At 72.3% G+C, this 101,720-nt stretch carries 89 protein-coding genes (1 of these 89 only partly in view); 39 read left to right on the plus strand and 50 right to left on the minus strand.

The features are described 5' to 3' along the window. On the plus strand, positions 1-647 hold the 3' portion of the coding sequence (locus ACE3UN_RS12285; protein WP_374675242.1) for a Crp/Fnr family transcriptional regulator. It extends 31 nt beyond the left edge of the window; only the last 647 of its 678 coding nucleotides appear in the window; its start codon lies beyond the left edge, outside the window; it ends in the stop codon at positions 645-647. Positions 648-774: 127 nt separating this feature from the next. Then, on the plus strand, positions 775-975 hold the full coding sequence (locus ACE3UN_RS12290; protein WP_374675243.1) for a DUF2892 domain-containing protein: 201 nt from the start codon (positions 775-777) through the stop codon (positions 973-975). A 48-nt stretch (positions 976-1,023) separates the two neighbouring features. Here the strand turns inward: ACE3UN_RS12290 and ACE3UN_RS12295 are convergent, their stop codons facing one another. The 3 genes from ACE3UN_RS12295 to ACE3UN_RS12305 are packed head-to-tail and all read right to left on the minus strand — an operon-like array spanning position 1,024 to position 4,625. Next, entirely contained in the window at positions 1,024-2,220 is a 1,197-nt protein-coding gene (locus tag ACE3UN_RS12295; protein WP_374675244.1) for an ABC transporter permease, read from the minus strand. Continuing rightward, entirely contained in the window at positions 2,217-3,008 is a 792-nt protein-coding gene (locus ACE3UN_RS12300; protein WP_374675245.1) for an ATP-binding cassette domain-containing protein, read from the minus strand. Before ACE3UN_RS12300 ends, ACE3UN_RS12295 begins: the two co-directional genes overlap by 4 nt. A 21-nt stretch (positions 3,009-3,029) precedes the next feature. Further along, positions 3,030-4,625 carry an alpha/beta hydrolase gene (locus ACE3UN_RS12305; protein ID WP_374675246.1) on the minus strand — a complete coding sequence of 532 codons (1,596 nt, stop codon included), beginning with the start codon at positions 4,623-4,625 and terminating at the stop codon, positions 3,030-3,032. A gap of 204 nt (positions 4,626-4,829) precedes the next feature. Between ACE3UN_RS12305 and gstA the strand changes: the two genes are divergently transcribed. Then, a complete protein-coding gene (gene gstA / locus ACE3UN_RS12310; protein WP_374675247.1) occupies positions 4,830-5,438 on the plus strand; it encodes a glutathione transferase GstA in 609 nt (202 codons plus the stop codon). Positions 5,439-5,558: 120 nt separating this feature from the next. On the opposite strand, the gene ACE3UN_RS12315 is transcribed toward gstA, so the two are convergent. Together ACE3UN_RS12315 and ACE3UN_RS12320 are read right to left on the minus strand one after the other, a co-directional pair. Beyond that, positions 5,559-7,481, minus strand: coding sequence for a prolyl oligopeptidase family serine peptidase (locus ACE3UN_RS12315; protein WP_374675248.1), 1,923 nt, complete (start codon positions 7,479-7,481; stop codon positions 5,559-5,561). A 155-nt stretch (positions 7,482-7,636) separates the two neighbouring features. Then, entirely contained in the window at positions 7,637-9,217 is a 1,581-nt protein-coding gene (locus ACE3UN_RS12320) for a thioredoxin family protein (protein ID WP_374675249.1), read from the minus strand. A 173-nt stretch (positions 9,218-9,390) separates the two neighbouring features. On the opposite strand from ACE3UN_RS12320, the gene ACE3UN_RS12325 reads away from it, so the two are divergent. After that, positions 9,391-10,290, plus strand: coding sequence for a hypothetical protein (locus tag ACE3UN_RS12325; protein WP_374675250.1), 900 nt, complete (start codon positions 9,391-9,393; stop codon positions 10,288-10,290). Positions 10,291-10,303: 13 nt separating this feature from the next. Here ACE3UN_RS12325 and ACE3UN_RS12330 read toward each other — a convergent pair whose 3' ends face one another. Continuing rightward, positions 10,304-11,056, minus strand: a complete 753-nt coding sequence (locus tag ACE3UN_RS12330; RefSeq protein ID WP_374675251.1) for a hypothetical protein — start codon at positions 11,054-11,056, stop codon at positions 10,304-10,306. Between the two features lie 3 nt (positions 11,057-11,059). Next, a complete protein-coding gene (locus ACE3UN_RS12335; protein WP_374675252.1) occupies positions 11,060-11,341 on the minus strand; it encodes a DUF427 domain-containing protein in 282 nt (93 codons plus the stop codon). 141 nt (positions 11,342-11,482) lie between these two features. On the opposite strand from ACE3UN_RS12335, the gene ACE3UN_RS12340 reads away from it, so the two are divergent. After that, a complete protein-coding gene (locus ACE3UN_RS12340; protein WP_374675253.1) occupies positions 11,483-13,357 on the plus strand; it encodes an alpha/beta fold hydrolase in 1,875 nt (624 codons plus the stop codon). On the opposite strand, the gene ACE3UN_RS12345 is transcribed toward ACE3UN_RS12340, so the two are convergent. After that, positions 13,330-14,364, minus strand: a complete 1,035-nt coding sequence (locus ACE3UN_RS12345; protein WP_374675254.1) for a LysR family transcriptional regulator — start codon at positions 14,362-14,364, stop codon at positions 13,330-13,332. The genes ACE3UN_RS12340 and ACE3UN_RS12345 overlap by 28 nt on opposite strands. A gap of 113 nt (positions 14,365-14,477) precedes the next feature. Here ACE3UN_RS12345 and ACE3UN_RS12350 point away from each other — a divergent pair, with 113 nt between their 5' ends. The 3 genes from ACE3UN_RS12350 to ACE3UN_RS12360 all read left to right on the plus strand — a co-directional run bounded on the left by ACE3UN_RS12350 (position 14,478) and on the right by ACE3UN_RS12360 (position 17,089). Further along, on the plus strand, positions 14,478-15,113 hold the full coding sequence (locus ACE3UN_RS12350) for an FMN-dependent NADH-azoreductase (protein WP_374675255.1): 636 nt from the start codon (positions 14,478-14,480) through the stop codon (positions 15,111-15,113). Between the two features lie 97 nt (positions 15,114-15,210). Next, a complete protein-coding gene (locus ACE3UN_RS12355; RefSeq protein WP_374675256.1) occupies positions 15,211-16,107 on the plus strand; it encodes a pirin family protein in 897 nt (298 codons plus the stop codon). Between the two features lie 31 nt (positions 16,108-16,138). Next, positions 16,139-17,089: a beta/gamma crystallin-related protein gene (locus ACE3UN_RS12360; protein WP_374675257.1), complete on the plus strand. Its 951-nt coding sequence runs from the start codon at positions 16,139-16,141 to the stop codon at positions 17,087-17,089. Between the two features lie 96 nt (positions 17,090-17,185). Here the strand turns inward: ACE3UN_RS12360 and ACE3UN_RS12365 are convergent, their stop codons facing one another. After that, on the minus strand, positions 17,186-18,478 hold the full coding sequence (locus ACE3UN_RS12365; RefSeq protein ID WP_374675258.1) for a DUF4397 domain-containing protein: 1,293 nt from the start codon (positions 18,476-18,478) through the stop codon (positions 17,186-17,188). Between the two features lie 253 nt (positions 18,479-18,731). Between ACE3UN_RS12365 and ACE3UN_RS12370 the strand changes: the two genes are divergently transcribed. Then, on the plus strand, positions 18,732-19,550 hold the full coding sequence (locus ACE3UN_RS12370) for a flagellin (protein ID WP_374675259.1): 819 nt from the start codon (positions 18,732-18,734) through the stop codon (positions 19,548-19,550). Positions 19,551-19,585: 35 nt separating this feature from the next. Here ACE3UN_RS12370 and ACE3UN_RS12375 read toward each other — a convergent pair whose 3' ends face one another. After that, positions 19,586-20,797: a glycerophosphodiester phosphodiesterase gene (locus tag ACE3UN_RS12375; RefSeq protein ID WP_374675260.1), complete on the minus strand. Its 1,212-nt coding sequence runs from the start codon at positions 20,795-20,797 to the stop codon at positions 19,586-19,588. Positions 20,798-20,975: 178 nt separating this feature from the next. Between ACE3UN_RS12375 and ACE3UN_RS12380 the strand changes: the two genes are divergently transcribed. Continuing rightward, positions 20,976-21,269, plus strand: a complete 294-nt coding sequence (locus ACE3UN_RS12380) for a hypothetical protein (protein ID WP_374675261.1) — start codon at positions 20,976-20,978, stop codon at positions 21,267-21,269. A gap of 4 nt (positions 21,270-21,273) precedes the next feature. Here the strand turns inward: ACE3UN_RS12380 and ACE3UN_RS12385 are convergent, their stop codons facing one another. Further along, positions 21,274-21,840 (minus strand): NnrU family protein, encoded by a 567-nt coding sequence (locus ACE3UN_RS12385; protein WP_374675262.1) that lies wholly within the window; start codon positions 21,838-21,840, stop codon positions 21,274-21,276. 179 nt (positions 21,841-22,019) lie between these two features. On the opposite strand from ACE3UN_RS12385, the gene ACE3UN_RS12390 reads away from it, so the two are divergent. Both ACE3UN_RS12390 and ACE3UN_RS12395 read left to right on the plus strand, forming a co-directional pair. Next, on the plus strand, positions 22,020-23,171 hold the full coding sequence (locus tag ACE3UN_RS12390) for a TRAP transporter substrate-binding protein (RefSeq protein WP_374675263.1): 1,152 nt from the start codon (positions 22,020-22,022) through the stop codon (positions 23,169-23,171). Beyond that, a complete protein-coding gene (locus ACE3UN_RS12395; protein WP_374675264.1) occupies positions 23,168-25,663 on the plus strand; it encodes an ATP-binding protein in 2,496 nt (831 codons plus the stop codon). The genes ACE3UN_RS12390 and ACE3UN_RS12395 overlap by 4 nt, the downstream gene beginning before the upstream one ends. 7 nt (positions 25,664-25,670) lie before the next feature. On the opposite strand, the gene ACE3UN_RS12400 is transcribed toward ACE3UN_RS12395, so the two are convergent. The 4 genes from ACE3UN_RS12400 to ACE3UN_RS12415 are packed head-to-tail and all read right to left on the minus strand — an operon-like array spanning position 25,671 to position 31,216. Then, complete coding sequence (locus tag ACE3UN_RS12400) at positions 25,671-26,975, minus strand: SAM-dependent methyltransferase (protein ID WP_374675265.1); 1,305 nt, start codon at positions 26,973-26,975, stop codon at positions 25,671-25,673. A 31-nt stretch (positions 26,976-27,006) separates the two neighbouring features. Continuing rightward, on the minus strand, positions 27,007-28,752 hold the full coding sequence (locus ACE3UN_RS12405; RefSeq protein ID WP_374675266.1) for a hypothetical protein: 1,746 nt from the start codon (positions 28,750-28,752) through the stop codon (positions 27,007-27,009). Next, positions 28,742-30,505, minus strand: coding sequence for an ATP-binding protein (locus tag ACE3UN_RS12410; RefSeq protein WP_374675267.1), 1,764 nt, complete (start codon positions 30,503-30,505; stop codon positions 28,742-28,744). The genes ACE3UN_RS12405 and ACE3UN_RS12410 overlap by 11 nt, the downstream gene beginning before the upstream one ends. A gap of 12 nt (positions 30,506-30,517) precedes the next feature. Then, a complete protein-coding gene (locus ACE3UN_RS12415; RefSeq protein ID WP_374675268.1) occupies positions 30,518-31,216 on the minus strand; it encodes a response regulator transcription factor in 699 nt (232 codons plus the stop codon). Between the two features lie 293 nt (positions 31,217-31,509). Here ACE3UN_RS12415 and ACE3UN_RS12420 point away from each other — a divergent pair, with 293 nt between their 5' ends. Both ACE3UN_RS12420 and ACE3UN_RS12425 read left to right on the plus strand, forming a co-directional pair. Continuing rightward, positions 31,510-32,916, plus strand: a complete 1,407-nt coding sequence (locus ACE3UN_RS12420) for a S8 family peptidase (protein ID WP_374675269.1) — start codon at positions 31,510-31,512, stop codon at positions 32,914-32,916. Positions 32,917-32,928: 12 nt separating this feature from the next. Then, positions 32,929-33,648 (plus strand): 2OG-Fe(II) oxygenase, encoded by a 720-nt coding sequence (locus tag ACE3UN_RS12425; RefSeq protein WP_374675270.1) that lies wholly within the window; start codon positions 32,929-32,931, stop codon positions 33,646-33,648. Positions 33,649-33,666: 18 nt separating this feature from the next. Here ACE3UN_RS12425 and ACE3UN_RS12430 read toward each other — a convergent pair whose 3' ends face one another. The 5 genes from ACE3UN_RS12430 to ACE3UN_RS12450 are packed head-to-tail and all read right to left on the minus strand — an operon-like array spanning position 33,667 to position 37,314. Further along, on the minus strand, positions 33,667-34,821 hold the full coding sequence (locus ACE3UN_RS12430) for a hypothetical protein (protein ID WP_374675271.1): 1,155 nt from the start codon (positions 34,819-34,821) through the stop codon (positions 33,667-33,669). A gap of 30 nt (positions 34,822-34,851) precedes the next feature. Beyond that, positions 34,852-35,439: a hypothetical protein gene (locus ACE3UN_RS12435; protein ID WP_374675272.1), complete on the minus strand. Its 588-nt coding sequence runs from the start codon at positions 35,437-35,439 to the stop codon at positions 34,852-34,854. Further along, the gene (locus ACE3UN_RS12440) at positions 35,436-36,068 is read right to left on the minus strand and encodes an RNA polymerase sigma factor (protein ID WP_374675273.1); all 633 of its coding nucleotides are present in this window, start codon (positions 36,066-36,068) and stop codon (positions 35,436-35,438) included. The genes ACE3UN_RS12435 and ACE3UN_RS12440 overlap by 4 nt, the downstream gene beginning before the upstream one ends. Positions 36,069-36,122: 54 nt before the next feature. After that, positions 36,123-36,665: a hypothetical protein gene (locus ACE3UN_RS12445; RefSeq protein WP_374675274.1), complete on the minus strand. Its 543-nt coding sequence runs from the start codon at positions 36,663-36,665 to the stop codon at positions 36,123-36,125. A 16-nt stretch (positions 36,666-36,681) separates the two neighbouring features. Beyond that, entirely contained in the window at positions 36,682-37,314 is a 633-nt protein-coding gene (locus tag ACE3UN_RS12450; RefSeq protein ID WP_374675275.1) for an RNA polymerase sigma factor, read from the minus strand. A 110-nt stretch (positions 37,315-37,424) separates the two neighbouring features. Between ACE3UN_RS12450 and ACE3UN_RS12455 the strand changes: the two genes are divergently transcribed. Together ACE3UN_RS12455 and ACE3UN_RS12460 are read left to right on the plus strand one after the other, a co-directional pair. Beyond that, entirely contained in the window at positions 37,425-37,841 is a 417-nt protein-coding gene (locus tag ACE3UN_RS12455; RefSeq protein ID WP_374675276.1) for a DUF6249 domain-containing protein, read from the plus strand. A gap of 139 nt (positions 37,842-37,980) precedes the next feature. Next, positions 37,981-41,544, plus strand: coding sequence for an alpha-1,6-glucosidase domain-containing protein (locus tag ACE3UN_RS12460; protein ID WP_374675277.1), 3,564 nt, complete (start codon positions 37,981-37,983; stop codon positions 41,542-41,544). Between the two features lie 43 nt (positions 41,545-41,587). Here the strand turns inward: ACE3UN_RS12460 and ACE3UN_RS12465 are convergent, their stop codons facing one another. Continuing rightward, positions 41,588-42,115, minus strand: a complete 528-nt coding sequence (locus ACE3UN_RS12465) for a hypothetical protein (RefSeq protein WP_374675278.1) — start codon at positions 42,113-42,115, stop codon at positions 41,588-41,590. Between the two features lie 165 nt (positions 42,116-42,280). Here ACE3UN_RS12465 and amrB point away from each other — a divergent pair, with 165 nt between their 5' ends. The 3 genes from amrB (at position 42,281) to ACE3UN_RS12480 (ending at position 47,099) form a co-directional block, all read left to right on the plus strand. Then, a complete protein-coding gene (amrB, locus tag ACE3UN_RS12470; protein ID WP_374675279.1) occupies positions 42,281-43,747 on the plus strand; it encodes an AmmeMemoRadiSam system protein B in 1,467 nt (488 codons plus the stop codon). A gap of 16 nt (positions 43,748-43,763) precedes the next feature. Further along, positions 43,764-44,900, plus strand: a complete 1,137-nt coding sequence (amrS, locus tag ACE3UN_RS12475) for an AmmeMemoRadiSam system radical SAM enzyme (protein WP_374675280.1) — start codon at positions 43,764-43,766, stop codon at positions 44,898-44,900. A 210-nt stretch (positions 44,901-45,110) separates the two neighbouring features. Then, positions 45,111-47,099, plus strand: coding sequence for a U32 family peptidase (locus ACE3UN_RS12480; RefSeq protein ID WP_374675281.1), 1,989 nt, complete (start codon positions 45,111-45,113; stop codon positions 47,097-47,099). On the opposite strand, the gene ACE3UN_RS12485 is transcribed toward ACE3UN_RS12480, so the two are convergent. Genes ACE3UN_RS12485 through ACE3UN_RS12495 form a run of 3 tightly spaced genes read right to left on the minus strand, consistent with a single transcriptional unit; the run spans position 47,075 to position 50,275 of the window. Then, positions 47,075-47,857 (minus strand): ABC transporter ATP-binding protein, encoded by a 783-nt coding sequence (locus tag ACE3UN_RS12485; RefSeq protein WP_374675282.1) that lies wholly within the window; start codon positions 47,855-47,857, stop codon positions 47,075-47,077. The two genes, ACE3UN_RS12480 and ACE3UN_RS12485, sit on opposite strands and share 25 nt — an antisense overlap. Continuing rightward, positions 47,854-49,146, minus strand: coding sequence for an ABC transporter permease (locus ACE3UN_RS12490; protein WP_374675283.1), 1,293 nt, complete (start codon positions 49,144-49,146; stop codon positions 47,854-47,856). Before ACE3UN_RS12490 ends, ACE3UN_RS12485 begins: the two co-directional genes overlap by 4 nt. Continuing rightward, on the minus strand, positions 49,130-50,275 hold the full coding sequence (locus ACE3UN_RS12495) for an efflux RND transporter periplasmic adaptor subunit (RefSeq protein ID WP_374675284.1): 1,146 nt from the start codon (positions 50,273-50,275) through the stop codon (positions 49,130-49,132). The genes ACE3UN_RS12490 and ACE3UN_RS12495 overlap by 17 nt, the downstream gene beginning before the upstream one ends. Positions 50,276-50,397: 122 nt before the next feature. Between ACE3UN_RS12495 and ACE3UN_RS12500 the strand changes: the two genes are divergently transcribed. Next, entirely contained in the window at positions 50,398-50,799 is a 402-nt protein-coding gene (locus tag ACE3UN_RS12500; RefSeq protein WP_374675285.1) for a GFA family protein, read from the plus strand. Positions 50,800-50,847: 48 nt separating this feature from the next. Here ACE3UN_RS12500 and ACE3UN_RS12505 read toward each other — a convergent pair whose 3' ends face one another. The 6 genes from ACE3UN_RS12505 to dnaA all read right to left on the minus strand — a co-directional run bounded on the left by ACE3UN_RS12505 (position 50,848) and on the right by dnaA (position 59,195). Then, the gene (locus ACE3UN_RS12505; RefSeq protein WP_374675286.1) at positions 50,848-52,008 is read right to left on the minus strand and encodes a DUF3883 domain-containing protein; all 1,161 of its coding nucleotides are present in this window, start codon (positions 52,006-52,008) and stop codon (positions 50,848-50,850) included. 112 nt (positions 52,009-52,120) lie between these two features. Further along, positions 52,121-53,089, minus strand: a complete 969-nt coding sequence (locus ACE3UN_RS12510; protein ID WP_374675287.1) for a phosphorothioated DNA-binding restriction endonuclease — start codon at positions 53,087-53,089, stop codon at positions 52,121-52,123. Position 53,090: 1 nt separating this feature from the next. After that, positions 53,091-53,483: an HIT family protein gene (locus tag ACE3UN_RS12515; protein WP_374675288.1), complete on the minus strand. Its 393-nt coding sequence runs from the start codon at positions 53,481-53,483 to the stop codon at positions 53,091-53,093. Between the two features lie 37 nt (positions 53,484-53,520). Then, a complete protein-coding gene (gene gyrB / locus ACE3UN_RS12520; RefSeq protein ID WP_374675289.1) occupies positions 53,521-56,094 on the minus strand; it encodes a DNA topoisomerase (ATP-hydrolyzing) subunit B in 2,574 nt (857 codons plus the stop codon). A gap of 154 nt (positions 56,095-56,248) precedes the next feature. Beyond that, positions 56,249-57,397 carry a DNA polymerase III subunit beta gene (gene dnaN, locus ACE3UN_RS12525; RefSeq protein WP_374675290.1) on the minus strand — a complete coding sequence of 383 codons (1,149 nt, stop codon included), beginning with the start codon at positions 57,395-57,397 and terminating at the stop codon, positions 56,249-56,251. A gap of 262 nt (positions 57,398-57,659) precedes the next feature. After that, a complete protein-coding gene (gene dnaA / locus ACE3UN_RS12530; RefSeq protein ID WP_374675291.1) occupies positions 57,660-59,195 on the minus strand; it encodes a chromosomal replication initiator protein DnaA in 1,536 nt (511 codons plus the stop codon). 434 nt (positions 59,196-59,629) lie between these two features. Here dnaA and rpmH point away from each other — a divergent pair, with 434 nt between their 5' ends. The 6 genes from rpmH (at position 59,630) to ACE3UN_RS12560 (ending at position 64,517) form a co-directional block, all read left to right on the plus strand. Then, complete coding sequence (gene rpmH, locus ACE3UN_RS12535; protein WP_324158085.1) at positions 59,630-59,767, plus strand: 50S ribosomal protein L34; 138 nt, start codon at positions 59,630-59,632, stop codon at positions 59,765-59,767. A 217-nt stretch (positions 59,768-59,984) separates the two neighbouring features. Then, on the plus strand, positions 59,985-60,302 hold the full coding sequence (locus ACE3UN_RS12540) for a ribonuclease P protein component (RefSeq protein ID WP_374675292.1): 318 nt from the start codon (positions 59,985-59,987) through the stop codon (positions 60,300-60,302). Continuing rightward, positions 60,299-60,664 carry a membrane protein insertion efficiency factor YidD gene (gene yidD, locus ACE3UN_RS12545; protein ID WP_374675293.1) on the plus strand — a complete coding sequence of 122 codons (366 nt, stop codon included), beginning with the start codon at positions 60,299-60,301 and terminating at the stop codon, positions 60,662-60,664. Before ACE3UN_RS12540 ends, yidD begins: the two co-directional genes overlap by 4 nt. Next, a complete protein-coding gene (gene yidC, locus ACE3UN_RS12550; RefSeq protein ID WP_374675294.1) occupies positions 60,661-62,352 on the plus strand; it encodes a membrane protein insertase YidC in 1,692 nt (563 codons plus the stop codon). The genes yidD and yidC overlap by 4 nt, the downstream gene beginning before the upstream one ends. 104 nt (positions 62,353-62,456) lie before the next feature. Next, positions 62,457-63,875 (plus strand): tRNA uridine-5-carboxymethylaminomethyl(34) synthesis GTPase MnmE, encoded by a 1,419-nt coding sequence (mnmE, locus tag ACE3UN_RS12555; RefSeq protein ID WP_374675328.1) that lies wholly within the window; start codon positions 62,457-62,459, stop codon positions 63,873-63,875. A gap of 174 nt (positions 63,876-64,049) precedes the next feature. Next, entirely contained in the window at positions 64,050-64,517 is a 468-nt protein-coding gene (locus ACE3UN_RS12560) for a cyclic nucleotide-binding domain-containing protein (RefSeq protein ID WP_374675295.1), read from the plus strand. Between the two features lie 12 nt (positions 64,518-64,529). Here ACE3UN_RS12560 and ACE3UN_RS12565 read toward each other — a convergent pair whose 3' ends face one another. After that, the gene (locus ACE3UN_RS12565) at positions 64,530-66,527 is read right to left on the minus strand and encodes a cation:proton antiporter (protein WP_374675296.1); all 1,998 of its coding nucleotides are present in this window, start codon (positions 66,525-66,527) and stop codon (positions 64,530-64,532) included. Positions 66,528-66,667: 140 nt separating this feature from the next. Between ACE3UN_RS12565 and ACE3UN_RS12570 the strand changes: the two genes are divergently transcribed. From ACE3UN_RS12570 to ACE3UN_RS12585, 4 genes are read left to right on the plus strand one after another with little or no spacing between them, the layout of a single operon-like run. Further along, positions 66,668-67,657: an SIS domain-containing protein gene (locus ACE3UN_RS12570; RefSeq protein WP_374675297.1), complete on the plus strand. Its 990-nt coding sequence runs from the start codon at positions 66,668-66,670 to the stop codon at positions 67,655-67,657. Continuing rightward, positions 67,657-68,232 (plus strand): KdsC family phosphatase, encoded by a 576-nt coding sequence (locus ACE3UN_RS12575; RefSeq protein WP_374675298.1) that lies wholly within the window; start codon positions 67,657-67,659, stop codon positions 68,230-68,232. Before ACE3UN_RS12570 ends, ACE3UN_RS12575 begins: the two co-directional genes overlap by 1 nt. A gap of 22 nt (positions 68,233-68,254) precedes the next feature. Then, positions 68,255-68,968, plus strand: coding sequence for an LPS export ABC transporter periplasmic protein LptC (gene lptC / locus ACE3UN_RS12580; protein WP_374675299.1), 714 nt, complete (start codon positions 68,255-68,257; stop codon positions 68,966-68,968). Next, positions 68,965-69,774 carry an SDR family oxidoreductase gene (locus tag ACE3UN_RS12585; RefSeq protein ID WP_374675300.1) on the plus strand — a complete coding sequence of 270 codons (810 nt, stop codon included), beginning with the start codon at positions 68,965-68,967 and terminating at the stop codon, positions 69,772-69,774. The genes lptC and ACE3UN_RS12585 overlap by 4 nt, the downstream gene beginning before the upstream one ends. A 119-nt stretch (positions 69,775-69,893) precedes the next feature. Here ACE3UN_RS12585 and ACE3UN_RS12590 read toward each other — a convergent pair whose 3' ends face one another. Continuing rightward, positions 69,894-70,373 (minus strand): RNA recognition motif domain-containing protein, encoded by a 480-nt coding sequence (locus tag ACE3UN_RS12590; protein WP_374675301.1) that lies wholly within the window; start codon positions 70,371-70,373, stop codon positions 69,894-69,896. 278 nt (positions 70,374-70,651) lie between these two features. On the opposite strand from ACE3UN_RS12590, the gene ACE3UN_RS12595 reads away from it, so the two are divergent. The 4 genes from ACE3UN_RS12595 (at position 70,652) to ACE3UN_RS12610 (ending at position 75,913) form a co-directional block, all read left to right on the plus strand. Continuing rightward, positions 70,652-71,293: a MarC family protein gene (locus ACE3UN_RS12595; RefSeq protein WP_374675302.1), complete on the plus strand. Its 642-nt coding sequence runs from the start codon at positions 70,652-70,654 to the stop codon at positions 71,291-71,293. A 1-nt stretch (position 71,294) separates the two neighbouring features. Then, positions 71,295-73,004, plus strand: coding sequence for a GMC family oxidoreductase (locus ACE3UN_RS12600; protein ID WP_374675303.1), 1,710 nt, complete (start codon positions 71,295-71,297; stop codon positions 73,002-73,004). A 334-nt stretch (positions 73,005-73,338) separates the two neighbouring features. After that, the gene (locus ACE3UN_RS12605) at positions 73,339-74,097 is read left to right on the plus strand and encodes a sulfite exporter TauE/SafE family protein (RefSeq protein ID WP_374675304.1); all 759 of its coding nucleotides are present in this window, start codon (positions 73,339-73,341) and stop codon (positions 74,095-74,097) included. A 115-nt stretch (positions 74,098-74,212) separates the two neighbouring features. Continuing rightward, positions 74,213-75,913, plus strand: coding sequence for an AMP-binding protein (locus ACE3UN_RS12610; protein WP_374675305.1), 1,701 nt, complete (start codon positions 74,213-74,215; stop codon positions 75,911-75,913). 35 nt (positions 75,914-75,948) lie between these two features. Here ACE3UN_RS12610 and ACE3UN_RS12615 read toward each other — a convergent pair whose 3' ends face one another. Together ACE3UN_RS12615 and ACE3UN_RS12620 are read right to left on the minus strand one after the other, a co-directional pair. After that, positions 75,949-78,201, minus strand: a complete 2,253-nt coding sequence (locus ACE3UN_RS12615) for a malate synthase G (protein WP_374675306.1) — start codon at positions 78,199-78,201, stop codon at positions 75,949-75,951. A gap of 45 nt (positions 78,202-78,246) precedes the next feature. Further along, on the minus strand, positions 78,247-78,960 hold the full coding sequence (locus ACE3UN_RS12620; protein ID WP_374675307.1) for a haloacid dehalogenase type II: 714 nt from the start codon (positions 78,958-78,960) through the stop codon (positions 78,247-78,249). A gap of 109 nt (positions 78,961-79,069) precedes the next feature. Here ACE3UN_RS12620 and ACE3UN_RS12625 point away from each other — a divergent pair, with 109 nt between their 5' ends. The 3 genes from ACE3UN_RS12625 to ACE3UN_RS12635 all read left to right on the plus strand — a co-directional run bounded on the left by ACE3UN_RS12625 (position 79,070) and on the right by ACE3UN_RS12635 (position 81,067). Next, on the plus strand, positions 79,070-79,981 hold the full coding sequence (locus ACE3UN_RS12625; protein WP_374675308.1) for a LysR family transcriptional regulator: 912 nt from the start codon (positions 79,070-79,072) through the stop codon (positions 79,979-79,981). A 247-nt stretch (positions 79,982-80,228) separates the two neighbouring features. Continuing rightward, positions 80,229-80,525, plus strand: a complete 297-nt coding sequence (locus ACE3UN_RS12630) for a DUF4148 domain-containing protein (protein WP_374675309.1) — start codon at positions 80,229-80,231, stop codon at positions 80,523-80,525. A 113-nt stretch (positions 80,526-80,638) separates the two neighbouring features. After that, positions 80,639-81,067: a hypothetical protein gene (locus ACE3UN_RS12635; RefSeq protein ID WP_374675310.1), complete on the plus strand. Its 429-nt coding sequence runs from the start codon at positions 80,639-80,641 to the stop codon at positions 81,065-81,067. Between the two features lie 171 nt (positions 81,068-81,238). On the opposite strand, the gene ACE3UN_RS12640 is transcribed toward ACE3UN_RS12635, so the two are convergent. The 14 genes from ACE3UN_RS12640 to recA form a co-directional block, all read right to left on the minus strand. Further along, entirely contained in the window at positions 81,239-82,705 is a 1,467-nt protein-coding gene (locus ACE3UN_RS12640; protein WP_374675311.1) for a M20 family metallopeptidase, read from the minus strand. Between the two features lie 76 nt (positions 82,706-82,781). Beyond that, a complete protein-coding gene (locus tag ACE3UN_RS12645) occupies positions 82,782-84,503 on the minus strand; it encodes a Wzy polymerase domain-containing protein (protein ID WP_374675312.1) in 1,722 nt (573 codons plus the stop codon). Between the two features lie 59 nt (positions 84,504-84,562). Continuing rightward, entirely contained in the window at positions 84,563-85,951 is a 1,389-nt protein-coding gene (locus ACE3UN_RS12650) for an O-antigen ligase family protein (protein WP_374675313.1), read from the minus strand. Between the two features lie 114 nt (positions 85,952-86,065). Beyond that, positions 86,066-86,488, minus strand: a complete 423-nt coding sequence (locus ACE3UN_RS12655) for a pilin (protein WP_374675314.1) — start codon at positions 86,486-86,488, stop codon at positions 86,066-86,068. A 195-nt stretch (positions 86,489-86,683) separates the two neighbouring features. After that, a complete protein-coding gene (locus tag ACE3UN_RS12660) occupies positions 86,684-87,463 on the minus strand; it encodes an MBL fold metallo-hydrolase (protein ID WP_374675315.1) in 780 nt (259 codons plus the stop codon). Between the two features lie 237 nt (positions 87,464-87,700). Further along, complete coding sequence (locus ACE3UN_RS12665) at positions 87,701-88,336, minus strand: FHA domain-containing protein (protein WP_374675316.1); 636 nt, start codon at positions 88,334-88,336, stop codon at positions 87,701-87,703. A gap of 84 nt (positions 88,337-88,420) precedes the next feature. Then, positions 88,421-89,209: a Stp1/IreP family PP2C-type Ser/Thr phosphatase gene (locus ACE3UN_RS12670; protein WP_374675317.1), complete on the minus strand. Its 789-nt coding sequence runs from the start codon at positions 89,207-89,209 to the stop codon at positions 88,421-88,423. Positions 89,210-89,211: 2 nt separating this feature from the next. After that, the gene (locus ACE3UN_RS12675; RefSeq protein ID WP_374675318.1) at positions 89,212-90,126 is read right to left on the minus strand and encodes a serine/threonine-protein kinase; all 915 of its coding nucleotides are present in this window, start codon (positions 90,124-90,126) and stop codon (positions 89,212-89,214) included. Between the two features lie 219 nt (positions 90,127-90,345). Next, positions 90,346-91,089, minus strand: a complete 744-nt coding sequence (locus ACE3UN_RS12680) for a TerC family protein (protein ID WP_374675319.1) — start codon at positions 91,087-91,089, stop codon at positions 90,346-90,348. A gap of 146 nt (positions 91,090-91,235) precedes the next feature. Next, the gene (gene sucD / locus ACE3UN_RS12685) at positions 91,236-92,129 is read right to left on the minus strand and encodes a succinate--CoA ligase subunit alpha (protein WP_374675320.1); all 894 of its coding nucleotides are present in this window, start codon (positions 92,127-92,129) and stop codon (positions 91,236-91,238) included. A gap of 17 nt (positions 92,130-92,146) precedes the next feature. Then, positions 92,147-93,307, minus strand: coding sequence for an ADP-forming succinate--CoA ligase subunit beta (gene sucC, locus ACE3UN_RS12690; protein ID WP_374675321.1), 1,161 nt, complete (start codon positions 93,305-93,307; stop codon positions 92,147-92,149). 17 nt (positions 93,308-93,324) lie between these two features. Continuing rightward, positions 93,325-93,933: a DUF2889 domain-containing protein gene (locus ACE3UN_RS12695; RefSeq protein WP_374675329.1), complete on the minus strand. Its 609-nt coding sequence runs from the start codon at positions 93,931-93,933 to the stop codon at positions 93,325-93,327. A 112-nt stretch (positions 93,934-94,045) separates the two neighbouring features. Next, positions 94,046-94,606 carry a regulatory protein RecX gene (locus tag ACE3UN_RS12700; RefSeq protein WP_374675322.1) on the minus strand — a complete coding sequence of 187 codons (561 nt, stop codon included), beginning with the start codon at positions 94,604-94,606 and terminating at the stop codon, positions 94,046-94,048. Positions 94,607-94,609: 3 nt separating this feature from the next. Further along, positions 94,610-95,647, minus strand: a complete 1,038-nt coding sequence (gene recA, locus ACE3UN_RS12705) for a recombinase RecA (protein WP_374675323.1) — start codon at positions 95,645-95,647, stop codon at positions 94,610-94,612. 180 nt (positions 95,648-95,827) lie between these two features. On the opposite strand from recA, the gene ACE3UN_RS12710 reads away from it, so the two are divergent. Together ACE3UN_RS12710 and ACE3UN_RS12715 are read left to right on the plus strand one after the other, a co-directional pair. Continuing rightward, positions 95,828-96,499, plus strand: coding sequence for a response regulator (locus tag ACE3UN_RS12710; RefSeq protein ID WP_374675324.1), 672 nt, complete (start codon positions 95,828-95,830; stop codon positions 96,497-96,499). Positions 96,500-96,695: 196 nt separating this feature from the next. Then, on the plus strand, positions 96,696-98,228 hold the full coding sequence (locus ACE3UN_RS12715) for a sensor histidine kinase N-terminal domain-containing protein (protein WP_374675330.1): 1,533 nt from the start codon (positions 96,696-96,698) through the stop codon (positions 98,226-98,228). Positions 98,229-98,240: 12 nt separating this feature from the next. Here the strand turns inward: ACE3UN_RS12715 and rodA are convergent, their stop codons facing one another. Further along, positions 98,241-99,395 (minus strand): rod shape-determining protein RodA, encoded by a 1,155-nt coding sequence (rodA, locus tag ACE3UN_RS12720; protein ID WP_374675325.1) that lies wholly within the window; start codon positions 99,393-99,395, stop codon positions 98,241-98,243. Then, entirely contained in the window at positions 99,392-101,449 is a 2,058-nt protein-coding gene (gene mrdA / locus ACE3UN_RS12725) for a penicillin-binding protein 2 (RefSeq protein ID WP_374675326.1), read from the minus strand. Before mrdA ends, rodA begins: the two co-directional genes overlap by 4 nt. Between the last annotated feature and the right edge of the window lie 271 nt (positions 101,450-101,720).

A 101,720-nucleotide genomic window follows, 5' to 3' on the forward strand; every position in this document is an offset into this window, starting at 1 on the left:
CACGCCTGGCCACGCTCTACCCCGCCATCGGGGCCCTGCCTGAGGGCCTGCGCGACGACGTGCTCGCCACGCAGGCGCAGGCCGTCAGCGTCCCGGCCGGCACCCCGCTGTTCGACGAAGGAGCGCCCTGCCAGGGCTTCCCGCTCATCCTGGACGGCGAGGTGCGGGTCGCACGCGGCTCGCCCGGCGGCCGTTCCATCGAGCTGTACCGGGTGGCGCCGGGCGAGGTCTGCGTGGCCTCCGCCTCCTGCCTGTTCGGCCAGCGCAGCATGGTGGCGCACGGCGTGGCGTCGCAGCCGACCGCCCTGGTCCTGCTCTCCCCCACCGGCTTCGACCGCTGGGCCGCCGAGCCGGGCTTTCGCCACTACGTCTTCGGCGTGTTCGCCGACCGGCTGGCCGACCTGATGGCGCTGACGGAGGCCGTCGCCTTCCAGCGCCTCGACCAGCGCCTGGCCGCGGCGCTGCTCGGCCAGGGGCCGGTGCGCCAGACCACCCACCAGCAGTTGGCCGACGAGCTGGGCACCGTGCGGGAGATCGTCACCCGCCTGCTCAAGCGCTTCGAGCGGGCCGGCTGGATCACGCTGGGACGCGAGCGCATCGCGCTGCGCGACGCCGCGGCCCTCCGGCAACTGGCCGAGGGCCGCTGACGCGCCTCGCGCCGTGCGCCGTGCGCCCGGTGACTGCGGTCACAGACGGGCCGCCCCCCACCGCCGGATGATGCGACCACGCGGTGGGGGCCGTCCGGCCACCCGGCGAACGAGCAAGGAATCGACCATGAAGAGCAACGTCGGCGGCGTCGACCGCATCGCCCGCATCCTCGTCGGCCTGGTCCTGGTGGCCCTGGCCGCCACCGGCACCCTGGGCCTGTGGGCCTGGGTCGGCATCGTGCCGCTGGCCACCGGCCTGCTGGGCTTCTGCCCGGCCTACACGCTGCTGGGCCTGAACACCTGCCCGATGAAGTCCAGCGGCGGCTGAGGCGGCCCCGCCCGCCGCGGCGACCGCGGCGGGCACCCCCGTTCGCGATCAGCGCACGGCCGCGCGGTTGAACTGCCGCGCCAGCCACGCCAGGCACACGGCCGCCAGCACGAGGCTGGCCACCGCCGGCAGCAGCAGGTCCGCGGCGCCGATCGGCTCGCCGCGCAGCACGCGGTTCATCAGCGTGGACTGCGCCAGCGCCGGCACCCAGAGGTGCCAGGGCTTCTCGCCGTCCTGGGCGAACAGGCTCATCATCGGCAGCATGGACACCACCAGCAGCACCACGGTGGCATTGGCCTGCGCCTCCTTGAAGGTCTTGCTGCGGATGGCGATGACCATCAGCAGCGCCGACAGCGCGCCCGCCAGCGGCAGCAGCAGCGCCAGGAAGGCGAAGGCCTCGTAGGGCCCGTACTGGAACATTGCCGCCAGCGTCTCGCTGCGCAGCAGCCACTGCCCCGGCAGGAAGCTGAAGCTGGACAGCACCGCGATGAGCATGGCCACCGCCGCCACCGCGCCCCACTTGCCCACCACCAGCGCCAGGCGCGAGGCCGGGTTCATCAGCAGCGGCTCGAGCGAGCCGCGCTCGCGCTCGCCCGCCGTCGTGTCCAGCGCGGCGCTGAGTGCGCCGTAGAGCACCGCCATCAGCACGAAGAAGGGCAGCATCGCGGTGAACTGCGCAGCCCGCGAGGCCGGGCTGGCCAGGTCGCGCTCCTGCACCTCGATGGCTTGCAGCGCCTGCGGCGACACACCCCGCACGGCCAGGCGCAGGGTGCCCACTTCCATGTTGAAGCCGTTGAGCAGCCGCGACAGCCGCGCCTCACCGGAGCGGGCCCGCTGGTTGGAGCTGGCCGAGACCACCTCCACCACCGGCGCCTCGCCGCGCGCCAGATCCGCCTCGAAGCCGGCAGGCACCACCAGCACCGGGTCGCCGAGCTTGCTGTCGCGCAGCCGCTGCTCGTAGTCGGGCGGGGCCTCGGCCAGCGTGTAGGTCTGGCGCAGCAGGTAGTTGCGCAGCGTGGGCGCCTGGTCCAGGCCCACGGTGAGGATCTCCCGCGCCTCGGCGCGCTGCTCGATGCTGGACACCAGCGTGGAGATCAGCACCAGCACCAGCGGCCCCATGGCCACGGAGCTGAGGAACACCGTCAGCAGCGTGCGCCGGTCGCGCAGCGCGTCGGTGAGCTCCTTGCGGAACACGGCCCAGGCGGTGCGCGCCGTCGACGCGCTGTATCGAGGGGGGCGGCTCATGCGGGGCTCCCGGTGTGGATCTCGCCGGCTTCGACACGCTCGGCGGTGGTGAAGGCCAGCGACACGAAGGCCTCCTCGAAATCGGACTGCCCGGTGCGTGCGGACAGCTCGGCCACCGTGCCGTCGGCCACCGTGCGGCCGTGGGCGATCACCACCACGCGGTCACACAGCCGCTGCACCTCCTGCATGATGTGGGTGGAGAAGACGATGCACTTGCCCTCGTCGTCGCGCAGGCGGCGCAGCGCGTCGCGCAGCGCCCGGGTGGCCAGCACATCCAGGCCGTTGGTGGGCTCGTCCAGCACGATGTTGGCCGGGTCGTGCACCAGGGCGCGCGCCAAGGCGGTCTTCATCTTCTCGCCCTGGCTGAAGCCGTCGGTGCGCCGGTCCAGCAGCGGCGCCATGTCCAGCATGTGCGCCAGCACATCGGCGCGTTCGCTGGCCGCCGCATCGTCCATGCCGTGCAGGCGCCCGTAGTAGACGATGTTCTCGCGCGCCGTCAGGCGCGGGTAGAGCCCGCGCGCATCCGACAGCACCCCCAGCCGCGCCAGCGCGGCCATGGGCTGCTCGGCCACGTCGATGCCGTCCACTCGCACGCGTCCGGCATCGGCCGGGATCAGCCCGGCGACCACACGCAAGGTGGTCGTCTTGCCCGCGCCGTTGGGCCCGAGCAGCCCGGTGATGCGGCCGTCCTCGGCGCGCCAGCTGACGCCGTCCACGGCGCGCACCTCGCGTGCCGACTTGCCGCGCCCCTGCACGAAGCGCTTGGCCAGTTGTTCCACTTCAATCATGTGTGCGGTGTCGTCGAGAGGTCAGCGGTCCGCCTTGGAATAGCGGGACGGATCCGGCAGGGGCACCGGCTTGGGCACGGCTGGCGGCTCGGGCGGCCACACCGGGTCGGGCGTGCCCGGCGCGACGGGCGGGCTGAAGGCCGAGGGGCGCGGCAGCCGGCCGACGCACTGCGCATCGGTGGACACGCCGTCCAGCGCGCCCTGCGGCTCCTCCGCGTCCACGAAGCGGAACACCACGTCGCGCATGCAGCCCAGCGCCAGTGTGCCGTGGCCCGCACTCGGCACCACCACATGGCGGGCGTTGGCGCCCAGCGCCTTGGCCACGCGTTCGCCATGGCGCGGCGGGGTCACCGGGTCGGCGTCGCCCGAGAGCACCAGCACCGGCGACCGCGCCGGCGGCACGGTGTAGAACGCCGGCGGCACCTGGCCACGCGGCCAGCCTTCGCAGGTCTCGCGGTACTGGTTCAGCGCCACCTCGCCGAAATCGGCACCGGGCTTGTCGCCGCTGGCGGCCAGGCGCGGCATGTCCTCGGCACACACCACCGAGAAGTGCATGCCCATGGCCAGGTCCAGCGCGCGGCTGCCGCTGCCCATGGCGGTGGCCAGGCCGAGGATGGCCCCGTAGCGCCCGGCCGCCGCCTCGCTGATGGCGTACGGCAGCGCGGAGGACAGCGTGGGCGCATACAGCGGCAGCCGCACCAGCGCCACCAGCATGTCCCGGCTCAGCGTGAGGCGCTCCTCCCGGCCCGTCACCGGGTGGGCGACGCTCACCTCGCGCGGCAGCGCCGCCAGCACGGCCTTCCATTGCAGGCGCAGGCTGGGGAAGCGCCGGCGGCAGGCCGCGTCCTCCTCGCAGGCGGTGAGCAGGGCGTCGAAGGCGCGCTGCGCGTCCGGGGAGAACGAGCCCGGCAGCGCCATGTCGGGTGGCGCCACGCCATCGATGACCGCCCGCCGCACGCTGCCCGGGAACTGCCGCATGTACTCCAGCGCGGCCCGCGTGCCGTAGGAGCCTCCGACCACGTTGACGGGGCCCACGCCCAGCGCCCGGCGCACGGCTTCGGCGTCGGCCATGGCGATGGAGGTGGTGAACTGGCGCAGGTCGCCGTAGGGCAGCTTCTTCAGCGCCTCGCGGCACGCCACCAGGCGCTTGGCCTGGCGCTCGTTGTCCACCTGGTCGGCCAGCGGGCGGGTGGGCGACTCGCCCTCGCAGGCCAGCGGCGCGCTGCGCCCCGTGCCCCGCTGGTCGATCAGGATGATGTCGCGCCGGTTGAGGAAGCGCTGGAACATGCGCGAGACCGGCCCGGCCAGCTCGATGGCGCTCTGCCCGGGCCCGCCGGCAAAGAACAGCACCGGGTCGGGCTTCTTGTGGCGAGCGACGGCCGGCAGCACGGCCACGTGCAGTTCGATCTGCGGGCCGTCGGTGCGCGTCGGGTCGAGCGGGCGGCGCAGCACGCCGCACTGCGCGTCGTGCTCCACGCCGCGCAGGCGGCAGGGCTTCATCTGCAAGGGCGCGGCCGGCTCCTGCGCCGCCACCGGGCCGCCCAGCGCGGCGGCCGCCGTGGCCAGCAGCACCCAGGCGGCGCGCCGGCCCCGGGATACGGGTCGTGGTGATGTCATGGCCGCCGATTGTGGCGGCCGTAGCCGCCGTTCACAGCGGGGATTGGCCGAATGGCCCACGGATACGCCTCAACGGGGCGAGCGGCGACATGGGTGGCGTTCAGCCGCTTCGCATGCGCGGTTCGAAAGCCTTGGGCACCCGCAGGTCTTGGCGGTGCCAGCATGATGCCCCGCGTTCCCGAACCCCTGACCCAAGGAGACCCCATGAAGCTCTACTACAGCCCCGGCGCCTGCTCGCTGTCGCCCCACATCGCGCTGCGCGAGGCGGGCCTGCCCTTCGAGCTGACGCTGGCCTCGACCAAGACCAAGAAGCTCGCCGACGGCACGGACTTCAATACCATCAACCCGAAGAGCCAGGTGCCGGTGCTCGAGCTCGACAACGGCGAGCGCCTGACCGAAGGCCCGGCCATCGTGCAGTACATCGCCGACCAGGCGCCGCAATCAGGCCTGGCGCCCGCCTACGGCAGCCTGGGCCGCTACCGCCTGATGGAGTGGCTGAACTTCATCACCAGCGAGCTGCACAAGAGCTTCTCGCCGCTGTTCAACCCCGCCTTCCCGGAGGACGGCAAGGCGGTCTACCGCCAGCGTGTCATGGACCGCCTGGCCTGGGTGGACAGCCAGCTGGAGGGCAAGTCGTACCTGATGGGCGAGCAGTTCACGGTGGCCGACGGCTACCTCTTCACCGTGCTGAACTGGCCCGGCTTCATCGGCATGGACATCTCCGGCTTCAAGCACATCGCGGCCTTCCGCGAGCGCGTAGCCGCGCGGCCCGCCGTGCAGGCCGCGCTGGAAGCCGAAGGACTGAAACGTTGACCCCCACGCCCCCTTGCCAGGGGGCTGCCCCCCGAGGGGGCTCGCGCAGCGGACCGGCGAAGCCGGATCCGCGCACGCCGCTTGGAGGGCGGCGGCTCCTGCGGAGCGCCGCGGGTGGGTTTACGGCTTCAGGTGCTGCCCCAGGAACTTCTCCATGGCGGTGTAGAACTCGAAGCGGTTCTCCTCGTTGCGGAAGCCGTGGCCCTCGTTCTCCTTGACGAGGTACTGCACCTGCACGCCGCGCTTCTTCAGCGCCTCGACCACCTGGTCGCTCTCGGCCTGGTTCACGCGCGGGTCCTTGGCGCCCTGGGCGATGAGCAGCGGCGTCTTGATCCTGTCGGCATGCAGCGCCGGTGAGGTGGCGGCCAGGCGGGCATGGTCCTTCGGGTCGTCCGGGTTGCCCACCATGGCGTACATCTGCTGGCGCATCGGCTCCCAGTACGGCGGGATGGTCTTCATGAAGGTGAAGAGGTTGGACACGCCCACGTAGTCCACCGCCGCCGCGTACAGGTCGGGCGTGAAGGTGATGCCGGCCAGGGTGGCGTAGCCGCCGTAGCTGCCGCCGTAGATGCCCAGGCGCTTCGGGTCGGCGATGCCCTGCTGGACCAGCCACTGTGCCCCATCGGTCACGTCGTCCTGCATCTTCAGGCCCCACTGACCGAACGACGCCTCCCAGAACTGCCGCCCGTAGCCGGTGGAGCCGCGGAAGTTCATCTGCAGCACGCAGTAGCCCCGGTTGGCCAGGAACTGCACCTCGGGGTTGAAGCCCCAGCCGTCACGCGCCCAGGGGCCGCCGTGCGGGTTCACGATGCAGGCCAGGTTCTTCGGCGCGCGGCCGGCCGGCAGGGTGAGGTAACCGGGGATCTCCAGCCCGTCGCGCGCCGTGTAGCGCACCGGGGTCATGCGCGCCATCTGCGCGGCCGGCAGCGTGGGGTTGATGTCGCCCAGCTTGCTCAGGGTGTCGGTGCGCGCGTCGTAGAGGTAGCGCGTGCCCGGTGTCTGGTCGCTCAACGCGGCCACCACGAAGCGGTTCTCCGCCCGGTCGCTGCTCTGCAGCATCACCTGCATGCCCGGCAGCTGGCGCTGCAGGCGCTCGAATACGCGGGCCATCACCGGGTCGAAGACGTGCCGCTCGGGCTTCTCCACCTGGAAGTCGATGTGCGTGAGCACCTTGCGCTCGCGCGAGTAGGCCACCGGCCCGAGGTCCACCTTCGGGTGCTGGTAGACCACCTCCTCCGCATCCGGGCGCTCGGGGTCGATGCGCACCAGCGCCACCTTGTCGCGGCCGCGGTTGCTCAGCGCATAGAAGCGCCGGTTGTCGAAATCGAACAGCCCCGGCGCCACCTGCGTGCGGAAGTCGGTGCTCAGCAGCGGCTTGAACGGATCCGCCTCCGTGGCGCGGTACAGCAGCGTGTTGTTCACGCCATCGCTGGCCACGGCCAGGCGCACCCGGCCGGCATGGTCGCTGGTCCAGTCGAGGATGTTGCCGGGGTTCTCGGCCACCTTCGTGGCGGCCGCGCTGCGCACGTTCACCCGGTAGACGTCGAAGGCGCGCTTGTCGCGCTGGTTGTGCTGCACCAGGATGTGCTCGGGGTCGTCGCGCAGCTCGTCCACGATGCCGGCACGCACGCCGCCCTCGGGCGTCAGCGGCGTGAGCTTGCCACTGGCCACGTCCACCGCCACCACGCGCACGTTCTCGTCGCCGCCGAAGTCCTTCTCGTACAGCACCGTGCCGTTGCCCTTGAAGCGGAAGATCGCCACGTCGCGTGCGCTCTCGAAGCTCAGCTGCTTCGCCTCGCCCACGGGCTTGCCCCCATCGAGCGCCTGCACGAACACGTTCATGCGCTTCGTGCCACCGCCCTCGCCCGCGGCGGGCTGCATGAAGCCCAGCCAGCGGCCGTCGTCGCTGAGCCGGAAGTACGCCCGGTCGGGGTTGCGGAAGAAGTCGCGCAGCGGGAATTGCGGCGGCACGCTCTCGGCCAGGACGGGGCCGGCAGCAGCCAGCGCGACGAGAGTGAGCGCCAGGGACAGGCGGGAACGCATGGCAGGTCTCCTTCGGGGGGTGTTGTCGAAGCAGCCGATTGTTCGCAGCCGCCCCGGCCGGGGCCCCCACCATGCGACGAAGCGCCGGGTGCGCCGGACGGAACGCCGGCCGACCGGCATGGACGGTGAAGCCCGCCCACCGGGCAGGGCACCGCTCAGGCCGTCTTCTTCAGCACCGCGTCGCAGCTCGCGCGCTGGCTGTCGTCCGCCGGCAGCTTCTCGCACACCGGCGCGAGCTGGCCGCGCAGCCGCGCCACCACCGCCTGGTGGGCCCCCTGCCCGTTCCACTTGGCCAGCTGGTCGCCCACGCGCTGCATGGCGCGCGCGCTGCGCTCGTAGAACGCGCCCGGCTGGGCGGCCGCCTCGCGGATCAGCGCGGCCACGGCACGCTCGATGCGCGCCTCGTCCTGCGGCGCCAGCTCCACCAGGGCGGCCACGTAGGACGCGCCCCACTGCAGGCGGGTGGCGGGGCCCTTGCTCGCGTCGAAGGCCTGCTCGTGCCAGCGCAGGGCCTCCTCCGGGCGCCCCTGCCGCTTGGCGTTGCCGCCCAGCTGGCTCATCAGGTAGTAGGGCGAGTGGCTCCTGGCCAGGCTGGCCTTCAGCAGCGCGTCGCTGTCCTCCCACAGGCCGGCCTGGGCCAGGGCATGGGCGGCCGCGGTGATCACCGCCTGGCGCTCGAAGCCGTCGGTCACCTCACGGTCGGCGCGTGCCGCCGCCGCCTGGACGTCCTTCGCGAGCGACGCGGGCAGGCGCGGGCGCACCGTGTCCTCCGGCTGGCCCAGCCGCGCCAGCTCCACCCGGCCGATGAGCGCGGACATGCGGTCGGCGCGGGACAGCGTGGCATCGGCCGCCAGGCGCACCAGTGCACCGTCCAGCGCGCGCACCATGACATCGCGCTGCGCCCCGGCCGCCGGCGCCAGCGCCTTGGCGAGGTCGGGGGCGAAGTTGACGAGGACGTCCATGTGCGCGCGGCTGGCCACCGGGTCGGCCAGCAGGCGGCTGACACGCTGGCGCGCGGCCGCGTCCGCCGGCGCGCCGCCGCCGGGCGCGTCGCCCGCGCTGGCCAGGGCCTTCATCATCAGCCGCGTCTGCGCCTGCGGCTGGCTGGCCGGGCACGCGCCGGCCAGGCGCGCCAGCAGGGCCGGCCGCTGGGCCGCCGGCACCAGCTGGGCCTCGTCGGTGTCCCACGAGTACCAGGCGAGCAGCTGCCAGTCGTTGCCCGACAGGGGGCGGCCGGCCTGTGCGTCGGCGAGCACCGCCTTCACCGGCCGGCCGCCGGCCAGGCCCATCTGCAGCACGGCCATCACGGCCGGCGCATCGGCCTCGCCGGGCAGGCGGGTGATCTCGCTGCCCTGCGGGCTGAACAGGATCATCGTGGGGTAGCCGCGCACCTTGAAGCGCTGGCCCAGCTTCTGCGCACCGGGCAGGTCGCCGTCGATCTGCACCGGCACGAAGCTCTTCGAGCGCTCGATGAAATCCTGCCGGTTGAACAGGGTGGCCTTGAGCTGGTTGCACGGCGGGCACCACTGGGCACCCCAGTACACCAGCACCGGCTTGCCCTCGGCCCTGCCCTGGGCGAAGGCGCGCTCCACGTCGGCGTCCGCGGCCGCCGGGATCCACGCCACCTGCGCCGCGGCGCCCGGGGCGGGCCCGCCCTGCACGGCCGGCGCGAGGGCGACGAGGGCGCAGGCCAGGGCGACAGGCGCCAGGGGGCGCAGCGGGTGGGGACGGCTCATGGGCGTTCCTTTCGTCGGGCAGGCTGCTCGTGGCGGGCCCGGCGCCTTGGGGATGGGGGGCGCCGCGCGATTGTGGAACAGTTCGCGCCCCCCCGGCACCGCCGGGGCCGCGTCGCCCCCGCGGCCTGCCCGGCCCGGGCGCTCCCGCTCCACATCACCGCAGGAGGACACGCATGAGCCCCCCCCCTTCCCCTTTCGCCGTCCACCGGCCCCGCCGCGCCGGGCCGAGCCGGCGCCAGCTGGTGCTGGCCACGGCCGCCCTGCTCGCCGCGGCGGCACCGGCGGCCGTGCGGGCCGCCGGCCCCCTGTCGCGCGCCCGCTTCCGGCTGGCGCGCGACTTCGCCGTGCCGGCCGACACCTTCGGCCTGGTGCCCTGGACGGACACCGTGTTCCAGGAGGGCGACGGCGTGGTGCTGCAGCCCGACGGCAAGGTGCTCGTGCAGAAGTCGGGCGTGTACGAGCTGGTCTTCTCCTGCGACTGGGACGCCAAGTCCGAGCGCGACATCGACCTGCGCAAGATCGGCATCCGGTGCCAGGCCGCCGGCCAGCCGGACACGCCGATCGATGCCCACGAGCGGCTGGGATTCGCCAACCTGCCCGGTTCCGACCCTCCGGCCACGGCGCGCTACCAGGGCACGTGGGCACCGCCGCCGCTGCCGCCCGGCGCGGTGGTCTCCACCGACGTGACGGTGGCGGATCTGGGCGGCACCGTGCGCCCCGGCGACACCGCCACCGCCTCGCACACGGGGCTGAGCGCGGCCCAGATGCCCGACGACGCGCTGACCCGGCTGATCGTGCAGGCGCGGGTGATCGCCGACAACCGGGTGCGCGTGTCGCTGTTCAACCCCGGCGGGGCGGGCGTCATCCAGGTGCCCACCGGCACGCTGCGGGTGGTGGCCATGAGCAGCACCCGCACGCGCGGCTCCAACGGGGATGCCTGGATGGTGCTGCACACCGCCTCCACCCGCCTGGAGGCCGGCGACCGCGTCTATGGCCTCGTCGAGCACAAGGTGGCCGGCAGCCTGCTGCAGGCCACCAAGAGCAGCTACCTGCAGATCGACCGCCTGGGCTGACGCGGCGCGCGGCTCACTCGCCGGCCGCCTGGCCTTCGCCGAGCGCCGCCTGCGCGTCGTCGTCGGCGGGGTCGGCCGGGGCGCGGGCCAGCGCCATCCACACCGCGAAGGGCACGAGGTAGGGCCGGCGCGGGGCGGGACGCAGCACCTCCAGCGCGCCGAAGCCGCCGTCGGGCGACGGGTGGGCCTGCATCACGCCGAAGGCGGGCGGGATCTCGTCCGCCGAGGCGATGCCGGCCTTCAGGACGTACCAGCACTCGCTGGCCAGTGCGCGGTAGGCCTCGGCCTTGTCGGGCCGGCGCAGCTCGCCCAGCAGGTCGGCCCGGCGCACCTTCACCTCGTGCACCACCGGCAGCGCCTGGTCCTCGCGCGTGGTGTGGCGGATGGAATAGACGTCCGGCATGGCCACCACCCAGCGGGTGGCGGGCGCGGCCCCCTCGTCGGCCGCCGGCGCGGGCAAGGGCGCACGCAGGGCCAGGCCACGCCAGACGATGCGGCCGGCGCGCTGCATCTCGCGCGCCACGCGCGCCACCAGGGCCTCGTGCGGCTCGCGCACGTCCCGGTTGGCCTGCAGGGTGTCGGCCAGGGCCTGCACGCCGGCGTCGGTCACGCGCAGGGTGTCCCGCCCGGCCGCGTCGCGCACGCGCTCCAGCCAGCCCGCGGCCAGCAGCTCCACCTCGACCAGGTCCTGGCAGGGCCAGCCGGCCGAGCGCCAGACCGCCCGCAGCCGCCGCCGGTGCACGACGGTGAGCCGGGCCAAGTCCACGCGCTACTCGACGACCTGCACGCCGCGGCCGAACGCGACCCGCCCGCGGATCTCGGCCGCCGCCTCGCTGGGCTCGGGGTAGTACCAGACGGCGTCCGGCAGCATCTCGCCGTTGACCAGCAGGCTGAGGTAGTGCGCCTGGCCCTTCCAGGCGCAGCTGGTGCGGTGGTTGGAGAAGGTGGTGTATTCGCGCTTCAGCGCGGAGTCGGGGAAGTAGTGGTTGCCTTCGACGACCACCGTGTCGTCGCTCTCGGCGACCACCACGTCCTTGAAGATGGCTTTCATCGCTGTGTTGTCCCGTGTGGAAGGAATGCGGCGCACCACGCCGGCCCCCATGCCCTGGGGCGGGCGCGCCAGCGGGTGCAACCCTATACTGAAATGCTTGCGCCCGCGATGCGCGCCGCCCGATCCCCGCCTCCCGCCTGTATGAGCGCCCTGCCCACTGCCGCCCTGCGACAGCCGCCCCGCGAAGGACCGCCGGACGCGGCCACCCGCGGCCGCCCGGCCGAGCAGGCGCCAGCCGCCACGGCCCCCGGCGCGCTGCCCATCGCCTTCGGCGAGGAGGCCACACGCTGCTTCGGCTGGTACCACGCCCCGGCCGGCCAGCGCCGCGCCACCGGGGTGGTGCTGTGCCGCCCCGTGGGCTACGAGGGCACCTGCGCCTACGAAACCTACACCCAGCTGGCCGAGCGCCTGGCGCGTGCGGGCTTTCCGGTGATCCGGTTCGACTACCACGGCACGGGCGACTCCATCGGCACCGACGCCGACCCGGACCGCGTGGCCGCCTGGCAGGCCTGCATCGACGCCGCCTTGCAGGAGGTGGGCCGCCTGGGCGGCACGCCACGGCTGGCGCTGTTCGGCGTGCGCATCGGGGCCACGCTGGCAGCCCAGGTCGCCAGCCAGCGCGGCGGCGTGGCGTCCATGGTGCTGTGGGCACCTTTCGCCGCCGGCCGCGGCTTCGTGCGCGAGCTGCGTGCGGCGGGCACCCTGCGGCACCACGCGCCCCGGCCCGGCGCCAGCGACGCGGACGACCTTGAGACCCTGGGCACGCTCTACACCGCGCAGACGCTCGCCGACCTGCAGGCGCTGGACGCCAGGCTGGCACCCGGCCAGGCGCTGCCGGCCCGCCGTGCGCTGTTCATCGGCCGCGACGACCTGCCGGGCGCGGGCCCGCTGCCGGCGGCCTGGTCGGCGGCCGGGGTGGAGACGACGGTGGTCGAGTGGCCCGGCTACACCGCCATGATGGCCGAGCCGCACGAGGTGGACGTGCCACGCGAGACGCTGGACGGCATCGTCGACTGGCTGGTGGCCGGGGAGCCGGCGCTCGACGACGCCGCGCCGCTGCCCGAGCCCGAGGCGCCGCTGCAGCGCCCGGCCGTGTTCGGCGGCGTGCGCGAGATCCCGCTGCTGTTCGGCCATGACCAGGGCGACCGCCACGGACTGTTCGGCGTCCTGGCCGAGCCCGAGGACCTGGCCGGCGCAGAGGGCCGCGCCGACACCGCCATCCTCATGATCAACGTGGGCACCAACCACCGGGTGGGGCCCAACCGGCTGTACGTGAAGATGGCCCGCGCCTGGGCGGCGCGCGGCTACCGCTCGCTGCGATTCGACCTGGCCGGCATCGGCGACAGCCGCACCGCCGCCGGCTACGCCAGCACGCGCCTGTACTCCAAGGCGTCCACGGTGGATGTGGGCGCGGCCATTGCGCGGCTGAGCGAGCTGGGCGTGCGGCGCTTCATCCTGGTGGGCCTGTGCTCCGGCGCGTACGTGGCCTTCCAGACGGCCCTGGCGGACCCGCGCGTCACCGGCCTGGTGCTGATCAACCCCCGCCGCCTCGACTGGCAGGAGGGCGAGACGCTGCAGAGCGCCATGCAGCGCAGCTACAAGTCCAGCCACTACTACCGCCGGGCCATGCTGCAGCCGGCCACCTACCGCCGGCTGCTCAAGGGCGAGATCGACGTGCGGGGCATCGCCGGCCGGCTGGCCGCGCTCACGCGCGTGCGGGCCCAGCGCGCCACGCGGCGGCTGCTCGGCCGCGCGCCGGACGAGGAGAACGTCCTGGCCAACATGCGCCTGCTGAGCCAGCGCGGCACCGACATCCTGCTCATCGTGGCCGAATCCGACGACGGCCTGGACTACCTCGAGTACCACATCGGGCCGCGCGGCAAGCTCATGGCCAGCCAGCCCAACTTCCGCATGCTCATGGTGGCCGGCGCCGACCACACGCTGTCGCAGACCGAGAGCCAGAAGACGGTGATCGAGGCCGTGCGGGCTCACCTCGACGACCGCTCGGCCGGCTGACCCGCCGGCGCCTCGGGCGGCCGCGGCGCCACGCCCCCGGCCGCTGCGGCACACACGTCCACCCCCGGCTCCCGGCAGGGGGCCAGCGCCGCGATCAGCGCATCGATGAAGGCGCGGGTCTTGGCGGGCATCAGGCGCCGCTCGGGGAACACCGCCCAGGCAGCGGACGGTGCCGGGCGCCAGTCCGGCAGCACGCGCACCAGCTCGCCGCTGCGCACCGACGGCGCGGCGAAGAAATCCGGCACCAGCGCCACCCCCAGGCCGGCGCGCGCCAGCTGCAGCAGCAGCGCGGGCGCGTTCGCCAGCATGCGCGCCGGCGGCAGGCCCTGCCACGCCTCCAGGGGCGGCGCCTCCTCGTGCTGCGCGTCCAGGCGCACCAGGCGCCAGGGCATCGCCTCACCCCCCTGGCCCGCCACCAGCAGCGCCTGCGGCGCGCCCGACATCAGCGCATCCGGGTGGGCCGGCTGGCCATGCGCGGCCACCCAGGCGGGCGAGGCGAACAGCCCGGCCGCGAACCAGGCCAGGCGCCGGGCGCCCAGCAGCGAATCGGACGGCAGCTCGCCCATGCGCAGCGCCAGGTCGTAGCCCTCGGCGAGCAGGTCCACCCGGCGCGGCGACAGGTCCAGTGTCAGGGTGACGGCGGGATGGTCCTGCACGAAGCGCTCGATGGCCCCGCCCAGGGCCAGCATGGCCAGGTCGCCCGGCATGGACACGCGCAGGTGGCCGCTGGGGCGCACCTGCCGGTGGGCCGCCAGGGCCAGCGCCCCGTCCACCTCCGCCACCACCTGGCGCGCATGGGCCAGCACCGCGGTGCCGAATTCGGTGACGGCCAGGCGCCGGGTGGTGCGCCGGATCAGCCGCTCACCCAGCCGCGCCTCCAGCGCGGACAGCCGGCGCGAGACGGTGGACTTGGGCAGCGACAGGCGCTCGGCCGCGCGGGTGAAGCTGCCGGCGTCGACGACGTGGGCGAAGAGGGCGAGGTCACCGGGGTCGATGGGGCAATCCATGCGGCGGATTGTTCCACCGATGGAACAGAGATGTGCACATGGACAGGTTTATCCGGACACAGCCCATCAATACAGTGGCCCCATCCCCACTGCACCCCCACCCGGAGCCCGCCATGCACATCCTCCAAGTGAATTCCAGCGCCCGCGTGTTCGAGAACGGCCAGGGCTCGCATTCCAGCCGGCTCGCCAGCGAGCTGGTGGCCGGCCTGCGCACCGCGCACCCCGAGGCCACGCTCACCGTGCGCGACCTCGCGCGCCAGCCGCATCCGGTGCTGGACGAAGCCGCGCTGGGCGCCCTGTTCACCCCGCCGGAGGCGCGCAGCGCCGAGCAGGCCGCCCGCGTCGCCCTGGACGACGCCCTGATCGCCGAGATCCAGGCAGCCGACGTCGTGGTGCTGGGCGTGCCCATGTACAACTTCGGTGTGTCCGCCCAGCTCAAGAACTGGATCGACGCCATCGCCCGGTCCCGCGTGACCTTCCAGTACACCGACAAGGGCCCGGTGGGCCTGCTGACCGGCAAGACCGTGTACGCGGTGCTCGCCCGCGGCGGCATCTACCGCGACACGCCGGCGGACAGCCAGGTGCCCTACCTCACCTCGGTGCTGGGCTTCCTCGGCATGACGGACGTGCGCTTCATCTACGCCGAGGGCGTGGCCATGGGGCCCGAGGCGGAAGCCCGGGCACTGGCCGCCGCCCGCGCGGAGATCGCGCAGCAGCTCGCCGCGGCCGTCGAGGCCACGCCCGCCTGAGGGCCCTGCCCGCCGCCCCCGTGCACCCGCCGCGATCGCGGCACACTGGCCCCCTGATGGCGGCTGACTCGCCGCCGACCCCCACGAAAGGCTTCCCATGCACGCGCCCGACACCCCCGCCCCCTCCGCAGCCGGCTCGCTGCAGCACGCGCGGCGGGTGGAGCGCCTGGTCACCGGCCGTGCCACGCAGGACGGCGCCGGCGTGAAGCTGACCCGCGTGCTGACGCAGGACCTGCAGCACCGCCTGGACCCCTTCCTGATGCTGGATGCCTTCGGTTCGGACGAGGCGGCCGACTACATCGCCGGCTTCCCCGACCATCCGCACCGCGGCTTCGAGACGGTGACCTACATGATCGCCGGGCGCATGCGCCACCGCGATTCGGCCGGCCACGAAGGCCTGCTGCAGAACGGCGGCGTGCAGTGGATGACCGCCGGCCGCGGGCTGATCCACAGCGAGCTGCCCGAGCAGGAGGAAGGCCGCATGGAGGGCTTCCAGCTCTGGCTGAACCTGCCGGCGCGCGACAAGATGGTCGACCCCGCGTACCGCGACATCCCGGCCGAGGCGCTGCCGCACTGGCAGGCGGCGGGCGTGGACGTGACCGTGATCGCCGGCCAGGCGGGCCAGGGCGACACCGCCGTGGCCGGGGCGGTGCAGCGCCCGCACACCGAGCCGGTCTACCTGGATGTCCACCTGTCCCCCGGGGCGGTCTTCGAGCAGCCGCTGCCCGCCGGCCACCACGCCTTCGTCTACGTGTACCGCGGCGAGGTGGACGTGGGCGGCACCCCGGTGGCCCGCCAGCGCATGGCCATCCTGGCCCAGGACCCGGGCGCGGACGGCGTGCGGCTGCAGGCGGGCGGCGCCCCCGCCCGGGCGCTGCTCGTCGCGGGCCGGCCGCTGCGCGAACCGATTGCGCAGTACGGGCCCTTCGTGATGAACTCGCACGACCAGATCTTCCAGGCCGTCGAGGACTTCCGGGCCGGCCGCTTCGGCTGACCGCCCCGGGGCGCCGCGAGGGCGCCCCGCCATGCCGCCACCCCTTCGCCGCGCGCGCCTGCGCCTCGCCGCCCCCCGTCCCGCCCGCCTGGGCCCGCTGCTGGCGCTGTGCGCCGCCAGCGCGGCCGCCGGGGCCGCGCCGCTGGAGCTGTACGAGCAGCCCGGCTTCCAGGGCATGGCCCTGGGGCTCGACCGCCCGCTGTCGCAGCTGGCGGACTACGGCTTCGACAACCGCACCCGCTCCGTGGTGGTGCGCAGCGGCCAGTGGGAGCTGTGCACCGAGCCGGGCTGGCGTGGCCAGTGCCTGGTGCTCGGCCCGGGCCCGCATGCGGATCTGCCGCCTGCGCTGCAGCGGCACATCAGCTCGGCCCGGCCCCACGCCGGCCCACCGGGCACGCCCGGCTCCCCGGCCGACGACACGCTGGCCCGGGCGGCCGTGGTGCTCTACAACGACGGCGGCTTCCGCGGGCCCGGCCTGCCCGTGGACGGGCCGGTCCCGTCGCTCGGCAAGCTGGGCATGGGTGACCGCGTCTCGTCCCTGGAGGTGCGGCGCGGCCAATGGCAGATCTGCCGGGACTCCCACTACGAGGGCACCTGCGTGGTGCTGGGCCCGGGCCGGCACCACCTGTCCGGCGGCCTGCACGACGAGGCCTCCTCCCTGCGCCCCGTGTTCGGCCCGGGACATCAGCCGCTGCCGGCGCACGGCGGGCTGACGCTGTACGAGCACGGCGACTTTTCCGGCCGGGAACTCATGGTCACCGCCCCGGTGGAGTACCTGGGGCGGTCGGGCTTCGGCGACCTGGCCTCGTCGGTGGAGGTGCATGCCGGGCTGTGGCAGGTGTGCACCGACTCGGTGTTCCACGGCCGCTGCATCACCCTGGGCCCCGGCCGGCACGCCCTTTCGGGCGGCATGCACGACCGCATCTCGTCGGTGCGCCCGGCGCTGCCCGACCGCAGCCCCGCCTGGCGACCGCGGGACTGAGCCCCTCCCTCCCAGCCCGCGGGCCGCGCCGCGCCATGAAAAAAGCCGCCCCGGAGGGCGGCTTTTTCGTGGGGGCTGGCCGGGAGCCAGCGGGCCTCAGCGGCCGGTGGTCAGCACCACGCTCGGGCCGTCGGCGTAGTCGAACACGAAGACGGTGTAGACCGAGCCCGTGATGAAGTCGACTTCGGCGTCGGAGTAGAAGATGCCTTCGTTCGGCTCCGACAGCTCGAGACGCGCGTCGTTGACCGCCACTTCCGTCTCGAAATCGCTCGCCGCACCGAACTCCAGGTTGGACACGACCTGGCTGGAGTTGATGGCCATCGTCACCGGCCGCTCGGCCAGGCTCGGGGCGGCGTGCACCAGGCGCACCTTGAAGCGCGAGGTGGTGGTGGGCAGGCGGTTGTCGTCGGTGATCGCGTTGACGGTGGCCTCGGCGACGCTGGTGCCAGTGACCAGCACCGTCATGTCGGCACCGGCCGCCAGGGTGATGGCCTGGTCGGGCAGGTCGGTACCGGCCACGTTGGTGGCGAGCGTCATGGTGCCGGCGGTGACCAGCTGGTACTGGCCGATGCTGGGCGACACGGCGTTCGAGGCCACGGTGGTGGGACCCGCGGTCACGGTGACGCGCGCGCCACCCGCCACGGCCGGCACCACGCGGATGCGCGCCTTGGTGTTGAGGTAGGGGGTGACGTCGCCGCCCTGGACCACGCCGATGGCATTGACCAGCACGCCGCCGGCGCCCGGGCTCAGCACCAGGTTGACCACGTCGGTGCTCTCGACCACCACGCCGGACACGTCCAGGCGCAGGTCGTCGGTGTCACCGGCCGCGGTGACGCGCAGGCGGTACGTGCCCGAGGTGACCGTGGCGTAGCCGTTGCCGCTCGCGCCTTCGGCCACGCCCGACTGGATGGGCTCCACCGACTCCAGCGACTCGTCCTCGCCGGTCAGGTACACGTCGACCGAACCGGCACCGACGGCGCCGTTGAACACGCTCACCTTGGTCTTGTTGCTGTCGGCCTTGTCCTCGTCGTCGGTGAAGATCACCGACTTCAGGGCGCCTTCCCAGCCGTAGGCGATGATCGTGTACTTCTTGCCCGAGCTCAGCGTGCGCGACTGGTTCAGCAGCTCGGTGGTCGAGCCCGCCGAGGTGAGCACGTTCTCGACGCTGTCGCCGGAGGACACGCCGGTGTAGTCGCTGCCCGTGCCGAAATCGACGGCCGAGATCTCCAGGTCGTCCTTGACGTAAAGGTCGAGCGACGCATAGCCGGCGCTGGCGTTCACCAGACGCACGTTGGCGTCATTGCTGTCGTCGCCGCCGCCGCAGCCGGCCAGCCACGCCAAGGGCAGGGCGGCCATCAGGCCGATCAGGTGGCGTTTGTTCATACGCATGGGAGTTCCATATCCTTGGTCAGCAGGCCCGCGATGCTCACGGGGCCCTGTTGCTTGAGTGTTTCGGCCTGTGCCGGCGCCGAACCGCCGACGGGCGCGCGCGGCGCCCGAAGGTGCAAAGGATAACCGCTGGCGGGCGGTGGCCGTTGACAGGCGAACTTGAGGAAGTGTGTGGTGACGTATTTCACGCGCGCCGCCGCCTTGTCGCGCGCCACGCTCACCGAGGGGCCGGCAACGGACGATCCTGCCCGCCATGAGCCTGTCCACGCCCCCCGCTCCCGTCGCCGCCCGGTCGCTCGACCTGGCCCGCACCCGCTGGGAGCTGGCCACGCGCCGGCTGTCCACGCTCAGCCGCATCCACGGCGCGGCCGACGACGCGGCCGGGGTGGCCATCGCCGCCCGCCTGGCCAGCCGCATCGGCGGCGAGCGCATCGTGCGGCAGAGCGCCATGGACGGCCTGTCGCTCGCGGAGACCGCCGACGGCGCCCTGGGGCAGGTGCAGGCCAGCCTGCAGCGCATGCGCGAGCTGGCGCTGCAGGCGCGCAACGGCACCCTGTCCGACGCCGACCGCGGCAGCCTGGACGCGCAATACCAGGCGCTGGGCGAGGAAGTGGGCCGGGTGGTCGGCGCCACCCGCTTCAACGGCCAGCGCATCCTGGCCGAGGAGGCCGGCGACCGGCCCATCAACACCGGCACCGGCCCGTGGGACACGATGACGCTGACCACGCCGGACCTGCGCCAGCAGCCCGATCTGGTGGCGGCCGCCGGCGCCCGCCTGGCCACGGCCGCCGGCAGCGCCAGCGTGGTGGACAGCCTGGACGGCGCGCTGGAGGCGGTGGGCACGCACCGCGCCCGGGTGGGCGCCGGCATGCGCCGGCTCGAGAACGTGGTGGACAGCGCGGAACTGCGCTACGAGGCGGCCGCCCGTTCCTACGACCGGCTCACGCGGGCCAATCCCTTCAGCAGCGCCAGCGCGCAGGCCGAGGCGCGGCTGCAGCAGTACGCCGCGGTGGCGATGCTGCGGGAGGACGCCACCGGCTGGCGGCGCCAGCTGCTGTCGCTGCTGGGCTGAGGCGCGCCGCCTCGACGCTGCCGGGGTCGGCCGGCTCAGCGCCCGCAGCCGGTCGCCTTGAGCAGGCACTGGCGGAAGCCGGGCGAGCGCTCCAGCAGGAACTTGCCCTTGGCCGCCACGGCGCTGTCCGGGAAGTCGGCGAACACACCGTCCACCCCCAGCGCGAAGAAGCGCTCGAACTCGTGCGTCGGCATGCCCGCGTCCTCCAGCGGCAGCCGCGACGGCTCGCTGCGGAAGGTGTACGCGTGCACCAGCAGCCCGCGGGCGTGGGCGTCGGCCACCACGCGGGTCGGCGGCAGCACGCGGCGGTCCGCCTCGTTGACCAGCCCGTCGCCGTTGGCGTCCTGGCACACGCCCTGGCTCACCACCCGGCAGGCGGTGGACTGCAGGTAGTACTTCCACGGGCCGATGCCATCCGCGTACGTGGCCACCTCCGACAGCCCGGTGGGCGTCACCAGGTCGGCGAAGGTGCCGGCGCGGCCGGACACCACCCAGTCATAGGGCTTGTCATAGGGCGGCGCGTAACTCAGCGTGCCGTCCGGGTTCAGCCCGTCCGCATCCACCAGCTGCACCAGGCGCACGGCGGTCTTGGCGCGCAGCTCGCGCAGGTTGGCCGTCTCGAAGCTCTGGATGAACACCGGCGCCTGGCGGTCGTTCCATCCGGCGAAGGTGAGCTCGGCCAGCAGCTTGTCTTCCAGCGGCAGCCCCAGCGCCTTGTGGAAGGTGGGGTGCTTGGTCTCCGGGTACAGGCCGATGGTGCGGCCCTTCTCCAGCGTCTTGCGCTTGACCAGCGCGATCACCTCGCGCAGGGTCGGGATGCGGTACTGGCCGTCGTAGGCGGTGTCACGCCCGGCCATGGGCTGCACGGCGCGCAGCTCCTTGATCTCGGCGAGCGTGAAGTCGCTGGCGAAGAAGCCCTCCTCCGCCACGCCGTCCACCAGCGCCACGCGCTTGCGCGAGGCGAACTTGGGCATGTCCTTCACGTTCGTGGTGGCGATGAGGTTGGGCTCGTGCCGGGCGATCAGCACGCCGTCCCGGGTGGACACCAGGTCCGGCTCGACGAAATCGGCACCCAGCTCGATGGCCAGCGCATACCCCTCGAGCGTGTGGTCGGGCAGGTGGCCGGGGGCGCCGCGGTGGCCGATCACCAGCGGCGCGCCGTCCAGCTGGGGCAGCCTGGCCTGCGCCCCTCCGGTGGCCGCCAGGCAGGCAACGAGCAGGGGCAAGGCATGAATGACGCGTCGCATGGGCTGTCTCCTTCCAGGGGGAAAGGCCCGCACGCTAGGCGCGTCGGATGACCCGGCCGTGACGCTTCGTAACGAATTGCGCCCGACTGCGCCGCTTGTTTCGGCGCTTGTCCCGCCGCGCTCGGCCCTAACGTTCGTGTCCTGCAGTGCCGGATCTGTGACCGGCCGGAGGGACACCATGAAACCCTATCACGCCCCACGCCCGCATCGCCCGCCCCCGCGCGACCTGCCGCCGCTGACCTGGCCCGCGCCGCTGGACGCGCTGCCGCCCCTGGCCATCACCAAGGCACCGGAAAGCCCGGGCTGGGCCGACACGCTGCCGGTGGACCTGGCGCTGCCGCTGGAAGCCGAGCTGGCGCAGCCGGGGCCCTTCGACGAATCGCTGACGGGCCTGCAGGTGCGCGAGATCATGGGCAGCCAGCTCTTCGACCGCCTGTTCGGCGCCGCGGCCACCCCGCCGCGCCGCGGCTGAGGGCTCAGCCGAACGGCCGCACGCCGATCCACGCGGCGTGGGCCCAGAAGGCGAACGCCGCCCAGGCGAGCACGCCCGCCACCACGGCCACCGCCGTGCGGCCCGGCCGCACGTCCACCTCCACCGGGCCACGCCGGCGCGAGGCCCGGTAGGTGACCACCGCCCACGCCAGGAAGCCGCCGAACAGCAGCACATCGGCCAGCGTGCCGTTGGCCAGCAGGTGGGCGAACGCCCACAGCTTGGTGCCCAGCAGCATCGGATGCTGCAGCCGCGCCTGGATGGCATTGCCGCGCACCTGGGACGCGGCCACCAGCACGAAGGCCGCCAGCGTCAGCAGGCTGGCCAGGTGGCGCGACGCCACCGGCGGCGTCCACAGCACGACGGGCGATTGCCGCGCCTGGCCATAGCCCCACACCAGCAGCACGAAGCCCAGCAGCGCCAGCACGCTGTAGGCACCCTTCCAGGGCCCCTCGCCGAGCCTGGCCCGCATGCGCTCGCGCCACTGCGGCGCCACCACGCGCACGGAGTGCACTCCCAGGAACAGCAACAGACCCAGCACGAGCATGGCCATGGCGGCCTCCTTCTTCTGGCCGCAATGCGGCGGTGGATGACGGCCGCGATTGTGTGGCCGGCGGCCCGCCCCCGCGAAGACGCCGAGACACATCCTCCTTCCTTCCTGCCATACTCGTTTCACGGCCACGGGGCTTCTCCCGGCGTGGCCGGTTCCACGACCGCCAACGACGAACCGGCATGACCCCAGCGAGGCCTCGCACCCTTTCCTTCCTGGCCGCCGCCCTCACCCTGCTGGCGCCCGGGCCCCAGGCCGCCGGCACGCCACCGCCGGCCGCACCCGCGTCCGCGCCGGCCGCCGCCCCGGCGGCCCCCACCCACCTGCGCGTGGTCGGCGGCCTGGCGGGCCTGAACCAGTACACCCGCCACGAGGAGCCCTTCTGGTCGCAGGAGCTGCCGCGCCTGTCGGGCGGGCGGCTGCGGGCGGACATCGTGCCCTTCGACCGCGCCGGCATCCGCGGGCAGGACATGCTGCGCCTGGTGCAGCTGGGCGTGGTGCCCTTCGGCACCGTGCTGCTGTCGCTCAGTGCCGCCGACGAGCCGCTGATCGGCGCGCCCGACCTCGCCGGGCTGAACCCCGATGCCGCCACGCTGCGCCGCCATGCCACCGCCTACCGGCCGTTCCTCGAGAAGATGCTGCGTGAGCGGCACGGCATCGAGCTGCTGGCCGTCTACACCTACCCGGCGCAGATGCTGTTCTGCAAGCGGCCGGTCAAGGGCCTGAACGATCTCGCCGGCCGGCGCGTGCGCACCTCCAGCCCCACGCAGTCCGACTGGATCGAGGCCCTGGGTGGCAAGCCGGTGGCCATGCCCTTCGCCGAGCTGGGCCAGGCGCTGCGCAACGGCAGCGCGGAATGCGCGATCACGGGCAGCATGTCGGGCTACACCATTGGCCTGCACAAGCAGACCAGCCATCTCTACACCATGCCGGTCACCTGGGGCATGTCGATCTTCGCCGCCAATGCCGGGGCATGGGCCGCCCTGCCGGCCGACCTGCGGCCCGCGCTCAAGCAGGAGCTGCTGCGGCTGGAACAGGCCATCTGGGCCGAGTCCGACCGCGAGACCGGCGAAGGCGTGCGCTGCCTCACCGGCGCCAGCGCCGCCCCCGGCACCACCGCCGGCACCACCGCCGGCGCCTGCGCGGGCGGCACCGGGGCCATGCGCGCGCAATCGCCCACGGCCGCCGACGAACAGCGGCGCCGCGACATCCTCGCCACCGTCACCGCCCGCTGGGTCAAGCGATGCGGCCCCGCCTGCGCCGATGCGTGGCAGGAGACGCTGGCGCCGCTGAGCGGCATCGACCTGCGCCGCAGCGCGGCGCGCCAGCCTTGACCCGGCCACCGGTTCGCGCCCAGTGGATCATCGCGGCCTTCGTCGCGGTGTTCGTGGGCACCGTGCTGGCCGCGGCCGCCGCCCTCATCGGCAGCCAGGAACGTGAAGCGCTGGAGCAGGCGCGCCAGCGCACCGAGCGGTTCATCGCCGGTGCCGAGGCCACGCTCAACCGCACCCTGCTGGGCGTGGATGTGATGCTGGCCGGCACGGAGGCCCTGCTGCGCCCCACCGCCGGGCAGACCGCAGGCCCCTCGCTCGACGGCGTGCAGGCCCAGCTGCGCAACGTGATCGGCCAGAACCTGCTGGTGCGCGACCTGCTGCTGCTGCGCGCGGACGGCACGGTGCTCGCCTCGGCCCAGCCGGACAGCCTGCGGCTGGGCCTGCCGCTGCCGCCCGGCTTCGTGCGCGACGCCATGGCGCTGGCCTCGCCGCAGCTGGTGATCAGCGCGCCGCTGGTCAACTTCGTCACCGCGGAACGCATGATCTACTTCGCGCGGCCCGTGGAGGCCGCGCCCGGCACGCGCCTGCTCGCCGTGGCCGAGGTGCCCGCGGCCCTGGTGGGCGGCCTGATGGCGCAGGCAGCCGACATCCAGGGCCTGGTGGCCACGCTGGAGCGCGACGACGGCCAGCTGCTGGTGAGCGTGCCGCCCCACGAGGCCCTGGTCGGCCAGCGACTGCCCCAGCCCCTGGGCGAGGCACAGGCCACCGGCCATGCGGAGCAGGCCCCGTCACGCATCGGCGGCGAGCCGGCGCTCGTGGCCGTGCGCCCGGTGCTGTACCGGCCGCTGCTGGTGGCCGCGTCCATTCCGCTGGAGGCCGCCCTGGCCGACGTGCACGAGCAGCGTCGCTTCGTGATCGGCGGCACGGTGCTGCTGCTGCTCATGGCCGCCGGCGCCGGCGCCTTCGCCCATTGGCACCTGGGCCGGCTGGCCGAGGCGCGCACCGAGCTGGACCGCAGCAAGACCGTGCTCGACCAGGCGCTGGCCTCCATGGCCGACGGCCTGCTGCTGTGCGACGCCGGGGACCGCGTGGTGGCGTGGAACCCGCGCTTCGTGGAGATGTACCCCTGGCTGGGCGAGGTGCTCGCGCCCGGCGTGTCCTTCGAACGCCTGGTGCTCATCACGGTCAACGCCATCATGCCGGACGCCGGTGCGGACGACCAGCATGCCTGGGTGCAGCGCCGCATGGCCATCCACCGGGTGCACGACGGGCAGCACGAGCAGGTGCTGCCCGATGGCCGGGTGATCCAGGCCCTGGAACGCCACACGCCCGATGGCGGCGTCATCACCGTCTACCACGACGTCACCGCGGCCGAGCGGGCCCTGGCCCGCGCCAAGGCCGACGCGGAGGCGGCCAACCGCGCCAAGTCCCGCTTCCTCGCGTCCATGAGCCACGAGATCCGCACGCCGCTGAACGCCGTGCTGGGCATGAACGGGCTCATGCTCACCACCCAGCTCACGGCCGAGCAGCGGCGCTACGCCGAGCTGATCCGCTCGTCCGGGCAGACGCTGCTCACCCTGATCAACGACATCCTCGACCTGTCCAAGGTGGAAGCCGGCCGCATGGAGCTGGAGATCGTCGAGTTCGACCCGGTGGCCACGGTCAACGAGGTGGTGTCGCTGCTGGCCGTGCGCGCCGAGGGCAAGGGCCTGACCCTGCGCATGAACGCCGCGCCCGGTGCACCCGCGCGCGCCCGCGGGGACCCCAGCCGCCTGCGCCAGGTGCTGTTCAACCTGGTGGGCAATGCGCTGAAGTTCACGTCGCAGGGCCGCGTCGACGTGGAGCTCACCCACCGACCGCTGCCCGGGCAGCGCGTCGAGCTCATCATCACCGTGCGCGACACCGGCATCGGCATCGACGCCGACACCCTGCCCCGCCTGTTCCGCCACTTCACGCAGGGCGACTCGTCCACCGCGCGGCGCCACGGCGGCAGCGGGCTCGGCCTGGCCATCAGCCAGGAGATCGTCGAGCTGATGAAGGGCCGCATCGAGGTGCAGAGCACCCCCGGCGCCGGCAGCACCTTCACCGTCAGCCTGCCGCTGGAGGTGGTGCAGCCGGCGGCGCCGGCCGGCAGCGACACGCCCGCCCCCCGCGCCGACGGCCCGGCGCCGACGGGCCAGGCGCCCTGCCGCATCCTGGTGGCCGAGGACAACGGCGTGAACCAGATCCTCATCAAGGCCATGCTGGACCACCTCGGCCACTACAGCGACATCGTGGCCGATGGCTTCGAGGCCGTGCGCCAGGTGCAGGCCGCGCAGTACGACCTGGTCCTCATGGACATCCAGATGCCTGGCATGGACGGCGAGGCCGCCACGCGGGCCATCCGCGCGCTGAATGCCCCGGTGGCCCGCATTCCCATCATCGCCATGACAGCCAACGCCATGGTGGAGGAGCGTGCAGCCTACCTGGCCGCCGGCATGAACGACCACGTGGCCAAGCCGCTGGACCTGGCCCGCCTGGCCGAGGTGATCGGCCGCGCCTGCGGGCGGTGAGGCGCCGCTAGGCCGCCGGGGCCGGCTCGGCGAGCAGCGTCTCCAGCGCATGCTCGCGGATGCCGTAGAAGGCCTTGATCTCCGCGATCTGCGCCTGCAGCGCCCGCTGGCGCGCAGCGGGCAGCGGCTGGCGCCGCCGCACGGCCAGGATCATCTTGTTCTTGCTGGTGTGCTCCAGCGCGACGAACTCGAACACCTGGGCGTCGTAGCCGTGCGACTCCAGCAGCAGCGCGCGCAGGCTGTCGGTCACCATCTCGGCCTCCTGGCCCAGGTGGATGCCATGGCGCAGCAGCGGGCGCAGCACCGGCGGCAGGCTCATCTGCGGCCGGATCTGCTTGTGGCAGCACGGCGAGCTCAGGATCACGGCGGCGCCGGCACGGATGCCCGCATGCAGCGCGTGGTCCGTCGCCGTGTCGCAGGCATGCAGCGCGATCATCACGTCCACGTGCGCCGGCGTGACGCGGCTCACGTCACCGCACTCGAAATGCAGGCCGGCCATGCCGCAGGCAGCCGCCGCCTCGTTGCACAGGCGCACCAGCTCCGGGCGCAGCTCCACGCCGAGCGTGTGCACCGGCCAGCCCCGGCCGCCGCCGCGGTGCGCCAGGTGGTAGTGGGTGGCGAAGGTGAGGTAACCCTTGCCGGCACCGAAGTCCACCACCTGCAGCGGCAGGGCATCGGCCGCCGGCTCGCCCTGCGCCAGGCCGGCCTCGTCCAGCGCGTGGTCCAGCACCTCGACGAACTTGTTGATCTGCTTCCACTTGCGCGCCATGGCCGGCACCAGGCCGCCCCCGGCGTCCACCACCCCCAGCGCGTGCAGGAACGGCGCATCCAGCGGCAGCAGGCGCTGCTTGCGCCGCGCGTGGCCCGTTGCCGCCCCGCCCTCGGCGGCGTCCGCCCCTGGCGCACTGTCGCCGGGCTCGTCCACGCCAGCGATGCGCGAGCGCCGCAGCGCCATGCGCCCGCGCTTGCTGATGAGCAGCTGCAGCTCCTCCGCCGCGGTGAACAGGTGCGCATGCTGGAAGGGCGCTCCCAGCTGCGCGTCGATGCGCGCCTGGCCCTCGGCCAGCGACAGGTTCTCGGTGAGCTCGCGGGTGCGGTGCTGGGCCAGGAACTGCAGGTGCGGCACACCGCGCAGGTCCACCCGCCGCACGCTCACGCGCAGCAGGTCACCCGCCCCGCGCGGCTTGGCCAGCACCAGGCGGCGAAAGGTGCCGCCGGCCAGGCCCTGGGCCAGCGCCTCCAGAAAGCGCGCCCGCCGGGCGAGGCTCGCCAGGGCGTCCGCATCCGGCGAAGACAGCAAGGCATCGTCCATGCACGATTGTCGCGCAGGGGCGGTGGGCGCCTCAGCGGGCGGGGTCGGCCAGCGGGAAGTGCCAGCTCACCCGGGCCAGCCCGTCCGTGGCATCGGCCTGCACCTCCACGCGGGCGTCGTGCAGCCGAGCCACGCGCGCCACCATCCAGGCGCGCAGCCCCTCGGCCGAGTGGCCGTCGCCGGCCCCCCCTGCGCGCAGCAGCTCGTCGAGCGACCGGGCCCAGCCGTCGTCCACCGCGGCGATGCCCACCGTGGCCACGCCTCCCGAGCACCGCAGGGAGATGTGCACCTCGCGCGCGCCCTGGGCCGCCAGGGCCAGGCGCAGCAGCGCCTGCAGCGCCTGCAGCAGCGCGATGCGGTCGCCACGCACCACCACCCCCCAGTCCAGGTCGCGCGCCAGGCGGCGGCCGGTGTCCGCGGGAGGCGCCAGCTGCTCGGCGGCGTCGTCCACCAGCTCGGCCAGCTCGAGCGGCTGCAGCGCCGCCCGCCGCAGGTGGCGGGTGCGCAGGATCACCAGGTAGTGGTCGGCCGCCTGGGTGGCTTGCTGGAGCATGGCGTCGATGCGCCTCGCCGGTTCCACCCAGCCACCGTCGAGCACACCCAGCTGCACGCGTGCCGCGCCCAACGGGTTGCGCAGGTCGTGCGTGATGAACTCTTCGGTCTCTCCGCGAAGGGTATCGAGCGTCCGCTGCACCGCCATGGCGTGCTCACGTGCCAACAGGCTCTGTGTGCGGGCCTCGAACTGGAGCCACTTCCCTCGGTGCACCAGCGCCTCACGGTGGCGGCCCGCGCGGGCCAGCACATCGCACAGACACCGATGGAGCGAGGCATGCATGTCGCCGCTCTTGAACAGGGGCCCCGGCATCTGCTCGACTCCATGGAGATCGGACAGCACCTCGTCGAGGGCGGCGGTGCCGGTGGCCAGCAGTACGCGGCACCGGGCCAGCGTGAAGATGCCCCAGATGGACGTTCCCCGGACCAGCAGGCCAGGGCTTTGCTCTCCGACGCGGTGCACCCAGCGAGCGGCCTCGTCCACCTCTCCAAGCTCGAGCAGTACACCGACGAACGTGTCCAGTGAGCTGGCCCTGAGCCAGCCGTTGGGCTCGGCCAGGCTCCCCTCGCAAGCGCCTTGGGCGAACCGCCGCGCGACCCCCAAGGCCTCACGCGCCACCGCCGGGTTGTCCTCCAGCGTGGCGATCCTCGCAACGCCCATCCACGACCATGCCATGTTGTTGATCGTCTGGTGCCGCTGTTGGCGGATCTCCTCGGACTCCCCCTTCAGCAGATCGAGACACTCACGGTACATGCCGATGGCCATCTCGTACTCACCGATCAGGCTGAGCGCGCTGCCGATGTTGAGCGTCAGGCGCCACAACAGGTCGGTGCGTCGTAGCGCATGGGCCATGCCCAGCACTTCCTGTCCGCGCCACAGGGCATCTGCATAGCGCCCGCTCAGGACGTCCACGACGATCTGCGCGTTGGTGGCCCTCACGAGCGTCAGCGGTTCTGCCTCGGCTTGCGCGAGTGCGAGCGCGCGCGCCAGCGTCTCGTCGCGCTCGGGGTGGCCAAGCGCACTGCGGGCCATGCCTTGCACGAGCAACGCCCGCACCACGGCCAGGCGGTCCCCGAGAGCGTCGGCGCGGTGCTGTTCGTCGGTGGCGATGCGCAGGGCGTCCGCGGGCCGCGCACCCAGAAGAGGCTGCATGCGATCGAAGAAGGCGTCGGTCCCCGCGTCGATCACCTCGGGGGCCATGGGCACCGGCCGCTCAGTCGACATGCGGCACCGACTCCAGCAGCAGGCGCACCGTCGTGCCGCAGCCCGGCTCGCTGTCCACCTCGATGCGCGCCCCGTGCACCCGGGCCGCGCGGGCCACCATCGCCAGGCCCAGGCCGTTGCCCTTGCGCACGGCCGAGGTGCTGAACCGCTGGAACAGCCGCGCGCGCATGTCCAGCGCGAGCCCGGGGCCACGGTCCGCCACCGACAGCCATGCCGCCCCGTCGGCGTGCGTGAGGCTCACCCGCACGGAGCTACCGGCCGGCGCATGCTTGAACGCATTGCTCATCAGGTTGCCCAGGGCGCGCATCAGCAAGGCGGTGTCGCCACGGACGAAGGTGGGTCGGTGCAGTTCCCGCTCCAGGCGCACCGGCGCGCCGGGCGGCGGCGCCATCTGCTCGCACACGTCGTCCACCAGCGCGGCCAGGTCCAGCACGGACAGGTCCTCGGGCCGCAGGTGTTCGGCGCGGATCACGCCCAGGTACTGGTCGGCAATGTCCACCGCGCGCTGCACGCTGTGGCTCGCACGCTGGAGGCCCGTCCGGCCTGCGGGCGCGGTGCCGCCGGCATCACCGGCCAGGGCCTGCAGTTCCTGCGCTGCCTGCTGCAAGGGCGCCCGCACCACCGTGCGAATGACGGCCTGCGCTTCCGTGCGCCAGGCGGTCATGGTTTCCTCCGTCCAGCGCCCGTGTTCCCGGGCCAGGCGGGCCCGCAGCCGGGCCTTCGCGTCCACCCAGCGGCGCTGGGTGTGCAGGGCGTCCTCGTACCGGCCGGCTTGCTCGAAGGCCTCGAAACGGCAGCGCAGCCAGGCCAGCAGCAGGTCACCCTGCCGCACGCGGGGGTGCCCGATGGTCTCCAGGGCGTCCAGGCGCTGCAGCACCTCGGTGGGGTCACGCTCGCCGCTGCGCAGGTCGACGAGGGCCTGGCTGAGCCGCCAATGCGCCATCGCCAGGCTGTCCGGCGCCGGCCGGCCGGCGCGGTCACCGCCCGCCTCGACACGCTGCAGCCACTGACGGGCCTGCAGGGGTTCGTCCGCCTCCAGCAGCACGCGCACCAGGCAGAACAGCGCCGCCTGGCTGAAGCGCGGGCTGGCCCCGGCGAGCGCCTCGCAGGCCGCCTCGCCCAGCCGCCGGGCGCGCGCCATGGCGTCCCGGGCGGCGTCTTCCGCACCGGCCTCCAGCAACAGCCCGGCTCGCATCAGCCACACCTGCGCCTGGCCGGCCTCGTAGCGGCCCAGCGCGACGCAGCGGTCGTGCGCGGGCAGCGCCTCGGGCCGCGACAGCAGCAGCTGGCGCGCCTCGGCGAACGCCTCCACGGCCAGGTCGTGCTCGCCCAGGTGCCCCAGCCCGGTGGCCGACCAGAACAGCGCATGGCGCATGAGCGCCTCGTCGCCCCGGGCGCGCGCCCGCTCCAGCAGGCCGCGGCAGGTGGCCTGGGCGCGCGCATGGCGCCCATGGTCGGTGTCGATCTCCGCGCCCACCACGGCCAGGCGGTCTGCCCAACGCTGCGCCGTGGCCGGCTCCCGCCGCGCGAGAGCCGCCGCGGCACGCAGGTGCGCGTGGGCCCCGTCCTCGTCGCCCCCCTGCCCGGCGAACCATCCCAGCCACATCAGGCATTCCAGGGCCTCGTCGCCGCGGCCTTGCAGCTCGCACAGCCGGCCACGCTCCTTCAGCCACGCCATTGCCTCGGGCGCGGGCCGGTCGGGCCAGTCGGGCCAGGCGCCCGCGTCGTGCAGCGGGGGGGATGCCAGCGCCATGGCGCGGCCCGTTCAGGCGACGGCGTCGGCGGGCACTTCCAGCCGGTAGCCCGTGCCGTACACCGCATTCAGCCGGAAGCCGTGCTCGGTGAGCGCCAGCTTGCGCCGGATGAGGTAGACGTGCTGCGCCACGGTGTGCACGCCGGCCTCGTGGTTGCGACCCCACACCGCCGCCAGCAGTTCCTGGCGCGTGAACAGGCGCGCCGGCTCGCTGAAGAGGATCCAGGCCAGGTCGAACTCGCGCGGCGCCAGGTCCACGGCACGGCCGTCCACGGTCACCTCGCGGCGGCCGAAGTCCAGCCGGTAGGGCGGCCGCTCGATGGCCGTCAAGGTGCTGGCCGCAGGCGTCATGCGCCGCAGCAGGGCGTCGATGCGCGCCACCACCACGGATTCCGAGCCCGGCTTGACGATGTAGTCGTCCGCGCCCGCCTTGAGCGCCCGCACCACGGCCTCTTCGGTGTCCAGGCCGGTGAGCATGACCGCACCCACACCCGGGCCCAGCAGCTGCCGCAGGCGGGCCACCACATCGATGCCCTCCATCTCGGGCAGCCGCCAGTCGACCACGGCGCAGCGCGGGGCCTGCTTGCTCACCTCGTAGAAGAACTCGTGCGGGCGACCGAACACCTTGACCTGGTGGCCAGCGCGCAGCAGCCATTGCTCCACGCTCGCGGAACAGTCCGGGTCGTCCTCCAGCAGATAGATCAGCGCCAAACCTCGCTCCCGACCAGTCCGGATCCCCTGTCTGCAAGGCTGCCGGACCCTGTGGAAAACGTCATACTCCCCTGGTTTCGCCGCACGCACAATCGGTGCAAGCGGCGAAGGGCGCGATTATTGCGTCAAGGTGACCGCATTCCGCGAGAGTGACGAAGCTTGAGAAATGCACGGGGCAGCGCGCCTAGCATGGTGAAGCCGCTCCTTGCGGGAGCGTCCCGCCCTGGCGCCACCGTGCCGGGAGAGTCGGGCGTGACCGCCTTGGCCACAAGTCTGGAGTTCGAGAGATGACGATGTCGATTCCCCGCCCGCTGGCGCTGGCCGGCCTGGCCGTCGCCTTGGCAATGGGCCCGCTCTGCGCCGACGCCGGCACCGCCAAGAAGGGCACCAAGAACATCATGCCCGCCTTCAGCACCGGCGTGATCGTCTCTCTCGCCAAGAAGGACCAGCTCGACCCCGAACTGCTGGCCAAGGCCCGCACCGTGGCCGCCCGCTATGGCGTCACGCTGCGCCAGCTGCGCCGCATGGCGCAGGGCGGCGACGTGCTCGAGCTCAGCAAGGCGCTGCCCGATGCCGTGGCGCGCCAGCTGGCGCTGGAGATCGCCCGCCTGGACGACCGCATCGACTACGTCGAGCCGGACGTGGTCATGGTGCCCCTGGGCCTGTCCAACGACAAGCACGTCGGCGCGCAGTGGAACTACACCGAGTCGGCCGGCGGCATCAACCTGCCCGAGGCCTGGGTGATGTCCAAGGGCCAGGGGGTGGTGGTGGCGGTGGTGGACACCGGCGTGCGCCCCCACATCGACCTGATGGCCAACCTGCTGCCCGGCCACGACTTCGTGTCCAGCGCCACGCTGGCGCGCGACGGCAACGGCCGCGACGGCCTGGCCTGGGACGAGGGCAACTGGCACACCCCCGGCCAGTGCGGCGCCGGCAGCGTCACCGGCGACGACAGCAGCTGGCACGGCACCCACGTGGCCGGCACCATCGCCGCGGACGCCAACAACCAGCTCGGCGTGACCGGCGTGGCGCCGCGCGCCAGCATCCTGCCCGTGCGGGTGGCGGGGCGCTGCGGCGGCCGCACCTCCGACATCATCGACGGCCTGCTGTGGGCCGCGGGCCTGCCGGTGGCCGGCGCCCCGGTAAACGCCCATCCCGCCCAGGTCATCAACCTGTCCCTGGGCACGGTGGCCGCCTGCAGCCGCACGTTCCAGGCCGCACTGGACGTGGTGCGCGAGCGCGGCGTGGTGGTCGTGGCCGCCGCCGGCAACAGCGGCACCGACGTCTCGCGCGTCAGCCCGGCCGGCTGCCGGGGCGTCATCGCCGTGGCCGCGAGCGACCGCCAGGGCCGGCTGGCCTACTACTCCAACCATGGCAAGGGCATCACGGTGGTGGCGCCCGGTGGCGACATGCGCCGCTCGTCCGAGGACGGCGTGCTGTCGCTGTACAACACCGGCACCCGCCGCCCCCTGCTGGACAACCTGGCCTACATGCAGGGCACGTCCATGGCGGCCCCGCACGTGTCGGGCGCCATCGCGCTGATGCTGTCGCGCCACCCCGACATGAGCCCCGACCGGGTCAAGACCGTGATCAAGAGCAGCGCGCGTCCCATGTCGCCGCTGAAGTGCCGCGCCGGCTGTGGCGGCGGCCTGCTGGATGCGGCGTCGGCGGTGGCGGCCGCGGCCGTGGTGGCGCCGTGATCCGCCTGCCGCATGTCGCCTGATTTCATCGGCGTCTACGACGACGCCCTGGATGCCGATTTCTGCGCCGGCTTCATCCGGCGCTTCGAGGCGAGCCGGCACAAGGTGCCGGGCGCCACGGGCGGCGGGGTGGACCGCAGCAAGAAGGTCAGCACCGACCTCCACCTGAACCGCCACCCCGACTACCGCGAGGACCTGGCCCACATCCTGAAGGCCACCACGCGCGGCGCCGAGGCCTACTTCCGCGAATACCACTTCGCGCTCATCGCGCCGATGGCGCTCACCCTGGCCCACCCGCAGACCGGCCAGCCGGTGGCGGTGACCCACGAGAACTACGAGGAAGTCGCCGCGCCGCGCGCCGGCGACCTCATGAAGGCGCTGTACCGCGTGGGCGACATCCAGGCCCAGAAGTACGACCGCGGCGTGGGGAACTACAACTACTGGCACTGCGAGGTCTTCCCCGAGGCCGGCCGCCACGAGGCGCTGCACCGCACCTTGCTGTTCATGTTCTACCTGAACGACGTGGCCGAGGGCGGGCAGACCGAGTTCTACTACCAGCAGCGGGCCATCCAGCCCAAGGCAGGGCGCATGGTCATCGCGCCCGCCTACTTCACCCACACGCACCGCGGCTGCACGCCCACCTCGGACGACAAGTACATCCTGACGAGCTGGATCCTGCTCAACCGCGCTGAACAGCTCTACGGCGAACGCCCGCTGCCCGGCCGCGGCTGAGGCCGGGCAGCGGCCGGCTCAGCCCGTGGGCGCCGGCGGGGCGGCCGGAGCGGCGGGCGCGCGCGGCGCCGCGTCGGTGCGGTAGTCCGACGGCACCTTCATCAGCCCGGCATCCGGCTCGCCGCGCTTCAGGTGCGCCAGGCGGTACACCGTCTCGCCGCGGCGCGGGTCCATGTCCCGCGACTGCACCGTCAGCAGCAGCTCGGGCGAGGTCCACACCTCGCGGGTGATCTGGATCGGCTTCTCGTTGCCGACCTTGCCCGCCTCGATGGTCCAGGTGGTGCGCTCGCCCTGGACGCGTACCCCCTCCATGTCCTTGCTGCCCAGCGCGGCCACCACGCCGGGCCCGCGGGGCGCCCACTGCTGTGCCTGCCATTGCACCAGCGGCGGCACTGGCGGCACCGGCGGCGCGGGCGGCACCGGCGCCACGCGGGGCGTCGGCGGCGCTGGGGGGGCGGGCGGCACCGGCACCGGGCCTGCGTCGCCCAGCCGCAGCACGTGGATCTCCGTCGCCTTGCCCTCGCCGCCCTGCCGGGTGATGACCACCGGGGCGGCCGCGCCGTGCAGGCGGGCCTGCTCGGCCGCCGCGCGCGCCTGGTCCCCGGCGGCCCGGGCCTGTTCCGCCGCGGTCCGCCCCTGTTCGGCGGCCCCGCGGGCCTGCTCGCGCACGCGTTCGGCGAAGGCACGCCAGGCCTCGGCATCGTCGGCCGAGAGGGCCGACCCGTTGAACCAGTGGCCGTGCGCCCCCTCGCCCAGGCGCCGGGCCGTCTTGCGCGCCGGGTCGAGCAACCACACCTGCCGGGACACCGGGTCGCGCAGCCAGACCAGCTGCCGGCCGGCCCGCTCGATCTCCTGGCGCGTGCGGCCCTCGCCGTCCCGGCACAGGCGCGACTGCTGCCGCCGCACGATGCGGTTGCCGTCGGCCAGGGTCTGCACCGTCTCGTGCACCGCATCGGCGCAGTAGGGCGCCCCCTTGACCACCCGCTCGTTGCCCATCTCGGCCATCGCCATCTCGACGCCCACCTCGTCGAACGAGATGCTGAAGGGCTCCGGCGCCGCGGCCGGGCTGGCGCAGGCGGCGCCCGCGGCAACCAGCAGGCTGGCGGCGCAGGCGGCGCGTGCGACGCGGGGGGCCGCCGGGCGCAGGGCGGCATGTCGGGAAGGGCAGGTCATGGGGGTCTCCAGGTCCAGGGGGATGAGAGGTCAATCGGCGGTCAGCCGGACGGCCAGCACGTCGCCGGCGGGGTGCATCAGCAGCTCGGCGGCCACGGGCTCGGCGGCGCGCGCCGGGTCGTAGGGCAGGCCCAGCGCGGCCAGGCGCTCGCGCGGCAGTTCCGTGCGCACCACCCACGCCGGGGCGGTGTTCGCCCCGTCCTGCCACAGCTGTGCCAGGCGCTCGGGCGAGGCCACGGGCACGAAGCCCGTGCCGGCCGCCTGCGGCCGCGCCGCCGGACCGGTGCCCACCAGCCCGGCGTCCCCCCCTGCCGCCGGCCGGCCGGGTCCGGCCGCGGGAACGGTCCAGAGCACCCAGGCGCAGCCCAGCAGCAGCACCGTGGCCGCGACCCAGGCGGGCCAGCCGGTGGCGCCACCCGGCCGGCCGGCCGGGGCGGCCGCCTGCCCGGCACCCACCGGCGCCGGCGCGCGGGCCGGCTCGGGCGCCTCCACAGGCAGGTGCGCCGGCCACCGCAGCGGGGGCGCGGGGTGCCGGGCCAGGTCCGTCCGCAGGCGGGCGAGGGCGTCCGCCAGGGTCGGGTCGCGCGGGGAGTGGGGGGGGTGGGGGGAGCGGGTCATGACGGGGATCGGGTGAGAGGGGCCGGGGCGCCGAGGGCCTCGGCCAGACGGGCACGGCCGCGGTGCAGGCGGGTGCGCAAGGTGTTCAGCTCGATGCCCGCGATGCGGGCTGCCTCGGCGTAGGGCCGCTCCTGCAGGTCCACCAGCACCACCGCCTCGCGGAAGGGCCACGGCAGCGCGCGCAGCGCCGCCCACAGCGCATCGAGCGACTGTGCGGTGATCAGGCGATGCTCGTGGCCCGGGTCGCCGTGCGGCGCGGCATCGTCGCCGCCCAGCTCGGCCAGGGGCAGGTCCTCGCCCTCGGTGTCGGTGGGCCAGGCGGCGTGGCGGTCGCGGTGGCGCCAGGCGGCCAGCAGCCCGTGGCGTGCCATGCCCGCGAGGTAGGCGCCGAGGCTGCCCCGCGCCGGATCGAAGCGGTCGGGCGCCTGCGCCAGCGCGACGAACGCCTCCTGCGTCACGTCGGCCGACAGGGCCGGGTCGCCGCACAGGGCCAGTGCGTAGCGGTACACGCCGTCGGCCTCGGCGTGGTAGACGGACGCCAGCCAGTCGCGCCCGGCGCGCTCCGCATCGTCCGTGCGGCGCGGGTCACGGCGGCGGGGGCGCAGGGTCCAGGGCACGAAAGGCAGCATGCCCCACCTGGGCGCCAGGGGCCGGAATAGTTCCCGCGGCGGTGGATGCCCGACTCAGCGGCTCAGGAAACGCCGCAGCGGCCGCAGCGCCGCCCAGGACGGCCAGCCCAGGCGGTCCACCCAGGCCACCGCGCCGGACACCATGCCCACGGCCAGGGCCAGGCCCGGCACGAGCAGCCCCAGGTCCAGGCCGAGCTCGGCCCGCGCCCACGGCAGCGCCCACGCGGCCAGCACGCCGGCCGTGAAGGCGGTGGCCACCACCACGGCCAGCGTGTGGCGCTGCAGCCGGACGTGTCCCGCCCGCAGCGCGGCCAGCTGGCGCTCGTGCTCGGCACGCGCCTGCGCCACCGCGGCGGCCACCTCGGCCCGCAGGCCGGCCGGGCCCGCAGGCACCCCGTGCGCCGCTCCGGCGGCGGCCGCCACGCGCTCGTGCAGGCGGCGCTCGAAGCCAGGCGGCAGCCCCGGTGGCACCAGCACCCGGGCCAGGGCCGCGTCCAGCACGGGGTCGGCCGACTGCCTCTCGTCGGCAGTGTCCAGGGTGCGGCCGCGGGGCTCGGCCCGGCCGTCCGGTGCGGGGGGGTCCATCGGATGCGTCATGTCATGTTCCTTCGGCTCACAGCCACAGCGCCGGGTCGGCCAGCCCGGCGTCCGCGAGCTGCTGCCGCAAGCGCGCGCGCCCGCGGTGCAGGTGCGTCTTCACCGTGGCCTCCGGCATGCCCAGCATGGCGGCCACCTCGTTCACGGCACGGTCCTCGTAGTAATAGAGCGTGAGGGCACTGCGCTGGGCGGCCGGCAAGGCGTCCACCCACCGGCGCAGCAAGGCCTGCCCATCGGCTGCGGGGCCGCCGTGCTCGGGCGCCGCGAGGCCGGCCACCACGTCGGCCACTGCCTCGTCGCTCAGCGAGGCGGCGGGCGGCGGGGCACGCTCCAGCAGGTTCAGGCAGTGGTGCCGGGTGAGCGCGTACAGCCAGGTGGACACCGCCCCGGCGGCGGGGCGGTAGCCCGCAAGGCCCCGCCACGCGCGCAGCAGGCAGTCCTGCGCGGCGTCCTCCGCCCGGGCGGGCTCGCGCAGCAGCGCCAGGCACAACCGGTGCACCTTGGCGGCGTAGCGTGCCACCAGCAGGTCGAACGCCGTGTCCGGGCGGCCCGCGGCGAGATGGGCCACCAGGTCGTCGTCCCGCCGTGCCGCGTCGCTCACGGGCGTGGGCGCGGCGGTCGGGGGGGCGGCACGGGTGTCGAGCAGCATCGCGCTTGATACCCGGGCCCGCGGGAAAAGGTTTCAGCGCGCCGGCTGAAACCTGCGCGGTGCGGCGCGGGTACCAAGCGCATCACCCCTCGCCACCCCCAGGAGACACCATGGACTTCGGAACCAGCCTCAAGCACATCATGCCCTTCCTCATCCCCATCGTCGCCATTGTGATGGGCGTGGGCATCGGCATGCTGGCCCTGTGGATCGACTACCGGAAGAAGCGCGACATCTTCGAGCTGCACCACAAGGAGCGCATGCTGGCGATCGAGCGCGGCATGGAGGTGCCCCCGCTGCCGGAGGCGCTGCTGGCGGGCCAGCGGGATGAGCGCTGCCGCACGCCCGGCGACGACCTGCGCCGAGGCCTGATGTGGCTGCTGGTCGGCCTGGCCATCGGCGTGGCGCTGTTCCTCAACCGCAGCCTGGAGGCCGCCGCCTGGGGCCTGATCCCGATGGCGGTCGGCGCGGCGCATCTCCTCACTTACGGCCGGCATTCCGCTCACACCAGCGCCGCCCAAGCTAAGTAGGCGAAGTAGTACCACTACACCGCGCACCGCCTTTCCCCCTATTCCGTGGGCAGACGTCCCGGGTTTGCCCCGACACGCGATGTAGTTTTCCTTCACTAGCATCGCCGCCCAGGCCGAGGCACGGCCGGAAGGAACGGACATGGCGGCAGCGCAGAGGGCGGGGGCGGTGCAACAGGTGCGCCATTGGGTGCACCGGCTGGTGGCAGCGATGGCGCTGCCCCTGGCACTGGCACTGGCACTGGGGGCCGGCCTGGCCGGCTGCGGTGGCGCCGAACCGCCGGCCGACGACCTGGACCTGGCCGCCGCCCACGCCGAGTCGCCCGCCGTGCTCATTCCCGTGCCGGTCGGGCGCGGCCCGTCCGCCCGGACCGCCGACACCGGGCTGACGGTCCATTACCACCGCGCCGCCGGCGACTACGACGGCTGGCAGATCCATACCTGGGGCGCCGGCCAGGACCCCGGCTGGAACGCGGGCTGGAACCCCAGCGGCAGCGACAGCTTCGGCGCCATCTACGAGGTGCCGCTGGCCGCCGACAGCGGCACGGTGGGCTACCTCTTCCATCGCGGCGACACCAAGGACCACGGCGGCGCAGACCAGGCGCACACGCTGACCCCGGGCGTGCAGAACACGATCTGGCGCATCGAGGGCGACCCGGTCACCTACCTGCGCAACCCCTTCGACGCCGGCCCGCCCGACCTCACCACGGTGCGTGTGCACTACCAGCGCTTCGCCGGCGACTACGCCGCCTGGGGCCTGCACCTGTGGCAGGGCAGCGGCCTGGACAGCGCCCGCCTGCCGGGCGTGGCCATCGACGACTGGAACGCGCCGGTGCCCTTCGCCCAGATGCCCGGCCACGCCGCCGGCAGCGGCGAGATCGTGTTCGACATCCCCGTGCTCAACCCGAAGGACGACGCGAACCGCACGGCGCTGGAATTCATCATCCATGGCATGCCGCCGAACCAGAACGACAAGGACGGCCGCAGCGACAACATCCGCGTGCCCTATGCCGCCCTCACGGTGCGCCAGCAGGTCGGGGAGGTCTGGCTGGTGGAGGACGATGCGCAGGTCTACACCGCGCCCCCCGACCTGCGGCAGGTGTCCTCCACCGATGCACGCGCGTTCTGGCTCAACGCCGAGCTGATCCAGTGGCCGCGCGTGGGCGGTGGCCTGCCCGTGAAGCTGTACCACTCCGCACGCGGCCAGATCGTGATCGAGCGCGACCAGCCCGTGCGCGGCGCCGACGGTGCGGTCACGCTGGACCTGCACACCGGCGCCGTGCCGCCCGAGGTGGCCGAACGCTTCAAGTGGGTGGCCGCCGGCGGCGTGTTCGCCGTGCGCGCGGCCGACCGCGCCGGGCTGCCCGCCCTGCTGACCGGCCAGCTGGTGCTGGTGCAGGAGGACGCCGCCGGCCGCGTGCAGCACGCCACCACCGCGCAGCTGCCGGGCGTGCTGGACGCGCTCTATGCCGCCGCCTACGACGCCCCGGCGCTCGGCGCCACCGTGCGCGACGGCCAGACCACCTTCCGCCTGTGGGCGCCCACCGCGCAGCAGGTCGCCCTGTCCCTCTACCCGAACGGCGCCGATCCCGCCACGGACACCCTGCCCATGCAGCGCGACGCCGCGACCGGCATCTGGCAGCTCAGCCTGCCCGGCGACCACGCCGGGGCCTACTACCGCTTCGGCGTGCGGGTCTTCGTGCGCGGTGTCGGCGTGGTGCGCCACCTGGTCACCGACCCCTATTCCCTCAGCCTGTCCGGCAACAGCCGGCGCAGCCAGGTGGTGGACCTGGACTCGGCGCGGGTCAAGCCGGCCGGCTGGGACGCCGGCGCACCGCCGGCCACCGTGGCCGCCTCGCCCGACATGGGCATCTACGAGCTGCACGTGCGCGACTTCTCGGCCCGCGACGCCACCGTGCCGGCCGCCCACCGCGGCACCTACCTGGCCTTCACGCACGGCCAGTCGGCCGGCATGCGGCACCTGCGCGCCCTGGCCGACGCCGGCCTGACGGACGTGCACCTGCTGCCCGTGTTCGACCTGGCCAGCGTGCCGGAGAAGGGCTGCGTCACGCCGCAGCCCGGCGGCGCGCCGGACAGCGAGAGCCAGCAGGCCACCGTGGCCGCCACCCAGTCCACCGACTGCTTCAACTGGGGCTACGACCCCTGGCACTTCACCGCACCCGAAGGCTCGTACGCCAGCTCGGTGGCCAACGGCTTCACCCGCGTGCGCGAGTTCCGGCGCATGGTGCAGGCGCTGAACGCGGCCGGCCTGCGCGTGGGCATGGACGTGGTCTACAACCACACCACCGCCTCCGGCCTGAACGACCACTCGGTGCTGGACAAGGTGGTGCCCGGCTACTACCACCGGCTGAACGCGGTGGGGGACGTGGAGCGCTCGACCTGCTGCGAGAACACCGCCACCGAGCACCGCATGATGGCGCGGCTGATGATCGACTCGGTCCTCACCTGGGCGCGCGACTACCGCATCAGCTCCTTCCGCTTCGACCTCATGGGGCACCAGCCGCGTGCGGTGATGGAGGAGCTCAAGGCGCGCGTGAAGGCCGCCACCGGCCGCGACGTGCAGCTGCTGGGCGAGGGCTGGAACTTCGGCGAGGTGGCCAACGGCGCGCGCTTCGTGCAGGCCGACATGCTGTCGCTGAACGGCTCGGGCATCGGCACCTTCAACCCCTTCCTGCGCGACGCCGTGCGCGGCGGCGGCTGCTGCGACAGCGGCAACGCGCTGGTGGCCCACCAGGGCTATGTGAACGGCCTGTACTACGACCCCAACACGTCGGCCGCCCCGTCCACGCGCACCGACCTGATGTGGCAGGCCGACATCGTCAAGGCGGGCCTGGCCGGCTCCCTGCGCAGCTACCCGCTGCACACCCACTGGGGCGCGGTGCTGCGGCTGGAGCAGCTGAACGTGGGCGGCCTGCCGGCCGGCTACGTGGTGGACCCGGCCGAGGTGGTGAACTACGTGGAGAACCACGACAACCTCACCCTGTTCGACCTGGGCGCCTACAAGCTGCCGCTCGCCACGTCCCGCGAGGACCGCGCCCGGGTGCAGATGCTGGCCGCCGCCGTCACCACCTTCTCGCAGGGCGTGGCCTACTTCCATGCCGGCGTGGACACGCTGCGCAGCAAGTCGCTGGACCGCAACAGCTACGACGCAGGCGACTGGTTCAACAAGCTGGACTGGGGCTACACCGACAACAACTTCGGCGTCGGCCTGCCGCTGCAGCGCGACAACGGCAACGAGTGGCCGCTGGCCCGCCCGCGCCTGGCCGACCCGGGCCTCAAGCCGCAGCCGGGCGACATCGCGTGGACACGCGACGCCTTCCGCGACCTGCTGAGGATCCGCGCCAGCAGCACGCTGCTGCGCCTTCGCACGGCCGAGGACATCCGCGCCCGGCTCCACTTCGTGAACACCGGGCCGCAGCAGGAGCCCACCGTGCTGGGCGCCTGGCTGGACGGCCGCGGTTACGCCGGGGCCGGCTTCCAGCGCCTGGCCTACTTCATCAACGTGGACAAGGTGGGCCACACCGTGGCGGACGCCGCGCTCGCGCAGCCCGGCTTCGAGCTGCATCCGGTGCACCAGGCACCCGGCGCCGCGGACCGCCGCGCCGCCGAGCAGGCCCGGCTCGACCCGGCCACCGGCCAGGTGTGGGTGCCGCCCCGCACGGCGGTGGTGTTCGTGCAGCGCTGAGCGCGCCGGCCGCCGGCACGCCGCCGCCAGGGCCGCCGCCGGCTCAGGGCGCGCTGGCCGCCGCCGTGGCGGGCGACGTGCCCGCCGGCGGCCGGCGCTTGGCCAGCAGCTTGTCCACCCGGGCCCGCGCGCGGTTGCTCACCAGCGCCTGTTCCAGCCCGTTCGCGTCCGCGTACAGGCGCGCGCCTTCGCTGCGGCAGGCCGCCACCAGCTGCGCCCGGGCGTCGGCCGGCAGGCTGCGCTGCGCCGCCTTGGCCTCGTCGAGCATGCGGTCGGCCTCGGCCTGCCGCAGGCCGCGCAGGTAGGCCTGGCCGATGAAGGCGAAGCCCTGCTCCGTGAGCTTCACGAGCGCCGGCTTGAGCGTGCGCTCGCCGGCCTGGTAGCGGCCGGCCATGTCGCCAGCTTCCTTTTCGAGCACCGCCACGCAGGCCGCGGCCCGCTGGTAGAAGGCCTTGTCCGCCGCTGTGGGCGCCGCCTGCGCCACACCCGCGCCGCCCAGGGCGGCCAGGGCGGCCAGGCAGACGGCGGGGCGCAGCGCGCGCAGGACGCGGGTGGCAAGGCGGTGGGGCAAGGCAGTCGGCACGGTGTGGACAGGTGGCACGGGCAGGGCAGGTGGGCGAGTATGGCCCTGGGCACACAACGCGCCCGGTGCAGTGGGGGACGACACGGGCGCGCGGCGTGCCGGTTGAACTTCCTCCCCCCAGCCCCACACTCAGACACAGGAGGTCTGTGGTTCATGTCCTCTCCTGCCCTGACATCCGCCTCGACGCCTGCCCGCCCCGCCGCCGTGGCCGGCAGCTTCTACCCGGCCGACCCCGCCGCGCTGCGCGAGGAGATCGCCCGCTGCTTCGCCGAGGCGCGCCCCAGCACGCCGGGGCCCGCGGGCCGGCCGCCCAAGATGCTGGTGGTGCCGCATGCCGGCACCGTCTACTCCGGCGCCGTGGCCGGCAGCGCCTACGCCACCCTGGCGGTGGCCGCGGGCCGCGCGGCCCTGCGCCGCGTGGTGCTGCTGGGCCCCGCCCACCGGGTGCCCGTGCGCGGGCTGGCCGTGCCCGCAGCGGCCCGCTTCGACACCCCGCTCGGCCCCATCCGCATCGACACCGACGCCGTGGCGCAGGTGGCCGGCCTGCCGCAGGTGGTGCGCAGCGACCGCGCCCACGAGTGGGAACACTCGCTGGAGCTGCAGCTGCCCTTCCTGCAGCAGCTGCTGGGTGAGCAGTTCCGCCTGGTGCCGCTGGTGGTGGGCGACGCCACGCCGGACGAGGTGGGCGAGGTGCTGGAGCGCCTGTGGGGCGGGGACGAGACGCTCATCGTCGTGAGCACCGACCTCTCCCACTTCGAGGCCTACGACAGCGCGCGCGTGCACGACCGCGACACGGTGGAGCGTGTGCTGGCGGGCGACGCCACGCTGGACCCGCACGACGCCTGCGGGGCGCATGCCCTGAACGGTGCCCTGCCGGTGGCCCGCCGCCACGGGCTGCGCCCGCGCCTGCTGGACCTGCGCAATTCCGGCGACACCGCCGGCGACCGCCGCCGCGTGGTGGGCTACGCCGCGCTGGCCTTCGACCTGCCGCCGGACGGCCCCGCGGAGGCCAGCGCCGACGAGGTGCAGCGCGCCGCCGACAGCGACGGCGCCGCCGGCTCGCCCAGCCTCGGACGTGCCGCGCTGGCCGTGGCCCGCAACGCCATCGCCGCCGCGCTCGGCGAGCCGCTGGTGGACGAGCCGCCCCACCCCGCGCTCGACCAGCCCGGCGCCTGCTTTGTCACCTTGCACACGGCCGACGGCCAGCTGCGCGGCTGCATCGGCCGGCTGGAGCCGGAGGGCACGCTGCGCGCGCAGCTGGATTCCAACGCCCGCGCCGCCGCCTTCCGCGACCCGCGCTTCGGCCCGCTGCAGCGCCACGAATGGGCCGGCATGGCGGTGGAGGTGTCGCTGCTGGGGCCGCTGGCGGACATCGAGGCCCCGCCCGGCGGCATGACCGAGGCCGAGGCGGCCGCCGCACTGCGCCCCGGCGTGGACGGCGTGGTGCTGAGCTGGCGCGGCCACCAGGGCACCTTCCTGCCCCAGGTGTGGGAGCAGTTGCCCGAGCCCGCCGGTTTCCTGAGCGCGCTCAAGCGCAAGGCCGGCCTGGCGCCTGATTTTTGGGCACCGGATGTGCGCCTGCAGCGCTACACCGTCCACCACCACGAGACGCGGGTGTGACCCGCCCGCCGCGGCCATGACGCACGACACCCTGCCGAGCGCCGACATCGCCGAGGGCCAGCACCCCGCGCGCTGGTGGCACGCCCTGCCCGACGGCCGCCTGCAGTGCGACCTGTGCCCGCGCGACTGCAAGCTGCACGCCGGCCAGCGTGGCCTGTGCTTCGTGCGCCAGCGGGTGGGCGACACCATGGTGCTCACCACCTATGGCCGCAGCTCCGGCTTCTGCGTGGACCCGATCGAGAAGAAGCCGCTCAACCACTTCCACCCCGGCTCCAGCGTGTTCAGCTTCGGCACCGCCGGCTGCAACCTGGCCTGCAAGTTCTGCCAGAACTGGGACATCTCCAAGAGCCGCGAGATGGACCGGCTGATGGACCAGGCCTCGCCCGCGCGCATCGCCGAGGTGGCCGCCGAGCTGGGCTGCCGCAGCGTCGCCTTCACCTACAACGACCCGGTCATCTTCGCCGAGTACGCCATGGACACCGCCGATGCCTGCCACGCGCGCGGCGTGGCCACGGTGGCGGTGACGGCCGGCTACATCCATGCGGAGCCGCGGCGCGCGTTCTACGCGAAGATGGACGCCGCCAACGTGGACCTGAAGGGCTTCACCGAGGACTTCTACTTCCGCCAGACCGGCGCCCACCTGGCGCCGGTGCTGGACACGCTGCAGGCCATCCACCACGAGACGGGCTGCTGGCTGGAGATCACCACCCTGCTCATCCCCGGCCACAACGACAGCACGGCCGAGCTGCAGGCGCTCACGCGCTGGGTGCACGAGTCGCTCGGCCCCGACGTGCCGCTGCACTTCACCGCCTTCCACCCCGACTACAAGATGGGCGAGGTGCCGGCCACGCCGCGCGACACGCTGACTCGCGCGCGGCGGATCGGCCTGGATGCCGGGCTGCACCATGTGTACACCGGCAACGTGCGCGACCGCGAAGGCGCCACCACGGTCTGCCCGGCCTGCCAGGCCGCGCTGATCGAGCGCGACGGCTACCGCATCACCCGCTTCGACCTCGCGGTGGGCCCCGCAGAGCAGGGCGCCTGCCCGCACTGCGCCACGCCCATCGCCGGGCGCTTCAGCGCCCTGCGCCCGGCCGAGAGCTTCGGCAGCCGCCGCATCCCGGTGCGTGTGGCCACTGCCGGTTCAAACTGAGCCCTTCGACAGGCTCAGGGCGAACGGGAAGCGGAAGGCCGTTCAGCCTGAGCCTGTCGAAGGCCCGCCCGCACCCCGTTCATCATGCGCCCTTCGACAAGCTCAGGGCGAACGGGAAGCGGAAGGCCGTTCGGCCTGAGCCTGTCGAAGGCCTACCCCGCCCCCCGTTCGGCCTGAGCCTGTCGAAGGCCCCTTCTACACTTCTGCCCCATGCCGCGCCCCCACCTCGAACTGCTCGCCCCCGCCCGCGACGCCGACATCGGCATCGAGGCGGTGAACCATGGGGCCGACGCCGTCTACATCGGCGGGCCCGGCTTCGGCGCCCGCGACAAGGCGGGCAACGGGCTGGCCGACATCGACCGCCTGGTGCGCCACGCCCACCGCTACGGCGCGCGCATCTTCGTCACGCTCAACACCATCCTGCGCGACGACGAGCTGGAGCCCGCCCGCCGCATGGCCTGGGACTGCTTCGAGGCCGGCGTGGACGCGCTCATCGTGCAGGACATGGGCCTGCTGGAGCTGGACCTGCCGCCCATCCAGCTGCACGCCAGCACGCAGACCGACATCCGCACGCCCGAGAAGGCGCGCTTCCTGCAGGACGTGGGCTTCTCGCAGATGGTGCTGGCGCGCGAGCTGGACCTGGGCCAGATCCGCGCCATCGCCACGAAGACGCCCGATGCCGTGCTGGAGTTCTTCGTGCACGGCGCGCTGTGCGTGGCCTACAGCGGCCAGTGCTTCATCAGCCATGCCCACACCGGCCGCAGCGCCAACCGCGGCAGCTGCAGCCAGGAGTGCCGGCTGCCCTACACGGTGAGCGATGCGGCCGGCCGCATCATCGCCCACGACAAGCACGTGCTGAGCCTGAAGGACAACGACCAGAGCGCCAACCTGGCCGCGCTGGTGGACGCGGGCATCCGCAGCTTCAAGATCGAGGGCCGCTACAAGGACATGGCGACGGTGAAGAACGTCACCGCGCACTACCGCCTGCTGCTCGACCGCCTGCTGGACGAGCGCCCCGCGCTGGCGCGCGCCAGCAGCGGCCGCTGCACCTACACCTTCACGCCCGAGCCCGAGCAGGCCTACAACCGCGGCGGCACCGACTACTTCGTCAACGGCCGGCGCCCGGACATCGGCGCCTTCGACAGCCCCAAGCACGTGGGCCTGCCCGTGGGCCATGTGCTGACGGTGGGCGCCGAGGCCTTCGAGGTGGACACCGCCTTCGTCGAGGGCGGTGCCGCCATCACGCTGCACAACGGCGACGCCCTCACCTGGTGGGACCGCCAGGGCGAGCTGCAGGGCGTGCCGGTGAACACGGCCGAGCACCTGGGCGGCACGCGCTGGCGCGTGGTGCCCAACACCCCGGTGGCCGAGCTGAAGGACCTGCGCCGCGACGCCGCCCTGCACCGCAACCGCGACATGGCCTGGGAGCGCCTGCTGGCCAAGCCCAGCGCCGAGCGCCGCATCGCGGTGGACCTGACGCTGGCGCAGACGCTGGTGGACGGCCAGCCCGGCTTCGAGCTGGCCTGCAAGGACGAGGACGGCCACCGGGCCAGCGCGCGCATCGCCCACCCGCACGAGCCGGCGCGCGACGCGGCCCGCGCCGAGGCGCAGCTCAAGGAGCAGCTCGCCAAGCTGGGCGCCACGGTCTTCAGCGCGCGCCGCGTGCGCCTGGCGCTGCAGCAGCCCTGGTTCATCCCGGCCGCGGTGCTGAACGCCCTGCGGCGCGACGCCGTGGCCGCGCTGGAGGCCGAGCGTGCCCGCGCGCTGCCGCGCCTGCCGCGGGCGCAGCCGGTGGAGCCGCCCGTGCCCTACCCCGAGGACACGCTGAGCTACCTGGCCAATGTGTACAACCACCAGGCCGCGGCCTTCTACGCCCGCCACGGCGTGAAGCTCATCGAATCGGCCTACGAGAGCCACGAGACGCTGGGCGAGGTGAGCCTGATGATCACCCGGCACTGCGTGCGCTGGTCGCTCAGCCTGTGCCCCAAGCAGGCCAAGGGCGTCACCGGCGTGCAGGGCAGCGTGCGCGCCGAGCCGCTGCAGCTGCGCCACGGCGACGACGTGCTCACCCTGCGCTTCGACTGCAAGCCCTGCGAGATGCACGTGGTGGGCGCCATGCGCAAGCCCGTGCTGAAGGCGATGAAAGCCGCCCTGAAGGCCGAGCCGGTGACCTTCTACCGCACGCGCCCGGTGGCCTGAGGGCTCGCCGGGGCGTCGGCAGCGGCCGGCGTCCCAGGCGGCGCCCCAGGCGGGGGCCCGTCGCGCTCGATGCGGCCGTCCACCAGCTCGATGACGCGGTCGCAGCGCGCGGCCATGGCCGGGTCGTGGGTGACGATGAGGAAGGCCGTGTCGCGCTCGCGGTGCATCTGGCGCATGAGCGCGAACACCTCGTCCGAGCTGGCGCGGTCCAGGTTGCCGGTGGGCTCGTCGGCCAGCACCAGGCGCGGCTGCCCCACCAGCGCGCGGGCGATGGCCACGCGCTGCTGCATGCCGCCCGAGAGCTCGCCCGGCCGCTTGTCCATGGCCTTCGCGAGCCCCACCGCAGCCAGCATCTCGCGCGCCCGCTCGCGCTCGGCGCGGGCCACGCGGCCGTCGCGCATCAGCGCGGGCAGCGTCACGTTCTCCAGCGCGCTGAAGGCCGGCAGCAGGTGGTGGAACTGGAACACGAAGCCCAGCACGCTGCCGCGCAGCGCCGTGAGCGCATCGTCGCCCAGGCCCGCCACCTCGTCGCCGAGCAGGCGGTAGCTGCCGCCGCTGGGCGGCTCCAGCAGGCCCAGGATGTTCAGCAGCGTGCTCTTGCCCGAGCCCGAGGGGCCGATGAGCGCGGCGAACTCGCCCGGCTGCAGCGTCATCGTCAGGCCGTGCAGCACCTCCACCTCGTTGGGACGGCCCGCGTTGTAGCGCTTGCGCAGGTCCTGCAGCGCGATGAGCGGGGTGGGCGGAGCGGGCGCGTTCACAGCCGGATCGCCTGCGCCGGGTCCAGCGCCGCCGCCCGGCGCGCGGGCGCCACCGCCGCCACCACGCCGCACACCGTGGCCAGCGCGGCGATGCGCAGCGCCAGGGCGGGCGCCAGCGTGATGGTGAACAGCGGCAGCCCGTCCGAGCCCTTCACGAAGCGCGTGAAGGCCCAGATCAGCGCCACCGCCAGCGCGATGCCCAGCGCCGAGCCCAGCGCCCCCACCACCGCGCCCTGCAGCAGGAACACCCGCATCATCTGCCCCCGCGTGGCGCCGATGGCGCGCAGGATGCCGATCTCGCGGCGCTTCTGCACCACCGACACCACCAGCACGCTGGCGATGCCCAGCACCACCACCACCATCACCACGCCGCGGATGATGGTGGTGCTCACCGACTGCGCATTGAGCGCCGACACCAGCTGCGCATTGGCCTGCTGCCAGCTCTCCACCTGGTAGGGCAGCCGGCGCGCGAGCGAGGCGGCCACCTCGCCCGCGGCCCACACGTCGTGCAGCGTCATGTCCACGTGCGTCACGCCGCCGGGCAGGCCCACCAGGCTCTGCCCCGTGCGCAGCGGCACGTACACCGAGCGGCGGTTCAGGTCGCGCACGCCCAGGTCCAGCAGGGCCGTGACCCGCACCGATTCGTTGAGGTCGCCGGTGACCAGCAGCACGCGGTCGCCCACCCGCACGCCCAGGTCGTCGGCCAGCTCGCGGCCGATCATCGCCTCGCCCGGGCCCAGGCGCGGCGCACCGGCCACCACCTTCTCGCGCAGGCGCACGATGCGGTCATGGCGGTCCAGCTCCACGCCCAGGATGGCGATGGCGCGCGAGGCCTCGCCGCGCCGCGCCAGCCCCGCGCCGGAGACGGTGGGCGACACGGCGGCCACCGCCGGCTCGGCCTCGAGCAGGCGCAGCAGCGCGGGCCAGTTGGCGAGGGTGCGCGGGCGCTGGGCGCGCGGCTGCACCTGGCGCATCTGGGTGGGTGCAGGCGCGGTCACGCCCGACGCCGCGGGCGCCACCGCCCGCACCTCGTCCTCCAGCGACTGCAGCGTCACGTGCGCCTGCGCGCCCAGGGTCTTGTCCAGCGTGTTGGCCTGCAGGCCGGTGATGAGCGCCGAGATGTAGGCCACCACCGCCACGCCCGCGGCCACGCCCACGATGATGAGCAGCGTCTGCATGCGCCCCTCGCGCAGGAAGCGCAGCGCCAGCCGGCGCTCGAAGCCCAGCGTGGCGGCGCCCCAGGCGCTGCGCCGCGGTGGCGCGGGCGCGTGCTCAGCGGCCGAAGGCATTGCCCATCGCCCCGCCGGCGTTGTCCTGCGAGGCGCCGCTGGCGCCGCGCGCGGGTGCCGAGGCCGCGGTGACCGGCCGCACACGCGCGCCGTCCGTCGGCCCCTCGGCCAGCAGCACCGTGTCGCCCTCGGCCAGGCCGTCCAGCACCTCCACCTCGTCCAGCGTGCGCAGGCCCAGGCGCACCGGCCGCGTCTGCACCCGGCCGTCCTGCACCACGCGCACGCTGCCCGTGTCCGCCTCACGCGGCCCCGACACGGCCGCGGCGGGCAGCACCCGCGTGCGCTCGCGGCGCGCGGTTTCCACCTGCACCGAGAGCGTCATGTCCTCGCGCAGGAAGGCCGGCACCTCGCCCGGCACGGCCAGCTTCACCTCCAGCGAGCCGCGCTGCGCATCCACCAGCGGCGCCAGCGACTGCACCTGCGCCGTGAAGGGCTGGCCCGGAAAGGCATCCGCCTCCACCTGCGCCGCCTGGCCGGGGCGCAGCTGGGCCACGTAACGCTCGTCCACCTGCGCCACCAGCTCCACCGGGCCGGCCAGCGCCAGCGTCAGCAGCGCCCGGCCCGGCGACACGATCTGCCCCGGCTCCACCTGCCGCGCCAGCACCCGCGCCGCCGAGGGCGCCACCACCACCGTCTGCGCCAGCCGCACCTGCGCGGCCTGCACCGCCGAGCGGGCCAGCGCGGCCTGGGCCACCGCCACCTCCTCGGCGCGCCGCGCCTCGTCCATGCGCGAGGCGCTCAGGAACCCGCGCTGCACCAGCTCCTGCGCCCGCGCCAGCTCGGCCGCGGCATTGCGCTGCACCGCGCCGGCCTGCCGCTCGCTGGCCTGCGCCTGGGCCAGCGCGGCAGCCAGCTCCGCGCGCTCCAGCGTCACCAGCGCCTGCCCCGGGCGCACGGCGTCGCCTTCGCGCACCGCCACCGCCTCCACCCGGCCGGTGAGCGTGGCGCCCACCTCCACCCGCGAGGCCGTGGCCACCCGGGCCGTGAACAGCAGGCTGCGCACCAGCGGCCCGCTGCGCACGGCCACCGCCGGCACCTCGGGCACGGCGGCGGCGCGCCAGGCGAGGCCGCCGGCCACCACCGCCACCAGGCCCAGGGCCAGCAACGTCAGGCGCAGGCGGCGCGACATGGAACCTCAGGCGTCGAGTCAGGCGAGCGCGTCATGCGGCCATTGTTCCACCGCGGCCCCGCGCCCACGAGCGGCCGCGTCAAGGCGGCGGCATCATGGGGCACCCCCACCCAGGAGCCCCCATGCACGTCCACGGCAGCTGCCACTGCGGCCACATCCGCTACGAAGCCCACGTCGACCCCCAGCGCGCCGCCGTGTGCCACTGCACCGACTGCCAGCGCCTCACCGGCACGGCCTTCCGCGTGTCCGTGCCCGCCCAGCCCGGCAGCTTCCGCCTGCTGGCCGGCGAACCCGCCGTGTACGTGAAGGTCGGCGACAGCGGCTCCCGCCGCGCCCAGGCCTTCTGCCGCGACTGCGGCTCCCCCCTCTACACCTACGACGCCGACCACCCCACCACCTACGGCCTGCGCGTCGGCTGCCTGGACGAACGCCAGGCCATCGTGCCCCAGCGCCAGAAGTGGTTCAGGTCGGCGCTGGGGTGGACGCAGGAGATGGCGGGGTTGGTGAGGGCGGAGGGGGAGTGAACGCTGCCGTGTGCATCGTCCAGTCGCACAGAACCGCTGACCGGGCCGTCAAGACAGGCTCGCCCTGTATGTCGCGGGATCCAGCAGGAAGTGCTGCTCGAAGGGCCCCGGCAACTCGTAGAAGCGCGGCCCCGTCCGGAAGTCGAAGACTCGGCAGAGGCGGAAGCGATCGAGCGTCTCCCGCGCAAACGAAAGTTCGTTGGAGGTCACGTAGAACGGCGTCTCCTCCGAGAAGGCGGTTGTCTTGACCTCGATGTAGCGAGCGGTGCCGTCCGCCTCGAAAGAAAGCACGTCGTAGCCCAGGCCGTCACCCTTGGTCTGCGCCACATGCTCCACCCGATCGGCCAATTGGCCCAACCCTTGCGAAAGCAGGCGCCAACGCTCGAAGTCGACGATGAAGCGCTCTCCGGCTGCTCCCAGCGAGCGGTTCCGGCTCTCCCGCTCAAGGTAGTCACGCCGCACGGCCCGTCGGGCATAGGCGGCCGCAGGTTCTCCGGTGCGAGGGCGCCGCGCCGGGGCGTCCGCTCGGGCGGAGGCAAAGTCAGTGACCTCGACCGGCACCGCCGGACGCTCTACCGCCGCTTCAGCGGCGCTGTCCAGTGCAGGCTGCAGTTCCAGCTGTCTACCGACGACATCCATTAGCAGGCTGGTCTGCGCGTTTTCCGCCGGAAGGTAACCGCGGATGCGCGGCAAGCCGAGGCGGTTCATCACCGCGCTGACGTTGCGATGCTTGAACTCGATGGCCGCTTCCGAGCGCCGGTCCAGCAGGGGCAGCAGGGCGCGGCGGCGTGCCGACTTGCTGTAAGCCTGCCCTGTCAGCTCCATGGTGAGCATCTGGAGGTAGTCCGCCACGAGCAGATCGACCTCAGCGGGCGACCAATCACGCCGACCCGCATCCTCAGCCGCCTCGTGATGCCCTACCGCCACGACGTCGAAGTTCAGTTCACGCAGACGCCGCACGACGGTGGCCACTCCTCCCGAGAAGGCCGACGCGGCCAACGCGCCTTCCTGAGGCCGTGCATGTCCGTACGCTGCGCCTGCGATGGCCTTGGAGTCGCACAGGAGCCCGCTGACCGGGTCGCGCACGAAATAGTCCCGCGCTTCACCAAAGCCATATCGCTGGAGGAAGGCTCCCCTGCCCAAGCGCCGAAACTCCGCCAGCGCAAGCATGACGGCTTCACGTGTCAACGCAGAAAGATTGGCAGACATGGCACGGCGACTTCCTTCCGGATGGTCGCCATATTGGATCAGGGAACCGTTGGGAGGAACTCCAGCGCTGCTGTCCGGCGCAGCGCCCCGCCATTCGTTCCCGCTCCAAGCATCATTCGACGGAAGGCATCGTCAATGGTCGGGCCCGCCGCCTGAACGGGCCCTGGTGGACGTTCCAGTGGAGAAACTCACGGCCCGGCAACAGTTCGGGGCGTTGGGGAATGAGGATCTGCCGTCCGTGGTGCTGCAGTTCTCCCGTCATCCCACGACCACCGCTGATGGCGTGCTCGCTGAATGCGACGCGAAACTCAGCTGGCTCGATGGTGAAGGCACCTAGGTCGAAGAGCTTGTGGTGGAGCGCACACAGCGACAGTCCGTTCGGCTCGATGTCGGGCCCACCGTACTGGTGCCATTGGATATGGGCGGCCTCCAGGCCGGCTGGCACATTGCCGATTCTCAGATCGAAGCCACAGACGCAACATCGGTACTCGTAGGCGAGCAGCACACGTTCCCTGAAGCGCGGGTCGCGTCGTCGCGTTCGCTCAGCATGCAGCGCCGCAGCCTCTGTCGCCGGGTCTGCAACCGCAGGAACTGTGGATAGATCCAAACCCACGCTGGCCGCGATATCGCCGTGGAGGGTGGAGGGGAAATAGGCGTCAAGGACGCGGGCGGCGACCGCCGGCAGAAGACCGGGAACGTGGCGGAGGGCATCATCGACGTCCGCCGCGAAGCCCGCCTTGACGTGATGCTGCCGCAGTTCACCCAGGGTCGGCGTGGCGCCCGCAGGGCGGTCGATCAGTTGGGGGGCCCCGGTCACCTCCCACAGCTCCCCTTGAGCGTCAGTGCTCAAGTGCCAGAACGGATAGTGCCGCGTGCTCGCGGCCTGCTCGGAGCCGAACTCACCAAGCAGTTGCTTTAAGGGGCGGTCCGCTTCCGTGAATGCGGTCAGGCGCGGTTCCCCTCGTTGCACCCGACCCAGCGCCCAAAGAATGAGAAGTGGTTTATGTGGGGCGTATATCCCCGCACGCTGTGCCCGCCGCACGCGTCCGAAGGCGTCCAAGATCTCGGCAGCGCTTCTCACCTCAACGGCTCCAGTAGTCGGCCCGCTCCGGGATGATCCACCTCACGCCACCTCTGGGGTCGGCGCGGTCGCCGAGATAGCGGGGGATGAGATGAATGTGCAGGTGGCCGACCGTCTGGCCAGCAGCCGGGCCATCGTTGATGCCGATGTTGTAGCCCGCGGGATTGAACTCCGACTGCAACTGGTGCTTCGCCTGTTCGAGCAACACCAGCATGGCAGCCTTCTCGTCTTCGGTCGTCTCGAAGAAGGAGGCCACATGACGCCGCGGGATCACCAGGGTGTGGCCCGGTGTCAGCGGGTAGGCATCCCGGACCGCTACTGCCGCGTCGTTGTGGAGCCGTACGCGCGATGCGGACAGGGCGCAGAAGGGACAGCATTCGATGGGTGGCAGCACACGCGGACCCTCCATGCTGTGGAACTGCTGTCAGCCCTCACGCATCAATATTCGCCGCCCTCAACGCATTCGTCTCGATGAAGTCCCGCCGCGGCTCGACCTCGTCGCCCATGAGCATGGTGAAGACCTTGTCCGCCTCGATGGCGTCTTCGATCTGCACGCGCAGCAGGCGGCGCACTTCGGGGTCCATGGTGGTTTCCCAGAGCTGCTCGGGGTTCATTTCGCCCAGGCCCTTGTAGCGCTGGCGGCCCACTGAGCTTTCGGCCTGGCCCATCAGCCAGGCCATGGCGGCGCGGAAGTCGCCGGCCTTCTGCTGCTTCTGCTTGTCGCCCTCGCCGCGCTGCACGATGGCCTCAGGCGTGAGCAGGCCCTTGAAGGTGCGGCCGGCGGTGGCCAGGGCCTCGTAGTCGGCGCCGTGCACGAAGTCGGGGCTGATGATGCTGCTCTTGATGTTGCCGTGGTGGCGGCGGCTGATGCGCAGCAGGTGCTTGTCGGTGCGCTCGTCGAACACCGCTTCCACGTCCGCGTCGTGCAGCGCGGCCTTGAGCGCGATGGCGCTGGCTTCTGCGTTGGCCGTGTCGTCCAGGTTGAGCGTCAGGCCGTCGCTCAGGGCGCGCAGGGCCTCCACGTCCATCCAGGCCGAGAGGCGGTCGATGACGTTGGTGGCCTTCACGTAGGCCTGGGCCAGCTCGGCCAGCTGCTCGCCCTGCAGGGCGGGGCGGCCGTCGCCCGGCTCGATGCGCGCGCTGTCCAGCGCCACCTTCAGCAGGTAGTCGTCCAGCGCGTGGGCGTCCTTCAGGTACTGCTCCTGCTTGCCGTGCTTCACCTTGTACAGCGGCGGCTGGGCGATGTAGATGTGGCCGCGCTCCACCAGCTCGGGCATCTGGCGGTAGAAGAAGGTGAGCAGCAGGGTGCGGATGTGGGCGCCGTCCACGTCCGCGTCGGTCATGATGATGATGCGGTGGTAGCGCAGCTTGTCGGGGTTGAAGTCGTCCCCGCCCATGCCCTTGCCGATGCCAGTGCCCAGCGCCGTGATGAGCGTGAGGATCTCGTTGGAGCTCAGCAGCTTCTCGTAGCGCGCCTTCTCCACGTTCAGGATCTTGCCGCGCAGCGGCAGGATGGCCTGGAACTTCCGGTCGCGGCCCTGCTTGGCGGAGCCACCGGCGGAGTCACCCTCCACGATGTAGATCTCGCACAGCGCCGGGTCCTTCTCCTGGCAGTCGGCGAGCTTGCCGGGCAGTCCCATGCCATCGAGCACACCCTTGCGGCGCGTCATCTCGCGCGCCTTGCGCGCGGCCTCGCGGGCGCGGGCGGCGTCCACGATCTTGCCGCAGATGGTCTTGGCGTCGCTGGGGTTCTCCAGCAGCCAGTCGGTGAGCAGGCGGCTGACGATGTCCTCCACCGGGGCGCGCACCTCCGAGCTCACCAGCTTGTCCTTGGTCTGGCTGCTGAACTTGGGCTCGGGCACCTTCACGCTCACCACGCAGGCCAGGCCTTCGCGCATGTCGTCGCCGGCGATCTCGACCTTGGCCTTCTTGGCCAGCTCGTTGTCCTCGATGTACTTGTTGATGACACGCGTCATCGCCGCGCGCAGGCCGGTGAGGTGGGTGCCGCCGTCACGCTGGGGGATGTTGTTGGTGAAGCACAGCACGTTCTCGCTGAACGAGTCGTTCCACTGCATCGCCACCTCCACCCCGATGGTGGTGCCCTGCTCGCTCACCTTCTCGCCCACGGCGTGGAAGATGTTCGGGTGCAGGATCTTCTTGCCCTTGTTGACGAACTCGACGAAGCCCTTCACCCCGCCCGCATAGGCGAAGTTGTCTTCCTTGTTGTTGCGCTCGTCGACGAGGCGGATCTTGACGCCGTTGTTCAGGAACGAGAGCTCGCGCAGGCGCTTGGCCAGGATGTCGTAGTGGAACTCGAAGTTCTGCTGGAAGATCTCGGTGTCGGGCAGGAAGTGCACCTCGGTGCCGCGCTTCTCGGTGTCGCCCATCACCTTCATGGGGCTCACGGCCACGCCGTCGCGCTCCTCGATCACGCGCTCCTGCGGCACGCCCTTGGCGAACTCGATGAAGTGCACCTTGCCTTCGCGGCGCACGGTCAGGCGCAGCCACTTGCTCAGCGCGTTCACGCAGGACACGCCCACGCCGTGCAGGCCGCCCGAGACCTTGTAGCTGTTCTGGTTGAACTTGCCGCCGGCGTGCAGCTCGGTCAGGGCGATCTCGGCGGCCGAGCGCTTGGGCTCGTGCTTGTCGTCCATCTTCACGCCGGTGGGAATGCCGCGGCCGTTGTCGATGACCGAGATGGAGTTGTCGGTGTGGATGGTGACGATGATGTCGTCGCAGTGGCCGGCCAGGGCCTCGTCGATGGAGTTGTCCACCACCTCGAACACCAGGTGGTGCAGGCCGGTGCCGTCGGACGTGTCGCCGATGTACATGCCCGGGCGCTTGCGCACCGCCTCCAGGCCTTCCAGGATCTGGATGGCGTTCTCGCCGTAGCCGGCGGAGGCCTCGGACCCGGTGGACACCGGCCGGCCTTCGGCGGCGGGCACGTCGCGGCGGACGACGCCGTCGTCGCCAGCGTCGGGGGTGGGGGTCTTGGGGTCGGTCATGTCAGGCTCTCTTGCGCGGGGCCGGGTGGCCGGCACATGCCAGCCAGGGCCCCTAGAAACGGCTTGGCGGGCCTTTCGGCCCGCCGTCAGGGGGAGGGGTGCCTCGCGCCGCCTTGAACGCCCGCAAGGGCGTCTGCCGGGGCGCGCAGCGCCGTCAGATCCGCATGGGCATCACCACGTACTTGAAGCCTTCCTGCTCCGGCACGGTGATGAGCGCGGCCGACGAGCCGTCGTGCATCTCCAGGCGCACCATCTCCTGGCCCATGTTGGACAGCGCGTCCATCAGGTAGGTGACGTTGAAACCCACCTCGATGGACGGGCCGTCGTAGTCGATCTCGATCTCTTCCTTGGCCTCTTCCTGCTCGGCGTTGGACGAGGCGATGCGCAGGGCGCCCGGCTCGATGTTCAGGCGCACGCCCTTGAACTTCTCGCTGGTGAGGATGGCCGCACGCTGCAGGCTCGACAGCAGCGTGGCGCGGCCGAGCGTGATGATGTTCTTGTGGTTCTTGGGGATGACGCGGTTGTAGTCGGGGTACTTGCCCTCGACCAGCTTGGTCACGAACTCCATGCCCGAGAAGCTGAACTTGGCCTGGTTGCCGGCGAAGCGCATCTCGATGACGTCGTCGCCCGCGCCGGCCTTGGCGCTGTCCTTGCCCCCGTCCTTGCCACCGTCCTTGAGCAGGCGCATCAGCTCCAGCACCGTCTTGCGCGGCAGGATCACCTCCTGCTTGGGGATGTCGGCCTCGAGCTGGGCCTGGGCCAGCGCCAGGCGGCTGCCGTCGGTGGCCACCAGCGTGAGCGTCCTGCCCTCGGCCACGAAGAGGATGCCGTTGAGGTAGTAGCGGATGTCGTGCACCGCCATGGCGAAGTGCACCTGGTCGATCAGGCCCTTGAGCGTCTTCTGCGGCACGCTGAACACCGGGCCGAAATCGACCGCCTCGTTCACCAGGGGGAAGTCCTCGGCCGGCAGCGTCTGCAGCGTGAAGCGGCTCTTGCCACCCTGCAGCGTGAGCTTGGCGCCGTTGGCGCTGAGCGAGACCACCTGGTCGCCCGGCAGCGTGCGCAGGATGTCGATGAGCTTGCGCGCGCCCACGGTGGTGGACAGGCTGCCGGCGTCACCACCCAGCTCCGCGCTGGTGCGCACCTGGATCTCCAGGTCGCTGGTCGTGAACTCGATCGTCTCGCCCGTCTTGCGCAGCAGCACGTTGGCCAGGATGGGCAGGGTATGGCGCCGCTCCACGATGCCGGCCACCGCCTGCAGGGCAGTGAGCAGCTTTTCTTGTGGGGCTTTCAGAACAATCATGTCTTCCTCTTTCAGATTAGTCGTTCTGGTAGGCAACAGCGCCTTCTGTGGACAACCGCATTTTCGCCTGATTTCTCAACGATTTAGCAGGCTGGCAACGGTGTTGAGCGGGGGCCGGTTGTCGGGCGCATGAACCGACAACAACTTGCGCGGCGGGCGGCGGCCTGTGGACAGCACCGGGCTTGTTCGAAAGTTGTCCCCAGAGTTGCACGTTGACAGAGGTCCTGGCCTGCTCTAAGCCAAAAAAAAACACGAAGGGCGGTCAGCCCTTCAGCGTCTGTTCCAGCACGTGGAGCTGCTGGTTCAGCTCGGTGTTCTTGTGGCGCTCGCCGCCGATCTTGCGCACGGCGTGCAGCACGGTGGTGTGGTCACGGCCGCCGAACAGCTCGCCGATCTCGGGCAGGCTCTTCTGGGTGAGCTCCTTGGCCAGGTACATGGCGATCTGCCGCGGCCGGGCGATGGAGGCCGGCCGCTTCTTGCTGTACATGTCGGCCACCTTGATCTTGTAGAAGTCGGCCACCGTCTTCTGGATGTTCTCTACCGAGATCTGGCGGTTCTGGATGGACAGCAGGTCCTTCAGCGCCTCGCGCGCCAGCGCGATGGTGATCTCCTTGTGGCTGAACTTGGCATAGGCCAGCACCTTGCGCAGCGCGCCCTCGAGCTCGCGCACGTTGGCGCGCACGTTCTTGGCCACGAAGAAGGCCACGTCCTCGGGCATGGGCGCGCCCTCGGCGCGCGCCTTGGCCAGCAGGATGGCCACGCGCATCTCCAGCTCCGGCGGCTCGATGGCCACCGTGAGGCCGGCGTCGAAGCGGGAGGTCAGCCGCTCGTCGATGTCCACCAGCCCCTTGGGGTAGGTGTCGCTGGTCATGATGATGTGCGCGCGCTTGGCCAGCAGCGCCTCGAAGGCGTTGAAGAACTCCTCCTGCGTGCGCTCCTTGCCGGCGAAGAACTGCACGTCGTCGATGAGCAGCAGGTCCAGCGAGTGGTACTTGGCCTTCAGCTCGTCGAAGGTCTTGCGCTGGTAGTTCTTCACCACGTCCGAGATGAACTGCTCGGCGTGCAGGTACAGCACCTTGGCGTTGGGGTTGTCGGCCAGCAGGGCGTTGCCCACCGCGTGGATGAGGTGGGTCTTGCCCAGTCCGACGCCGCCGTAGATGAACAGCGGGTTGTACATCTGGCCCGGCGCGCCGGCCACGTGCAGGGCGGCGGTGCGGGCCATCTGGTTGGCCCGGCCGGCCACCAGGGTGTCGAAGGTGAGCGCCGTGTTCAGGCGGTGGCGGTTGGCGGCGGGTGGCAGGGTGGCGGCCGATCCGGGCGCCGCGGCGGGGCGGGCGATGTCGGGCCGCTCGCCGGCGGGCGCCGAGGCGTCCGGAGGCCGGGCCGGCGAGCTGCCCGGGCCCACGCCCCGCGCCGCGAGGGTGCGGGCCAGCACGTCGCCGGCCGAGGCCGGCTGGGTGGACCGGCCCAGCGGCGTGTGCATGTGCAGGGCCCTGGACGCGGCGGGGCGGGCCGGCGCGGCGGTGGCCATGCCGGTGTCGCGTGGGGCCAGGCTGAGCTCCAGCCGCACGGGCTTGCCGGCCAGGTCGCTCAGCACGTTCTCGATGCGTGCGCTGTACTGCGAGCGGATCCAGTCGAGCTTGAAGCGGTTGGGCACCCGCAGGCAGGCCACCGCGCCCGCGTCGCCGTCGTCCGTGATGTCGGCGGGGGGCAGCGGGCGGATCCAGGTGGCGAATTGCTGTTCGGGCAGCTCGGTCGCGAGGCGTTCGCAGCCGCGCTGCCAGAGGTCTAGGCTCATTGTGGACAAGTTCTTTTCGAGCGGCGCGATTCTACGCACGCTTCGGGGGGGCACGGCGGTGGTTATCCACAGTTCGTTGGGCTGGGTCAATGCCGCCGCGCGGCCACGGTTTGCGGTGCAAGTGTTTGACCGGCCACGGGTTTTTTGCTCTAATAGTGGGTTTCCCGAACCGGGCGGAATGTGCGTGGGCGCGCGAAGGCGCGTTTTTTGAGAGCACAGGCGCTTCGTTCGCACACGGGCGTGGGTGACCCCCTCACCTTGCGTGCGTCGCATGTTCGGGGGACGGGCCTGCCGGGTGGTTGCTGCAACCCCCCGACGGGCTGCACCCAGAAGACCTGAAACCGCCGCGCAAGCCGGGCTCGCCCAGCGACTGCGCATGGGGTCTCTCGCCTGGGCGGCCTGGCCGCTCCCATTTCCACCTCTGAAAACCGACCATGAAGCGCACGTACCAGCCTTCCAAGATCCGCCGCGCCCGCACCCATGGCTTCCTCGTTCGCATGAAGTCCCGCGGTGGCCGCGCCGTCATCAACGCGCGCCGCGCCAAGGGCCGCAAGAAGCTGTCCCAGGTCTAAAGCCGCTGCCATGATCGGCCGCATCGTGCGTCCGGCCGATTTCCAGCGCGTCCTGGCCACGGTGCCACGTTCGCGAAGTGCTCACTTCGCCGTTCACCACGTGAGCGGCGCGCCGTCGCTCGCCCGCCGCGCGGGCGCCGTGGCGGGCTCTGCACCGGTTGTCCCGGGGCTATCACCAGACTTATCCACAGGCGCCCCACGCCAGCGCACGCCGCCTGTGGATGACCGGCCCGCGCTGCCCGATGCGCCGGCCCCGTCCGGCCATTGGCTGGGCCTGGTGGTGCCCAAGCGCCACGCCAAGCGTGCGGTGACGCGCAACCTCATCAAGCGCCAGGTGCGCGCCGCCATGGCCGCGCATGCCGATCAGCTGCCGCCCGGCCTGTGGGTGGTGCGGCTGAAGATGCCTTTCGAGCGGAGCACGTTCACGAGCCCCGGCTCCGATGCGCTGCGCGAGGCCACGCGGGCCGAGTTGCTGCAGGTCTTTCGCCGCGCCAGCGCGCCCGAGCCGCGGCCGGCGCAGGGGCGGCGGCCATGACGCGCCCGGTGGGCCCCGGCCCGGGCCCGGCCCATTGGCCGCGCCGCGTGCTGGTCACGCTGCTGCGCGGCTATCGCCTGCTGCTCAGCCCCTGGCTGGGCAACCAGTGCCGCTTCTACCCCACGTGTTCCGTCTACGGCATCGAGGCGTTGCAGCGCCACGGTGCGCTGGCCGGCACCTACCTCACGGCCGCGCGCGTGCTGCGCTGCCACCCGTGGTGCGAGGGCGGGTGCGACCCCGTGCCCGCCGAGCGCCCACGGCTGTTCCGTCATCTGCTGCCCGGGGCCACCGCGCCCGACACGGCGGCGGCTGACGGCCCGGCTGTCCCTTCCTCCTCGGATCTGTCCAGGTCTTCACCATGACCGATATGCGTCGCACCCTGTTGTGGGTGGTGTTCATCATGTCGCTCGTCCTCCTGTGGGACGGGTGGAACAAGCACAACGGCCAGCCCACGCTGTTCGGTGCGCCCATCTCGCAGCCGCAGGCCGCGGCGTCCGCCGCCTCCGGTGCCGGCGCCGTTCCGGCAGCCGCCCAGATCGGTGCCGCCGGGGCCGCTGCGGCCCTGCCCGCCGCCGCCGCGGCCAGCGCGGTGCCGGGCGAGCGCGTCACCGTGCAGACCGACGTCGTGAAGGCCACCTTCGACAGCGTGGGCGCCAGCCTGGTGCGGCTGGAGCTCACGGCCTACCCCGACGCGCAGGACCCGTCCCGGCCCGTGGTGCTGTTCGACGAGAGCAGCAGCCGGCGCTATTTCGCCCAGACCGGCTTCATCAATGCGACGCCCGGCGCCGCCCTGCTGCCGCGCCACCTGAGCCCCTTCCAGGTGGTGCCGGGTGACCGCAGCCTGGCCGACGGCGCCAACCAGCTGAGCGTGCGCTTCGAGTCGCCGGAGATCGGTGGCGCCAAGCTGGTGAAGACCTACACCTTCACGCGCGGCCAGTACACCGTGGCGGTCAAGCACGAGCTGACCAACCTCTCCGGCGCGCCCATCCGCCCGCAGATCTACCTGCAGCTGCTGCGCGACGGCCAGCCGCCGGAGGGCCAGTCCACCTCCATGTTCTCGTCCACGGGCTTCACCTACACGGGCCCGGCCGTCTACACGGACGCGAAGAAGTTCCAGAAGGTCGAGTTCGCCGAGATCGACAAGCGCGGCCCGAACGACGCGCCCAAGCACGAGAAGACCGCCAGCGACGGCTGGGTGGCCATGGTGCAGCACTACTTCGTGAGTGCCTGGCTGCTGCCGCAGGACCAGCCGCGGGAGTTCGTCAGCGCCAAGGTCGGCCCGGACTACACCGTGGCCATGGTGCAGCCCCTGCCCGAGCTGGCGCCCGGCGCCACCGCCACCCACGCCGCCACGCTCTACGCCGGCCCGCAGGAGGAGAACAAGCTCGCCGCCCTGGCCCCGGGCCTGGAGCTGGTGAAGGACTACGGTGTCTTCACCATCATCTCCAAGCCGCTGTTCTGGCTGCTGGACCACCTGCACGGCCTGATCGGCAACTGGGGCTGGTCCATCATCGCCCTGGTGGTGCTGCTGAAGATCGCCTTCTACTGGCTCAACGCCGCCGCGTACAAGTCGCAGGCCAAGATGCGCGCCATCAACCCGCGCATCATGGACATGCGCGAGCGCCTGAAGGACAAGCCGCAGGAGATGCAGCAGGAGATGATGCGCATCTACCGCGAGGAGAAGATCAACCCGCTGGGCGGCTGCCTGCCCATCGTCGTGCAGATGCCCTTCTTCATCGCGCTGTACTGGGTGCTGCTGGCCTCGGTGGAGATGCGCGGTGCGCCCTGGCTGGGCTGGATCACCGACCTGTCCGCCAAGGACCCGCTGTTCATCCTGCCGGCGCTGATGACCGCGTCCTCGCTGCTGCAGGTGTGGCTGGGGCCCAAGGCGCCGGACCCGGTCCAGGCCAAGATGATGTGGATCATGCCGCTGGCCTTCAGCTTCATGTTCTTCTTCTTCCCGGCCGGCCTGGTGCTGTACTGGCTGGTCAACAACCTGCTGTCCATCGCACAGCAGTACTACATCAACAGGCGCCTCGGCGTGGCCTGACGCCCCCGCGCCGCCGCCCCGGAAAGCCCCGCCCGCGCGGGGCTTTCTTTCTGGGGTGGTCATGCACGTGCCACAGGCGCTGCACCACAATCTGAAGGCCCATGCTGCTCGGCCGCCACCTCGATCCCATCGTCGCCATCGCCACCGCGCCCGGTCGGGGCGCGGTGGGCATCGTGCGGGTCTCCGGCAAGGGCCTGGGGCCGCTGGCGCTGGCGCTCACCGGCACCAGCCCGGCCCCGCGCCGCGCGCACTACGGGCCCTTCCTCGACGCCGCGGGCCAGCCCATCGACCAGGGGCTCGCGCTGTACTTTCCCGCGCCCCACTCCTACACGGGCGAGGACGTGCTGGAGCTGCAGGCCCATGGCGGCCCGGTGGTGCTGCAGCTGCTGGTGGCGCGCTGCCTGGAGGCCGCGCTCGCCCCCATCGACGACGACCCGGACACGGCCGTGCTGCCCGGGCTGCGCCTGGCCGAGCCGGGTGAGTTCACCCAGCGCGCCTTCCTGAACGACAAGCTCGATCTGGCGCAGGCCGAGGCGGTGGCCGATCTCATCGACGCCAGCACCGAGGCCGCGGCGCGCTCGGCCAGCCGCTCGCTCGCCGGTGCCTTCTCTTCCGAGGTGCAGGCACTCGCGGTGGCCATCGTGAAGCTGCGCATGCTCGTGGAGGCCACGCTCGACTTCCCCGAGGAAGAGATCGACTTCCTCCAGCAGGCCGATGCCCTGGGCCAGCTGGCCCGCATCCGCGACGCGCTCGCCGCGCTGCTGGCCCGCACACGCCAGGGCGCGCTGCTGCGTGAGGGCCTGCGCGTGGTGCTGGCCGGCCAGCCCAACGTGGGCAAGAGCTCGCTGCTCAACGCCCTGGCCGGCGCCGAGCTGGCCATCGTGACGCCCATCGCCGGCACCACGCGCGACCGGGTCAGCGAGACCATCCAGATCCACGGCGTCCCGGTCCACGTCACCGACACGGCCGGCCTGCGCGACGACACCACCGACGAGGTGGAGCGCATCGGCGTGGCGCGCAGCTGGGAGGCCATCGATGGCGCCGACGCCGTGCTGTTCCTGCACGACCTGACGCGCGTGGACGACCCCGGCTACCAGGCGGCCGACGCCCAGCTGGCCCGGCGCCTGGCCCAGGTGCCGGCCGAGCGCCTGCTGCACCTGTTCAACAAGGCCGATGCCGCGGGTGCGCCCGGCGAGTTCGAGCGCGCGCGGCCCGGGCTGCGCCTGTCGGCGCGCACGGGCGAGGGCCTGCACGCCCTGCGCGATACGCTGCTGGCGCGCGCGGGCGGCCTCGGCTCGCCCGAGGGCCTGTTCATCGCCCGCACCCGCCACGTGCAGGCGCTGCGGGGCGCGGACGAGCACCTGGCGCTGGCGGCCGCCCACGCCGCCCGCTCGGACGCGGCCCTGGACCTGTTCGCCGAGGAGCTGCGCCTGGCCCACCAGGCACTGCAGTCCATCACCGGCCAGTTCAGCGCCGACGACCTGCTTGGCGAGATCTTCAGCCGGTTCTGCATCGGCAAGTGACCCGGCGGCCGCGGCGCCCGCCGGGCCGATGAATGGCGCCTGCGGGGCGACGAACGCGGGGGCATCACATTGCCCGCGACTGCCGCTGCGCCAATAATCCGACACAAATTGGTCACATCACCGCGGCCGCCAGGGAGGCAGCCGCACGGGCGCCGCCCGGAGGGAGCTGTACCCATGGCTGTCGACCACCTGCTGCAGGCCGTTCAGACGCTGAACGCCGCCGACGCGTTCCGTCCCCGACTCGATGCGTCGCAATGGCGCGTCATCGTGCCGTTCCTCCAGGAGTTCAAGCTGCGGTCCGGCGACCTGCTGATCCGCCACCGCGACGTGGACCGTGTCTGCTACCTGCTCGAAAGTGGCACGCTGCAGGTGTATGTGCCCGACGCCGGCCCCGTGCGGCGGCCCGTGGCCATCCTGCGGCCAGGCTCGGTGGTGGGAGAGCCGGCGCTGTTCACCGACACGCCGCGCATGGCCCAGGTGGAGGCCATGTCGCCGGCCGTCGTGTGGGGCCTGAGCCGGCACCGCTTCGACGAGTTCTCGCAGCGCCAGCCCGAGATGGCGGTGGAGTTCCTGCGCGCCGCCGGGGCCGTGATGGTGGAGCGCATGCGCGCCAACCTCGAGCGCGGCATGCCGGTGGTCTAGGGCGGCGGTCGCTCAGCCCGTCAGCAGCTTCGACTCGGCCACGGCCAGCGTTTCCGGCAGGCCCGACAGCACCAGCGTGTCGCCGCCGGCCAGGCGCAGGCCGTCGTCGGGCTGCACGTTGCGCCCGTCGGCGCGACGCACCGACACCACGTCCACGTCGAGCGCGTGCAGCGCCAGGTCGGCCAGGGTCTGGCCCACCGCGGCGGCGCCCGCGGGCAGGCTCAGGCAGTGCATGCGCTCCTGCTGGCGCTCCTCCACGGTGTCGTCGTCCGCGCCATGGAAGTAGCCGCGCAGCAGGCGGTAGCGCTTGTCCCGTGCTTCGCGCGTCAGGCGCAGCACCCGCCGCATGGGCACGCCCACCAGGGCCAGGGCGTGGCTGGCCAGCATCAGCGAGCCCTCCACCGCCTCCGGCACCACCTCGGTGGCGCCGGCCTCGCGCAGGCGCTCCAGGTCGCTGTCGTCGATGGTGCGCACGATCACCGGCACGTGCGGGGCATGCTGGCGCACCAGGTCCAGGATGCGCAGCGCCGACGGGGTGTCGTGGTAGCTCACCACCACGGCGCTGGCGCGCGCCAGGCCGGCGGCCATCAGGCTCTGCAGGCGCGCCGCGTCGCCGAACACCACGCTCTGGCCCGCGGCGGCCGCCTGCCGCACGCGGTCGGGGTCCAGGTCCAGCGCCATGTACGGGATCTGTTCCGGGTCCAGCAGGCGCGCGAGGTTCTGGCCGCTGCGGCCGTAGCCGCAGATGATGATGTGGGCCTCGTTGCGGATCGCCTTCTTGGCGATGGCCGTCAGCTGCACCGACTGCATCAGCCAGTCGCTGGCGGCCAGCCGCATGACGATGGCGTTGCTGTACTGCACGATGAACGGCGTGGCCAGCATCGACAGCACCATGGAGGCCAGCACGGGGCTCACCCATTCGCCCTGCACCAGGCGCTGCTGCACGCCCAGCGTGAGCAGCACGAAGCCGAATTCGCCGGCCTGCGCGAGGTACAGGCCGGTGCGCAGCGCCACGCCCGGCGGTGCCCTGAACGCGCGGGCCAGCGCCGCCACGATGGCGGCCTTGGCCAGCACGGGCAGCGTGGTCAGCAGCAGCACCAGCAGCCACTGGTCCCACACCGGCCGCCAGTCCAGCTTCATGCCGATGGTGATGAAGAACAGGCCCAGCAACACGTCGTGGAACGGCCGGATGTCGGTCTCCACCTGGTGCTTGTACTCCGTCTCCGCGATGAGCATGCCGGCGATGAAGGCGCCCAGCGCCAGCGACAGCCCCGCGTGCTCGGTCATCCAGGACAGCCCCAGCGTGACGAGCAGCAGGTTCAGGATGAACAGCTCGTCGCTCTTGCGCCGTGCCACCAGGGTGAGCCACCAGCGCATCACCTTCTGCCCGCCCACCAGCAGCAGCGCGAGCAGCACCGCGGCCTTCACGAAGGCCAGACCCAGCGCGCGCGCCATGTCGCCCGGCTCCGAGCCCAGCGCGGGGATGAGCACCAGCAGCGGCACCACGGCCAGGTCCTGGAACAGCAGCACGCCCATCACACGCCGGCCATGCTCGCTTTCCAGCTCCAGCCGCTCGGCCATGAGCTTGACGACGATGGCGGTGGACGACATCGCCATCGCGCTGCCCAGCACCACCGCGCCCTCCCAGCCGAGCTCCCATGGCCGGCCCAGCCAGGCGAACAGGGCGATGAGCAGGGTGTTGCCCAGCACGGCGCCCAGCACGGTCAGCGTCACCTGCGACAGGCCCAGGCCGAAGACCAGCGTGCGCATGCTGCGCAGCTTGGGCAGGTTGAACTCCAGCCCGATGACGAACATGAGGAACACCACGCCGAACTCGGCCAGGTAGCGCACGCCCGCGGAGTCCTTGGCCAGGGCCAGCGCGTTCGGCCCGATCAGCACCCCGACCGCCAGGTAGCCCAGCATGGGGGGCAGGCGCAGCATGCGGCACAGCACCACGCCGCCCACCGCGGCGACGAGGTACAGCAGGACGAGTTCGAGGGTGGATGCCATGGAAGGGCGAGACGGCGCAGTGGCCCGCGGCTGCATCCGGCCGGGGCGGGCTCCTAGAATCCCCCGATTCTCGCCGCTACCTGCGACGGGCTCCTCCGCCATTTCCGCTGCGGCCTGCGCACCAGGTCGCACCTGCTGCCTTGAAGACCTCCGCCGCGTCCTTCGACCCTGCCCGCGCCCTGGCCCTGGCCCGCCAGACCTTCGACATCGAGGCCGCCGCGCTGGCGGCCGTGCGCGACCGGCTCGACGGCGACTTCAGCCAGGCCGTGCAGGCGGTGCTGGCCACCACCGGGCGCGTGGTGGTGATGGGCATGGGCAAGAGCGGCCACGTGGGGCGCAAGATAGCTGCCACGCTGGCGTCCACCGGCACACCGGCCTTCTTCGTCCACCCGGCCGAGGCCAGCCACGGCGACCTGGGCATGGTGCAGCCGGGCGACCTGCTGCTGGCCATCAGCAACTCGGGCGAAAGCGAGGAGATCAACGCCATCCTGCCGGCGGTGCGCCGCCTGGGCGTGCCCCTGGTGGCCATCACCGGCCGCCTGCAATCGACGCTGGCGCGGCATGCGCAGGTGACGCTGTCGTGCGCCGTGGACCAGGAGGCCTGCCCGCTCAACCTGGCCCCCACCGCCAGCACCACCGCCCAGATGGCGCTGGGCGACGCGCTCGCGGTGGCGCTGCTGGATGCGCGCGGCTTCCGCGAGCACGATTTCGCCCGCTCCCACCCGGGCGGTGCGCTCGGCCGCAAGCTGCTGATGCATGTGCACGACCTCATGCGCACCGGGGACGCCCTGCCCCGCGTGGCGCCGGACACCGGTTTCATCGACATGATGCATGTCATGACCGACAAGGGCCTGGGCTTCGCCGTGGTGGTCGAGGCCGACCGACCGGCCGGCATCTTCACCGACGGCGACCTGCGTCGCCTGCTCGAAACCGGCGCCGACCTGCGCGCGCTCAAGGCCAGCGAGGTGATGCACCGCGGCCCCAAGCACGTGCGGGCCGACGCGCTGGCGGTGGACGCGGCCGACCTGATGGAGCAGCACCGCATCACCAGCGTGCTGGTGGTGGACGACCACGGGGCGCTCGTGGGCGCCCTCAACACCAACGACCTGCTGCGCGCCAAGGTGATCTGATGCACGCCCCTGCCCTGCACTTCCCCGCCGAGCTGCTGCTGCGCGCCCAGGGCCCGCGGCTGGGCATGCGCGCCGCGCTGTTCGACGTGGACGGCGTGCTCACCGACGGTCGCCTCTACATCGGCGAGCAGGGCGAGGTGCTCAAGACCTTCAGCACCCTGGACGGCCATGGCCTGAAGCTGCTGGCCCGTGCCGGCATCACGCCGGTCGTCATCACCGGGCGCGACTCGCCCGCCGTGCGGCGGCGCGTGGCCGACCTGGGCCTGGCCCATGCGGTGTACGGCGCCGGCGACAAGCTGGCCGCCGCCGAGCCGCTGCTGTCGCAGCTGGGCCTGGCGTGGGACGAGGTGGCCGCCATCGGCGACGACTGGCCCGACCTGCCGCTGCTCAGCCGCGCGGGCTTCGCGTGCGCGCCGGCCAACGCGCATGCCGAGGTCAAGGCGGTGGCCCACCACGTCACCACCGCGGCGGGCGGCCACGGCGCCGCGCGCGAGTTCTGCGACCTGCTGCTGATGGCGGCGGGCCGCTATGCCGAGCTGCTGCACGGCCACCTGCAGACGCTGGACGGCCGCTGAACGCCGGCTGCGCGCCCCTGCCGTGAAAGCCGAACTGCACCTGCCCGACCTGCCGGAAGTGCCGGTGGCCATCGGCGCCCCGGACCCGGCGCCGGCCGCCGCACCGGCGGCCCGCGGCCGGCGCGAGGCCTGGAGCGTCCGGCTGCGCCAGGGGCTGGGCACCTACCTGCCGCTGATGCTCATGTGCCTGCTCGCGGTGGCGACCTGGTGGCTCGTGCGCTACGCGCCGCGCCCCGCGGCCGAGACCGCGCCCGCCGTGGTGCGCCATGTGCCGGACTACACCGCGCAGCGGGCGGTGCTGCAGCGCTTCAACGCCCAGGGCCGGCTGGTGGCCCAGGTCGAGGGCGAGCAGGTGCGCCACTTCCCCGACACGGACGAGGTGGAGGTGGACACGGTGCGTGTGTCGGCCACCGCCGAGGACGGCCGACGCACCGAGGCGACGGCCCGGCAGGCGGTGGCGGCGGGCGACCAGTCCGTCTACCGGCTCGAGGGCCAGGCGCGGGTGGTGAGCACGGCAGCCGACGGCCGCACCGTGGTCATCGAGGGCGAACAGCTCCAGCTGCTGGCCACCCAGCGGCGCGTGCGTGCCGACCGGCCCGTGGTGGTGCGCCAGGGCGGCAGCGCCGTGATGGCCGACCGCCTGCTGTTCGACGAGGCGACGCAGACCCTCACCCTGAGTGGCCGCGTGCGGGCCGTGCTGCAGCCGGGCGACGTGCGCGGCCGGGCGGTGCCATGAGCACCCACACGCCGGACGCCACCGCGGGGTCACCGCTGGTGTTCATCACCGGCGCGTCCAGCGGCATCGGCCAGGCGCTGGCGGCGCGCTACCACGCCGCGGGCTGGCGGGTGGCGCTGGTGGCCCGGCGCGCCGACGCGCTGCGGGCCTGGGCCGCGGGCCAGGGCTGGGCGGCGGACACCTGGCGTGTCTTCGGCGCCGACGTGCAGGACGTGGACAGCATCGTGGCCGCTGGCCAAGCGTGCGTGGCAGGGTGGGCGCTGCCGGACGTCGTGGTGGCCAATGCCGGCATCAGCGTGGGCATGGACACGGCGATCCGGGAGGACCTGGACGTGATGCGTGACACCTTCGCCACCAACAACCTGGGCCTGGCCGCCACCTTCCACCCGTTCCTCGCGGCCATGCGGGCGCGCGGGCACGGCACGCTGGTGGGCATCGCCAGCGTGGCGGCCATCCGCGGGCTGCCGGGGCATGGCGCCTACTGCGCCAGCAAGGCGGGCGTGGTGGCCTACTGCGAGAGCCTGCGCGGCGAATGCCGGGGCTCGGGGGTGCGGGTCGTCACGCTGGTGCCGGGCTACATCGCCACCCCGCTGACGGCCGGCAACCGCTACGCGATGCCGTTCCTCATGGCGCCGGACGCCTTTGCGGACCGGGCCTTCCGGGCCATCGCCGCGGGCCGCAGCTACCGCGTCATCCCCTGGCAGATGGGCGTGGTGGCCAAGCTCATGCGGCTGCTGCCCAACGCGCTGTTCGACCGCGCCGTGGCCGGCCGGGGCCGCAAGGCGCGGCGCGGCGAAGCGGCGTAGGTGGCGTAGGTGGCGTAGGTGGCGTAAGTGGCCCCAATAGCACACAGGGCGCCACGGTTTCCCGTGGCGCCCTGTGAGGCTGGATCGGTCGCGCGGCCGGTCAGCCGGCCGCTGCGGGATCAGTAGCCGCCGCCGTAGCCGCCGCCACCACCGCCACGGTTGCCACCGCGGCTGCCGCCGCCACCGCCGTAGGGGCTGCGGCCACCGCCGCCGCCGCCACCACCGTAGCCGCCGCCACCGCCGCCGCCACCGTAGGGGCTGCGGCCACCGCCGCCACCGCCGCCGTAGCCGCCGCCACCACCACCGTAGCCGCCACCGCCGCCACCGCTGCGGAAGCCGCCCGGGCGCTCTTCACGAGGACGGGCCTCGTTCACGACGATGGCACGGCCTTCCAGGGGCTGACCGTTCATGCCGTTGATGGCGGCCTGCGCCTCCGCGTCCGAACCCATCTCGACGAAGCCGAAGCCCTTCGAGCGGCCGGTATCGCGATCCATCATGACCTTGGCGGACGTGACGGTGCCGAACTCGGCAAACGCTTGTTGCAGGGAGTCGTCACGCACGCTGTAGGCGAGGTTGCCGACGTAAAGCTTGTTTCCCATGGGGAAAGCTCCTCAATCGCTCAAAACACAAAGACCATGTGGAGCTTCAACCCAGCGTGAACCCATCAAGCGAAGGTGCCGCGTCCATACACAGCAAAACAAAGGAAGAAGCCGTGGTTCGGCATCCTCCTCAGCCCATTATGGGACCAATGTCACGGGCGCGGCAAAGCACCACGCGAACCAGTGTCGTATTTCCGCGCCGGGGTGCCGCCGTGCCTGAGGCCGCATAGGGCCAATCCCCCACGATTGAGGGGCGCGGCCTCGCCCCACAATGGCGCATGGACCTGCTCAAGCCGCTCATCGCGTTGCTCGCCATCGTCAATCCGATCGGCGTGGTGCCGTTCTTCCTGCACTTCACGCAGAACTTCAGCGCCGAGCAGCGGCGCTACACCATGCGGGTCAGCGCCACGGCGGCCTTCCTGGTGGTCTCCATCAGCGGGTTGGCGGGCCTGAAGATCATCGAGTTCTTCGGCATTTCCATCGCCAGCTTCCAGGTGGGCGGCGGGCTGCTGCTGCTGATGTCGGCCATCCACATGCTCAATGCGCAGCCGGCCGAGACGCGCGCCGAGGACGTGCATCAGGGCCAGGAAAAGGCGGACGCCGGCTCGTCCATCGCGGTGGTGCCGCTGACCATTCCGCTGCTGACCGGCCCGGCCACCATCTCCACCATGGTGATCTACGCGGAGAAGACGCGCACGCTGTGGGAGCACGCGGTGCTGGTGGGCTACGGGGTCGTCATCGGCGTGGCGAGCTACCTCGCCTTCCGCGCCTCCGAGCGCATCGCGCGGGTACTGGGCCAGACCGGCATCAACGTGATGACGCGGCTGATGGGCCTGATCCTGGCCGCGATGGCGGTGGAGCTGCTGGCCGACGGGCTCATCAAGCTTTTCCCCGTGCTCGGCGGCATCCGCCTCCCGTAGCATGGGGCTGCCCCTCGGGCGGACGACAGCCACCGTGACCCACGACATCCCCACCTACGACCACATCATCGTGGGCGCCGGCACCGCCGGCTGCCTGCTCGCCAACCGGCTGTCCGCCGACCCGTCCCGCCGCGTGCTGCTGATCGAGGCGGGCGGCGCCGACGACTACGTGTGGATCCACATCCCGGTGGGTTACCTCTACTGCATCGGCAACCCGCGCACCGACTGGCTGTTCCAGACCGACGCCGACCCGGGGCTCAATGGCCGCCGCCTGCGCTATCCGCGCGGCAAGGTGCTGGGCGGCTGCTCCAGCATCAACGGCATGATCTACATGCGCGGCCAGGCGCGTGACTACGACGGCTGGGCCGCCGAGGTGGGCGACGCCAACTGGCGCTGGGAGCACTGCGTGCCGTACTTCAGGCGCCACGAGGACCACTGGCGTGGCGAGGACGCCCTGCATGCCGCGCCGGGCTTCGACCCGACCGGCCAGCGCCCGGGCGGCGAATGGCGCGTGGAGCGCCAGCGCCTGCGCTGGGACGTGCTCGATGCCTTCGCCGAGGCGGCCGTGCAGGCCGGCATCCCGCGCACCACCGATTTCAACCGGGGCGACAACGAGGGCGTGGGCTACTTCGAGGTCAACCAGCGTGCGGGCATCCGCTGGAACGCGGCCAAGGCCTTCCTGCGCCCGGTGATGCACCGCGACAACCTGCAGGTGTGGACCGGTGCCACCGCCAGCCGCGTGCTGCTGGAGCCCGGGCCCGACGGCCGGCCGCGCGCGGCGGGCATCGAGGTGCTGCCGCTGGGCGGCGGCGCGCCGGTGCAGGCGCGCTGCCGCGGCGAGATGGTGCTGGCCAGCGGGGCGATCGGCACCCCGCAGCTGCTGCAGCTGTCGGGCATCGGTCCGGCGGACTGGCTGCAGCCGCTGGGCATCACGCCGCAGGTGGGGCTGCCGGGCGTGGGCGGCAACCTGCAGGACCACCTGCAGATCCGCGCGGTGTTCGCCGTGGATGGCGTGAAGACGCTGAACACCCTGGCCGCCAACTGGTGGGGCAAGGCGATGATCGGCCTGCAGTACGCGGCCCGCCGCAGCGGGCCCATGAGCATGGCGCCCTCGCAGCTCGGGGCCTTCACGCGGTCCGGCCCGGACCAGCCGCACGCCAACCTGGAGTACCACGTGCAGCCGCTGTCGCTGGATGCGTTCGGCGAGCCGCTGCACCGCTTCAACGCCTTCACCGCCAGCGTGTGCAACCTCAATCCCGAGTCGCGCGGGCGGGTGCGCATCACCTCGCCACAGGCGGGCGAGGCGCCTTCCATCCTGGCCAACTACCTGTCCACGCCGGGCGACCGGCAGGTGGCGGCGGATTCGCTGCGCCTGACGCGCCGCATCGCCGCGCAGCCGGCGCTGGCCCGCTTCGCCCCGCGCGAGGTGAAGCCGGGCGTGGAGTTCCAGACCGACGACGAACTGGCGCGCCTGGCCGGCGACATCGGCACCACCATCTTCCACCCGGTGGGCACCTGCAAGATGGGCCGCGACGACGACCCGCTGGCGGTGGTGGATGCGCGCCTGCGGGTGCGCGGCGTGGCCGGGCTGCGGGTGGCGGATGCCAGCGTCATGCCCACCATCACCAGCGGCAACACCAATGCACCCACGCTGATGATCGCCGAGCGGGCGGCCGAGTGGATGCTGGCCACCCCAGCGCCCGCTGGCTGACGCCGCCCTGAACCGACGGCCCGCGCCGGGACGGGGAAAGCACGGATGCCGGCGGCCGGGCGCACCCGTACAGTGCGCTCCAGCTTTCGGCCTCCGCCCCCTTGCGGTGCGCTGGCCGGGAGGGGGTCCGAGGAGACAAACACGGCCGGCCGCGGCGCACCGCCACGGCACCGGCCCGAGCCGCCGACCACCGCCGCAGCATCCCCCGCGGCCCGTGGCGAGCGCGTCGCAACACGCGTGTGAGAATGCAAAGGCGCCAGCCACCGCTGGCGCCTTTTGCTTTTCAGGGCCGGTGCCTCGCGGGTGCGGCCCGCACGCCCACAGGTCTCGCCGCTTGGAACTCGCCTTCGTCGCCGCTGCCTCGCTCCTGGCCGGCATGATCGACGCCATCGTCGGTGGCGGCGGCCTGGTGCTGCTGCCGGCGCTGTTCGCCACCTGGCCGGGCGCCACGCCCGCCACCTTACTGGGCACCAACAAGGGCGGTGCCGTCTGGGGCACGGCCTGGGCCGCGTGGCAGTACACCCGGCGCGTGGACCTGCGCGCGGCCACGCTGGTGCCGGCCTGCGCCGCCGCCCTGGCCGGCAGCTTCATCGGGGCCTGGGCCGTCACCACCGTGGACGGCTCGGCCCTGCGGCGCGCGCTGCCGCTGGTGCTGCTGGCCATCCTGGCGTACACCCTCGCGCGCAAGGACCTCGGCCGCCACCATGCCCCCCGCTTCGTCGCCGGCCGCGAGGCGGCGGTCGCCTCGGCCATCGGCGCGGGCATCGGCTTCTACGACGGCTTCTTTGGCCCTGGCACCGGCAGCTTCTTCGTGTTCCTGTTCGTGCGCACCATGGGCTACGACTTCCTGCATGCGTCGGCGGCGGCGAAGCTGCTGAACACCGCCACCAACGTCGCGGCGCTGGTGCTGTTCACCTGGAAGGGCCACGTGTGGTGGCACGTGGCGGCGGTGCTGGCGGTGGCCAACGTGGCAGGCAGCCTGATCGGCACCCGGCTGGCGCTTCAGCACGGCGCCGGCTTCGTGCGTGGCGTGTTCATCCTCGTGGTCGGCGCGCTGATCCTCAAGACCGGGCACGACGCGTTCTTGCGCTGACGCCACGCCGGTCCACGGCGCGTGGCAGGCGCCGCGCCGGCTGCGGGTTCCCGCCGATGCGGCCGGCCAGCGCGGCTGGCTACGCTGGGCGGCTCGTCGTGCAAGGAAGCCCGCCATGAACCTCTCGGATGCCCCCTTCGGTCTGCCCGTCGATCCGGCCGCGCTGGCCCTGCAGCGGCTGTATCACTGGGAGCGCACGGCACCCGACCGCATCGCGTTCACGCAGCCCATGGGCGGCGGCGTGGTCAAGGACCTCACCTGGCGCGAGGTGGGCGAGCAGGCCCGCCGCCTGGCCGGCCACCTGCAGGCGCAGGGCTTCGCGCCCGGTTCGCACATCGCACTGATCTCCAAGAACACCGCGTGGTGGCTGATCAGCGACTACGCCATCTGGATGGCCGGCCATGTGTCGGTGCCCCTGTACCCCACGCTGGCGGCCGAGACGATCCGCCAGATCCTCACGCACAGCGAGGCGAAGCTGCTCATCGTGGGCAAGCTCGACGGCTTCGAGGGCATGAAGCCCGGCATCCCTGACGGACTGCCCTGCATCGCCACGCCGCTGTCGCCGCCCAACGACTACCCCCAGTGGGACGAGGTGCTGGCCGCCGCCACGCCGGTGGCGGGCGAGCCGGTGCGCGCGGCCGAGGAGCTGTCCACCATCATGTACACCTCGGGCACCACCGGCATGCCCAAGGGGGTGATGCACAGCTTCGGCACCTTCGCGTGGTCGGTGCAGTCGGGCCTGGACCGCCTGAACATGGTGGACCAGAACACCCGCATGCTGAGCTACCTGCCGCTGGCCCATGTGGCCGAGCGCACGCTGGTGGAGCATGGCCAGCTGGCCACCGGCATGCGCGTGTACTTCGCCGAGAGCCTGGACACCTTCACGCACGACCTGCAGCGCGCGCGGCCCACGGTGTTCTTCTCGGTGCCGCGGCTGTGGGTGAAGTTCCAGCAGGGCGTGCACGCCAAGATGCCGCCCGCCAAGCTGGAGCGGCTGCTGAAGATCCCGCTGCTGGGCGGCATCGTGCGGCGCAAGATCCTCACCGCCCTCGGGCTGGACCAGTGCGTCTTCGCCGCGGGCGGCGCAGCGCCCATGCCGCCCGAGCTGCTGCGCTTCTACGACCGCCTCGGCCTGCCCATCGTGGAGGTCTACGGCATGACCGAGAACTGCGGCGTCAGCCACTCCACGCTGGTGGGCCAGCCGCGGCCCGGCACGGTGGGCAAGCCCTACCGCGGCATCCAGCACCGCATCGACCCGGCCAACGGCGAGATCCAGATGAAGAGCCCGGGCCTGATGCTGGGCTACTACAAGGAGCCGGCGCTGAGCGCCCAGGCCCTCACCGAGGACGGCTGGCTGCACACGGGCGACAAGGGCCAGCTCGACGCCGAAGGCAACCTGAAGATCACCGGGCGGGTGAAGGACCTGTTCAAGACCAGCAAGGGCAAGTACGTGGCGCCGGCGCCCATCGAGGACCGGCTCGTCATGCACACCAGCATCGAGGCCTGCTGCGTCACCGGCGCCAACCTGGGCCAGCCGCTGGGCATCGTGATGCTCAACGCCGAGGCCGTCACCCAGGCCCGCAACGGCGGCCGCGCCGACCTGGAGGCCTCGCTGGCCGCGCACCTGAAGGCGGTGAACGCGGGGCTCGACCCGCACGAGCAGCTGGACTGCCTGGTGGTGGTGACCGAGCCGTGGACCGTGGACAACGGCGTGATCACGCCCACCTTCAAGGTCAAGCGCAACCGGGTCGAGGAGCTCTACGCCACCAGCTACGAGCGCTGGGCGAACAGCCGCCAGCCCGTGCTGTGGGCTTGAGCGCCTCTTAGGCGCTCAAGCCCGGTGCAGGCGGCTCAGGCGGCCGCCTTCACCTTCAGCCGCCAGGCGTGCAGCAGCGGCTCGGTGTAGCCGCTGGGCTGCTCCACGCCCTTGAACACCAGGTCGCACGCCGCCTGGAAGGCCATGGACTCGTCGAACCGGCCGGCCATGGGGCGGTAGGCCGGGTCGGCGGCGTTCTGCTTGTCCACCACCTTGGCCATGCGCTTGAGCGTGTTGCGCACCTGGGCCTTGCCCACCACGCCGTGCAGCAGCCAGTTGGCCATGTGCTGGCTGGAGATGCGCAGTGTGGCGCGGTCCTCCATCAGGCCCACGTTGTGGATGTCGGGCACCTTGGAGCAGCCCACGCCCTGGTCGACCCAGCGCACCACGTAGCCCAGGATGCCCTGGGCGTTGTTGTCCAGCTCCTGCTGCTTCTCGGCGTCGGTCCAGCGGTCCTCGGCCACCACCGGGAAGCTCAGCAGGCCCTGCAGGATCTCGTCGCGCAGCTCGGCCGGGTCGGCGGCCTTCGCCTCCTTCTCGATGCCCTTCTGCACGGCGGCCACGTCCACCTGGTGGTAGTGCAGCGCGTGCAGCGTGGCGGCGGTGGGGCTGGGCACCCAGGCGGTGTTGGCGCCGGCCTTGGGGTGCACGATCTTCTGCGCCAGCATGCCGGCCATCAGGTCGGGCATGGCCCACATGCCCTTGCCGATCTGCGCCCGGCCGCGCAGCCCGCACTGCAGGCCCACCAGCACGTTGTTGCGCTCGTAGGCCTGGATCCAGGCGCTGGTCTTCATGTCGCCCTTGCGCAGCATCGGGCCGCCCTGCATGGCGGTGTGCATCTCGTCGCCGGTGCGGTCCAGGAAGCCGGTGTTGATGAAGGCCACGCGGTGCTTCGCGGCGGCCAGGCAGGCCTTGAGGTTGACGCTGGTGCGGCGCTCCTCGTCCATGATGCCCAGCTTCACGGTGTGGCGCGGCAGCCCGAGCAGCTGCTCGACGCGGCCGAAGAGCTCGTCGGCGAAGGCCACCTCGGCCGGGCCGTGCATCTTGGGCTTCACGATGTACACGCTGCCGCTGCGCGAGTTGCGCACCGCCTCGCCGCTGGCCAGGCGCCCATGGCCCTGCAGGTCGTGCATCGCGATGGCGGTGGTGACGACGGCGTCCATGATGCCCTCGGGGATCTCGCGCGCCGCCTCGCCCTGGCCACCCCAGAGGATGGCGGGGTTGCTCATCAGGTGGCCCACGTTGCGCACGAACAGCAGCGAGCGGCCCGGCAGCGTGACCTGGCCCTTGCCCTTGGGGGCCGTGTACACGCGGTCGGCGTTCAGGCCACGCGTCATCGTGCGGCCGCCCTTGGCGAAGGTCTCGGTGAGCGTGCCCTTCAGGATGCCCAGCCAGTTGCCATAGGCCAGCACCTTGTCCTCGGCGTCCACCACCGCCACGGAGTCCTCCAGGTCGAGGATGGTGGACAGGGCGGCCTCGACCACCAGGTCGCTCACGCCGGCCGGGTCGGTGGCGCCGATGGCCGTGCCGCGGTCGATGCGGATGTCCAGGTGCAGGCCGTGGTGCTGCAGCAGCACGGACGAGGGCTGGGCCGCGTCACCCTGGTAGCCGATGAACTGCGCTGGCTTCTGCAGCCCCACCGTGCGGCCGTCCTTGAGCGTCACACGCAGCTCGCCGCCCTGGACCGCATAGCCGGTGGAATCGACATGCGAGCCCTTGGCCAGTGGCGCGGTGCGGTCCAGCACGTGGCGGGCGTACTCGATGACCCTGGCGCCGCGCACCGGGTTGTAGGCCTCGCCATTCGGGCCGATCTTCGTGGCGCCGTCCGTGTCGGGCAGGGCGTCGGTGCCGTACAGCGCGTCGTACAGCGAGCCCCAGCGTGCGTTGGCCGCGTTCAGCGCGTAGCGGGCGTTGGTGATGGGCACCACCAGCTGCGGGCCGGCCTGCACGGCCAGCTCGGAGTCCACGTTCTTCGTCTTCACCTTCAGCTCGCCCGGGTCGGCCACCAGGTAGCCGATCTGCTCCAGGTGCTTGCGGTAGGCCTTGATCGCGCGCTTGCCGCGCAGCGGGCCTGGGTTGGCGCGGTGCCAGGCGTCCATCTCGGCCTGCAGCCGGTCGCGCTCGGCCAGCAGCGCGGCGTTCTTCGGCGCCAGGTCGTGCACGATGCGGTCGAAGCCGGCCCAGAAGTCGGCCACGTCGACGCCGGTGCCGGGCAGCACCTGCTCGTCGATGAAGGTCTTCAGCGGGGCGGCCACTTGCAGGCCGTGGACGGTGATGCGGTCGGTCATCGGAAGGTGCCTCTCGGGAGCGGGGGACAAAAAAAGGGAAAGCGGTCAGTCGGGAAAACAGCCCAGCACGTCGTGCAGGCTGCGGCCGGTGTGCGTGGGCGCGGTGCCCAGCCGGTCCAGCGGCGCGCCGCTGCGGTTGACCCACAGCGTGGTGTAGCCGTACCAGGTGGCGCCGATGGCGTCCCAGCCGTTGCTGGACACGAACAGGATGTCCCGCGCGGGCATGCCCAGCGCGGCCGGCCCGAGCGCATAGGTGGCGGGGTCGGGCTTGTAGCGGCGTGTCTCGTGCACGCTGAGCACCGGGTCGAGGAGATCGGCCAGGCCCGCACTGCGCACGGCGATGGCCAGCATCTCGGGGTCGCCGTTGGACAGGATGCCGGTGCGCACGCCGCGCGCCTTCAGGGCCGCCAGCACCGCATGGTTCTCCGGGAAGGCGGACAGATGGCGGTACTCGTTCATCAGCCGCGCGCAGCCCGCCTCGGACAAGGCCAGGCCCAGGCGCTCGGCGGCCTGGCGCAGCGCCGCGTCGGTCAGCGCCCAGAACGGCTGGTAGTGCGCCGGCCCCGCCATGGAGACCAGCCGCGTGGCGTTGATCTGTGCGGCGCGCCACTGCATCGCCAGCCGTTCACCGCAGCCCGGGAACAGCTGCTCGGCCGCGAGCGCCACGCTGTAGACATCGAACAGGGTGCCGTACGCGTCGAACAGCACGGCGCGCGGCGTGGCGGTGGGGGCGGTGGCGGCGGTGGGCACAGGCGGCATGGCAGGCATCGCCAGCGACTGTATTGCAAACTTGGATGCACATTACTGCGGTCTGAATCGATTCATTTGTGACCTGGACGCATAGATGAGCCGCGCCTAGCATGTCGCCATGGACCGGCTGACCCAGATCGAGACCTTCGTGGCGGTGGCGCAGAGGGGCAGCCTGTCGGCCGCCGCACGGGCCGAAGGCGTGGCGCCCGCGGTGATTGGCCGCCGCATGGACGCCCTCGAAGCCCGGCTCGGCGTGAAGCTGCTGCAGCGCACCACCCGCCGGCTGCACCTCACCCATGAGGGCAGCGCCTTCCTGGAGAGCTGCCAGCGCCTGCTGGCGGACTTTCACAATGCCGAGGCCAGCGTGTCGGCGGGTGGGGTGAAGGCCAGCGGCCACCTGCGCATCACCGGCCCGGCGGGGTTCGGGCGGCGCCATCTCGCGCCGCTGGTGCCGGCCTTCCTGGGCCGGCACCCGGACGTGAGCCTGTCGCTGAACCTGTCGGACCGCGTGGTGGACCTGGTCAACGAGGGTTACGACTGCGCCGTGCGCGTGGGCGACCTGCCCGACTCCAGCCTGTTGAGCCTGCGCCTGGCGGACAACCGGCGCCTGTGCGTGGCCGCACCGGCCTACCTCGCGCGGGCCGGCACGCCCGCCCACCCCGACGACCTGGCGCGGCACGAGTGCCTGATCCTCAGCTCCGAGTCCAGCCAGTCCCGCGGCTGGGCCTTCACGGTCGATGGTGAGGTGGTGCACCTGCGCCCGACCGGCCGGCTGGATTGCAGCGACGGCCAGGTGCTGCACCAGTGGTGCCTCGACGGGCTGGGCCTGGCCTGGCGCAGCACCTGGGAGGTGCAGTCGGACATCGCACGCGGCCGGCTGGTCAGCGTGCTGGACGACTTCGCCGCCCCACCCAACGGCATCCACGCCGTGTTCCCCAGCGCCCGGCACCTGCCGCTGCGGGTGCGGCTGTGGATCGATTTCCTCAAGCATCACTACGGCGACCCGGCCTACTGGCTGCGCGCTGCCTGAGCCCACCGCCCGCCCATGGAGGCCGGCCCGTCAGCCGCCGCCTGCACCTCCATTGTTCGTGAACCAGCAATGCGCTGTGTTCGGCTGCGGCGTTTATTTGCGTCGCCTGGGTCTATACAGTCACACCCATCGATGAGCCGACACCCACAGTAAGACGACTCACCGAGGCTGGACAAGACGGAGCGACACAGTAAGCGCTAACCGCCATGCCCGGGAATCCGAACTGTCTGACTTGAAGGAATCGAACATGACCACCCGCACCCTGATCGCCGCCCTGTCCCTCGTTGCCGCTTCCGGCGCCTTCGCCCAGTCGGCCGACCGCAACGGCTTCGACACCGAAGCCCAGCTGCGCCAGCCCGCCGCCCGCTCCGCCGCCGGCCTGACGCGCGAGGAAGTGCGTGCCCAGTTCCTGGCCGCCCGCCGCGCCGGCGACGTGAACGTCTTCGACCAGGAGACCACCGCCTACGTCAAGCCGGTGATGACGCTGCCGGGCGCCACCCGCCTGGCCCAGAAGCCGGCCGACGCCGCCAAGCCCGCCAAGTAAGCGACCGCTTCGTCCGCTGCCAAACAACGATACACAACGACATCACGCTGAAAGGACGCCCCGGCCGCCACCGCGGACCATGCGGGCTCCCTCAGCCACGAAAGGACACCACCATGAACCGCCATCTCATCGCCGCCGCCCTCGCCCTGGCCGCCTCCGGCGCTGCTTTCGCCCAGTCGCCCGAGCGCAACGTGTTCGACACCGAAGCCCACCTGGCCGCGCCCGCCGCCACCTCGACCGTGAGCCGCGAGGCCGTGCGCCAGGCCTACATCGACCAGCGCGCCCGCCAGGACATCTCCAGCTTCAACCCGGAAGCGTGGCGCCGTGAGTGGAACGCGGGCTCGGCCGACGGTTTCGTCGCCCTGTTCAAGGGCCGTGACGCGCAGCCCACGGCCGTGGCCGCCAAGACGCGCGCGGAAGTGCGCGCCGAGTTCCTGAGCGCCCGGGCCAGCGGCGCGGTGGACAGCTTCGACACCGAAGCCGCCCTGCGCGTGCCGCAGACGGTGCGCCAACCGGCGCCGACGGCCTACGCCCAGCGCTGAGCGGGCCCCAGACGGCAAAAAGGGCGGGGATGACTCCCCGCCCTTTTTCCGTTTCCCCTACCCTCGTGAATCGTCCCACTCGCGCGGCACGCTGAGGGCGACTGTAGGCAAGGCCGCGCCGTCTGCCATCCACGAAAGGTGCAGGCGGCGTGCGAGCCGCCGTGCCGGCCGTCACGGATGCGCGGCGATCACCTCCGCCACGGCGGCGGTGAGCCGCTCGGCATAGGGCAGGTGCAGGAACTCGTTGGGGCCGTGCGCGTTGCTCTTGGGGCCCAGCACGCCGCAGACCATCATCTGGGCCTGCGGGAAGCCCTGCTGCAGCAGGTTCATGAGCGGAATCGTGCCGCCCTGGCCGATGTAGCCCAGTGGCGCGCCGAAATGCCGGCGGCTGGCGCCGTCGAGCACGCGCTCCAGCCAGGGGGCGGTGCTGGGTGCATTCCAGCCGGTGGCGCCCCAGTCGTTGGCGCGGCCGTCCGGCTCGAAGGTGACCTTGGCGTTGTAGGGCGCGTTGTCCTCGAGCAGGGCCTTGAGCGCCACGGCCGCCTCGTGGCCCGGCACCAGCGGCGGCAGGCGCAGGCTCAGCTTGAAGGCGGTGTAGGGCCGCAGCACGTTGCCGGCGTTCGACAGCGGCGGGATGCCGTCCACGCCGGTGACCGACAGCGTGGGCCGCCAGGTGCGGTTGAGCAGGGCCTGCACCGGGTCGGTGGTGGTGGGCAGCGCGAAGCCGCCATCGGCGCCGCAGGCCCAGGGGTAGCGCTTCCAGACCTCGTCGCCCAGGATGGCGGCCGTGGCCTCGGCCTGGCGCACCCGCTCGGCGGGGATCTCGCAGTGGAACACCTGGGGCAGGAGGTGCCCGGTCTTCGCGTCTTCCAGGCGGTCCAGCACCTGGCGCAGGATGCGGAACGACGAGGGCACGAGGCCGCTCGCGTCGCCCGAGTGGATGCCCTCGGTGAGGATCTCCACCTTCAGGCTGCCGGTGATGTTGCCGCGCAGCGAGCTGGTGAGCCACAGCTGGTCGTAGTTGCCGGCGCCGGAATCCAGGCAGACGACCAGGCTCACGTCACCCAGCCGCGCGCCCAGCCGTTCCAGGTAGAACGGGAGGTCGAACGAGCCGGATTCCTCGCAGCTCTCGATGAGGCCGACGATGCGCGGGTGCGGCACGTTCTGCGCCTTGAGGGCCTCGATCGCGCTGACCGCCGCATAGATGGCGTAGCCGTCGTCGGCGCCGCCACGGCCATAGAGCTTGCCGTCCTCGATCTTGGGCGTCCACGGCCCGAGGTCGCTGCGCCAGCCGTTGAACTCGGGCTGCTTGTCCAGGTGGCCGTACATCAGCACGGTCTGGGTGCTGTCGGGCCGGGTGGCGGGCAGCTCGAAGAAGATCACCGGCGTGCGGCCCTCGGCGCGCACCACTTCCAGCGTCAGGCCCGGCACGTGGCGGCTGTCCACCCACGCGGCGGCGTCGCGCACCACCCGGTCGATCAGGCCATGGGCCTGCCAGTCCGGGTCGAACAGCGGGCTCTTGGCCGGCACGGCGATGTAGTCGACCAGCTGCGGCACGATGCGCTCGCGCCAGGCGGTGCCGACGAAATCGCCGAGCGCGGTGGCGTCCAGCGGGGGCAGTGTCTCGGGGGCGTTCATGGTGTGAACCTCACGGCAGGCAGTGCGCGGCCGGGTGGGCCGCCGGACCGCGCATTGTGCGCCCGTCGCGCCGACCCTAGGGCCGCTGCGGCAGGAAGTCGCGCCAGCCCAGCCCGGGCGGCGGCACCACGCACTGGAAGGGTGGCAAGGCGCCGTCCTCGACCGGCACCTGGCAGGCGGCGAAGAACTCGGCCGAGGCCGGGTTGCGGAACTCCTTGAGCCGCGCCGCCAGGTAGCTGGCCTTGTCACGGTGGCCGGACTCGTCCATCGCCCGGGCCCATGCCGTCATCAGCCGCGTGTCCAGCAACGCGTGCGTGGTGGTGTGGAACGCGGCCATCGCCAGCGACGGCGGCTCGGTGGTGGTGGCGGCCGCGTAGTCGGCCTGGTGGCCGAAGAACAGGCTGTGCTGGCCACGCTCGATGCGCTCGGCCAGGGGGCCGGAGGCGTCGTCGGGGGCGTAGATCACCACCACCTTCCAGTAGTCCTGCAGCGCGTACACGCTGCCCAGCAGCAGCAGCACGCCGACCGCCCGCAGCGGCCAGGGGCTGCCGGCCACCGTGACCACCGGCTCCTCCGCCGCGGCGGGCGAGCCCGGCGGGCGGCGCAGCGCATAACCGAACGCCCAGGCCGCCGGCAGCAGGAAGTACGCGTACCACAGCGGGTACTCGAACAGGCTGTGCACGCCGATCATCAGCACCACCATGAAGGCGGCCCGGGAGCCCACGCCGACGTCGCCCTGCACCCGCCAGCTGCGCACGGCCGCCTGCGCCAGGGCCCACAGCAGGCCGAGCAGCACCAGGCTGCCCAGCGGGATGCCCAGTTCCACCCACAGCTGCAGCGGCAGGTCGTGGGTGTGGTCGAAGAAGGCCACCGGGCGGCCGGGGAACGGGCTGAGCGTCCAGGCGAAGTTGAACTGGCCAAAGCCGACGCCCGACCAGGGATTCGCGGCGATGAGGGCCAGCGTGTTGGACCAGATGCCCCAGCGCGAGCCCGACACGTCACCCTCGGCCAGGCGCGCCTCGCCGCCGAAGGTGGTGCCGGTGGCGTGGGCCCAGGCGCTCATCAACAGCCAGACCGCCAGGTAGGCGAGCGGCGCGGTCAAGAGTGTCACGCGCATGCGACGCCCCAGCCGCCCGTCCACGAGCCCCCACAGCGCCAGCAGCAGTACGCCCACGATGCCCGTGCGCGAGGCCGTCAGCACCACCGCCCACAGCAACAGCAGTGCGAGGGGCCACGCCACGTGGACCGGAAAGCGCCAGCCGGCCACCCGCCCTGCCCGCGCCAGCGGCACCCAGGCCACCAGCGCCCACATGAGCAGGCTGCTCAGGTGATTGGGCTGGCGCAGGTTGCCCACCGCGCGGCCGGGCAGGCCGGAGCGGGCGATGAACGTGCCGTCGGCCCAGCCGGGCGCGAACACCTGCACGAGCGCGATCAGGGCGCTGGCCACCCCGGCGGCCAGCAGGGCGGTGCAGAACGCGTCGATGGCGTCCGCCTCGGGCGTGTCCTCGGCCGACCCGTGCCATGCCACCGCTGCCCCCGCGGCCAGCAACGCCAGCGCCGACCAGCCGAGCGACGCCGGAAGTGCCACTTCCATGGACCACAGCACCGCGCCGGCCAGCAGCGCCAGTGCCGCCCACAGCCCGGGCGAGCGCCAGCCCGGCCGCTCAGGCGCCATCGGCCATGCGATGAGCACCACGCCCCACAGGCCCACGGCCAGCAGCTGGTTCAGCAGCGTGGCCGATGGGGAGACGTTGTAGGCGAACAGCGCGGGCAGTGCCAGCGCTGCAGCCAGAAGCACCGAGCGGGAACGTTCAGGGGCGTCGGACACGTGATCGACTTGCAGCAGGCGGCGTCAGGCTAGAACCATCCGTGGGACCAGAAGCGGGGGTTGTCGCGCGGATTGTCGGCCAGTTCCGTGCGCACCCGACGAAGGCGCTCATCCAGCGTTGCGTACTCCATGGCAGCGATCCCGGCCAGCAGGAGCTGCCCGACCAGCACGCCGACCCAGACGGCTCGCGCCCAGCGGCCCGACGCAGGGGGGCCCTCAGCCGCAGGCGGGCCCGCAGGAGATGGCTGGTGGGTGGCCCATGCCCATGCCCAGCCCAGCCCCAGCGCCACCCACATTTGGGGCACCGGCATGACGAAGTTGCCGGAGAAGGCGCCGTCCACCAGCACCGCGCACGCGGCGATGGCCAGTGCAGCGCCTTCTGCCGATGCCGCCGGCTGTCTTTCGCTGCGCAACCGCTTCGCGAGCCGCCGGAGCAGGCCGCCCGCGGTGGTCAGGGCGATCATGAGCATGGGGAATCCCCACTCCGCAGCCACCTGAAGGTACATGTTGTGCGGATGGGCCGCTTTGGCATTGGGCACATGGGCATAGTGCATCGGCCCTTGGCCCAGCCACGGGGCAGACCAGGCCTGCTCCCAGGCCAAGCGCCACAGCATGGCCCGCGACCCATCGCTGGACAAGCTGGCGGCACTGCGCTGTGTGGTGGCATCGGCCGCCACCCCCACCCAGTTGGGCAGGGCCGAGAAGACGATGGCATACAACGCGGCGCCACCGAGCATCGCCGCGGCCAGGGTGCCCACCACCCGCCGGGCGCTGGCCGGCCCCAGCAGGGCGACGACGCCCATGCCTGACAGCAAGGCCAGGCCCGTGGCCCGGGCGCCCAACGCCGGAATGAACATGGCCTGGACGACGAGCGCGAAGGCCGCCAGCGTGCGCACCAGCGGCCACCGATGGGCCAGCACCACCGTCACTGCCAGCAGTGGCATGGCGACGGTCTGCGTATGGCTGAGGAAGCGGTAGTTGACGAAACCCACCACGATGTCGCGCGCATCCAGCGGCAGCCCGACCGCCAGAGCCAGGACGATCCCGCCGACCAGCAGCCCGGCATAGACCGCCGAGCCGATGGCCACTGCGGCCAGCCAGCGGTCGCGGTCCGCGCTGGCGGCCCGCCCGCTGGCGAGGCCGAGCAACAGCAGGCCGCCCAGCAGCAGCGCTTCCTTCAGCGCTTCGGCGGGTACGGCCGACGCTGCCACACTGGCCGCGGCGAGGCCCAGCGCCAACCAGCCCAGCGGGGGCACCCGGGAAGGGGCGGAGGCGGACCGGCGATGAATGAGCAGTACGGCCATGGCCGCCATGACCACGACCTGCACCATCCGGTTCAGGTCGTGCACGTTGCCCGGCACAGCCAACAGGGCCCATGGGACGGCCGCCAAATAGGCGAGCAGCGGCCAGGTGGTCATGGACAACGGCATTTCTTGAGGGGCAGAAACGACAACGCCCGCACGGTGAGGTGCGGGCGTCTCGGTGCAGGCCGGAGGCGTGCTCCGACCTTCAGCGCACGGGCTGATCGGTGATCAGGTGCCCGAGGCGTTACGGCATTCGGCCGGCACGTACTTGAACTGGTCGGAGGCGGCGGTGCAGGCCCAGCTCACGCCGCTGTCGCCCACGGTCGGGGTCAGGGTGATGACCACGTCGTCCACGCCGGACACGCCCGGGTTCACGGTGGCTTCCAGCACGCCGTCGTCCTGGCAATCCAGGGTCGTGCGGCCGGTATCGCCTTCGTTCACGCCGTCGCAGACCGCTGCGCCGGTCTTGCCGGAGGCCAGGTTCTCGCCCACGGTCGACTTGGCGCCGCTGGCGATGCCCACGCCTTCAGACACGCGGGCGCGGATGGTGTAGTCCTGGTAGGCGGGCAGCGCCACCGCGGCCAGGATGCCGATGATCGCCACGACGATCATCAGTTCGATGAGGGTGAAACCTTGTTGAACGCGCTTCATGGAGTGCTCCTTGGGTCAGCGGTGGGAAGGGAAGGGATTCGAGGGGGCGGTGTGCGCCCTTGCCCCCCTAAGTGCGAAACCCGTGCCAGCCTGGACCGGCCCGCCACGCGTGAAATCCGCATCAGCGGTGACCAAACTGGTCGCTGCCCGCTGCCCATTTCTGTCGATCGGCCCGGGCCGGGCTGACAAAAATTGTCAGTCGACCAGGAGCCGCTCCCCGGCCTGCAGGCGGCGCCAGCGGCGGCCGGGCAGCTGGCTGGCCAGCTCGGCCTCGATGGTGGCGTGCTCGCCGGGCTTCAGGTGGGTGAGCAGCAGCTCGGCGCCGGCCGGCGCCTGGGCCAGCTCGCCGGCCAGGGACGACGGGCAGTGGTGACCGCTCTGGCTGGCCAGCAGCTGGTCGCTTTCGCCGAAGGCCACCTCGATGACCAGCTGGGCCACCTCGCGCCCGGCCAGGGCCGCCCACAGGGCCGGGTTGGGGCCCGTGTCGCCGGTGTACACCCAGTCCCGCCCGCTGCCGGCCTGCACGGCGAAGCCGCAGGCCGGCACGGAATGGCGGGCCGGCAGCACACGCACGGTGCGTCCGGCGCGGCCCAGCACCAGGTGCTCGCCCAGGGCGATGGGCCGCAGCGCGAGCACCGGGTCGCTGGCCCGTGGCAGGCGGGTGAAATCGGGCCACAGCAGGTCGTTGAAGACGTGGGCGCTCAGCACCTCCAGGGTTGGCGGCAGTGCGTGCACCTGGATCGGGCCGCGCCCGCCGCGGCGTCGCATGACGCTGTCGGCGAGCAGGGGCACGCCCAGCACGTGGTCCAGGTGCGAGTGGCTCAGCAGGATGTGGTCGATGCGGGCCATCTCGTCCAGCGTGAGATCGCCGACGCCGGTGCCTGCATCGATCAGGAGGTCGTCATCGACCAGGAAGCTGCTGGTGCGGCAGCCCTGGGCAATGGAACCGGAACAGCCTAGAACGCGAACGTGCATGGAAGCCCGGGCCGCCGCGAGACGGCAGGCCGGAAGAGGGGGCAGTCAGAAGGGAGGAGAACGCCCCGACGGGCCGGGGCCCTGCCGGCGCCGTGGGGGGGCCGCAGGAAGATCGATGGTGCGGGCACCCGGCGGGCGGCGCAAGGCGCGCGGTGCGCACTTTTGGGGAGGGCCCGCCGGGCGGCTGGCCGGCGCGTGAACAGCGTCACGCGCGACCGGCAGGCGGCTGCGGCGGGCTCAGCCCTGGATGAACTGCATCTGCGTGCCGGCCAGGTCGATGATGTCGCCGTTCTTCAGCGCCACCACCCCCTCGCCCACCGGCTGGCCGTTCACGCTCGGGTGCGACACGCCCTCGACATGGGACAGCACGTAGCCCGTGGGCCGCTTGGCGATGGAGGCCACCTGCACGCCGGGTTTGCCGACGGTGGTGACCGCCTTGGTGAGCAGCACCTCACGCCCCGCGGCGCCGCCGTTCAGCACCTTGATGGACGCGGGGATCAGCGCATGCGGCGGCGGCGAGGCGGCCGTGAGCGGCGGCTGGGTGGCGCCGGGGCGCAGCACCATGGTTTTCTCGTAGTCCGGCACCTCGTCGATGAGGTACTTGATGCGGTACTTGCCGATCTCGACCGTGTCGTTGTGCTGCATCAGCTGCTTCTTCACAGCCTTGCCGTTGATGTAGGTGCCGTTCGTGCTGTTGAGGTCCTCGATGAAGACGTCGTTGCCGACGGCCAGCATCACCGCATGCTCGCCGCTCACGGCGAGGTTGTCGATGACGATGTCGTTGTAGGGCCGCCGGCCGAGGGTGGTGCGATCCTTGGTGATCGGCACCTCCTTGATGACGACGTTGTCCAGCGATACGACCAGCTTGCCCATGCGTGTCCTCTTGTGTGCCGAGCCGGGCGGAAATGCGTGTGTGCTTGCCCGACGGGCGAAACGGCTGCGGCGAGTGTTGGAATGTCAGGAACGTCGGAACGGCCACCAAGCGCGCCCGCTCTGGGCGGCACCCCCCTTGGCGCGCACCAGGACGACCGAGATGTTATCCCGGCCGCCTGCGGCGTTGGCGGCATCCACCAGCGCCCGGGCGGTGCCGGCGAGACTGTCGCTTGCGCGCATCACCTGGGCGATGCTCGCATCCGGCAGCATGTCCGACAAGCCATCCGAGCACAACAGGATGGTGTCGCCCACCCTCAGTTCGTGGTCCACCACCTCGAGCTCGACCGTCGGCTCCACGCCGACCGCCCGCGTCACCAGGTTGCGGTTCATGGAATAGGCGGCCTCCTCGGGGGTGAGCAGGCCGGCGTCGATCTGCTCCTGCAGCAGCGAATGGTCGCGGCTGAGCTGCTCCAGCCGGCCGCCACGCAGCCGGTAGGCGCGCGAGTCGCCGATGTGGCCCACCCACACCCGCCCGGGCTCGAACAGGGCGGTCACCAGGGTGGTGCCCATGCCGGCGTACTCGGGGCGGCTCTGCGCCGCATCGAAGACGACCTGGTTCGCGTGCTGGGCAGTGGCCATCAGGGCCTGGCGGATCTGGCCGTCGTCGCGCGCCGCGTCCGGGGCCGCGAGCCACTGCGCGATGCCGGCCTGCATGCAGTCGGCCGCCATGGCGCTGGCCACCTCGCCCGCGTTGTAGCCTCCCATGCCGTCGGCCAGCACCGCCAGGGCGAGGGTTTCGTCCACCCGCACGGCGTCCTCGTTGTTGCTGCGCGCACGGCCCGTGTCCAGCGCGTGGGCGAATTCGAGTTCCATGGTCACGACGGGCGGGCGGCGGTGCGCGAGGGGGAGACCATTGTGCCTGCCGCGCCCGGCTGGCGTTCTCCCGTGGAGATGGACGCGGCCGACGAGGCGGCCGGCAGGGTGGCGGCCAGCTGGCGCAGCTCGGCGGCAAGCTGCTGGCCGTCGGCATGGCGGTCCAGCGGCGCCTTGGCCAGCAGGCGCCTCACCAGGTGGTCCAGAGCGGCCGGCAGGTCGGGCCGCAAGGCGCTGACGGCGGGCGGCGGCGCGCTGGAGATGGCGGCGGTCAGCTCACCCATGGAGCCGGCCTCGAACGGCAGGTGGCCGGTGAGCAGCTCGAACAGCACCACGCCCAGGGCGTACAGGTCGCAGCGGCCGTCGACCGGGGCGCCGCTGAGCTGTTCCGGCGCCATGTAGACGGGTGTGCCCGCCAGCACGCCACTGCGGCTGCGCTCGGCATCGCTGAGGTGGGCGCAGCCGAAATCCGTGATCTTCAGCGTCCCGCGGGTGGGGTTGAAGAGCAGGTTGGCCGGCTTGATGTCCCGATGCACCACGCCCTGTCCATGCGCATGCGCCAGGCCTTCGGCGGCCTGCGCCATCAGTTCGAGCACCAGCGGTTCCGGCAGCAGGCGCAGCGGGGAGGCATAGCGGGACAGGTCGGTGCCCGCGACCCACTCCATGGCGATCCAGCCCACGGCGGATTCGCCCCTGCCCTCGATGCCACTGCCCACGCAGCGCACGATGGACGGGTGGCGCAGGCGCTCCGCGGCCTGGGATTCGCGCAGGAACCGTTCGCGGGTGAGCTCGCCGCCGTGCAGGCGCACGGTCTTGATGGCCAGCGGGGACCCGGTGTCCGGGTCGGTGGCCAGGTGCAGCTCGCCCAGCGCCCCATGCGCGAACGTGCGCACGAGCGGGTACCCGGCGATGTCCACCCCGGGCATTTCGGACGGGCCAAGGCTCGACGGCGCCCCGTCGTCACGTGCGACCGGGCGCTGCCAGCGGCTCATCGCCCGGCGCCAGAAGCCGGCCCCAGACCCTGCCATCGCCCGATCCCCCTTGGTGTGTTTGTGTGATGCGCGTGCGTGGTGCATTTACCTTAACACAGCCATGGCAGGCGCCGCGGCAAGCCGGGTGCCGGCTCCTGGGGGGGGCTATTCGGCCGGCTGGCGGGCCGCGTGGCGTGCCGCGACGATCCTGCCGATCACCAGCACCAGCAGCGCGCCCGCCGCGCCCGCGCCGTAGCGCACGGCGCTGCTGGCATGGGCGGCTTCACCCTCGGCGCCCGGCGTGTAGCCCGGCATCATGTGCACGATGGCCGGGTCGCCCACCGCCATCGTGCCGGCGATCCAGCCCAGCAGCATGCCGCCGATGGTGATGATGGCGGGGAAGCGGTCCATGAGCTTGATGACCAGCTGGCTGCCCCAGACGATGATGGGAATGCTGACCAGCAGGCCGAACACCACCAGCGGCATCTGGTGGTCGCCGCCCGCGGACTGCGCCGCGCCGGCGATGGCGATCACGTTGTCCACGCTCATGACCAGGTCGGCCACGACCACGGTCTTCACCGCGGCCCAGAGCTTGTCGCTGGACTCGATGTGGGCATGGCCGTCCTCGTCCTCCGGGGCCAGCAGCTTCACGCCGATCCACACCAGCAGCGCCGCGCCCACCAGCTTGAGGTAGGGGATCGCCAGCAGCGTCAGCGCGAAGAAGATCAGCACCACACGCAGCACGATGGCGCCGGCCGTGCCCCACAGCACGCCCTTCAGGCGCTGCGAGTCGGGCAGGCGCCGGCAGGCCAGTGCGATCACGACCGCGTTGTCGCCGCCGAGCAGGATGTCGATCATGATGATCTGCCCGACGGCGATCCAGAACGCGGGCTCCATGAACTGTTCCATTCGGGCGATTCCTGGGGTGAGGGGTTGCAGGCGGGGACGCAGTTTAGGGGTTCCCCGGGGGGAGCCCCGTGCGGGGAACTACATAAGGCCGGCAAGAAAAAAGCCGCCCACGCGGGGCGGCTTCGGCCGGCAAGGCGGCAGCGCTCTTACAGCAGCGCCTTGAGCAGCTTGCCCATCTCGGACGGGTTGCGCGTGACCGTGAAGCCGCACTCTTCCATGATGGCGAGCTTGGCGTCGGCGGTGTCGGCGCCGCCGGAGATCAGCGCACCGGCGTGGCCCATGCGCTTGCCCGGAGGGGCGGTGACGCCGGCGATGAAGCCGACGATCGGCTTCTTCATGTTGTCCTTGCACCAGCGGGCGGCTTCGGCCTCGTCGGGGCCGCCGATCTCGCCGATCATGATGACGGCGTCGGTGGCCGGGTCGTCGTTGAAGGCCTTCATCACGTCGATGTGCTTCAGGCCGTTGATCGGGTCGCCCCCGATGCCCACGGCGGACGACTGGCCCAGGCCGATCTCGGTGAGCTGCGCCACGGCTTCATAGGTGAGCGTGCCCGAGCGCGACACGACACCGATGCGGCCCTTCTTGTGGATGTGGCCCGGCATGATGCCGATCTTGATTTCCTCGGGCGTGATCAGGCCGGGGCAGTTGGGGCCCAGCAGCAGGGTCTTCTTGCCGCCGGCGGCTTCCTTGGCCTTCATCCGGTTGCGCACCATGAGCATGTCGCGCACGGGGATGCCCTCGGTGATGCACACCACGAGGTCCAGGTCCGCCTCCACGGCCTCCCAGATGGCGGCGGCGGCGCCCGCGGGCGGCACGTAGATCACGCTCACCGTCGCGCCGGTCTGCGCGGCGGCTTCCTGCACGGTCGCGTAGATGGGGATGTCGCTGAACTTCTCGCCCGCCTTCTTCGGGTTCACGCCCGCCACGAAGGCGTTCTTGCCGTTGGCGTAGGCCTGGCAGCCGAGCGTGTGGAACTGGCCGGTCTTGCCCGTGATGCCCTGGGTGATGACCTTGGTGTCCTTGTTGATGTAGATCGACATGTCGTGTTCTCCAGGGCTTACTTGACCGCCGCGACGATCTTGGTGGCCGCTTCGGCCATCGTGTCGGCGCTGATGATGGGCAGGCCGCTGTCGGCCAGCATCTTCTTGCCCATGTCCTCGTTCGTGCCCTTCATGCGCACCACCAGCGGCACGCTCAGGTTGACGGCCTTGCAGGCGGTGATGACACCCTCGGCGATGGTGTCGCACTTCATGATGCCGCCGAAGATGTTGACGAGGATGCCCTTCACGCTCTTGTTCTTGAGCATGATCTTGAAGGCCTCGGTGACCTTCTCGGCGGTCGCGCCGCCACCCACGTCCAGGAAGTTGGCTGGCTCGCCGCCGAACAGCTTGATGGTGTCCATGGTGGACATGGCCAGGCCGGCGCCGTTGACCAGGCAGCCGATGTTGCCGTCCAGGCTGATGTACGCCAGGTCGAACTTGCTGGCCTCGATCTCGGCCGGGTCTTCCTCGTCGAGGTCGCGGTAGGCGACGATCTCGGGGTGGCGGAACAGCGAGTTGGCGTCGAAGTTGAACTTCGCGTCGAGCGCGATCAGGTTGCCCTTGCTGTCACGGTTGAGCGGGTTGATCTCGACCAGCGAGGCGTCCGTCTCCATGTAGCAGCGGTACAGGTTCTGGAACAGGGTGACGGCCTGGTCCACGGTGTGGCCGCTCATGCCCACCGCCTCGGCCAGTTTGCGAGCCTGGGCGTCGGTCAGGCCCGCCAGCGGGTCGACCAGCTCGGTGATGATTTTCTCGGGGGTGGCGTGGGCCACTTCCTCGATGTCCATGCCGCCTTCGCTGGAGCAGATCAGCGCCACCTTCTGCGAGGCGCGGTCGGTCACCAGGGAGACATAGAACTCCTTGCCGATGTCGGCGCCTTCCTCGATGTACAGGCGGCGCACCTTCTGGCCTTCCGGGCCGGTCTGGTGCGTCTTGAGCTGCATGCCCAGGATCTGGCCGGCGAGCGCCTTCACCTCGTCCATCGAGCGGGCCAGCTTCACGCCGCCGCCCTTGCCGCGGCCGCCCGCGTGGATCTGCGCCTTCACGACCCAGACGTTGCCGCCCAGCTTCTGGGCGGCCTCGGTGGCCTCCTGGACGGTGAACGCCGGGTAGCCGCGGGGCACCGGCACGTCGAACTGGCGCAGGAGTTCCTTGCCTTGGTATTCGTGGATCTTCATGGGCTTGTTGCGTGGGTTCAGGACGAAAGCGGTGCGGCGGCGTGGTCGGCCGGCGCGGGATTGTCCGACACTTTGTTGGCGTGGGGCTGACGGTACCAGCGCGGATAGTGCAGGCGCACAGCCTCCCCGTCGGTGGCCAGGGCGTGGCAGCGGTCGAGCTGGAACGGGCGGGTCTGCCCGTCCGGCTCCACCGCCAGCACGTCGCCGGCGAAGGCCTGGACGACGGCAGTCGGCAGCACGTCGGCCAGTTCGGTGAGATGGGTGCAGCCGGCCACGCCGCCCAGCCGCTCCCGCACCGCGCGCTTGAAGCCGCGCAGCAGGTTCAGGCCGGTCAGCGCGGCGTAGCGGTCGCCATGGCGGTCGCAATGGCCGGGGTACGGGGTGGCGCGCGATTCGGCGCCGGAGGCCACGATGGTGAACGAGGTGTCCACCACGATGCGCAGGTGCAGGTCGTGGATCGGTGCGCCAGCGGGGCGGCGGTGATCGCCCTGGCCGGTGGGCCGGGTCTTGGTGTCGCGCACCCAGGCATCGATCTCCCACAGCCCGTCGGGCCGGGCGTGCGCCTGTACCTCGATGGCACGCTGGTGCCTGAGCTGGCGCTGGGGATGGGCGGGAGGCAGCGGCATGGCAGCGCCGGGGGCGGCGGACACGGGCGGGCAGGACGGGCCTCGGGGCCCGGCAGAGGCAAGCCGCGCAATGTAGCACGCATGCTGCAATGCAGCATGCACCGGCGCCGCGTCAGTCGTCGTCCCGGCCGCCCACGACGCGGCGCACCACGTCTGCCGCGAAGCCCCGGCCGGCGAGGAACCGCATCTGGCGCGCGCGCTCGCGCGCGTCGGTGGGCGGCTCGCCGCCGAACTTGCGTTGCCACACGGCGCGCGCGCGATCGGCCTCGGTCTCGCGCAGCTGGCGCGCGGTGTCGGGGTCGAGTTCCATGCCGTGGCGGGCCAGCTCCTGGCGGATGCGCGCGGCGCCCTGGCGGCCGGCGCGGGCGTTGACCCGGCTTTCGGCGAAGCGGGCGTCGCTGAGGTGCCTGGCGGCCTCGAGCTCGTCCAGCACCGCGTCCACCTCGGCGGCCGCGGTGGCGGGGTCCGGCACGCCGGCCGCGTCCTGGTCAGGTGGTGGCAGCTCCCAGGGGTCGAGCGGAGCGCCGGCCCGCCCGGGCGCGGCGGCGGCGGCCACGGCCCGCTTGCGGGCGTGGGCCAGCAGCTTGGTGCGCAGCTCCGCGCGGCTGTGCTCGCGCCGCGCCAGCAAGGCCAGCGCCTGGCCCTTCAGGCTGGGCAGGGGCCGCGCGCCCACGGCTTACTCGGCCGTGGCCTCGCCCAGCAGCGGCACGCCCATCGCCTCGCGCACCTTGTTCTCGATCTCGCGGGCGAGTTCGGGGTTCTCGCGCAGGAACTCGCGGCAGTTGTCCTTGCCCTGGCCGATCTTCTCGCCGTTGTAGGCGTACCAGGAGCCCGACTTGTCCACGATCTTCGCGGCCACGCCCATGTCGATGATCTCGCCCTCGCGGCTGATGCCCTCGCCGTAGAGGATGTCGAACTCGGCTTCCTTGAACGGGGGCGAGACCTTGTTCTTCACGACCTTGACGCGCGTCTCGTTGCCGATGATCTCCTCGCCCTTCTTGATCGAGCCGATGCGGCGGATGTCCAGGCGCACGGAGGAGTAGAACTTCAGCGCATTGCCGCCGGTGGTCGTTTCGGGGCTGCCGAACATGACGCCGATCTTCATGCGGATCTGGTTGATGAATACGACCATGCAGTTGGTCTTCTTGATCGTGGCGGTGAGCTTGCGCAGCGCCTGGCTCATCAGCCGGGCCTGGAGGCCCGGCAGGCTGTCGCCCATCTCGCCCTCGAGCTCGGCCTTGGGCGTCAGCGCGGCCACCGAGTCGACGATGACCAGGTCCACGGCGCCGGAGCGCACGAGCGAATCCACGATCTCCAGGGCCTGCTCGCCGGTGTCCGGCTGGCTGATGAGCAGTTCCTGCAGGTTGACGCCCAGCTTCTGCGCGTACTGGATGTCCAGCGCGTGCTCGGCGTCGATGAAGGCCGCCACGCCGCCGAGCTTCTGCATCTCGGCCACGACCTGCAGCGTCAGGGTCGTCTTGCCGGAGGACTCCGGGCCGTAGATCTCGACCACGCGGCCGCGCGGCAGGCCGCCCACGCCCAGCGCGATGTCCAGCCCCAGCGAGCCGGTGGACACCACCTCAATGTCCTCGATCACCTCGCCCTCGCCCAGGCGCATGATGGAGCCCTTGCCAAACTGCTTCTCGATCTGCGCGAGGGCGGCCTGCAGGGCCTTGGCCTTTTCGGTGTTCTGGTTCTTCACGGGTGCGTCCATGTCAGGCGGCCTCCTTCGGGCTGGCGGGCTGCTAAGCGGGAATCGGGGTGGAAACTGCCCGGCGATTATGTCAGAAGCTGGATATCTGTACAGTGACCCGGCCGACCCGTGCGCAGCGTGTGCCGGCACGTCCGGCCGGCCCTGCCTAGAATGGGCGCCGAGCCGGTGGAGACAAGGCGCATGCGCATCCTGATTGCCGAAGATGACCAGGTCCTGGCGGACGGGCTGCTGCGTTCCCTGCGCAGTGCGGGCTATGCGGTGGACCAGGTCGGGACCGGTTCCGAAGCCGACGCCGCCCTGGCCTCGCACGAGTTCGATCTGGTCATCCTGGACCTGGGCCTGCCCCGCCTGCACGGCCTGGAGGTGCTGCGCAAGCTGCGCGCGCGCGGCTCCAGCATGCCGGTGCTGATCCTCACGGCCGCGGATTCGGTGGAGCAGCGCGTCAAGGGACTGGACCTGGGTGCCGACGACTACATGGCCAAGCCCTTCTCGCTGCAGGAGCTGGAAGCACGCGTGCGTGCGCTCACGCGCCGCGGCCTGGGCACCGCCTCCAGCGTGATCAAGCATGGCCCGCTGAGCTTCGACGCCACCGGCCGCGTGGCCTACATCAACGACCAGATGATCGAGCTGTCGGCGCGCGAGATCAGCCTGCTGGAGGTGCTGCTGCAGCGCGCCGGCCGCCTGGTGAGCAAGGACCAGCTCGTCGCCCGCCTGTGCGAGTGGGGCGAGGAGGTGAGCAACAACGCCATCGAGGTCTACATCCACCGCCTGCGCAAGAAGATCGAGCAGGGTCCCATCCGCATCGCCACCGTGCGCGGCCTGGGCTACTGCCTGGAGAAGATTCCGGGGTGATGGTGCCCCCACGCCCCCTGCCGGGGGCTGCCCCCCGAGGGGGCTCGCGCAGCGGACCGGCCAAGCCGGATCCGCGCACGCCACTTGAAGGGGACGGCGCCTGACGGCGCGTCCCGACAGATTTTTCCTACTCCCAGCCGTGAACAAGAGCGGGCAGCGTGAGCAGCGGTCGCTGTTTGGCGAGATCCTCGACTGGATGCTCGTGCCGCTGCTGTTGCTGTGGCCGATGAGTGCGGCGCTGACCTGGCTGGTGGCGCAGAACATCGCGTCGCGGCCCTATGACCGCGACCTCGCGCAGCTGACCCGCATGATCGCGAGGCAGGTGGTGCCGGCCGAGGGACCGCGCGGCAGCCGAGGCCGCCTGGTGCTGCCGGAGCCCGCCGCGGCCCTGCTGCGCAGCGACGACGTCGACCGGGTGTACTTCCAGGTGCTGGGCGAAGGCGGCGAGCTGCTGGCCGGCGACCGGGAGCTGCCCGTCCCCGAGCCGGACGCCCTGCAGCCGTCGCAGCAGGGCGAGGTGCAGTTCCGCGACGAGCTGATCCAGAACGAGCCCGTGCGCGTGGCCAGCCTGCGCGTGGTCACCTCGCCCGGCGAGACGGTGCGCATCGGCCTGGTGCAGGTGGGCGAGACGATGGAAAAGCGCAGCCGCCTGACCACCGAGATCATCAAGGGCGTGCTGCTGCCGCAGTACGTGATCCTGCCGGTGGCGGTGCTGCTGGTGTGGTTCGCACTGGCCCGGGGCATCGCGCCGCTGAACCACCTGCAGCAGCGCATCCAGCGCCGCGAGAGCCATGACCTGAGCCCCATCGACGAGCACGACGTGCCGGAGGAGGTGGCGCCGCTGGTGCGCGCCATCAACGAGCTGCTGACCCGGCTCGACCAGTCCATGTCCACGCAGAAGCACTTCCTGGCGGATGCCGCGCACCAGCTCAAGACGCCGCTGGCCGGGCTGCGTACCCAGGCCGAGCTGGCCCAGCGCGAGATCGACGCGGGCGGCGGCGACGTGCAGTCCGTCAAGCGCTCGCTGCAGCAGATCGCGCGCTCCAGCCAGCGCGCCGCGCACATGGTGAACCAGCTGCTGTCCATGGCGCGTGCCGAGGACGAGGAGACGGCGCGCCGCACCCAGGACTTCAGCCTCGTGCGCCTGGCCACCGACACGGTGCAGGACTTCCTGCCCAAGGCCTTCGACAAGCGCATCGACCTGGGCTACGAGGGGCCGGAGCCCCGCGCCGAGGGCGTGCCCCGGCTGCACGGCCAGCCGCTGCTGGTGCGCGAGCTGGTGCGCAACCTGGTGGACAACGCCCTGCAGTACACGCCCGAGGGCGGCACGGTGACCGTGCGGGTGACGCCCGACCCGTTCGGCCAGGTGGTGGTGCTGCAGGTGGAGGACAACGGCCCGGGCATTCCGGAGAGCGAACGCGAGCTGGTCTTCCAGCCCTTCTACCGCGCGCTGGGCACCAACGTGGACGGCAGCGGCCTGGGCCTGGCCATCGTGCGCGAGATCGCCGAGCGCCACCAGGCCACGGTGGCGGTGGACCAGGCCCGTGCCCCGGGAGCCGGCGGGCCGCCGGGCGGACCGGGCACCGTGTTCACGGTGCGCTTTCCCATCCGCGGCACGCCCGCACCCGCCCCCCTACCCGCACCCCCGCCCGCGCCTGTGCCCGAGCCCGAGCCCGCACCGGCGCCAGGCACGGCCCCTGCGCCGCCCGACGCCGAGCCACCCCGCTGAACGCCCGGCGCCTCAGCTCTGCATCAGGCGCCGGCTGCGTGCGATGGACATGAGCATGCCCAGCGACAGGCCGAGCGTGACCATGGCCGTGCCGCCGTAGCTGATGAACGGCAGCGGGATGCCCACCACGGGCAGGATGCCGCTGACCATGCCCATGTTCACCATGGCATAGGTGAAGAAGCTCAGCGTGAGCGCACCGCCCAGCAGCCGCGTGAACACCGTGGGCGCCTCGGCGGCGATCATCAGCCCGCGCAGCAGCACGAAGCTGAAGGCCGCGATCAGGCCCAGCGTGCCGATGAGGCCGAACTCCTCCGCGTAGGCCGCGAAGATGAAGTCGGTGGTGCGCTCGGGGATGAACTCCAGGTGCGTCTGGGTGCCCTGCATGAAACCCTTGCCGGTGACGCCGCCGGAGCCGATGGCGATCATGCCCTGGATGATGTGGAAGCCCTTGCCCAGCGGGTCGGTGGTGGGGTCGAGCAGGGTGCACACGCGGTGCCGCTGGTACTCGCGCAGCAGTGGCCACGTCACGCCGTCCTGGCAGATGGTGTCGGCCGAGAGCACCAGCGCCGTGATGCCCAGCGCGCCCGCGGCCAGCACGGGGATGATGAGCCGCCACGACAGCCCGGCGAAGTAGATGACGTACAGGCCGCCGGACAGGATGAGCAGGGACGTGCCGAGGTCCGGCTGCTTCATCACCAGGCCCACCGGCACCATCAGCAGCGCGCCGGCGACGGCGAAGTCCAGCGTGCGCAACTGCCCCTCGCGCTTCTGGAACCACCACGCCAGCATCAGCGGCATGGCCAGTTTCATCAGCTCGCTGGGCTGGATGACCACGCCGAGGTTGAGCCAGCGGGTGGCGCCCTTCTTGGTGATGCCGAACAGCGCGGTGGCCACCAGCAGTGCCACACCCAGCACGTACAGCGGCACGGCGATGCGCATGAGGCGCTGCGGCGGCACCTGCGCCACCAGGAACATGATGCCCAGCGCCAGCCCCATGTTGCGGGCGTGGTCGACGAAGCGCGTGCCGTGGTCGAAACCCGCCGAGTACATGGACATGAGGCCCAGCCCGGCCAGCACGGCCAGGCCGAACAGCAGCGGACCGTCGAAGCCACTGAACACGGGCGCCAGCCGGCGCCAGAGCGGGGGGCGCTCGAAGACCACGCTCATGGGGCGCTCCCTGGGCGGGCCGGTGCACGGGCCGCCGCCGCACTGGCCGGTGCAACCGACGGGGCGCTCGCCGGGGCGCTCGCCGGGGCGGCCGGCGCACCTTCGCCCACGCTGGGCAGCGGCACGCTGGCCGGGTCGCGCGGCGTGCCGATGGGCGCGGCACCCTTGCCCTCGCGCACCAGGGCGATGTCCTCCTCGCTGGGGTAGACGCCCAGCAGCAGGTAGTCCAGCACCCGGCGCGCGATGGGCGCGGCGGCGCCCGAGCCCCAGCCGGCGTTCTCCACGATCACCGCCAGGGCCACGCGCGGCTCCTCCACCGGCGCGAAGGCGACATACAGCGAATGGTCGCGCAGGTGCTCGGCCACGCGGGCGGCGCTGTACTTCTCGCCGCCCCGCACGCCCACCGCCTGTGCCGTGCCCGTCTTGCCGCCGCTGGCATAGGGCGCACCGGCGAAGACGCGGGCCGAGGTGCCGCCGGTCGTCACGCCGTGCATGGCGTCGCGGATCACCGCCACGTGCTCGGGCTGCAGCGGCAGCGGCGCCAGCGACTCGGAGGAGATCTCGCGCTGTGCGCCGGACACGGTGTCCTGCACCTCGCGCACCAGGCGCGGCTTGTGGCGCTGGCCGCCCGAGGCCAGCGTCGCCATGGCGTTCGCCATCTGCAGCATGGTGAAGTTGTTGTACCCCTGGCCGATGCCCAGCGAGATGGTTTCGCCCGCATACCACTTCTGCTGCTCGGGCTTGCGGAACTTGCGCCGCTTCCAGTCGGTGGACGGCAGGTCGCCGGTGACCTCGCCCTCCATGTCGATGCCCGTCCGGCGGCCCAGCCCGAAGGGCGAGAGCTGCTCGTGGATCAGGTCCACGCCCATCTCGTTGGCCAGGCTGTAGAAGTACACGTTGGACGAGCTGACGATGGCCGCGCGCATGTCCTTGGGGCCCGGCCGGTCCGTCTCGGGGCTGCCGAAGGTGCGGCCGCCGAAGCTGTAGGTCAGGTTGTCCATGATCACCGTGCCGGCGGCGCGCTTGCCGCTGTTCAGCGCGGCCATGGCCATGAAGGGCTTGAAGGTGGACCCCGGCGGGTAGGTGCCGCGCAGCGCCCGGTTCAGCAGCGGCTTGTCGATGTTCTCGTTCAGCGCCGTCCAGTTCTCGTGGTCGATGCCGTCGACGAACAGGTTGGGGTCGAAGGTGGGCTTGGAGACGAAGGCCAGCACCTCGCCGTTGCGCGGGTCGATGGCCACCAGGGCGCCGCGGCGGTCGCCGTACAGGCGCTCCACCAGCGCCTGCAGGCGGATGTCCACCGACAGCACCAGCGTGTTGCCCGGCGTGGACGGCCGGCTGGCCAGGCGGCGCACCGCCCGCCCGCCGGCGCTGGTCTCCACCTCCTCCACGCCGGTGCGGCCGTGCAGTTCGGTCTCGTAGCTCTGCTCCAGCCCCAGCTTGCCGATGTACTCGGTGCCGCGGTAGTTGGCCTGGGCCTCCTCCTCCCAGTCCTCCATCGCCTGCTTCTCGGCCTGGTTGATGCGGCCGATGTAGCCCAGCAGGTGGCTGGCCGTCTCGCCCAGGGGGTAGTGGCGGAACAGCCGGGCCTTGATGTCCACGCCGGGAAAGCGGTAGCGCTGCGCGATGAAGCGCGCCATCTCGGCCTCGGTGAGGCGGTTGCGGATGGGCAGCGACTCGAAGCTCTTGCTCTCCTCCAGCTGGCGGCGGAAGCGCCGGCGGTCGCTGGGGCGGATCTCCACCAGCTCGGCGAGCGCCGCGATGGTGCCCTCCAGGTCGGCCACCTTGGAGGGCGTGATCTCCAGCGTGTAGGCGGTGTAGTTGTTGGCCAGCACCACGCCGTGGCGGTCGAGGATGCGGCCGCGGTTGGGCACGATGGGCACGATGGCGGTGCGGTTGGCCTCGGCCTGGGCGGCAAAGTCGTCGTGCCGCACCACCTGCAGCCACACGAGCCGGGCCGTCAGCAGCGCGAAGCCGAACAGCACGAACGCCGCGGCGGCGAGGATGCGCAGCCGGAAGCGGTCGAGCTCGCGACCCAGGTCCTTGAGTTCAGTCACTGGAGCCCCCGGCCGGGCGAATACGCCCGTCGACCCCCCGAGGGGGTCGCAGGCCGCTTCGGAGCGGCCGTGCGCTGGCCTGCGTGGTGCCCCCCCGCCGGGCGGGTACGCCCGTCGACCCCCCGAGGGGGTCGCAGGCCGCTTCGGAGCGGCCGTGCGCTGGCCTGCGTGGAGCCCCCCGCCGGGCGGGTACGCCCGTCGACCCCCCGAGGGGGTCGCAGGCCGCTTCGGAGCGGCCGTGCGCTGGCCTGCGTGGAGCCCCCCGCCGGGC

The organism is Ideonella sp. (genome assembly GCF_041918995.1).
Lineage (GTDB): Bacteria > Pseudomonadota > Gammaproteobacteria > Burkholderiales > Burkholderiaceae_C > Ideonella.

Bases quoted from the DNA above. Each gene is read 5' to 3' on its own strand.
- ACE3UN_RS12560 (WP_374675295.1), top strand. From the start codon at position 64,050: ATGGCTGTCGACCACCTGCTGCAGGCCGTTCAGACGCTGAACGCCGCC.
- ACE3UN_RS12680 (WP_374675319.1), bottom strand. From the start codon at position 91,089: ATGGAACAGTTCATGGAGCCCGCGTTCTGGATCGCCGTCGGGCAGATC.
- rpmH (WP_324158085.1), top strand. From the start codon at position 59,630: ATGAAGCGCACGTACCAGCCTTCCAAGATCCGCCGCGCCCGCACCCAT.
- ACE3UN_RS12625 (WP_374675308.1), top strand. From the start codon at position 79,070: ATGGACCGGCTGACCCAGATCGAGACCTTCGTGGCGGTGGCGCAGAGG.
- ACE3UN_RS12650 (WP_374675313.1), bottom strand. From the start codon at position 85,951: ATGACCACCTGGCCGCTGCTCGCCTATTTGGCGGCCGTCCCATGGGCC.
- ACE3UN_RS12425 (WP_374675270.1), top strand. From the start codon at position 32,929: ATGTCGCCTGATTTCATCGGCGTCTACGACGACGCCCTGGATGCCGAT.
- ACE3UN_RS12620 (WP_374675307.1), bottom strand. From the start codon at position 78,960: ATGCCGCCTGTGCCCACCGCCGCCACCGCCCCCACCGCCACGCCGCGC.
- ACE3UN_RS12660 (WP_374675315.1), bottom strand. From the start codon at position 87,463: ATGCACGTTCGCGTTCTAGGCTGTTCCGGTTCCATTGCCCAGGGCTGC.
- ACE3UN_RS12430 (WP_374675271.1), bottom strand. From the start codon at position 34,821: ATGACCTGCCCTTCCCGACATGCCGCCCTGCGCCCGGCGGCCCCCCGC.
- ACE3UN_RS12585 (WP_374675300.1), top strand. From the start codon at position 68,965: ATGAGCACCCACACGCCGGACGCCACCGCGGGGTCACCGCTGGTGTTC.
- sucC (WP_374675321.1), bottom strand. From the start codon at position 93,307: ATGAAGATCCACGAATACCAAGGCAAGGAACTCCTGCGCCAGTTCGAC.
- rodA (WP_374675325.1), bottom strand. From the start codon at position 99,395: ATGAGCGTGGTCTTCGAGCGCCCCCCGCTCTGGCGCCGGCTGGCGCCC.
- ACE3UN_RS12615 (WP_374675306.1), bottom strand. From the start codon at position 78,201: ATGACCGACCGCATCACCGTCCACGGCCTGCAAGTGGCCGCCCCGCTG.
- ACE3UN_RS12600 (WP_374675303.1), top strand. From the start codon at position 71,295: ATGGGGCTGCCCCTCGGGCGGACGACAGCCACCGTGACCCACGACATC.
- ACE3UN_RS12490 (WP_374675283.1), bottom strand. From the start codon at position 49,146: ATGCCTTCGGCCGCTGAGCACGCGCCCGCGCCACCGCGGCGCAGCGCC.
- yidD (WP_374675293.1), top strand. From the start codon at position 60,299: ATGACGCGCCCGGTGGGCCCCGGCCCGGGCCCGGCCCATTGGCCGCGC.
- ACE3UN_RS12440 (WP_374675273.1), bottom strand. From the start codon at position 36,068: ATGCTGCCTTTCGTGCCCTGGACCCTGCGCCCCCGCCGCCGTGACCCG.
- ACE3UN_RS12610 (WP_374675305.1), top strand. From the start codon at position 74,213: ATGAACCTCTCGGATGCCCCCTTCGGTCTGCCCGTCGATCCGGCCGCG.
- ACE3UN_RS12340 (WP_374675253.1), top strand. From the start codon at position 11,483: ATGAGCGCCCTGCCCACTGCCGCCCTGCGACAGCCGCCCCGCGAAGGA.
- ACE3UN_RS12365 (WP_374675258.1), bottom strand. From the start codon at position 18,478: ATGCGTATGAACAAACGCCACCTGATCGGCCTGATGGCCGCCCTGCCC.
- ACE3UN_RS12315 (WP_374675248.1), bottom strand. From the start codon at position 7,481: ATGCGTTCCCGCCTGTCCCTGGCGCTCACTCTCGTCGCGCTGGCTGCT.
- ACE3UN_RS12375 (WP_374675260.1), bottom strand. From the start codon at position 20,797: ATGCGACGCGTCATTCATGCCTTGCCCCTGCTCGTTGCCTGCCTGGCG.
- amrS (WP_374675280.1), top strand. From the start codon at position 43,764: ATGACGCACGACACCCTGCCGAGCGCCGACATCGCCGAGGGCCAGCAC.
- ACE3UN_RS12405 (WP_374675266.1), bottom strand. From the start codon at position 28,752: ATGTCGACTGAGCGGCCGGTGCCCATGGCCCCCGAGGTGATCGACGCG.
- ACE3UN_RS12635 (WP_374675310.1), top strand. From the start codon at position 80,639: ATGAACCGCCATCTCATCGCCGCCGCCCTCGCCCTGGCCGCCTCCGGC.
- ACE3UN_RS12445 (WP_374675274.1), bottom strand. From the start codon at position 36,665: ATGACGCATCCGATGGACCCCCCCGCACCGGACGGCCGGGCCGAGCCC.
- ACE3UN_RS12500 (WP_374675285.1), top strand. From the start codon at position 50,398: ATGCACGTCCACGGCAGCTGCCACTGCGGCCACATCCGCTACGAAGCC.
- dnaN (WP_374675290.1), bottom strand. From the start codon at position 57,397: ATGATTGTTCTGAAAGCCCCACAAGAAAAGCTGCTCACTGCCCTGCAG.
- ACE3UN_RS12435 (WP_374675272.1), bottom strand. From the start codon at position 35,439: ATGACCCGCTCCCCCCACCCCCCCCACTCCCCGCGCGACCCGACCCTG.
- ACE3UN_RS12305 (WP_374675246.1), bottom strand. From the start codon at position 4,625: ATGACATCACCACGACCCGTATCCCGGGGCCGGCGCGCCGCCTGGGTG.
- ACE3UN_RS12450 (WP_374675275.1), bottom strand. From the start codon at position 37,314: ATGCTGCTCGACACCCGTGCCGCCCCCCCGACCGCCGCGCCCACGCCC.
- ACE3UN_RS12455 (WP_374675276.1), top strand. From the start codon at position 37,425: ATGGACTTCGGAACCAGCCTCAAGCACATCATGCCCTTCCTCATCCCC.
- ACE3UN_RS12380 (WP_374675261.1), top strand. From the start codon at position 20,976: ATGAAACCCTATCACGCCCCACGCCCGCATCGCCCGCCCCCGCGCGAC.
- ACE3UN_RS12385 (WP_374675262.1), bottom strand. From the start codon at position 21,840: ATGGCCATGCTCGTGCTGGGTCTGTTGCTGTTCCTGGGAGTGCACTCC.
- gstA (WP_374675247.1), top strand. From the start codon at position 4,830: ATGAAGCTCTACTACAGCCCCGGCGCCTGCTCGCTGTCGCCCCACATC.
- ACE3UN_RS12335 (WP_374675252.1), bottom strand. From the start codon at position 11,341: ATGAAAGCCATCTTCAAGGACGTGGTGGTCGCCGAGAGCGACGACACG.
- ACE3UN_RS12410 (WP_374675267.1), bottom strand. From the start codon at position 30,505: ATGGCGCTGGCATCCCCCCCGCTGCACGACGCGGGCGCCTGGCCCGAC.
- ACE3UN_RS12565 (WP_374675296.1), bottom strand. From the start codon at position 66,527: ATGGCATCCACCCTCGAACTCGTCCTGCTGTACCTCGTCGCCGCGGTG.
- ACE3UN_RS12390 (WP_374675263.1), top strand. From the start codon at position 22,020: ATGACCCCAGCGAGGCCTCGCACCCTTTCCTTCCTGGCCGCCGCCCTC.
- ACE3UN_RS12290 (WP_374675243.1), top strand. From the start codon at position 775: ATGAAGAGCAACGTCGGCGGCGTCGACCGCATCGCCCGCATCCTCGTC.
- ACE3UN_RS12325 (WP_374675250.1), top strand. From the start codon at position 9,391: ATGAGCCCCCCCCCTTCCCCTTTCGCCGTCCACCGGCCCCGCCGCGCC.
- ACE3UN_RS12710 (WP_374675324.1), top strand. From the start codon at position 95,828: ATGCGCATCCTGATTGCCGAAGATGACCAGGTCCTGGCGGACGGGCTG.
- ACE3UN_RS12300 (WP_374675245.1), bottom strand. From the start codon at position 3,008: ATGATTGAAGTGGAACAACTGGCCAAGCGCTTCGTGCAGGGGCGCGGC.
- ACE3UN_RS12320 (WP_374675249.1), bottom strand. From the start codon at position 9,217: ATGAGCCGTCCCCACCCGCTGCGCCCCCTGGCGCCTGTCGCCCTGGCC.
- ACE3UN_RS12360 (WP_374675257.1), top strand. From the start codon at position 16,139: ATGCCGCCACCCCTTCGCCGCGCGCGCCTGCGCCTCGCCGCCCCCCGT.
- ACE3UN_RS12665 (WP_374675316.1), bottom strand. From the start codon at position 88,336: ATGGGCAAGCTGGTCGTATCGCTGGACAACGTCGTCATCAAGGAGGTG.
- recA (WP_374675323.1), bottom strand. From the start codon at position 95,647: ATGGACGCACCCGTGAAGAACCAGAACACCGAAAAGGCCAAGGCCCTG.
- amrB (WP_374675279.1), top strand. From the start codon at position 42,281: ATGTCCTCTCCTGCCCTGACATCCGCCTCGACGCCTGCCCGCCCCGCC.
- ACE3UN_RS12590 (WP_374675301.1), bottom strand. From the start codon at position 70,373: ATGGGAAACAAGCTTTACGTCGGCAACCTCGCCTACAGCGTGCGTGAC.
- ACE3UN_RS12460 (WP_374675277.1), top strand. From the start codon at position 37,981: ATGGCGGCAGCGCAGAGGGCGGGGGCGGTGCAACAGGTGCGCCATTGG.
- ACE3UN_RS12715 (WP_374675330.1), top strand. From the start codon at position 96,696: ATGCTCGTGCCGCTGCTGTTGCTGTGGCCGATGAGTGCGGCGCTGACC.
- yidC (WP_374675294.1), top strand. From the start codon at position 60,661: ATGACCGATATGCGTCGCACCCTGTTGTGGGTGGTGTTCATCATGTCG.
- ACE3UN_RS12670 (WP_374675317.1), bottom strand. From the start codon at position 89,209: ATGGAACTCGAATTCGCCCACGCGCTGGACACGGGCCGTGCGCGCAGC.
- ACE3UN_RS12695 (WP_374675329.1), bottom strand. From the start codon at position 93,933: ATGCCGCTGCCTCCCGCCCATCCCCAGCGCCAGCTCAGGCACCAGCGT.
- ACE3UN_RS12345 (WP_374675254.1), bottom strand. From the start codon at position 14,364: ATGGATTGCCCCATCGACCCCGGTGACCTCGCCCTCTTCGCCCACGTC.
- ACE3UN_RS12495 (WP_374675284.1), bottom strand. From the start codon at position 50,275: ATGTCGCGCCGCCTGCGCCTGACGTTGCTGGCCCTGGGCCTGGTGGCG.
- gyrB (WP_374675289.1), bottom strand. From the start codon at position 56,094: ATGACCGACCCCAAGACCCCCACCCCCGACGCTGGCGACGACGGCGTC.
- ACE3UN_RS12655 (WP_374675314.1), bottom strand. From the start codon at position 86,488: ATGAAGCGCGTTCAACAAGGTTTCACCCTCATCGAACTGATGATCGTC.
- ACE3UN_RS12480 (WP_374675281.1), top strand. From the start codon at position 45,111: ATGCCGCGCCCCCACCTCGAACTGCTCGCCCCCGCCCGCGACGCCGAC.
- ACE3UN_RS12400 (WP_374675265.1), bottom strand. From the start codon at position 26,975: ATGGACGATGCCTTGCTGTCTTCGCCGGATGCGGACGCCCTGGCGAGC.
- ACE3UN_RS12640 (WP_374675311.1), bottom strand. From the start codon at position 82,705: ATGAACGCCCCCGAGACACTGCCCCCGCTGGACGCCACCGCGCTCGGC.
- dnaA (WP_374675291.1), bottom strand. From the start codon at position 59,195: ATGAGCCTAGACCTCTGGCAGCGCGGCTGCGAACGCCTCGCGACCGAG.
- ACE3UN_RS12595 (WP_374675302.1), top strand. From the start codon at position 70,652: ATGGACCTGCTCAAGCCGCTCATCGCGTTGCTCGCCATCGTCAATCCG.
- ACE3UN_RS12295 (WP_374675244.1), bottom strand. From the start codon at position 2,220: ATGAGCCGCCCCCCTCGATACAGCGCGTCGACGGCGCGCACCGCCTGG.
- ACE3UN_RS12350 (WP_374675255.1), top strand. From the start codon at position 14,478: ATGCACATCCTCCAAGTGAATTCCAGCGCCCGCGTGTTCGAGAACGGC.
- ACE3UN_RS12575 (WP_374675298.1), top strand. From the start codon at position 67,657: ATGCACGCCCCTGCCCTGCACTTCCCCGCCGAGCTGCTGCTGCGCGCC.
- ACE3UN_RS12505 (WP_374675286.1), bottom strand. From the start codon at position 52,008: ATGTCTGCCAATCTTTCTGCGTTGACACGTGAAGCCGTCATGCTTGCG.
- ACE3UN_RS12370 (WP_374675259.1), top strand. From the start codon at position 18,732: ATGAGCCTGTCCACGCCCCCCGCTCCCGTCGCCGCCCGGTCGCTCGAC.
- ACE3UN_RS12630 (WP_374675309.1), top strand. From the start codon at position 80,229: ATGACCACCCGCACCCTGATCGCCGCCCTGTCCCTCGTTGCCGCTTCC.
- ACE3UN_RS12355 (WP_374675256.1), top strand. From the start codon at position 15,211: ATGCACGCGCCCGACACCCCCGCCCCCTCCGCAGCCGGCTCGCTGCAG.
- ACE3UN_RS12420 (WP_374675269.1), top strand. From the start codon at position 31,510: ATGTCGATTCCCCGCCCGCTGGCGCTGGCCGGCCTGGCCGTCGCCTTG.
- sucD (WP_374675320.1), bottom strand. From the start codon at position 92,129: ATGTCGATCTACATCAACAAGGACACCAAGGTCATCACCCAGGGCATC.